The sequence below is a fragment of the Dolichospermum sp. UHCC 0406 genome, from assembly GCF_009712025.1.
GTDB lineage: Bacteria > Cyanobacteriota > Cyanobacteriia > Cyanobacteriales > Nostocaceae > Dolichospermum > Dolichospermum lemmermannii.
Window position 1 is genome coordinate 1 of record NZ_VILA01000025.1, and the last position, 109,469, is coordinate 109,469.

Genomic DNA, 109,469 nt, shown 5'->3' on the forward strand with positions numbered 1-109,469 from the left:
CCGGACAATATAGGTCTTAAACATAATCAGTTATTAGAATATCTGCTGAGGTTTACTGTAAATAGCCTTTCTATTTTCCCTCAAACTCCTCAAACTCACAACTTTTAGCTTGACAGACCACTAGTCTAATTAACTACAAAATTATCTGCGTCCATCTGCGTCCATCTGCGTTTAATTATTTCCGCTTCTAACCCGATAGAATGGGAATTATTATATTGTTAAAAAAATAAGCAATATTTCGGTTTAATAGATAAGTAAGTAAACGGAAAAAAACCATAACAAAAAGTCAAATTGCCCAAAACCTCTTCCCTGTTATCTTGTCATAACGACAATTTTCAACCCCAACCTACTTAGTAATTAAACGACTCCTACGATCATCTCATCAACTCACGGACTCTTGCGCTTCCCGATACAATCTTTTAGCTATCCGAAATAACTCTTGTCCCGTGTGTAAATAGCGATGATCATAACTTAATGGAAAGTATGCTAATTCCTCAATTCCATCTCCCACTTGACTCATACAATAGTAAATATGGGCTGCTGCTGCTGCAAAACTAGCGGGATTTGGCAAAGAACGAAATTTAATTTGTGCGTCCTTCAAATCTTCCCGACAGGATGCTAAATAATCTTGAAATTCGTCTAAAAGATCATCATCAAAAGGATCGGCTGCTAACTCCTCAATTTGTGATTCTAAAGAATTAAGAATTGTACAAAGTATCCGATTTACTGGTTTATAAACTAAACGTATCCATTCCTCAATATTTTCATCAATATCTTTTCTAGTTTTCCTAGTTGCTTTGTAATGTTGTTGAGCAGATTCTGCACGTTTTTGGCGAACATGATGAAATTGTTGCTGACCGTGACGAAGTTTTTCATCATAATCAAGACGACTTTTACTATCACTTAAAACTTCATAGGCGGCATTAACACGAATAATTTGCTCATTATCTGTAATGTCTTGATTACTATCAGGATGAAAAATTTTCACCAAGCGGCGATAAGCTTGTTTGATCTCCGCTTGACTGGCATGATTACTAACTTTGAGGGTATCGTAGTGGTTAAAATCGGACATGAATCCAATAGATTGTTAATTGGTACTAGTTGCGGTTTTCGCTTCTAGGTCTTGGAATAAAGGTGTACTTAAATATCTCTCACCGAAACTAGGCTGAATCATCACAATTAAGCGTCCCTGATTTTCAGGACGTTGGGCGACCCGAACCGCCGCACAAAGGGCTGCACCAGTGGAGATTCCAGACAATAATCCTTCCTCCCTGGCTAATTTGCGACCAAAAGCGATCGCCTCCTCATCAGTAACCGTAATTACCTCATCAATCAATTCTAACTTTAACACTTGGGGAATAAAACCCGCCCCAATGCCCTGAATTTTATGGGGACCCGGTTTACCTCCCGATAATATCGGGCTATTAGCTGGTTCGACAGCGATCGCCTGAAAACTCGGTTTCCGGTCCTTCAAAACTTCCGCCACCCCAGTAATCGTCCCCCCAGTCCCCACACCCGCCACAATCATATCCACCAATCCATCCGTATCCTCCCAAATTTCCTCCGCCGTAGTTTCCCGATGAATTTGGGCATTAGCCGGATTGCGGAACTGTTGCAACATATAAGAGTATGGTGTTCTATCCACAATCTCCTGCGCCCGCCGAATCGCCCCACTCATCCCCGCAATTCCCGGAGTGAGTTCCAATTGGGCCCCATAAGCCCTTAACATCGCCCGCCGTTCCGCACTCATCGTTTCCGGCATTGTTAAAATTAATTGATACCCCTTGGCCGCCGCCGCCATTGCCAAAGCAATGCCCGTATTTCCCGATGTTGGTTCCACCAGAATCGTCTTCCCAGGGGCAATTAATCCTTCCTTCTCAGCCGCAGTAATCATACTTACCCCAATGCGGTCTTTCACCGATGACGAAGGGTTCATACTTTCCAATTTCACGAGAATTGTAGCCACACAACCTAATTCTTGAGGAATCCGGTTTAGCTTAACTAGAGGTGTCCGCCCCACCAACTCCGTAATATTTTCAACAATCCGCATGATAAATTCTTATGCCTTCAAATGTAGTACATGATATCCAACTGCTTCCGGGAATCCCGTTTTTCACAAAGATCCTGAAGCGAATAATTTTGTAATACTGAATTTGCTGCCTGACGTGCTTCTTGCCAAATTTCTGACACCACAGAATTATCTAAACTTGTGAGGTTAGTATTTTGTTCACCAGTCTGCACATCTAAACCTTCCAAACATTCTAAAATCTCAAAGATACTAATTTTCCGAGGTTCTCGCGCCAATAAATAGCCGCCTTTTGAACCCCGTTGACTTTTAACTATACCCCCCCGCCGCAAAGTTGCTAACAGTTGTTCCAAATAGCGATCAGGTATCTTTTGTTGCAGAGCGATTTGCCGAATTTGCATCGGTTCACCGTTTTCGTAATGAGTAGCCATCTCTAATAACGCCAAAATTGCGTATTCAGATTTACATGATAATTCCACAAGCAGTAGTCCAAGATCAAAATTGAAGGATGAAAATGAGCAAAACCTCACAGTTAGAGACTTCCAAGAAATAAATTATCCTAAGAAACGAACCACAGAGGCACAGAGTACACAGAGAGAGAATTTCTGCATCAGTTTTGGGACATTTTTTTATTTGGAAGTCTCTTAAGCTCTTTTCCAGTATACTCCGGTTCTTAACTGGGGTTTTTCTCTCCACAAAAAAACCCCGCCATGAGGCAGGGTCAAATCACGTTGAAACTTATCAACAAACTTTTAACTATTTAGAAGCTAAAAGTTGTTCTGAGTGTACCAACAAAGGCATCATTACTGGTATTATTTTGTCCAGGAGATGTCATCCAAATAACTCCAGGAGTTACGGATACATTTTCAGAAACGCGATACTTATAAAAGCCTTCAACTTGGTATGGAGTCTCTCTACCAGTCGCACCTAGTGAGTAAGGTTGAGCGCCACCGAAGATACCCAAGACGTTACCTTTCTTACCAAAATCAGGTAAAGCTAAACCTGCACCATAGCTCCAAGCTTCCTTATCATCATTAGCTCCAAAGCCTGTAACATCATGGTAGGAAACGAAACCACTCAAAGACAGTTTATCGCTAGGCTTGATAGCTGCGGAAATACCGTAGGAGTTACTGGAAGAGGCATTAGCTAAAGGAGCATTAGCTTGTTCAGTACCTACTAAAGCACCACCACCAAGTCCTGAATCAAACAATGTGCTACCTGCTTTTTGATAACCATGTACATAGGTGGCAGCCAAAGCAACGCGATTACCAACGTTAAAGTTTAACTGACCTAAAGCTGCATAGTTGCCATCAAACAAGCCATTGCTGGGACTAGGATCATTAGCATTTGCAGCTAAGTAACCTAATGTGAGAGAACTTGGTTTCAAGAAACTATCACCGGGTTTCCCAAAGGGTACATTCAAGGCAATACCAGAACCACCACCAATCCGGTAGATGGGGTTTTCAGATGCGAAGGTACTTAAAGCCCCCTTACCACCATCTGTTTTATCAAAGAAGTAAGGATTGTTAACAGCCGCATAATCACTATGTTGCCCACCACTAGCTGAAAGATAAACTCTTGCAGGTCCTAAAGGAGCTTCATAAGTTAATTTGTCAATTTCAACGCTGTTAGCAGGACTAGTGCTACCGACTTCAAAGGTTTGCTTACCAACTCCACCAGCATTAATAGGATTACCAGTTTTATCTCGGAGACTAAAGCCTGTGGCATTACCAGCAGCCAAACGGGTTGTTAATATATCTCTACCCGTAAAGCTGGTTTCCAAGCCTAAACGGACTCTATCTTGGAATACTGCCCGGTTAGCTTTGCCTGTCTCGCTGCCAAAAGCATCAGTGACAGCAAAAATAGCTTCACCTTTTAATTTAGTGGTAGTGGAGAATTGATTGGCTTCTAATTCAGCAGTCCGTCCTTCTAAAGCATCTACCCGGCCACGTAAAGTTGCCAATTCCGCAGAAAACTCTTCTTGCAAACGCTGTAATGTTGCTAGATCCTGTTTTGTCACCATATCAGCCGTTGCTGTGGCAATCAATTCATTCACACGATCTAAACAAGCATTCAAACCAGCCGCAAATTCGTAACGGCTTAAAGCCCGATTACCACGAAATGTGCCATTGGGATAACCCGCAATACAGCCGTAGCGTTCAACCAAGGACTGCAAAGCTTGGAATGCCCAATCTGTAGGTTGCACATCAGAGAACTGGGAAACTGATGTTACCTGATTTATGGAAGTATTGTTCTCGTTGCTGTAGCGGTTGACCTGAGCTAAAACTTGAGCTTCTTTGGTTTCTGTCGCCAATACTGCTGGCTGTTGGGAAACTTCTGCTGTAGAGGAAGTTTCAATTGATGATGCTCCCTTGGTGGTACTTGGTGCGGCTATCGCTGTTGAAGATACTAACAACGCTGCTCCCAAAATTGCTGGGCTAACCACCAGGGATTTCCACAAAATATTAGACATTTTTCTTTTTCTCCTCACACCTTATATGGATAACATGAGTTCGCTATAGCTAACTGTTTACAAACGCGAAGTCTTGTTGAAACCTGTGTAATAGGCATGGCTGACACCAATGCCACAATCATAGCTTTCACAAGGCTAACAATTGATTAATTAATCGTTAAACTTCCATGCAATTAACTTATGCAAAAACTTTCTGACCATATCCTGCCATTATATTATAGTTTTTTCTAATAATCAACATAAGATTTCTTGATTAAGTAGATGTCAATTTTTCTAGTAGTATATTATCAGTTACACCAAGTAGATTTGACTTCTTTAAACTCATATCGAACTTTTCTTACACTGAAGATTAGCGAATAAGCTTCGGCATTGAAGAATTTAGATAGGTTTTGAAATATACTTTCAATCAAAACCTTTCCACATTAATTATCATTTGTTCGCAATGGGTGTTTTGTTTTCACTCCAAAAACCTGACAAATATAAATGATAGGCGATCGCTAACAAATGTTCCACAACAATAATTTACGTTGGTAATTGTTGTCAGCAAGTATCTAAATATTGTCTTATGCTACTGGTTAAAAATTACTACTTAGTACCACAAAACAAAATCAAAAAATTAGATCAAACAAGCTTTTTCGGCTTTTTAAATAGTTAATTCACTGACTCGGTTGTGTACTGGTTTCAACCAAAAACCACCCTTAAAAACTATCCGCCCTGATTTAGATCAGATAATCTAAGTCAGGGCGGTCTAGCGGGTCTTCAAGTTGCAACCAGACTGCCGGAAGGAACTCCGATGTTAAGCCTAGTTAGTTGAGCTAACTTAGTATCTCAAGAGAACTAAAGCTAACTTTTAGAGAACAGCCCCGGCACACAGCCGGCTAACTGCAACTTGACGACCCATGGGTATACTACTTTCTATCATGGGCATCACCTCCTTATTGCCTAAACGGTCTTAATTTCAAAAGGGGCAAAGCAAAATGCTTTGGTCTTGTAACCTGAGACTACTATAGCACAACTACAAAAATTTGCAATACCTGAATTTAAATTTCTCCTTATAAAAAAACCCCTACCAGTAGGTAGGGGCTAATTCAAAGATGATAGGTTTTAGAGAGCGTTACCGCGTGGTAATACTTCTTCTGGGAATACGAACTGTTCGTGGGGTTGATCTTGAGGAGCCATCCAAGCGCGGATACCCTCGTTTAGTAAAATGTTTTTGGTATAGAAAGTTTCAAACTCTGGGTCTTCTGCTGCCCGTAATTCTTGGGAAACGAAGTCATAAGCCCGGAGGTTTAATGCTAAACCAACGATACCAATGGAACTCATCCACAAGCCTGTGACAGGGACAAACAACATGAAGAAGTGTAACCAACGTTTGTTGGAGAAAGCAACTCCGAAAATCTGTGACCAGAAACGGTTTGCTGTCACCATGGAGTAGGTTTCTTCAGCTTGGGTGGGGTTGAAGGCGCGGAAAGTGTTTGAACCTTCACCGTCTTCAAATAGGGTGTTTTCTACTGTGGCACCGTGAATGGCACAAAGTAAAGCTCCACCTAAGATTCCCGCTACACCCATCATGTGGAAGGGGTTAAGTGTCCAGTTGTGGAAACCTTGTAGGAATAGGAGGAAACGGAAAATTGCGGCTACTCCAAAGCTAGGTGCAAAGAACCAGCTAGATTGTCCCAAAGGATACATCAGGAACACGCTGACGAATACGGCGATAGGACCGGAGAAAGCAAGAGCGTTATAAGGACGCAGACCGACGAGACGGGCGACTTCAAATTGGCGTAACATGAAGCCAATCAAACCGAATGCGCCATGTAGGGCTACGAAAGGCCACAAACCACCGAGTTGAATCCAACGGGTGAAGTCACCTTGAGCTTCAGGACCCCACAGGAACAACAGGGAATGCCCCATGCTGTTGGCTGGTGTGGATACTGCTACTGTTAGAAAGTTAGCTCCTTCTAAGTAAGAAGATGCTAGTCCGTGGGTGTACCAGGAAGTGACGAATGTTGTACCGGTCAGCCAACCGCCTAATGCGAGGAAGGCACAGGGGAATAATAATATTCCTGACCAACCTACGAATACGAAGCGATCGCGCTTTAGCCAGTCGTCTAATACGTCAAACCACCCTCTACTGGGGGCGCGTCCAACTGCGATGGTCATGAGAGCAAATCTCCAAAATGTTTTATAATTACGGATTTTATGCGTTTATAGATGGCGAATATGAGCCGCCTACACAAAATTAACCAGATTGTCAATCTAGTTTACAATTTTTTACGCTTTCTATCATAATAGGTGAAAATCTCTAATTTTGCCAGTGGACGAGAAAAAAAATTTTATTTGAGAATTGGAAGGTAGGAAAGTAGGGAAAAATTTCTTAGCAACTGACAACTGACTAATGACGCTAGAATGGGTTTTAAAGTGAAAATTCATTAATTCTAAATGTTTACCATTGACTTAAGCATCAGAAATACTGCTTTCCCTATATCAGTACAACGCAAGTCTACTGAAGATGCCGAAGCTGTTTATCAGCTAATTTTGGCAGCCATGCGCTCTGGTAATCCTGATCTTGTGGAACTCAAGTGCGAAGGCAAAACAGAGAAAAAAATTGCTGTTCGTGCTAGTGAAATTTCGGGAGTCCAGATTATCCAAAAAGATAGTGCAGCTACTAGCAGTGGTAGAGCGCCTGGCTTTGCTGCTTTTAGTGCTGAGTAACCCAAGGTGTAAACATGACAGCAGTGGGCATTGAAGTTAATAATTTAAACTTCTTTTGGCCTAATGGGGAGCAAGTGATCAAATCTTGCTCTCTTCAAGTACCTAAAGGTGAGTTTTGGATGCTTTTGGGGACCAATGGCAGTGGTAAATCTACGCTTCTGAGATTAATAGCGGGTTTACTAGCTCCTCAATCTGGGGAAGTTATGGTTTCACCTCCTGTTGGTTTTGTGTTCCAAAATCCTGATCATCAATTGGTCATGCCAACGGTTGGTGCAGATGTGGCTTTTGGCTTGGTGGCGGAAAAGTTACAACCTGCTATGGTGAAGGCTAGGGTTGAGGAAGCTTTGGGGGCAGTAAATTTATTGTCTCTACAGCGACGACCTATTTACGCCCTTTCTGGGGGACAAAAACAACGGGTGGCTATTGCTGGAGCGATCGCTCGTCACTGTGATGTTTTATTATTAGATGAACCCACTGCTTTACTAGATCCAGATAGTCAACTCGATTTAGTCGCTAGTGTGCGTAATTTAGTTAAAAGTCGCGGGATTACGGCTTTGTGGGTAACTCATCGGTTAGAAGAGTTAAATTACTGTGATGGTGCTTTTTTATTGGAAAAAGGCTGTTTAGTTGATTCTGGTGCAGCAGAACGGCTCAAACAGCGATTAATTCAAGTACATCATTAGGTTGAGTAGGAGTCAGGAGTCAGGAGTCAGGAGTCAGGAGTCAGGAGTCAGGAGTCAGGAGTCAGGAGTCAGAAAAAAGAAGAAGAAAGAAGAAGAAAGAAGAAAGAAGAAAAAAGAAGGAAGAAGAAAAAAGAAGAAGTAAAAGCCCTAATTTTGAGAAATTTTTGACCAGATGCCAGAATACAGGATGCTGTATAGGTATCTGGTTTTTTACTATAGCGAAATATAAAATTTTGCAGATTGGGAAAAAATATTTTTTTAGAGAAAACAACTTCAGGAAGCCTGATTTTTAGGGGTATTTCCGGAATTATGGCTTCTATCTTAGGGTCTATTTTTGATTGAAAGAAGCATTTTTTATTCTTTGTAACATGGGGTTACAAGCAATGCTTCATTTAATATAAGTCTTATGAATGATTTTTGTTAACTCTAGATAATTGTGATTAAAAACCATGTCTCGTTCCATAGTCCCGGCCGTTCTCTTAGTAGACGGTTACAATATTATAGGCGCTTGGCCTTGCTTGATAAAAACCCGTGATTATGCCGGACTTGAGGCTGCACGGGGTGAGTTGGTGGAAGCAATGACTAATTATAGTGCTTTCCAAGGTTATGACACTCAGGTAGTGTTTGATGCTCAATATCAAAACACTCCTAGCAACAGAGAAACTATTACAGATTTTTTAACAGTACATTATACGGATTTTGGCCAGACCGCAGACACATATATCGAAAAAACCTGTGCGTCTCTCCGTCACCAAATAGCCCAATCTTTACTTTCTCGCATGATTGTCGCTACATCAGATCGGGCGCAGCAGTTAACAGTTCAAGGGTATGGTGCGGAATGGTTGTCAGCGCATCAGCTATGCGGTGAAGTGGAAACTACTGTTTGTCGGATGCGCCATAGGTATCAGTCACAGAAACAACCTAAAAGTAGATTTCTGATGAATGGAATTGATGCTAAAGCCAGACAAAGACTAACGGAATTACGCATGGGATTATAGATTTTATAATTGATAAATCTCTGAATGTCGCTGCTGGAAAGGGTTTGGGGTATTAAAAGTGAGAGGTTTCAGCAGCAACCAAAAAAAAGTTAAAAAATTTTGCCAAAACCACTTGCATTAATTTGGATTTCGGTTTATTATAGCTAAAGTTAAGAGCGTTCCTCAGTAGCTCAGTGGTAGAGCGATCGACTGTTAATCGATTGGTCGCTGGTTCGAATCCGGCCTGGGGAGTTTAAATAAATAAAGCATGAGGCAGAAAATAATCAGCTTCATGCTTTGTTTTTTGTCTGCAAACAAATATGACAGCTTGTCTTTTGACATTGTTGCTATTAATACGAGAAAATCATAATCAGTAATTGTTGTTACCGGGTGTGAGTTCAGAAATATGAATAAGAGTTGTTTTTTTCTGCCAGTTTCTTTACTAAGTTTACTGGTAGTTGTTCCTGTCGTGGCTGCTGATAATCAAAATAATAAAAATGCAGTAAGTTCAGATATTCCTAGTTTAAATGAAATCGAATTACCCACCACAAATGCTGAATTATTAACTCAACAACCAGCAGTAAATGAAGTTAAACAAGAACCTACGTCAGAACCAGATTTAAATCCTACAAATGATCCGGATATATCTATAGAAACCATTGGTGAAAAAGACATTCTCCCCGAATCTACTCCTACTTATGTAATTGAAAAAGCGGAAATTCAAAAACAGGGTGCAACTAGCGTTGCTGATGTTTTAAAAAAAATGCCCGGTTTTGCAATTAATAATGTTGGTCATGGTGCAGATATTCACACAGGTACATACTATCGAGGAGCTTCAATTGATCAGTCTGTATTTCTGATTAATGGCAGACCAATTAACACGAATATCAATACATATCATGGGACAACTGATTTAAATAGTATTCCTGTAGAGGCTATTGAAAGAGTTGAATTATATAGCGGTACGGCTTCTTCTTTATATGGTTCTTCAGCCTTTGGCGGAGTTGTCAATATCATTACTAAAGAAGGTTATGGTAAACCTAAATTAACTGGTAGTGCAGAATTTGGCTCATTAAATTTAAATAATCAACAGGTAACTTATGGGGGTTCAACAAATAAAGTTAAATACAACTTTAGCTTTGAAAGATTTTTCATAGATAACCGTTATCTTGTTCCTGTTGGTGCAGCAAATCGTGATACCCAGGGATATTTATTTAATGCTGATACAGCTACAAGCACTTATTTTGGTAGTGTCGGAATAGATTTAGATCCTAAAAACTCTTTGAATTTAGATGTAACTACACTTAGTAGTCGTCGGGGGTTAATTTATTTCGGTTCTCGATATTCTGGCTTACAACTACAAAAAGACCGATTAGATCATGATGGTTTAAATCTTGGCTTATCTTGGAAAACTCGACTTGGTAAGGAAGAAAATTCTAATTTAACAACTACATTGGGTTATAACCGAGACTATTTTAGCACTTATGGACCAACTGGGGCAACATTTTACAGAACCGGAATTTTAGATACTCAACAATTCAAAACTCGGATAGATCATGAATGGAAAATTACTCCAAATAATCAATTACGATGGGGGTTGGATTTAAAAAATACTGATTTAATTGGTGATGTTATTAGTACAAATCCTGACCTAATTTCTAAAAACGAAAAAGAAGATAGAAGTGTTTTAAATACGGCCTTATTTGCTGTGAATACTTGGAAAATTAGCGATGCTTTCCAAACTGATTTAGGAGTAAGACAAAACTTTGATAGCCAATTTGGGAATTATTTTCATCCTAGTTTTGGTTTAAGTTATGCTGTTAATCCAGCTATTGCATTGCGTGGAAGTTGGGCAGGGGCGCAACGCAATCCTGGGTTGGATCAATTATATGTTTTTGATACGGTTCATAATTGGAATCCTAACCCAGATTTAAAACCAGAAATTGGTTCTACTTGGACTGCGGGAGTAGATGTCAAATTCTCGGAAAAACTGTTAGGACAATTTACTTATTTTGGTAGTAGTTTAGATAATCGTTTAGCTGTTGACTCCAAGACCTCAACATGGACAAATATTGGTTTAGTTGATACCAATGGTTTAGAAGCTGCATTGCAATTAAAAATTGCCCGTGAGTGGTCAACTTTTCTCAACTACACTTATACAGATGCTCAAATCAAAACTGGCACTGAAACAGGATTACAGTTAGGGTTAATTCCCTACTCTTTGCTGCAAACTGGAATTGGTTATCAAAACAATGGATGGCAAGGCAATTTATATGCTACTTATAATAGTGGTTCTCGTCGGTCTGTTTTTAGTAGAAATCTACCGGGAGAAAGAAGTACAGATTTTGCACCGTCTTTCTTTAATTTAGATTTTAGTGGCCGGATTCCTGTCAGTAAAAATTTGGGACTAACTTTTTACCTAGAAAATATTCTGGGTGAACAATATGAACGAGTTAATCGGATTTATAGCCCTGGTTTTACTTTCCGTGTGGGTTTAAATTCTAGTTTATAATTAGTATGTTTGGGTTGAAAATTAGCCACTGAGTTTTTCGCTTACCAAGTGTTCCTATAAAAACAAAAACCCCAGAAGTAAAACTTCTGAGGTATAAAGAGTTTTAGGAACGATTGAGAACAATAGCAATCTTGTGATCAGTTGGAGTAGGCAATCTTTAGACTGATCACAAGCTGGCTTTGTCAGCATCTCAAACTAAGAACCTAAAAGCCCACAGGTCAACTACTTAAATACTCTAGCAGGGGTCTTTTTATCACAGTAGCCAAGTTGGCGTTTTTTTAAATAATTTATTTCATGCTTCATGTGGTATTAACGATTACCTAATTTAAATTTCTATTACTAATAATTAAATAACATCTATCAAAAGGTAGATATTACAAAAGGGGTATGACTAACCTGACGTTATCAGAAGAATTCCGCACTTCTGAAAATACTTGTTTAAGGGTTGAAGGAGCGACAATAGACACTACCACATTTATAGAAACTAAAATTTCGGTAGCTATCAAAGTTAGGAAAAAAGAGTGAATCCAGAAATACAGATTTTTTTATTTGAGAGTAATATTGTTAATTGCAATGGGATAAAGGTCATTTTCAATACTGTTCATCTAAGAACATTTTTGCTTTATTAAATCTAAATTAACCATTGTATTAAATGGAAAACCATCATAAATATCGACAAAAAACTGCGCTGATTACAGGATCAGCACATGGAATTGGCTACCAATTAGCTTATGTTTTTGCTAGTCATAGTTACAATCTGGTTTTAGTAGATAAAGATCAAGAAAAACTTGCGGTAATTGCTGAGGTGACAAAATCGCTAGATTTTTTAGAGGCATTAATAGATAATAGGAAAATTACTTTATCCAGTATTGTTAAAAATGTGAATTCTCTGGTGATCGCTTTAATTAGTTCCCATCAAATACGACAAAAAAGTTCAAATAATCCTGATATTTTACAAGGTTCTACAGCCCAAGCTTTTTGGTAAATATTAAGATTATTCTTGGATTAGGTAGGGAGCATCCACTTTTTGTAGATCGCCTTTTTCAACAGTGGATACTCCCAGTAAATAGGGGAATAGAGCTTTTAAAGCTGTAAGCTTTTTGAATTTCTCCTATTTTAGTCAAAGATAGCTTGATAATTTACCCATTTCCTGAAGTTGTCACTCATGATCAGAGGTATTTTGATATCAGTAGCTACTTTGGGAGTTTTTAGAATCTGCTTGACCAATTTACTAATAATTAAATAACATCTCTCTTTTCCCCGATGTTAACTAATTCGTAGAGCTTGTTTTCAAACTTTTGTGTACAAGCTGACCAATCAAATTCAAGAATTGAAGGACGAGCTTGTGCAGTCAATTGATTTTTGAGGTCAGGATTTTCCAAAATTGTGATGACTTTTTGAGCAAAGTCTTGAGGGCTATTAGGTGCAGCTAGAAAACCATTCACTCCAGAAATTACCTGTTCAGCGGTTGAAGGGGCAACAACAGCCACTACGGGAGTTCCAGAAGCTAAGGCTTCGTTGGTTGTGGTACAGAAATTTTCGGTGACAGAAGGGTTGACAAATATATCTGCTTTTGCAAACCAACCTAAAAGTTCTTTACCATGAGATTCACCCCAAATTGTGACACCATTGGGGAATTTTTCAGCCCGACGGCGAATTTCTGCATCTAAAGGACCGCTACCCACAATTACTAAATGGACATCGGGAATTTTGGCAGCAATGAGGGGATAAATGTCTAAAAGTTGATTGACATTTTTTTCTGGGGTAATGCGTCCCACAAATAAAATAGTTGGGCGCTTATCATTAGGAATTGGATCATAACAAATATTGCGAGGATGGAATTTTTCGCAATCAATTCCTTGATAGGATAAATATTCGCTGCGTTGCGCTTTGAGTTTTTGGTATTTAGTTAATTGTTCGCGGGAAGAGAATAAACTTAAATCGTAAGTTTCACTAAATTGTTTAACTAAAAGTGGGAGCAGGGGACGAACTAAGTTAAAGAATGTATTCCCAAAATAATATTGGATATAGGCAATGATATCTGTATGGAAAATTGAAATAATGGGTGTCTTTGTTTTTTTGGCATATTGTACTCCCACAGAACGCCCATAACCTTGCAAGAAGCCAGAATACAAACCTCTCATTTGTGGGGCTTCTTCGACAACAATAATATCGGGTTGAAAGTGATTAAGTAGTTTTGTATCACTCCAATGACGATGGTTTAATGGTTGGGGTAAAGATTTATAAAATATAAGTGGTTCTGTCGGAAATGAATAGGAAGAAAAATTAATAAAAGTTTCTAGTTCTTCTATTCCCGACATGGGACGATTTCCCACTTGTTTAGGATATTTATTATTGATTTCTGGGTGGATTAAAAAAACTTCATGTCCTTGTTTTAATAGCCAGTGAACTCGTTGATGAACAGCGACAGAAACTCCTGTTAAAAATGGAGCATATAATCCTGTAAATAAGGCAATGCGAAGAGGTTTATTTTTCATGATTTTGAGGAATATTTTCTGCAAAAATAGATTACTGATGCGCTGGTTTATAATAATTGTTGAATTGGGGATTTTAGATGTTGAAGTGAAATAGAAAATCTAAAATTCTCCCATTCTCTTAAATAGATATGTTGGGTTTCGTTCCTTAACCCAACCTACATTTGGTTGACTGAGGAATATTACTTAAAGAGATGTTTTGGGATCAATTGGTTGATCTAGCCATTGGTAAGGACGGTATTCAATTAACCGAATATTTTCACGCCCTTTAATGCGATAAGTTAGTCCACGCCAAGTAATTGTTGATACCCACAAAGAAGATAATATTGTTAACCCGTAAACCCATTGTGTTAGGGGAATAACTATCAACATTTTCAGGATGATTAAAGGTGACAATTTTGGTATTTTTTCACCTTGATTGTGCAGCACTTGATGTACGCCAAATTCCATCAATAGCATTAGTAAAACTAAGCCAATGGTGTAGGAGATATAGACGGAAAATAGTAAAGCCGCAGCCTCCCATTGAGCCTCCAGCAATAGCTGGAAAATCACGATGATGACTACATTGGGGACGATGATACTAGAATATGCTTCACTGATTATGGCTAACCACCGGGGATGATAAAGTTTAGAACCAATTATTAACCTTTTTAATGATTCTAGTAAGTTACGTAGACTACTTTCTTCTCGATTTAGCATCAATAAAGAAGGAATAAATTTGATTTGCAACTTTTCTTGCTTGATAAGTTTATGGAGAAGCATATCATCTGTTAATACTTCCCCCCACTTATCCAAAAGTTTGATGCGGTTTAATACTTCTGTTTTGATAGCTAATGTTCCACCCCAGGGAATTTGAAAGAGAAACATTTGCACTACGGTGGAAACGTTACCGGAGTAGCGAACTAATGAACCCCAATAATTACCTGTGGGAACATACCAACGATTTCCAGTTGTGAGTCCAACTTGATCATCAATGAGGGGGGTAACTAATTCTCGTAACCAATTAGGATGAGCTACGGTATCAGCATCTATAAAAGCTATAATTGGATAGGCATTATCCAAATCAGAAACAGCTTGAACTAAGGAACTACATTTAAGACTACAATTATGACGAACTGCTCTTAATGTGCTAATTTCGATGTTAGTTGCACCCAGTTGATTGATGATTTCGGTGGCAATTTTAAAAGCTGGATCTTCTTTACTATCAATGATCAACTTTAAATCATATTCTGGGTAATTTTGTTGTAAGAGCGATCGCAAACAATTAGGTAAAAAAGGATCAGCACCCCGTAAACAGAGAATTACTGCCGTTTTTGGTAACTGTTCATCTGGTAATGACTTGGGTTTGTGTGAACGTAAATACCATAAAAATACTAACGTTAAACAAGTTTGAATTACCAGCCAACCGAACAAAGACTTAGATAGAAATATCATAAAATCTGGCATTATTTCTATAGTCTTAGAAAGGAGTCAGGAATCAAGGAGTCAGGAGTCAGGAGTCAGGAGTCAGGAGAAAGGAGAAAGGAGAAAGGAGAAAGGAGAAAGGAGAAAGAAGTTAGTAGGGGCGGGGTTTCCCCACCCAATATTCAAATTCTCAATTAGGGATCAAGAGAATATTTGAGAAAGATGTTAATGGTAGTATTCTTGTCAACCTTGAAACTGGAATTATTGAACTTTGGTGAGCCAGTGCTGATAGAAACAGTAGGATTTTTAGAAATTCCAAAACCTTCTTTAGGAATGCCAAAAAAGTCTTTATTGAGTTTGCGATCACCATTTTGATCATCAACTACAGCTACAGCATAAGTACCAGGTTTTAATCCAGAAAATACCTGCTTTACGGAATTGCCTGTAATTTGAGTACAACCGCTTTTAACTTCACTTTTAGCATTATCGGGAAATCCTTTTTCAGAGTTATAAACTCTCATACAAATTTCCCCAGTTTTGTTACGAATGCCATTAACAACAACAGTTAAAGATGTTGTTGATTCAGCCTGGGCTGCTTCTGCAAAACTGATAGTTAGTAACGTAGCAATCAACAGATTCACAACTTTTAACATTAGTTAATACTTCCTTTTTGTGAAAATTTACTTGTGGGGAATTTGATCTATTTCATCAGTTTTTGAATGTCAGTTTTTTGCAACCATTCATTGGTGCGGCGCATTCCTTCTGCTAAATCAATTTTTGCTTGATAATTCAAAATATTTTGCGCCTTTGCAATAGAATAGGCATAAGGACGACTCATAAAATCAACTGATTCTGGGAGAATATCAGCTTTTTTACGAAATAGTTTTTGCCCCTGAAGACGCACTTTCAAAAATAATTTCATTTCCTCTTTAGGTAAAGACATTGGTGCTGGTAAATTTTCCAATGAAGCGAGATGAATAAAATACTCTTTCCAGGAAGTTTCTTTACCGTCGGTAATGTTGAAAACCTCTCCATAAGCGGATTTTTCTATGGCTAAAAAGATGGCATCAATTAGGTTATCTACATATAGATGATTCATCACACCCTTGCCTTCATTAGCATAGGCAAATAATTTTTGTCGCATCATCTGAATTGGCCGCACAATCCAAGGAAGACTTCCTGGCCCATAAACATCTCCAGCCCGAATAACAATTACTCCAAATTCTGGAGCATTATTAAGTTTTAAAACTTCGATTTCCGCTTCAATTTTTGTTTGACAATAAGCATTGTTTTCACCAGAAAGCGTACCTGATTCTGTGACTTTCTCAGGGTAGTCAAACCCATATACTAAAGCAGTAGAAAGATGGACAAATGTTTTTACACCAGCTTGTTTAGCAGCCTTAGCGATATTAATAGTACCGCTAACATTTATTTCCCGAAAATGCTTAATGTCCCCGGCTTCTTCAGCAATTTGAGCATTGTGTAAAACTATATCTACTCCCTGACAAGCTTTCGAGCAAATTCCAGGATCAGTGATATTACCAACTAGAATTTCCACACCTAAATTTTGCGCTGTTTGATCCTTGACTTGGGAACTTTGTATACCTCGGACTTTCATCCCTTGAGCGATCGCTAATTCGGCTGCACGTAAACCAATAAATTCGTCAATTCCAGTAATCAGCAGAGTTTTGTTTTGGAAGTTCATGGGGATATAGATAGGTGTTTTGTGATCGTGTGGCGTTAGCCATACAGTTGAGAAAGTTATACAATCTAAGTTTAAGAATTGCGATTAAATGCAACTATGAACTGTTGTACTTGCCAGAGAATTCTACTGTTGTTAATAACATTAAACTTCTATCTTTAGTTGGTTTTAGTCTAGAGAATATTTGGCAGAATTTGATAAATTTTAATGCAACAAATCTCTAGAAACTATCAGCCGGATCAGCAGAACGGAGTTTATTAATAGCTAACGCTCCAGAGGTGATGCAAATTAAGACTGTAGATACCAGAACAAGTAAGGCATTATTACTTGTCATCATGATCGGTAATTTAGTTGCTTTCATCGCAAAATCATACAAACCAATGGAAACAATAAAGCCAGGAATATAACCTAATAATGCTAAGATTAATGCTTGTTGAAAAACCACATTTAATAAATATCCATTAGCATAACCAATAGCTTTTAAAGTTGCGTAGGCAATAAATTGAGTGGCGATATTGCTATACAAAATTTGGTAAACAATTACCACTCCGACCACAGAAGCCATAATTAGCATCAAGTTCAGAATAAAACCAATGGGGGTTCTGACTGACCAATATTGTTTTTCAAAATCAATAAATTCTTGACGAGTGAATATTTTTACATCATTTGGTAGATTGGCTTTTAAATTGGCTAAAACCTGTTTTATATCAGCACCGTCTTTGAGTTTAATTACCCCCATATCTATTTTTTCAACTGGACGGCTATTGGGATTTATTCTTAAAAAAGTCGAATCGCTCACAATTAAATTACCATCTACACCAAAGGAAGGTCCTAAACTAAATAAACCACCAACTCTGACTCGATAACCTTTGACAGCATCAAAGGGAAATATTTCAATTGGCTGTTCAGTATTTCCTTGATTAAATAATTCTGCTATTGGTCCGAATTCTGGACGGGCATCTCTATCAAATAGCATGACATCAGAGATTTTGAGTTTATCCAAATTTTGCTCAACTTCGGCAATATCTAATACAGATTTTCCTGGGTCAAAACCAATGACATAAATTGAATATTTTTCACCACTAACGGGATTTTTTAATTTTGCAAATTGCAAATAAATTGAACTAACTGAATCAACACCATCAAACCCTAAAGTTTGGTATAACCGAGTGCGAGAAAAACTTTGAATTGCTGTCAAAGATTTGTATTGAGAACTAACTAAAAACAAATCACCATGCAATCGTTGATGTAGTGCTGTAGCGCTAGAATATAGTGCATCTTGAAAACCAAGTTGGATAAACATTAACAGCACAATAAAGCCAATTCCGGCTACAGCTATCACAAAACGAAGTTTCTGCTGGACAAGCTGTAGCCACCCCAAAGGAATTTTGAAATTCATATTAATTGTTAATTGTTAATTGTCAGTTGTCAGTTGTTAGTTGTCAGTTTTCAGTTGTCAGTTGTAGAAAATAACCAATAACCAATAACCAATAACTAATCACTAATAACCAATCACTAAATCTGGATTGCAACATCAACTTGCAAGTTAGTTAATCTCGATATCTTTTGACTATCGGTGGGATTATCAATAGATATTTTGACTTCAATTACTCTGCGGTCTGCATCAGAATTGGGATTAATACTAAAGATGCCTTGTTTATCAACTTGCCAACCAACTTCTCGGACAGTTCCTTGTAATTTGCCGGGAAATGTGGTGCTGGTAATGATAGCTTTTTGTCCAATTCGAACATTTTGAATATCAGTTTGATACACTTCTGCTAGAACTTGCATTTTTGATGTATTGCCAATTTCTGCAAGACCGGAAGTACCAATTACTTCGCCATTTCTGGCATGAATTCGCAAAACTGTACCATTTATAGTAGCAGCAATGTAAGTTAAATCATGGTCAGCTTTGGCTTGTTGCACTGCCGTTTCCGCGCTTTTGATTTCACTTTTTGCTAACTCTACATCTACGGTTCTAACTTCTTTAATACTATTAAGTTTGGATTTTCCTTCTTTGATTTGATCTTGGAAAGTATCTTGTGTCCGTTTAAGAGTAGCTTCAGCTTCTTTTAACTGCTGTTGTGTAGTTTTGAGAACTAAATTTTTACTATCAAAAACAGAAGCAGAAACAGCACCGTCTTTTGATAATTGCCGATAGCGATTACTCTCTTTTTGAGCATTTTCAACTTCAGCCCGAATGCGGTTAATTGTTGCTGCTTGAGCCGCAATGTCTCCTTTAAATTGAGAATTTAACCTGGTAATTGTGGCTTTTTGAGCATTGATATCTCCAGTTTTTGCTCCAGCTTGTACCTGTGCAAGTTTAGTTCTGGCAATTAACAATTTATCAAATGCCTGTTGGATAGCTGCTTGAGAACGAGCATAGTTTTCTAGATAAGCTAATACTTGTCCTTTTTTAACATCATCTCCTTCCTTGACCAACAGTTTTTCTACTCGTACACCATTGATAGAATTAGGAGCAGATAAATAAGTAATTTTATCTTGTGGTTGCAATCTTCCTAAGGCAGTTACGGCAACTTTAACGGGAATGGGTTGATATTTAATAATGGGAGCAATAGCAGAAGATTGAGTCTGGGAATTTATCTTTAATTGATGAAAAATGTATAAAGATACTAAACCCGTAGAGAAAGTTAGAGAAGTTGCTAGAATTATTCTCCACTTTAACGCAGTTAGGTTGAATAATTGGCGTTCTTTATTTACTGCCATATTTTTATTCCAATGGTGTTATGTCGGAAAATACTCGTAATGGTTATAGACGGATTCTCTGTTACTTTTATAAAAGAGATATGTCTAATTATTTATGTATGAATTGTTGTCAGCATTTTTAGTTGTTATAAATACCTAAATTAGCGGTGTTTTTACTTCTAATCATCCATGAGGAACGCCACGCTACGCTATCAGTTTTATCTTGAATTGGCATTTAATTAAGTAGCCTAAAATACGATATCTCTAGGGAGAAATAAAAATCTTCAATTCCCAAGTGGTGATGATGCTAATAACTTGGGGAATGAATAAACTTCTCTGCAATTATCCCAAATAACTTTGATATTGTCAACTAAATTTAGTTGCTTTAATTAATAAAATCCTTGACTAGATACTATATTTAATTACTCATAAATTAATCTAAAAATCTGTATTTTTTTTAGCAAATTCTCGTAAATAAATGCAAATTGTCCATATTTCATCACAATTGATATGGTTACAGGTTAGTGTTCAATATCCAACAAATTAATGTTTGGTTTATAAATAACCAATTGTCTAGAAAAGGTGAGTTATCTTATAAATTCATCAAAAACCAAGACTTGATTATGATAGTTTGCTCAAAAAACACCCAATTATGTGCAAATATTTCTATTGTATATTTATTGATTAGTTACTTATGAGACAATTTAGATAAAATCCCTGAATTATCAGGAAAAGATTGATGTTAAATCCGTAATTACCCAAGATATGTTATTCACAAATTCGGTTCTAGATTATACTCAGATAATTATGTTTTATTTAAAAGGAGATCAATTAACAAATATTTTCCTCCAAAAATTAGCAAAAATGAACTATTCCATTTTCATAAGCTGTGCTAGTCTTTTTATTAATTCAACATTTATGAATGAAAAATAAATTGTTGAGTTTATTTCTATAAACAGAAGAAATACTAAAATCCACTCAGCTTTGTACAGCAGAATTGCCTAAAGAAACAAAACCTATTCTTTGATAAACCGGGGTTTTGCATCTCACTAAGTTACAAACTGCTAGACTATTGAAAAGCTGTTTAAGTATTTTTTCACTATTCACAGAATTTGCCACAGAGTGCTGATTATTTTGTAACGATTTTGGCAGCTTTTATCAGTCTAATCATCTAAAATAGGTTATCCTGGACTTTAAAAACTGGCAACTGCTATATCAACATACAGAACATTATTCCTCCATAGGTAAAACATTCAATGATTAAGAGATAAAACCGTTTCTGTATTCATACATATCCTTCAGATTAAGTATGTTCTATTGCCAGTTCGCTTGGTGTTAAGGAAATGTAGCTTAGTAACACCCAAGCAAAATTATGAAATGTTGGGTTGCGTTCCTTAACCCAACCTACCTAAAGCTTCAAAAATGAATTATCAATTATTAATTGGTAAATATGCTGCGGTGCTGATGTAAATTCAAGCATTTAAACTTACCTGCGGTGATTGGGTGAATGTAGATAGTTATTCTATCTGCTAATAGCTTAATTTACTGCACAATTTACGGTACTCAAAATTAGTCTATGTCCTATGTCTTCCCCCCTTCAAAAGATAGACACGATAAATAGTTCTTTGACGGAATTAGAAGCCCAAATTAATAGTTTTGAACAGGCTGTGCTGAAGTTTATAGAGGAAGGAAAAATGAATTCAGGAAACCTAAAAAATTCGATAAATTCCATGTCAACTAAGGAAATTAATAGAAAACTACACACAACTCCCATAGCTATTATTGGTATGGCTTCCTTAATGCCTCAATCGAGAACATTAAGGGATTACTGGCAAAATATTGTTAATAAAATTGACTGTATCACTGATGTTCCTTCTACTCATTGGAGCGTAGAAGATTACTATGATCCTAATCCGAGAACAGCAGAAGATAAAACCTATTGTAAACGTGGTGGTTTTATTCCTGAAGTTGATTTTAACCCTATGGAATTTGGTATTCCTCCCAGCATTTTAGAAGTTACAGATGTTTCTCAACTATTAAGTTTAGTAGTTGCTAAAGAAACAATGGAAGATGCTGGTTATAGCGAATCCCGTGAATTTAGCCGCGAAAATATCGGCGTGATTTTGGGTGTAGCTATGGGCAAACAATTGGGAATGCCATTAACTGCCAGATTGGAATATCCGGTTTGGGAAAAAGTTCTCAAAAGCAGTGGTGTATCTGACGAAGATACTAAAAAGATTGTTGATAAAATCAAATCTGCTTATGTGAAATGGGATGAAAATGCTTTCCCTGGAATGTTAGCAAATGTGGTGGCTGGCAGAATTGCTAACCGTCTCAACTTTGGCGGTACAAACTGTGTAGTTGATGCGGCTTGTGCTAGTTCCTTTGGGGCATTAAAAATGGCCATTAGTGAATTAGTTGAACATCGTAGCAATATGATGTTAACCGGTGGAGTAGACACCGATAACACGATCATGGCTTACATCTCATTTAGCAAAACTCCAGCAGTTACTCCTAGCGAGAATGTGAAACCATTTGATGCTAAATCTGATGGGATGATGTTAGGTGAAGGGATTGGGATGATTCTCCTCAAACGCTTAGAAGATGCCCAAAAAGATGGGGATAAAATCTATGCGGTAATCAAGGGAATTGGTACTTCTAGTGATGGGCGTTATAAGAGTATTTATGCCCCTAGAAAAGAAGGACAAGTTAAAGCCTTAGAACGGGCTTATGATGATGCTGGATTTTCTCCGGCAACTGTGGGTTTAATGGAAGCACACGGTACAGGAACAATGGCAGGAGATCCCATAGAATTCAGTTCTTTAAGAGATTTCTTTGGTAAACATGACACCCAAAAACAACATATTGCTTTGGGAAGTGTAAAATCACAAATTGGACATACAAAAGCCGCCGCAGGTGCAGCCAGCCTTATTAAAACTGCCCTAGCATTGCATCATAAAGTATTGCCAGCAACCATCAATATTACCGAACCAAATCCCAAATTAGATATTGAAAATTCCTCCTTTTATCTCAATACTCAAACTAGACCTTGGATCAAGGCAGAAGGTGAAACTCCCCGACGTGCGGGGGTGAGTGCCTTTGGTTTTGGTGGCACAAATTATCACGTTGTTTTGGAAGAATACGAACCAGAACAACAAAGTTCTTATCGTTTACATGGTGCAGCCGGTGAAGTGCTATTATTTGGTGCTACTCACGCGGAATTAATTAGCAAGTTAGAAGCAACTTTAAATAATTTGCAAGCTAACGACGGCGAAAGATTCTATTCTCAATTATTGTTATATTGTCAATCTTTAGCTATTCCTACAACTGCCCTAAGAATTGGTTTTGTATCTGAGAATTTACAAGAAGCTTGTAAGTTACTGCAAGTTAGTCTTGGTTTACTCAAAAGTAAGCCTGATGCAATTTCTTGGGAACATCCTCAAGGTATTTATTACCGTTCTTCGGGAATGGATTTAGGTGGAAAAGTTGTCGCTTTATTCTCTGGACAAGGTTCTCAATACTTGGAAATGGGCAGAGAAGCGGTGATGAATTTCCCCAGCTTGCGACAGTTATATGGCAAGATGGATCATCTGTTCAAGCAAAGCAATTTACAACCAGTTTCTGAAGTTGTTTTCCCTCATTCTACCTTTGATGAAGTTGAGAAAAAAGCCCAAGTTGCAACTTTGCAAAGAACGGAATATGCACAGCCGGCAATTGGGGTTTTTAGTGCTGGGTTGTATGGAATTTTGCAACAAGCTGGGTTTAAGGCAGATTTCACCGCAGGACATAGTTTTGGTGAATTAACCGCTTTGTGGGCTGCGGGAGTATTGAGTGAGGCTGATTATTTGTTCCTAGTGAAAGCTAGAGGACAGGCAATGGCCGCACCCAAAGACCCAGATCATGACGCTGGTAGTATGTTAGCGGTGAAGGAAGATATCAGCAAAATTGAACCGGTGCTGAAGCAGTTTCCAAAAGTAAGTATTGCTAACTTTAATTCTCCTACCCAAATTGTTTTAGCCGGTCCAAAGTTAGAAATTCAAAAAGTTCAAGATGCTTGCGAAAAGTTAGGATATAGTGCAGTTTTATTGCCTGTGTCTGCGGCTTTCCATACTCCATTAATAGCATTCGCGCAAAAATCCTTTGCCATTGCTACTAAATCGGTAACTTTCCACAATCCCCAAATTCCGGTTTTTAGTAATGTCACTGGTAAACATTATCCCCAAAATGCAGCGGCAATTCAAAAGAACTTAGAAAGCCATTTGGCTAGTTCTGTATTGTTCAAACAAGAGATTGAAAATATCTATGGGGCTGGTGGTTATTGCTTCGTAGAATTTGGACCAAAACGGGTTTTGAGTAACTTGGTAAAAGATACATTAGGCGATCGCCCCCATCTTACCATATCTCTAAATCCCAGCGCCTCCAAAAACAGCGATCGCTCTTTGCGAGAAGCCGCAGTTCAGTTGCGAGTTATCGGCATGAATTTGGGCAATCTTGACCCCTACAAACTCCCTGCCGTATTGCATCCCATTTCCAGCAAAAAGACCCTCAGCGTCAAATTAACCGGGATTAACTACATTTCTGATAAAACCAAAAATGCCTTTACAGAAGCATTAGCGGACGGACATAAAATTTCCGGAATTCAGGAGTTCAGAAGTGCCTCCTCTGGAGGAGCCTCGCTAACAGAAGTTCAGGATTCCAATAGGGGTTTAGCAATGCTAAACCCGTCTATAAATTTAGAAATAGAAACCCCTGTAATTGCCAAAATTCCCCCAACTAATGGACATAACGGCAACGGTAACGGACATAAAAAACAACCCCTCATTGAAACCCAGTTACAGCCACAGATGACTACTACTGCAACCATCATAAAAGAACCTCAAAAAGAACCCAGAGCAGAATTGTTCACGCAGCAACTCGAAGGGAAGATGCAAACACCAGATAAACTGATAAATTGCCAACAAATTCTCACCAGCTTAGGAACACTTTTGAGCCAGTTCCAGCACAACCAAAGCGAGAATTTAGAAGTTCACGGCACATATCTTAATAATCAGATAGAATACGCGAAAACCTTCTTCCAATTAATGCAGCAGCAAAACACCTTATTTGCTAATGCTAAATCTTCCGCTGAAGCTGCTCAAATTAAGCAAGTGATCATGGAAAGCTTAGAGCGGAGTATGATGCAGTTTCATTCCCAACAAGGTGAAACCCTCCGCATTCATGAACAATATCTGCGGGAACAGATAGAATATACCAAACACTTTTTCCAACTCATTCAAGAAGAATATTCTCAACTCATTTCTGATACCCAAGCAGCAGCACCAGCAAATATATATGCTGCTCCAGAAGAAGCACCTGTAGCTCCTACTGTCACCATAATTCCCCCTCAAGCATTACCAGTAATTGAGCCAAAAGTTCAATTAGCAGCACCTATTCCCCCAGTAATTGAAGTTGCAAAACCTGTAATTGCTGCACCAGTAATTGAACCTGAACCAATTATTATTCCCCAGTCCCCAGTTGCATTCATACCAGAACACGCAACTAGCAGCCTAAATCTTGATGATCTAGCTAACAATCTATTAAGTATCACCAGCGAAAAAACTGGTTATCCTATCGAAATGCTAGAACTCGATATGGACATGGAAGCCGACTTAGGTATTGACTCCATTAAACGGGTAGAAATTCTGGGAGGATTGCAAGAATTATACCCCAACTTACCTAAACCAAACCTGGAAGAACTGGCAGAAAAACGCACCATTGGTCAAGTTGTCGAATATCTGCAAGGACAACAACAGGTAACAGCAGAAATCACACCAGAACAAATTATCATTCCTCAAGTGCAAACCCAGGTAATAGAGGAAGTAATACCAGAATCAATTTCCATTCCCCAGTCCCCAGTCCCCAATCCCCAGTACCAAGATTTAGGACAAACCCTGTTAAACATCACCAGTGAAAAAACTGGTTATCCAGTGGAAATGCTGGAACTGGACATGGACATGGAAGCCGATTTAGGCATAGATTCCATCAAACGGGTAGAAATACTGGGAGCAATGCAGGAAGCGTATCCTGACTTACCCAAACCCAATATAGAAGAATTAGGCGACTTACGGACAATCGGGCAAATCGTTAACTACCTCCAATCACTGGTGGGAGGTGAAAAAAAAAAGTCGCAGTTTGATGTTAACTCGATAAACTCCCTTAATCCCCCCTTGTCAAGGGGGGAAACCACAGAGGTGGTTGATTTAACCCCACCTCCTATCGTAGACATCAATCTTCCCCGTCGTCCAGTTAAGCTAAGAACCTTACCCAGACCGGATTTTTTGGAAGCGCAGTTACCCCAAGGACACATTGGTTTAATCACTGATGATGGTTCTTTAACTACCACCAAACTAGCCCACGCACTGATAGAACAAGGTTGGAAAGTTGTAGTTTTGAGTTTCCCCCAATCATTAGTTCCCGAACAATTGCCATTACCCGCAGGTGTTACCCGCGTCACATTGGCAAACATGAGTGAACAACATCTGCAATTATTATTGCAAAGTGTGACTACTAAACATGGAGCGATTGGGGCATTCATTCACTTACATCCTCAATTTACTCCTGAAAAACCTGGACATATTTCCTATCCAGAAGCAGAAAAGGCAATTATTAAACAAGTGTTTTTAATGGCAAAACATCTGAAAACAACTTTGAATAATGCGGCATCTTTAGCAGGAAGAACAAGCTTTTGCACAGTTGCCCATCTGGACGGTGAATTTGGCTTAGGACATCAAGGTAATTTTAGTGCAATTAGTGCTGGTTTGTTTGGTTTAACGAAGAGTTTGCGCTGGGAATGGCCACAGGTATTCTTCCGAGCAATTGACCTGAATCCCACTTTAGATCCTCACGAATCTGCTGAATATATCGTTGCTGAATTGCACGATTCTAATCGCTATATTGGCGAAGTTGGTTATGGTAATCAAGGACGGGTAACGCTGGTGGCAAAAAGTGAGTAATGTCTAAACTGTGATTTGTTTGATTAGTTTGATTTTTTTGATTGAATTATTTGCTGAGTTTACTGGATTCATTTCTTGTTTATTTTCTCATCAATCAATAAATCATCCCCATCAAACAAATCACATAAATCATAGTTTAGACGAATTAATCATCCAAATCAAATAAATCCCATAAATCATAGTTATGACTGCAACTGTTCAAGTTAGCCCATCTTCTGTCTTTGTTGTCAGTGGTGGCGCAAAGGGAATCACTGCTCAATGTACTATTAAATTAGCTCAACATCAACCTTGTAAGTTTATTCTTTTAGGTCGTTCGGAAATTACCACAGAACCAGAATATGCTCATAATTGTTTAGATGATTCGGCTTTGAAAAAGCGCATTATGGAAAATTTGATTTCTCAAGGTGAGAAACCAACACCCATGATGGTACAAAAGATATTTAATCAGATTAATTCTAGTCGGGAAATTAAGAAGACTTTAGCAGCTATTGAAGCTACAGGAGGAAAGGCTGAATATATTAGTGTTGATGTCACTGATACTGTAAAATTGCAAGCCAAACTTCAAGAAATTTCTGATAAAGTTGGGCAAATTACCGGCATTATTCACGGTGCTGGTAACTTAGCAGATAAGTTAATTGAAAAAAAGACAGAAGATGATTTTGAGAAAGTTTACACTGCTAAAGTTCAGGGTTTAGAAAATCTCCTATCTTGTGTTAATCCCCAGCAATTACAACATTTAGTATTGTTTTCTTCCGTGACGGGATTTTATGGTAATATCGGTCAAAGTGATTATGCGATCGCTAATGAAATTCTCAGTAAATCAGCCCATTTGATGAAACAATATAACCCTAATTGTCATGTAGTCGCAATTAACTGGGGTGGTTGGGATAGTGGCATGGTGACACCACAATTAAAAAAAGCATTTGCAGAAAGAGGAATTAGTATTATTCCCGTAGAAGTTGGGACACAAATGTTAGTTAATGAACTACATCCAGCCTATCAAGATCATCCACAAGTTGTGATTGGTAGTCCCATGAAACTACCACCTGCTCCTTTAGGTTTAGAACTTCGCAGCTATCGCATTCGCAGAAGAATGACATTAGCAGAGAATCCATTTTTGCATGATCATACAATTGCAGGTTCACCAGTTTTACCAGCAACCTGTGCTAAATCATGGATGGTAAATGGCTGTGAAGAAATTTATCCAGGTTACACATATTTCAGTTGCCAAGACTTCAAAGTTTTAAAAGGAATCACCTTTAATTCTACCTTGGCTAAAGAACATATTCTAGAAATCCAAGAAGTTGCCAAAGTTGATGGTAATTTTGTCGAATTTCAGACCAAAATATTGAGCAAAACCCCCGAAGGTAGAACTCATTATCACTTTAGTTCTCTGATAAAACTGGTAAAAAATATGCCAGAAGCACCCATTTATGAAGCAATGGATCTCAGAGAAGATAATATCGTCACTGATACAGCCAAAGACTTCTATCAAAATGGTGATTTATCCCTATTTCATGGTCCTGCATTCCAGAAAATTACCAAAGTTTTAAATATCAGTCCAGAAAAACTCACAGCCGAATGTTGTTGGCAAGAAATTACAGCCAAAGAACAAGGACAATTTCCCGTAAAATGGCACAACCCTTATATAATTGACTTGAGTACCCAAACATTATGGCTATGGTTAAATTATATCCATAAAGAAGTTTGTTTACCAGGACAATTAACATACTGTGAACAATATCTAGCAGTACCATTTAACGTCCCCTTTTATGTGTCCTGTGAAATCATAGGCAAAACCGACACAGGTGCAACAGTCAACTTCATTATCCATAATCGTGAAGGAAAAATATACTCGAAAATCTTAGGAGCAAAAGCCGTAATTTGGCCAATGAAAATGTTAAATAAAAAGTAAAATAATATGAAACTCTAATTCTTTGCGCCTTTGCTCCTTTGTGCCTTTGCGCGAAACAAATTCATATTATTAATCCTTGCCGATTGGGGGAATAGCGTAAATCCTTTTCAGTCACGTCTTATGCCCCAACGAGGATTTCAAAAGTGGAAAAAATAGCAATCATCGGGTTATCTTGCCTATTTCCCGATGCTAATAATCCTGAAGAATTTTGGCAGAATCTCACCGCAGAAAAAGATTCCACATCATCTATAACTGTAGCGGATTTGGGAATAGATCCCGCTATATTCTACGATGAAACCAAAGGTAAACCGGAAAAATTCTACTTTCAAAAAGGTGGATTTATCCGCGACTTTAAATTTGATGCCAACGAGTATAACTTACCTGCGGCATTTGTTGAAAGCTTAGATAATACCTTTAAATGGTCATTGTACGCTGCCAAACAAGCCATTATTCAAAGTGGCTATCTGGGAAATCAAACTGCACTTGCAAAATGTGGCGTAGTTTTAGGAACTTTGGGATTACCAACCAAAGCTTCTAATAGTCTATTTGCTCCTATTTATCAGCAAAATATTCAACCTGCAATTAGTGAACTATTACAGGAGAAAGACTTTCGTTTAGGAGGTTCATCAACCTGCACAAAAGTCTCTCCATACAATGCTATGGTTTCCGGTTTACCCGCTGCTATAGTTTCCAAGGCCTTTTCTTTATCTGCAACTCATTTCTGTATAGATGCTGCTTGTTCGTCATCATTTTACGCCATTAAATTAGCATCCCATTATCTACAATCTGGCAAAGCAGATTTGATGTTAGCTGGTGCAATTAGTTGTGCAGATCCATTATTTGTCAGAATGTTATTTTCTGGTATTCAAGGATATCCAGATAATGGCATTAGTCGTCCTCTCGATAAGTCATCACGCGGGTTAATTACCTCCGAAGGAATTGGGATGGTAATGCTCAAAAGACACAGTGATGCTGTGAGAGATGGTGACAAAATCCTGGCAACAATTTGCGGTAATGGACTATCTAATGATGGTAAAGGTAAACACCTTCTTAGTCCTAATCCTCAAGGGCAAACTCTGGCATATCAAAGAGCTTATTCAGAGGCTAAACTTAACCCCCAAACTATTGATTATTTAGAGTGTCATGCTACTGGCACTCTATTGGGAGATCCCACAGAATGTAACTCAATTGAAGGCTTTTTTAGTCCATATCAAGCAGCACCATTAGTAGGTTCAACCAAAACAAATGTTGGTCATTTACTTGTGGCTGCGGGCATGGTAGGCATAACCAAGACAATTTTAAGTATGTCTCATGGGGTTATTCCTCCAACTATTCACGTGACTCAACCCATAGGTTCTGAAAACAATGTTGTCTCTCCAAAAAGCATTGTCAGAACGCCTACAGAATGGCCGAGTCAAGAAACTAAAAGAGTAGCTTTAAGTGCGTTTGGTTTTGGTGGAACAAACTCTCATATCATTCTAGAACAGGGGAAGTAAGCAAATGAATATTCAGCAACATAAGACTGCAAAAATGGCAATTGTGGGCATGGATGCCTTTTTTGGTGAATGTCAAGAATTAGATGCCTTTGAGAGCAGCATTTATGATGGAAAACAGCATTTTATTCCTCTACCAGAATCAAGATGGCATGGTATTAATGAACAAGAAACTTTACTGCGCGAGTATGGTTTAGAAGCAGGAAAAGTCCCCCAAGGAGCATATATTGATAATTTTGAAGTTGATACTTTAGCTTACAAAATTCCTCCTAATGAAGTTGAAAAAATCAACTCTCAACAACTTTTATTATTAAGAGTTGCTGACCGCGCCCTCAAAGATGCCGGACTTTCACCTAATAATAATGTAGCGGTAATTATCGCCGCAGATACAGAATTATCTGTACATCAACTCCAACAAAGATGGAATTCATCTTGGCAAATAAAAGATGGTTTGAATGGGGCAGAAATTGCCTTATCACCAGAAAAAATCAATCAACTAGAAGGCATTGTTCAAGATAGTATTCACAATCAAGTTGAATTGAGTGAATATCTGAGTTACGTTACCAATATTATGGCTAGTCGGATTTCCTCTTTATGGAATTTTTCTGGTCCATCTTTTACCATTAGTGCCGTCGAAACAGCCGCTTTTAAAGCCCTAGAACTAGCGCAAATGCTGCTAGATACTAATGAAGTAGATGCTGTAGTTGTGGGTGCTGTTGACTTAGCAGGAGGGGTAGAAAATGTCTTATTGCGAAGTCAATTTGGCACAATTAATACAGGAGTCAATACTTTAAGTTTTGACGAAAAAGCCAATGGTTGGAATGTGGGAGAAGGTGCAGGTGCAGTTGTTCTTAAACGTCATGATACGGCGTTAGCAAATAACCAACGTATCTATGCAGTAATTGATGGTATTAGCATTGGTCAATCTCCCTCAATGGCTGTAGATAGCCATACCATTAGCCAAGTATGTCAACAAGCTTTTCAACAAGCCGGAATTGAACCCACAAAAGTCAATTATTTGGAAGTCTGCGCTAGTGGTATTCCCGCAGAAGACGAAGCCGAAATTAGCGGTATCCTTCAAGCTTATCCTGCCGTTGGTGATGGTTTACACTGCGCTATAGGTAGCGTTAAAGCAAATATTGGTCATACCTTCGTTGCATCTGGAATTGCCAGTTTAATAAAAACTGCACTGAGTATTTATCACAGATATATTCCCGGAACTCCCAATTGGTCTGGTGTCAAAACACCGCAAGTATGGGAAGGTAGTCCTTTCTATGTTGCAACTGAGTCCAGACCTTGGTTTTTGCAAAAAGAGGTCAAATCTCGAATTTCCGCGATTAATAGTATTGGTTGTGACGGTTCTTTTGCCCATATCATCTTATCAGAAGAAACCGCACAACCAGAACGTACCAGCACATATTTAGAATCAAGACCTTTGCATTTATTACCCATTGCAGCAGATGATCAATCTAGCTTATTAGCAGCGTTGGATCATTTGCAAGCAACAATTGAAAATGCTGATTCTCTCAAAAATATTGCTAGTCAAACCTTTGTTAAATTTCAACAAAACTCTGAAAGCAAATATACACTTTCCCTAACTGGACGCAACCAAAAAGAATTAATTAAAGAAATTAATTCTGCCAAAAAAGGTGTAATTAATGCCTTTGCAAATGGCAAAGATTGGCAGACTCCCATAGGTAGTTATTTCACCCCCAAACCTCTGGGTAAAAATGGAGAAATTGCCTTTGTTTATCCCGCTGCTGTTAATACTTATTTAGGAATTGGTCGGAGTCTTTTCCGTTTATTTCCTAAAGTCTTAGATGATGTCATTATCAAAAGTCTTGACGAACGAGCAGCAGATGTGGAAAAATTGGTATTTCCGAGAAGTTTGAGTAAATTATCAACTCGACAATTAGAAACACTAGAAAAGAAATTGCTGGATGATTCCTTAGCAATGTTTGAAGCAGAAGTGCTTTTTACCAGATTAATCTCCACAATTATCACCGAGGATTTTAACATTAAACCTAAATATGTCTTAGGATATAGTTTAGGTGAAACTAGCATGATGGTTGCTCAAGGAGTATGGAGCAATTTTTATGAAGTTAGTCATACCTTTAATTCATCAGCTTTATTTGGAGATAGATTATCTGGTTCCAAAAACGCTGTCCGTGAGTATTGGGGACTACCAAAAACTGACACAAATCCAGAGAATAAGTTATGGGCTAACTACGTTCTTATGGCTACTCCAGCTCAAGTTAGAGAATGTTTAAAAAATGAAACCCGTGTTTACCTAACACAGATTAATACCCCAGAAGAAGTATTAATTGCTGGAGAACCAGCAGCTTGTGAGCGAGTAATTAAAACCCTGGGTTGTAATTCTTTTCCTGCTCCTTTTGATCATGTGATTCATTGTCAAGCAATGCAATCAGAATCTCAAGAATTAGAAACCTTATACACATTACCAGCACAAAAAATCCCCGGAATCAAGTTTTACTCCGCTGCTGAATATCAATCAATTGAAATTGAAAGCAACCAAATTGCTCACAATATTGCCACAGGATTATGTCAACAACTCGACTTTCCCCGCTTAGTTAATCGCGTCTATGGTGACGGAGCAAAAATCTTTATTGAAGCCGGTGCAGGTGGTATTTGTTCACGCTGGATAGATAAAAATCTGGGTAATCAAGAACATCTTACCGTATCCCTAAACAGACGGGGTACAGATGACCATAGTTCCCTAATTAAAGCATTAGCAAAACTATTGAGTCATCAAGTAAACTTAAATCTCACTCCTTTATATAACTTATCCTCAGAAAACACCCAACAGAAAAAAGCTGCACTGAGGAAAGTTACATTAGGTGGTAATTCCATGACTTCTGCAATTTTGAATGCAGAAAATCGCCAAATATTTGCTAATAACCAAAAGCAAACAATTTCTCCTCATCAAGAGTATAAAATCATCAATTCTCTACAGACATCGGAGAAAATAGCGCCCACAGAAATTTACCCCAAACCACAGAAAAATACCATGAAAACGATCATGGAGAACGGTTTGGAATTGTCAAAGAAACTAAAATTCTTTGAGTCAACAAAAATCATTAAGCAAAACATAAATCAAGAATCTAGTGGAAAAATTAGCATGAATGATTTAAAAATTGCTCAGTATCAAAACCTGAGTAACAACACTGCCAAATTAACTAAAACACACACAAGTTTCTTAGCAGCTAGACAAGATTTTAGTCAACAAATGAGCGAAATCATTCAATTGCAACTAGCTTGCGCTCAAAACCTACTCAACGAAGAAAAATAACCAAAAATCGGCGTTGCTAAATTGACGTGAAAAATATGGCTACACCATGCAAAATCTCAAACTTTGCGCCTTAGCTCCTTTGCGTCTTTGCGCGAAACATATTCATATATTTGATCAGCAACGCCAATTTTTTTACTTCATTTCAAATACCCTGCTTATAAATTGAGGAATAACTACCGTGACAACAATCGAGACGGTACTAAATAAACATGATAATGGACTGGGTTTTTTTACCTGTAATCATCAAAACCAAATTTGGAAGGGTTCATTAGATTGTGTTAGCTTTGAAAAAAGTGCCATTAAAGATAAACTATTAACATCAGATAAACCCTGCTATATTATTAAAATATCCGGGAAAATTGGTGCTACTAATGATGGTTATTTAGCACCTGCTGATCATAGTTCATCTGGACAAGCAGAACTTTTAATCTCACTCCCTACCCTACGATTACAACAACTTGGCGACCCTAGTTTTCTCGCTGCTTATGGTGTAAAATACGCCTATATGACCGGAGCAATGGCTGGGGGTATTGCTTCCGAAGAAATGGTAATTGCTCTGGGAAAAGAGAAGATTTTAAGTTCCTTTGGTGCAGGTGGTTTACTTCCAGAACGGTTAGAAAGTGCGATTAATACTATTCAACAAGCATTACCTCATGGACCCTACGCTTTCAATTTAATTCACAGTCCTAATGAACCAGCTATTGAACGTCGGGCTGTAGATTTATATTTGAAATATGGTGTCAGAATTGTAGAAGCATCAGCATTTTTAGACTTAACTCCTAACATCGTTTATTATCGAGTTGCTGGGTTAAGATTAAATGCAGCTAATCAAATTGATATCAGAAATAAGGTCATTGCTAAAGTTTCCCGTCGGGAAGTTGCGACTAAATTTTTGCAACCAGCACCAGAAAGAATCCTCAAAGAATTACTTGAGCAAGGACTAATTACAGAATTGCAAGCTAATTTGGCAAGACAAGTGCCAATGGCTGATGATATTACCGTTGAGGCTGATTCTGGTGGTCATACAGATAATCGTCCTTTAGTATGTTTATTACCTTCAATTATTGCCCTCAGAGATGAAATTCAAGCCCAATATAATTACTCAGTTCCTATTAGAATTGGCGTGGCTGGAGGCATTGGTACACCAGAAGCAGCTTTAGCTGGTTTTATGATGGGTGCTGCTTATATAATGACGGGTTCAATTAATCAATCTTGTGTGGAATCTGGTGCTTGTGAACATACTAAAAAATTATTAGCACAAGCCGAAATGGCAGATATGATCATGGCTCCCGCAGCCGATATGTTTGAAATGGGAGTCAAATTGCAAGTTCTCAAACGCGGGACAATGTTCCCCATGCGCGCGCAAAAATTGTATGAATTATATCGCACTTACGACTCTATTGAACAGATTCCCGCAGCCGAAAAAGATAAGCTAGAAAAACAAATTTTCCGTAAAAGTCTTGCGGAAGTTTGGGAAGGTGCAGCGGCTTATTTATCCCAAAAGAATCCTGAAAAATTGGGTAAAGCTGTTAATAATCCTAAGTTGAAAATGGCTGTAATCTTTCGCTGGTATTTAGGGTTATCTTCCCGCTGGTCTAGCACTGGTGAAAAAGGTCGGGAAGTTGATTATCAAATATGGTGTGGACCAGCTATGGGTGGCTTTAATGACTGGGTGCGTGGCTCTTATTTGTCAGAACCTAATCAGCGTCATGTTGTTGATGTTGCTGACCAAATTATGAAGGGGACAGCATTTTTATATCGTAGTCACAGTTTAAAAATGCAGGGTTTACAAATGCCTGCTTATTACAGTCAATATCAACCAATTCCTTCTATATTGGAGAAGTAAAAAATGAATTTAAAACAGTCTTATAATGCTGAAAGTATTCAAGCATTTCTAGTTTCTCATCTTGCGGAAGTTGTCGGAGTCGAAACCGCAGAAATTGATGTTGACGAAAACTTAGAAAATTATGGTTTGGATTCTGCTCAAGCCATGATGATCATTAGTAAATTAGAAGAATTACTAGGATTTAAACCTTCTCCTATTTTACTTTGGCATTATCCTAACATTGCTGCCCTTTCTCAGCGATTAGCAGACGAATCAAGTGATGATTCTCAAGTAAAAGATGCAGGGTCTGGGACAAATTCTCCTGTTAGTTTTGCTCCTCCTCTGCTAGATTTGGGTGCGGAAGCTGTTCTAGACCCCACTATTCAACCCGTAGGTACTGCTGTTTCTGTTACTAACCCTAAAAATATCTTTTTAACTGGGGGAACAGGTTATTTAGGCGCTTTCATTATCAAGGAATTACTAGAAGTATCGGACGCAACTCTTTATTGCTTAGTCCGTGCTAGTAATTTGGAAGAAGGTAAAAGCAAATTAGAAAACAATTTGCAACAATATGGCATTTGGCAAGATCATTATAGTGGCAGAATTATTCCTATAATTGGTGATTTAGCACAGCCACATTTGGGGATTAGTGCAGAACAATTTGAAAATCTAGCTGCTAACATTGATACTATTTATCATAGTGCCGCTTTACTGAATTATGTTTATCCTTACTCAGCATTAAAAACAGCGAATGTTTTGGGTACACAGGAAGTTTTGCGGTTAGCTTGTCAAACTAAAGTTAAGCCATTGCATTATGTTTCTAGTGTGGCTGTTTTTGAATCAACGGCTTATGCTGGTAAGTTAGTTAAAGAAGATGATGATTTTCATGACTGGGAAGGTATTTTCCTCGGTTATTCCCAAACTAAATGGGTAGCAGAAAAATTAGTAAAAATTGCTGGTAGTCGAGGATTACCTATTACTATTCATAGACCTCCTTTAATTTCTGGAGATAGTCAAACTGGAATTTGTAATACCCATGATTTCATCAATTTGATGATTAAAGGTTGTCTGCAAATGGGGTCTTTCCCTGATGTAGATTATATGTTGGATATGTCTCCTGTTGATTATGTCAGCAAATCTGTTGTTTATCTTTCTCGACAAGAAACATCTGTAGGTAAGGCTTTCCATTTACAACATCCTCAACCTGCTTCCTTAAAATCTTTAGTTGATTGGGTACGTTCTTTCGGATTCTCACTGAAGATGATTCCCTACGAAGAATGGCAAGCAGAATTAATTAATAATGTCACTTCTCAAGACAATCCTTTATATACTTTGCGGCCATTTTTACTAGAACGTTGGTCAGATGAACAAATCACTATTCCTGATTTGTATTTACAAGCGAGAAGACCAATTATTAGTTGTGAAGAAACTCTAGAAGCACTAAAAGGCAGTTCTATTGTTTGTCCACCTATTGATTCTCAATTGTTGATGACTTACACATCTTATTTAGTACAGACTGGTTTCCTAAGTCTTGCCTAATATCAATTTTCCATGAGGCTGCATATAATTATGAAATCCATTATTTTATCCGTATTTATCCGCGTTAATCTGCGTTTATCTGCGGTCAATTATTCTGGAAATCTTAATTATAAGCAGCTTAATTTTTATTTAGTATAATGGTGTTGGTAAGATTTATCCGTGCCAATTCCAGCTAATTCACTTTTTTGTAAAATGAACATAAAATGCCAGGGAACAGTTTTAATTACGGGTTCAGCTAATGGTATTGGTTATCAGTTAGCCCGGATTTTTGCTCATAATAATTATAATCTTGTATTAGTAGATAGAGTAGGAGAAAAACTCACAAAAATAGCTGTTGATTTTGCAGAAGAATTTGGAATTTCTGTTAAAACTATTATCAAAGATTTATCTATATCTACATCTCCTCAAGAAATTTTCTCGGAATTACAAGAAGCTGGTATTAAAGTTGATATCCTGGTAAATAATGCCGGATTTGGTACTTATGGGTTATTTAATGAAACTAATCTTAATACTGAACTAGAAATGCTGCAAGTAAATCTAGTTTGTCTGACCCATTTAACAAAATTATTTCTCAAAGACATGGTTAAACAAGGTTATGGGAAAATATTAAATGTTTCTTCTGCCGCTGCTTTTCAACCAGGTCCATTAATGGCAGTTTATTTTGCCACTAAAGCCTATATTTTATCATTCTCCGAAGCGATCGCTAATGAATTAGAAGGTACAGGTGTCACCGTCACAGTTCTTTGTCCAGGTTCAACAGCATCTGCTTTTCATGAAAGAACCGGCATGGCAGATTCTAAAATGCTCAAGGGTAAAAATATGATGGATGCGGCAACTGTAGCTCAGATGGGATATGATGCTTTAATGAAGGGGAAAATCATTATTATTCCTGGTTTTATCAACAAACTGATGTCAAAATGTGTGCGGTTTATTCCTAGGAAAATGGTGACGAAAATTGTGAGAAGTATGCAGGAAGACAAGTAATTTAGTTTTCAATGCTAACCTACTTAACTTTGACATTGGGAACAAAAATGACTAGAACGCCCACCTAACTTAATTCGCTGGATCACGTTACCACAAACCTTACAAGGTTCGCCAGTGCGATTATAAACCCACGCTTCACCGCCATAATTACCGTTAACGCCTTTAACACTCAAGAAATTACTAAAAGTTGTCCCACCTACCGCAATACTCGCTGATAAAACTTGAATAATTGCAGTTCGCAAAAGTTCGATTTTTGGAAGTTGCAATTCTGTACAAAGAGTTGTTGGTAAAATCCCACTTTTAAACAAAGCTTCATCTGCATAAATATTACCTAATCCTGCCACCATTGACTGATCTAATAATCCAGTTTTAATGGGACGACGGGATTTTTTTAATTTATCGGCTAAATACTCTACAGTGAACTCTGGGGAAAAGGGGTCAACTGCCAATTTCGCCAAACCTGTCATAATACTTTCTACAGCTACATCATCAGGAACATACCACATTTGCCCGAAGGTGCGCTGGTCAACAAAGCGTAATTCTTGCCTTTCCCCAAAAAATAACCTGACTCTGGTGTGTTTGTGTAAAGGTTGATCTGGGGTTAACCAAAGTAACTGACCGGTCATGCGGAGGTGAACTCCTAAATAACTGGGGGAAGGGGAGGAAAGTTCAGCGAGGAGATATTTACCACGACGATGCCAGGTAGCAATGGTATTGCCTTTAATTTTATTAATAAATTCATCAACAGAAACTGGGTAGGCGATGGTGCGTTGTAGCAACACATCTCCTCCCGTGATTTCTTGACTCAGGGTTAATTGATTTAAACCCCGACGGACTGTTTCAACTTCAGGCAGTTCAGGCATTCAAGCAAATAATATTTTTAGGGGCAGGTATGGTCAACGAGAGGAAATGGGCAAGATTTTCACCTTGACATCTCCTCCTATTATCCCATTAAACAATCCCCTTGATGCTTGGCTGTTTATTTTGCTGCGGCTTTGGGTTTAGGTGCTTCGACCTCAATTAACTCATCTACAGCAAAGTTGTTGGTATTGAGATCAGAATAGTTAACTTTCTCAAAGCGAACAATTACAGGGTATTTGATGGCGGTTTTGTCAACAGAAACCACTGTACCAAGATCCTGAAACCAGTAGGACTCAGGGCGGAGAATACGTACTTTAGAACCACGTTGAACCATGATGGATCTTCCCTTTTGAAGTATGAATGCCGTTAAAGTAGGGCTGATTGTTCTCACTCTACATCCTGAAGGTGTTGGCTTGTGGTTTTGTTAAGTTATTTGTCAAATTGGTGAATTTTCATGGGGAATAAGTTGTTAATCTTCTTAATTTACCCCTTGACAAAGTACCTATAATAGATTAACCTCATTCCCAAGTACCCCTTGCAAAATGTCTTATGTCTTACTTAATACAAAAACACTACCTTCGTTCCCCCTGCCAATCCGGAGATCATCATCTATATAAGTAATATCTAACCAACCTTGTTGTTCACTTTGAATGGGAAAATCAAAAGCTGTAAATTTTTGCCCCGATTCAATTTGTTGGATGAAGTTTCCTGGTGTTGTATAGCCAATTAGGCTTTGTAACCCGATGATAGAACGTTGGAATTTTACTTGTACACGCCGTTCTGAGACTGGTTCAAATTTAGCAACAACGCTAACTAATCCTGCAAATAAAGGAATGCCATAAATCTCAGCTATATTATAAATACTGTTGGTTTCTTTGCGAATACATTGGTAAATTTGACCAAGTTTACATAAGGGTAAACGATCTATGTTTAATAGAGCTTTGCTTGTGGTGTATAGTAGTCGCCAGTTGCCTTCTAGTAAATTACTAGCTGCTAATGGCCGTGGTGTAGGATTAAAATCTTCTAAGTTAGCGATCGCTGCTAGAATAGCTTGTTGTTGTGGCTGACTTGCTAATAAACCGCGATTAGTGCCAACAATTAGATCAATAAGAGTTGATTTGCCTATCATTACCCAATGCCTCAAGAGAGTTTACATGATTAAATAGCATTAATAAAATATTAATGTTCTTTGTCTATAACCAGACAATTCATGAATAATGCCTTTTTGACTACCGTTCGGTAATTAAATGAAAATTTTCTTTGATTCGGATTCAGCAGTTAAAGACCTGTATGAAGGAATAAATTAACTCGTATCAAGTCAGTATGATAGACTCTTAGTGTCTAGTTATATAAACCCTCGTGTGTGATTGTTAATATGTTAGATTCTCCCCTCCGTGAAGCCCCCCGAAACCAGCGAGCATCAGTTATTCCCTTAAAACAAGAGTCCTCTATGTTGGACTGGTTGCGGCTGAGTGGCAGACTGATAGCCCGTGATATCCATGACACCGACTCGCGGGAAGATGTAGAAGTAATATCCGATTTTCTGGGCGTGGACGACGGAATTGGTGATACTGACTATGATGATGACGATGATGTAATTGCTGAGGAGGACTAGTACCGCAGGGCGGAAGTCAAAAGTCAAAAGTCAAAAGTCAAAACTAATATACAGTAGGCTTTTTGGCGATTGAATATGGTTGCTTTATTTACGCCGTGATGTACTAGTACCGCAGGATCTTGTGAACTAGTAACCAAAACCGGGTTGGATTATTTTGTTGAGGTTTTTTAAAGTGTGGAGTGAAGGGACTTTTTTTTGTGGACGCTAAATTATCTCCTAATCAAAGTTTGAATTTTTCGGGAATTGGGTTAGCCTCCTTGCTGGCCTTGCTACTCAGTACGACAGCCTTGATTTCAGATTGGATGGGAAATAGAACCCCATGGGCTACTACTTCCCTCACCCTACCTCTTTTATTATCTGCTGTGGGTGTGGCGATTTTGGGACAGTGGGTAATCCCTCTGCTACAAACGCTCAAAACCGGGCAAATCATCCGGGAGGATGGACCCCAGGCACATCTCAAAAAGGCGGGAACACCAACTATGGGGGGTATATTTTTTATCCCTGTAGCGGTGATAATTGCTTGTATATTATCCGATTTTTCAGAAAATGTGCTGGCAGTTTCGGCTTTAACACTCAGCTACGGCTTAATTGGCTGGATAGACGACTGGCAAATTTTGCGTCGGAAGTCTAACAAAGGAATTTCTCCAAAGATGAAGTTAGCTTTGCAAGTTATCTTTGGGGCGGTATTTTGTGCGTGGTTGGTATTTAAGGGTGATTTTAGTATAACTAATATCCATGTACCTTGGGTGGGTTTATCCTTACCTTTAGGACTGTTGTTTTGGCCTGTAGCCGGATTTGTCCTAGTTGCCCAGAGCAATGCTACTAATTTAACAGATGGGATTGATGGTTTGGCGGCGGGAACAGTAGCGATCGCTATTTTCGCATTAGGTGTGATCATTGCGCCAACTTCCCCTGACTTGATGGTTTTCTGTGCTGCTGTCAGCGGTAGCTGCTTGGGCTTTTTAGCCTACAATCGCAACCCGGCTAGTGTTTTCATGGGTGACACGGGTTCTTTAGCCCTGGGTGGCGCTTTAGCTGCGGTTGCACTGTTAACTAATACTTTAGTAGCACTGTTTATCCTGAGTGGTATCTTCTTTGTCGAAACTCTCTCTGTGATGGCACAAGTTGGTTATTATAAAGCTACAAAAGGACCAGATGGCAAAGGTAAGCGATTATTTAAAATGGCTCCTTTACATCATCATTTAGAATTAACTGGTTGGTCAGAATTGCAAGTAGTGGCTGTGTTTTATATGATCGCCACTTTTCTAGCTTCCGTTTGTATTATGTCCATAAAATAATCAGTTTTGTTTTAATCATCAGATTTTTCACAAATAAAAATTCACAACCTCCAAATTTGGGGGTTGTTTTTGTTTTGAGATTGGGGGTTCTGTCCAGAACGTAAATTACCCCAATTCCCAATACTCAAATTGTCATTTACACCCTTGAATTTGGAGTTTAAGTAAGAGGTTATTTGAAAACTTTTTCCTGTGGGATCTGATCCCCCTAAATCCCCCTTGAAAAGGGGGACTTTGAGGAATTTAGCCCCCCTTTGTAAGGGGGGTTGGGGGGATCTCGATTAATTCTGATACTTTTCAAACATCCTCTTAATTACCAGATTGGATTTGTGGATTTTTCAGATGTGGATTTTTCCAGTCTAAAGGATTTAATTATGGTGTCTTCCACAGTTTTCGCAAACTCTGGATAGGATTTATCTTCAGCGCGATAGGTGAGAATATAGGCTTTTTTACCATTAACAATCCATACTTGCATTTCTTGGAAATTTACCTTGTGGATATTATCTCTGCTCTCATAAACTACTTGATGACCTTGTGTTTCACCAAGTTGTATTCGTCCAGATTTGATAATTTTCGCATTTTGTCCTAATGCTTCAATTTGTCCGATAGAAAACTTAGTATAATCTTCCAAAGACTCCGACTGGAATAACTCATCTATAGTGATAAAAAATTCTGGAGTTAGAGAAGATGAAATCGTATTTTTCGGGATAATTCGCGTTAATTTATCTGTTACTGGTGTTTCTTGCCAATTTTTAGGATATTTAAATTTAACTCCAGCTTTTGCATATTCTACTACTTTAATTGGTGGTTGCAAATAACTATTAATACCCATCACACCAATAGTTATTAAAGTTATTAAAAAAGCCGATTTTATGAGTAAAAATTTTAAATTGTGAGATGGTTTATTGATGGGCTTTGTATTATTATTATTATTGACTGAATGATCTGGTTGTGTGGTTATTTGAGATTCATTTACAGCCGTCATAACTTCTGCTGCTGATTGAAACCGGTGTCTAGGGTTAATCTTGAGCATTTTATCTAAAATATTAGCTAGAGAAGGGCTAATAATTATACTAGCTTGTTGTCGCCAATTTCGGTAATTATTGTCAAGGTAATCAACAGGAGTTGTACCTGTGAGTAACTCCAGACAAGTAACAGCTAAACTATATAAATCACTAGACGGATAAATTTCTCCTATTCTTCCTTCTTCAGGTCTTTGTTCAGGAGAAGCGTACACTTTTGTAAAAATAGGTACAGATTTTTTTATATTTGTTTCACCAGAAACAACTTGTTTAACCGCGCCAAAATCAATTAAAAATAGTTTTTGTGTTGCTGTTTCTCTAACAATATTACTGGGTTTAATATCTCGATGGATAGAATTTTGGTCATGAATAAATTGTAAAATCGGTAAAATTTGCTTTAAAAAATCTAAAATATCTGTTTCGGAAAAACGAACTTTTCTTCTGAGTTCCTGAGACAGATCTTCACCTTGGATATATTGTTGTACTGAATATTTAAACTCAAGTTCTTCTTGTTGACCAAAAGCGGGAGCGGTCAGGGAAAAATAATCATATAATGTGGGAATATTCCCGTTATTGTCACCTAAAAATTCTAAAACCTGAGCTTCTCGATCAAAAGCTGCTTTGATTGCTTCAACAATTTTGTCAGCAATTTCCGGGTTGTCATTAATATTCAATCGTTTGATTACACATTGACGCTGATTCACAGAATCTAAATCAATAGCTTGAAAAGTAGCACCAAATCCTCCTTTTCCCAGAGGTTTGATAGTTTGATAATGTCCTTTTCTCCCCTTTAATATTAGGGGCATTCCACAAGCTTGACAGAATATTTCCGAGGTAGTATTAGAATCTGGAGAGTCGGGAAAACGGTTTTCTGGACTAGGGCAGTGCGGTCTGGTACAATAGTACATGATAGATAAAATAGTACATGATATAGTTACAGTGTTGATCCATTAACCAAAAACAGGTATTTATATAAGTCTGTTCACTTCACCTATTAAACAGGATTGTATCATAAAGTTAACTTCTGGGTAAACGCCTTAATCTTTGATAAGAATTAGTATATAATCAGTTAGGGGCGTGCATATTCTTACGCCAAGTATAAAGTTTAGATAACATAAATCTAGTTAAATACTACCATAATCACCAAAGTTCAGTAATCAAAGGTCAAGCATTATGCAACTACCAGCATTAACTAGTGTCTTAGCATTCACCGCATTGACAGTTACCCTTAGTGTTAACCCTGGTTTGAGTCAAGAGATTCCCAAGCAAGAAGTTAGTTTTGCTTGTCGTTCAATTTCTTACAAAAGTAATACGGAAAGAGTTCCCACTACCATGGCCTTCGTTCCCGACAAAAAACCTGAGCCTTATGTACCCATTATTGCTTGGAAATCTGACTCTTTTCCCCGTAGCGAATGGACTCCTAAAAAACGCTGTGAACAAGTAAGTAAAAAATTCCAGCAATTTCACCAACAAGGCCGATTAGATTATTTAACTACCGGTAAGTTGAATGGTTTGGGAGTTATCTGTGCGGCTAAACCTGGTGAATGCAATAAAAACAATATTTTATTTAGTGTCAGGCCAGGTGTAAATCCCACTACAGTTTTAGCCGAACTTAATGACATCAGAGAAGGTAGAACTTCAGACCTAACTTGGCAAAATTCAGGTGAAAATACTTACTTGAATCTGGGTGAATATCTCAAAAAAATCTCTAAATAACAAAATACCCCACCCTAACCCTCCCCTTATAAAGGCTACGGTGTACACACATCTCTAGACAGGATGCTAAACGTGATCCGATCCCCCTAAATCCCCCTTAAAAAGGGGGACTTTGAAGAATTTAGCCCCCCTTATAACGGTGTACACACATCTCTAGACAGGATGCTAAACGTGATCCGATCCCCCTAAATCCCCCTTAGAAAGGGGGACTTTGAAGAATTTAGCCCCCCTTTTTAAGGGGGGTTGGGGGGATCTAAACGTTTTGGGGCAACCATAGAAGACTTGTGTGTACACCGTAGCTTGTAAAGGGGGGATTAAGGGGGGTAAATTACCACTAATAAAAACACTATTTAACTAATCATGAAACGTCAAATCGCCATTATCTCCTGCTTACTGCTGCTACCTTATCCAGTGTCAGCAATAGAAACCCAAACCAAGACGACAAAACTACTTACACAGTCCTCCCAAAGGTGCAAATTACGACCAGCAAACCCAGAAAACGGTATTTATTCAGAACCACAATTACAAACCATTGCTAAACAAATTACAGTTAGAGTCAGAGACAAAGAAAGAGGCGCTTCCGGGACAATTTTCGCTAGAAAAGATAATTCTTATTTAGTAGTGACTAATTCCCACGTTGTCAGAAGAATTAATAATATCAATATTATCACAGCCGATGGTCAAAAATATGCAGGTAAAATTTTACCTAATACTAATTTTGATAAATTCGATTTAGCTATAGTAGAATTTACATCTAATCAAAAATATTGTTTACCATCAGAAATTGCTGACAGAATCGCCTCTTTTGATATTAACTTAGAAACACCAGTTATGGCCGCAGGCTATGCTGTATCTGAGGATAAATTAGTATTAACAACAGGAAAAATACAACAAATAATTTCTCAACCCAGTTTAAAAGATGGTTATGAAATTGGCTATACTAGCGATATTCAACCGGGAATGAGTGGCGGTGCAATTATTAGTAATACAGGAAATTTAATAGGAATTAATGGGATTAGTTCCTCTCCTTGGTCTAATTCTGGTTATGTTTATACCAACGGAAAACGCCCCACAAATACAGAAATTCAGGAATTTAGAAAACTGAGTTGGGGAATACCTATTAAAACCGTTTTAGCTCAGGTAAGACCAGAAGTTCTCACCGCTTATAATTTACCTATACCAGATATTAAACAGACAATAGCCGAAGTACCATTAACAGGGTGGTTAGGAGAATTAGAAGCAAAAGCTAAACAAATTACCGTCAGAATTGATAGTAGTAGCGGTAGTAATGGTTCAGGAATTATTATCGCTAAAGAAGGAGATATTTACACCGTTTTAACTGCTGCTCATGTAGTTTGTAAACCACCAGATAAAGTAGGACCATGTGAGCCAAATACTTATAAAATCCTCACAGTAGATAATAAACAATATCCCGTAGAACCAAGCACGATTAAATTAGAAGAGGGGGTAGATTTAGCAGTAGTTAAATTCACCAGTCGGGAAAATTATCAAGTTGCGACTTTAGCCAATTATAACCCAAGAGATAATGAATATACGTTCACTGCTGGTTATCCCAGATTAGGAGAAAAATCACCTTGGCGGTTCACATTGGGACAAATTTATAGTAAGGAACAAGGATTATTCCAAACTACCCAATCAGATTTTAAAAACAACAGTTCTGGTACAGCCCAAAGTGCAGCTTCCTTAACAGGAGGATATGAATTAGTTTATAGTAGTATCACCTTTGGGGGCATGAGTGGGGGACCAGTATTAGATTCCCAAGGGCGGGTAATTGGTATTCATGGCAGAACTGAGGGACAAGCTGCTATTGATAATAATAGTAGTAGTGGCGGAAATATCCAATTAGGTAATAGTTTGGGTATCCCGGTGAGTACATTTTTGGCATTAGCTACCCGACTGAATACCCAAGCACAAAAGGTAGAAACCACCCGAACACCAGAACTAAATCAACAAAAAGTTAAGTCTATTCAAACAGCGATTTTATCAGTAGATGTTTCCCAAGGCAATACTACCGCCAGTCAATGGTTAGAAAGGGGAAATCAACTGTGGCGGTTACGTCGTTATCCAGAAGCAATACAGGCTTTTGAAGCAGCAATTAAGCAAAAACCAGAGTTTATTCACCTGGCTTATTATGGTAAGGGTTTGGCGTTAGCTTGGAGTGGAAAATATCCAGAAGCTATAACTGCATTACAGCAAGCGGTGAAGTCTCAACCTAATTTTGTTCCTGCTTGGGATAATTTAAGTTTAGTCTATAGAAGATCAAACCAACTGGATAAAGCCTTAGCAGCCATAAATCAAGCCATTCAACTCCAGCCCAATAATCCCAATTGGTATAATCAGAAGCGGGGAGTTTTAAGTGATTTAAAAAGATATAAAGAAGCAGCAGCAGCGATAAATAAAGCCATTGAACTCAGTCCCCGTGCAGCATTTTACTTCAACCGGGGAATTGGTAAATCTGATTTAGGAGATAAGCAAGGAGCAATAAATGATTTCACCCAAGCCATTAAGATTGACCCTAACTTAGCCCAAGCCTACAACAACCGGGGATTTTTTAAAGGTGAATTAGGAGATAAGCAAGGAGCAATAAATGATTACAACCAAGCCATTAAGATTGACCCTAACTTAGCCCAAGCCTACTACAACCGGGGAATTGTCCGTGCTGAATTAGGAGATAAGCAAGAAGCAATAGATGATTTCAACCAAGCTATCAAAATTAATCCTAACTTAGCCCAAGCCTACGGCAACCGGGGAGTTGTCCGTGCTGAATTAGGAGATAAGCAAGAAGCAATAGATGATTTCAACCAAGCTATCAAAATTAATCCTAACTTAGCCGAAGCCTACTACAACCGGGGAATTGTCCGTAATGAATTAGGAGATAAGCCAGGAGCAATAGATGATTTCAACCAAGCTATCAAGATTAATCCTAACGATGCCCAAGCCTACAACAACCGGGGAATTGTCCGTAATGAATTAGGAGATAAGCCAGGAGCAATAGATGATTACAACCTAGCTATCAAGATTAATCCTAACTATGCCAAAGCCTACAACAACCGGGGACTTGTCCGTAATCAATTAGGAGATAAGCAAGGAGCAATAGATGATTACAACCTAGCTATCAAGATTAATCCTAACCTTGCCGAAGCTTACGGCAACCGGGGACTTGTTTATGATCAACTTGGTGACAAACAAAAAGCCAGAGAAGACCTGCAACGAGCAGCGCAATTGTTCATGGCTCAAGGGAATACTGCTGCTTATGAAAAAGCTATGGCTTTATTAAAAGGGTTGTAGGGAGTTTCTTTGGTGATGTTAATTGTGATTTTGTCAGAATCAGGATGTCCAGGATTTAAGGATTAACAGGATGTTTGATTGTAATTGAATGATAAGATTGTGATTCCTATTATTCTCACAGTTACTTTCTTCTTTGCGTCTTTTACTACAACCGGGCATATGTTTATTATCAACTTGGTGACAAACAAAAAGCCAGAGAAGACCTGCAACGAGCAGCGCAATTGTTCATGGCTCAAGGAAATACTGCTCTTTATGAACAAACAATGGCTTTTTTAAAAGAGTTGTAGGGAGTTTCTTTGGTGATGTCAATCCCTCGTTCCCTGGCTCTGCCGGGGAATGCCCACAGGAGGCTCTGCCTCCATTATATTCACTGTATTTGAGGCAGAGCCTCAAACTCCCATTCCCAGCCGGAGTCTGGGAACGAGTTCAGGATTAACAGGATGTGATTTTTCCCTCGTTCCCTGGCTCTGCTGGGGAATGCCCACAGGAGGCTCTGCATGACAACAATAATATTTTGTCAGAATCAGGATGTCCAGGATTTAAGGATTAACAGGATGTGATTTTTTGATTGTCTATGAACCATTGAGATTTGAGGATGAAAAATCATCTTCACATTATAAAATGAATTAGATCCCCGACTTCTTAAAGAAGTCGGGGATCTGTCACCTCACGACTAAGATCAATTTATCAATTATGTTTAATTCTGCAAATTTAATTGTTTTACCAAATGCACCAATTCCGGTAAAATCAGCTTTTCCATCCCCAGTCGTACAGCATTACTAGAACCAGGAAGAGAAAAAATGATTTTGCTTTGATAAACGCCGGCGACAGCGCGGGAAGCCATAGCGCGAGAACCAATTTCTTGATAACTTAACAACCGAAATAATTCCCCAAATCCTGGTAAAGTCTTTTCTAATAGCTTTTCTAAAGCATCATAAGTAGTATCCCTGGGAGCAATTCCCGTTCCTCCATTAAAAATCACAGCATTGATACGAGTATCTTCGCCCAAGGCTGTCATTTGGGATTGAATTTCTTTAGGCTCATCTTTGATAATCTGATACAATGACACAGTGTGATCATCAGCTAAAAGTAGTTCTTTAATTAATTGACCACTTTTATCTGTATCTGGGGAACGGGTATCACTGACGGTAATCACTGCACAAATTACAGAAACTTGCTGTGTATTTGGGTGTGGTTGAAATTCCATAATAGATGTTATGTATTTTAGCCAATGACCACTGTACGGGCGAAGCATTTGGAGAACTATTTTTGGCAATGACTGATAATTTATCTTCCAAATGCTTCGCCCCTACTGACCACTGTACGGGCGAAGCATTTGGAGAACTATTTTTGGCAACGACCGATAATTTATCTTCCCAATGCTTCGCCCCTACTGACCACTGTACGGGCGAAGCATTTGGAGAACTATTTTTGGCAATGACCGATAATTTATCTTCCCAATGCTTCGCCCCTACTGACCACTGTACGGGCGAAGCATTTGGAGAACTATTTTTGGCAATGACTGATAATTTATCTTCCAAATGCTTCGCCCCTACTGACCACTGATTAATTAAGATTTACTCAATCCTAGTCCATTGTCCTCAGCATAACGATTCATGAAGCGCATAAAACGATCCCACTCATCATTAGAATTCATCACATAAATTGCTTCTAGAGATTCTGGTTTACCGTTGACAAATTTACCCTGAACGTTACGAATAACGATTTCCCCTTCTTCGTCAATCAAATATAAACCAGTAACTTCATCTGTGCCATCTTGCGCCAATATATCAGGATTGGTGAAGATAAATGTTGCCGTACCGCTTTCACCTTGTTTTGCTCTTGTCAACCGAACATCTGGAACTACTGTTTCTTCAATACCTTTAGCAAACTGAATTTTCGCCATGATGAGTCAATTTAAAGTTTTGTGATCATTTTGTAATATTCTCTCATCATAGAGCAATTTCCTAGCAGGCATTTTACCAATGGTAATTAAATCTAGTTCACAATTCCGATTTAAACGCCGTTTATTTACTACAGTGTTGATCATTGTAGTTGGTATATTCATCACTCTGACTAACCATTCTAGCCCCGCTACACCTGTCACTAAAACCAAAAACGTCATTCTGATGATTGGGGATGGTATGGGCTGGGAAATGGCTCGCGCTGGGGCTATGGCTAAAGGATATAATTATACTTCTGGTAAGGGGGAAGGACTGAGTTTTCAAACTCTGGATAATTACGCCCTTGCTACCACCTATGGTACTACCATTGCTCCTGGTAATGGAGTTTTCAGCACGGGTAACTCTGCGTTATCAAACTCTAATCCGATTACAGGCGCTAGTCCGATTCTACCAGGGTTTAAATTCCAACCTCAATTTAATCCTGGCGATAAACCATCTGGAGGGGGGAAAAATCTTAATCCTAATGCGGTAGGTAATTTAGTGGGTTATGATCCTCAACGTGGGGGAATAAATCCTTGGACACCGGGTAATGATCCTGAGTATATTAAGTATAGTTATCCTGATTCTGCCAATACGGCAACTACTTTGTACACAGGAGTCAAAAGCTATAACAATGCTATTTCCGTTGATATATTTGAAAAACCTTTAGAAACTATTCTCAAGACTGCGGCTGATCATGGTAAATCTACTGGGATTGTCACTTCTGTTCCTGTAGATCATGCTACACCTGGTGCAGCAGCAGCAAACGTGAATCGTCGCAATAAATATGATGGTGATTATCCAACTTTAGATAATATTCTCCAGCAGGAACTTCGCATATATCAACCAACTGTAATTTTAGGTGGTGGTCATCCTCTCACGGGTGCGAGTAGTCAACCTCTGCCTACGGGTGTAGAACCGCCAACTAAATTTGAATATATCACTAAAACGACCTATGCAGAATTGAGTAAAAACCCCAATCAAAACCGCTATAACTACACATTTTTAGAACGGGGAAAAGATGCGGCTGATAAGTTAGCGACTACTGCGGCTAAATTAGATCCAAATATGGGCGATCGCTTGTTAGGATTATATGGAGCTAGGGGACAAGAGGGAAATCTCCCTGTAAGTACCGCCAATGGTGATTACAGTAATACAGGTTTGAGTATCTTTTCCCTGTTTGGTTCTCAAGGAAAAAACCCCGATACAGTTCGGCCTCTACTTCCTGGAGAAACCGATAAATCTTTTATTGCGAAAGAAATTAATGAAAATCCCACACTTGATGATTTAACCAAAGCAGCTTTAGCAGTTTTATCTAAAGACAAAGATGGATTTTGGTTAATGGTAGAAGGTGGTGATATTGATTGGGCTGCCCATGATGATAATATAGATAATATGATTGGGACAGTATTGGATTTTGATAAAGCTGTGAAAACGACAATTGACTGGATTAAAAATAATGGTGGTTGGGAAAATAATCTACTGATTGTCACTGCTGATCATGATCATTATCTGACTTTAAATCCCAACTTTTCTGAACTACTCAAAGAAAAAAGTGCAGAAGCTTTAACTGCTGAATCTGATTCCATGAAAGCGGGTCATTTTTGGGGTTCTAATCCTCAGATTAAATATGGTTGGGGAAATCATGGTAATCGTCCAGTTCCTGTTTATTATCAAGGTAAAGGTGCAGAAGTTTTAACTAATTCTGTCGGTAAGGGTTTTCGGCTTTATGGTGATGATATTCCTGGTATTGGGGGTTTAGTAGACCAAATTCACATTTATCAGACTCAACGGAAAGCAATAGGGAATAGGGAATAGAAGAAAGTTATTAACCAATGACAACGGACAACCGACAACTGTACGGGCGAAGCATTTGGAGAACTATTTTTGGCAATGACCGATAATTTATCTTCCAAATGCTTCGCCCCTACTGACAACGGACAACCGACAACTGACAACGGACAACCGACAACTGTACGGGCGAAGCATTTGGAGAACTATTTTTGGCAATGACCGATAATTTATCTTCCAAATGCTTCGCCCCTACTGACAACGGACAACCGACAACTGACAACGGACAACCGACAACTGTACGGGCGAAGCATTTGGAGAACTATTTTTGGCAATGACCGATAATTTATCTTCCAAATGCTTCGCCCCTACTGACAACGGACAACCGACAACTGACAACGGACAACCAACAACTGTACGGGCGAAGCATTTGGAGAACTATTTTTGGCAATGACCGATAATTTATCTTCCAAATGCTTCGCCCCTACTGACAACTGACAACTGACAACTGACAACCAACCATCAGTTATCCTGTTCTAAGTCATTAGTAGATTAAATCAGGGGATCGCTTGCATAATTGTTCACAATTTGTTACAAAAATATAAAGAACTTCTAGAGACTAAAACCTAATGTTCGGCGGACTTACTGGTTTAACAGATACCAAAAGCACCGATTGGGGAGAGCGAATGCTCAACACAGTCGCCAGCCAAACGATTCGCCACCTGTTTACCCAAAGCGAGTCGGTAGAAGTCTTTGTGCGCTGCTATCCCTCCAGCAAACTGTTGCAAGGCAGCATTGATAGCTTTAAAATGAACGGTCGCGGCTTAGTAATTCGCAAAGATTTCGCAGTTGAGGAAATGTCCTTTGAAACCGACGCTGTAGCCATTGACTTCGGCTCGGTTTTAAGTGGCAAACTTACTCTCAAACAACCCACCCAAGCAGTAGCCCAGGTGATTTTATCAGAAGTAGGCATTAATCGAGCTTTTGAGTCGGAATTGGTGAAAAAGCGGCTGCTGAACCTTTCTGAACCCACTTTGATCGAAATATCTGGTGGTGAACCAGTTTCTTTTACCGAAGTTGAAGTCAAGTTATTACCTGAAAATCGCTTGCATTTGGTAGCTAAAGCCGATTTAAACAACGGTGAACTCATACCCCTAAGTATGACCATTGGTGTCGGAATTGAAAGAAGAAGGCGGGTTTCTTTCAAAGAACCTAAGATTGAACTTGAGGGAGTTCCAGAAGCACAAAGAGAAATTTCCCAGACTTTAAGTCTGGCATTGGTAGAAATTTTGGATAATATGGTTGATTTAGATCGCTTTGATTTAGATGGGGTAAAAATGCGACTAAATCGTTTAGAAACAGAAGGTCAAAGATTGATTTTTAGTGGTTATGCGGAAATAGAAAGAATTCCTCACAGTTCTTAAAATTGAGAAAAAATTAACGCCGCCTAGTTGACTCTGGGCGGCATTTTAATTTTTATAGGAGTCAGGAGTCAGGAGTCAGGAGTCAGGAGTCAGGAGTCAGGAGTCAGGAGTCAGGAGTCAGGAGTTCAGGAGTATGGCTAACGCCACGCTTCGCTATCAGGAGTTCAGGATAAGAAAGAAGAAAGAAGAAAGAAGAAAGAAGAAAGAAGAAAATTTCTCCCCAACCTCCCCAACCTCCCCAACCTCCCCAACCTCCCCAACCTCCCCTACCTCCCCACGCCCACGTATTGGAATCCAGCTTTTACCATTGCTTGGGGGTTAAGGAAATTACGACCATCAATCATAACGGCGTGGTTCATTAATTTTGCCATTTTCCCATAGTCCAAAGTGCTGAACTGTTGCCATTCGGTGACAAGTACCAAAGCATCACAGCCATCTGCTAGTCTTTCCGCATCAGTTTCTACTAATACACCGGAAAGACCATGACGCATTCCTGTTTGGGAAATAATGGGGTCATAAGCCTTGACTTTAGCTCCCAGTCGGTTGAGTTGTTCAATCAAGATTAGTGCCGGTGCGTCCCGTAAATCGTCTGTATCTGGTTTGAAGGTTAAACCGAGTAGTCCCACAGTTTTACCTTTGAGGATTTTTAAAGCCTGTTGCAGTTTTTCTAGGGCAATTAAGCGTTGGCGTTCGTTAACACTGACAGCGGCTTTCATGAGTTGGGCTTCATAGCCATAATCATCAGCGGTGTGAATCAGGGCAGAAACATCTTTGGGAAAACATGAACCACCCCAACCAATGCCAGCTTGTAAGAACTTGCTACCAATACGGGAATCTAAACCGATGCCTTTTGCTACTTGGGTAACATCCGCACCCACGCGATCGCATATATTAGCAACTTCATTAATAAAACTAATCTTGGTGGCTAAAAAGGCATTAGCGGCATATTTAATCATTTCTGCCGAACTTAAATCTGTTACCAAAACTGGAACAGGAGGCAAAGATTTATCAGCCGCAAATTTGCGTTCGACAATTGGCGCATATAGTTCTTTCATCATGCCAGTGGCTTGTTGACTATTGCCACCTAAGACAATCCGATCAGGGTTAAATGTATCATGAACTGCTGAACCTTCCCGGAGAAACTCTGGATTACTGACGACATCAAAATCATTAGCAATCTTCGATAATTTATCATCACTAGCTGTATCACCAGATATCAGTAATGTTTTTTGACGTTCAGCAATCCCGTCTAAAACAATCATTCTTACCCAGTCACCAGAACCAATGGGGACAGTAGATTTGTTGACAATTACCTTATAGCCACCTTGAAGATTTTCGCCAATGCCACGAGCCACAGCTTCTACATATCGGGTATCACTTTCACCATTGGGTAAAGGAGGAGTTCCCACGGCAATAAACAGGATTTCTCCATGATTAACACCAGCCGCGAGATCACTAGAAAATTGAATATTGCCACTACTAATGGCAGACTGCATAATTTCCGAGAGTCCTGGCTCGAAAATCGGCGACTGCCCAGACTTCATTAATTTTACTTTTTCTTCGTTATTATCTATGCAAATTACATCATGGCCAATATGAGCCAAACAAGCACCTGTTACTAAACCAACATAACCAGTACCAATTACGCAAACACGCATTTTTAAAACCCCGTTTTTTATAGTTGTCAGTAGGGGCGAAGCATTTGGAAGATAAATTATCGGTCATTGCCAAAAATAGTTCTCCAAATGCTTCGCCCGTACAGTTGTCAGTTGTCAGTAGGGGCGAAGCATTTGGAAGATAAATTATCGGTCATTGCCAAAAATAGTTCTCCAAATGCTTCGCCCGTACAGTTGTCAGTTGTCAGTAGGGGCGAAGCATTAGGAAGATAAATTATCGGTCATTGCCAAAAATAGTTCTCCAAATGCTTCGCCCGTACAGTTGTCAGTTGTTAGTAGGGGCTAAGCATTTGGAAGATAAATTATCGGTCATTGCCAAAAATAGTTCTCCAAATGCTTCGCCCGTACAGTTGTCAGTTGTCAGTAGGGGCGAAGCATTTGGAAGATAAATTATCGGTCATTGCCAAAAATAGTTCTGCAAATGCTTCGCCCGTACAGTTGTCAGTTGTTAGTAGGGGCGAAGCATTTGGAAGATAAATTATCGGTCATTGCCAAAAATAGTTCTGCAAATGCTTCGCCCGTACAGTTGTCAGTTGTTAGTAGAGGCGAAGCATTTGGAAGATAAATTATCGGTCATTGCCAAAAATAGTTCTCCAAATGCTTCGCCCGTACAGTTGTCAGTTGTGAATTACTAAACCACTACTTTTGAAAACGTTGACGGAAATCTTCGATCATTAATTTTAAACCGTCTTGCAGAGGAATAGTAGGTTCCCAATCTAACAAAGTTTGTGCCTTAGTAATATCGGGACGACGACGACGGGGATCATCAGCAGGTAGGGGTTCAAATTTAATTTGTGCATCTGGGTTAATCAAGTTTTGCACAGCCTGCGCCAGTTCTAAGATAGTGTACTCATCAGGATTACCCAAATTTATGGGGCCAGTATGTTCACCATTCATTAATCGCATTAGTCCATTTACCAAGTCGGAAACATAACAAAAACTCCGGGTTTGTTGACCTTCACCATAAACAGTTAAAGGCACACCTCGTAATGCTTGCGCGACAAAATTGCTGACTACGCGACCATCATTTTCCAGCATTCTCGGTCCATAAGTATTGAATATTCTGGCGACGCGAATCTCGACTTTATTTTCTCTGTAATAATCAAATGCTAAGGTTTCCGCCATTCTCTTACCTTCGTCATAACATGAGCGAATGCCAATGGGATTGACGCTGCCTCGATAATCTTCAGTTTGGGGATGAACTTCTGGATCTCCGTAGACTTCACTGGTGGAAGCTAATAAAAATCTAGCTTTAACTCGTTTAGCTAACCCCAACATATTGAGTGTGCCAATAACGTTAGTTTTAACTGTTTTAATTGGGTTATACTGATAATGCACTGGAGAAGCCGGACAAGCCAGATGATAAACTTGATCCACTTCTAACCGAATTGGTTCGGTGATATCGTGACGGATCAGTTCAAAATTATGATGATCTAACCATTTGAGGAGATTGTGTTTCTTTCCTGTATAGAAATTATCCAGGCAGATGACTTCATGACCATCATTCATGAGTCGGTCAATTAGATGAGAACCAATAAAACCAGCACCGCCCGTCACTAAAATTCTCATATTTTCCCTTTTGCTAACATCTACTTTCCGTATCTGTGTCATGCTTTTTTATATTATCCACATTGATAACAAAAAAAACACATCCTTATTCAATAATTTTCTGTATAACTCCTAAGTTTTATAAGCTATTGTCTGCTAGATATTCTCTAATGAATTGGTTAATTGTGGGGATGTTTTATCAAATCTTTAAAAAAAATATCCTGTTTTTTACGTAAAATCCATATTTGTTCAGCTGATCATTACACCCTCTAAGGGAGTGTAAGCAGGAAATTTCTATCGAACGTCTCTACATTATTTTTCAGACTATTATATAGCCAGGAAGCGCAGATAATTAGTTAAGTAATTTTACCAAACGAAAACCAATATGTGTTGTTCCTGTATCTGGTGATTGAGACTCCCTGGCCGCAGGACGATAGCGACTACAATAATTAGGAGCGCATAGATAAGACCCACCTTTAATAACGTGTTTAGCAACTCCTGGCTCTCTTGGGTCAAAGCTTTCTTGTTTAGAAGGACCTTGAGGATTTGAAGTGTGACTCTTATGGTCATGACCAGGACGATACCAATCAGTAGTCCATTCCCAGACATTACCAGTAATATCATATAATCCATAACCATTAGGCTGAAAAGACCCTACAGGTGCGGTGCCAATATAACCATCTGCTTTAGTATTGAAAACTGGAAATAATCCTTGCCAGGTATTAGCTTTCTTTTCCGAGTATTGTTCACCCCAACTATAAATAGCATGATTGAGTCCCCCACGAGCCGCATATTCCCACTGGGTTTCTGTTGGTAGTGACATCTTTGCCCATTCGGTATAAGCTTTAACATCTTCATAGGCAACTTGAACAACTGGATAATTGTCTTTACCATTAATATTACTATCCGGTCCGAAAGGATGTCGCCAATTTGCACCTAAAGTCCATTTCCACCAGCTTAAATAGCGGACTCTTTTCGCTTCTGGGTCTGCCATTTGAAAGACTAAAGAACCCGGTTTTCTACTATCATCTGATAAACCAGGAAATTGATCTTTTGGTAAAGGACGTTCTGCCACTGTAATATAGCCGGTTTCTTTGACAAATTGGGCAAATTTGGCGTTAGTAATTTCATATTTATCCATACAAAAACTATTAACGGTAATATCTTCAGCAGAACGTTCTGAATCGTAGTGAGCATCTGAACCAATATTAAAAGTTCCACCAGGAATAAATACCATTCCCTCTGGACAGCTATGTTCTGGAGAAGATGCCTTGACTTCTGGGGAAAACCCGAAAAACAGGCCTATGATTAACAAGCTAAGAATTAGTGATTTTAACCAAATATTTTTCATAACTATTTTCATTTTTAAACAATACAATCTCTTGATTTAAATCTTTGTCAGGTGGATATTACTCAAGCTACTAATTACTATTAATGGTTAATAGTAATACGTTTTTTAGAGAAAATTAGGAATATCAAAGATTAATATCTGTACAAATATTCCTGATTTCTAATATTATTTACATCGCAGTGTATTCAAAAATTTAACAACCGGGTGAACTCAGTTACAAAGGTCTTTTAATTTGTCTACAATCTTGTCTAGTTGCTGAATCATTGCACTAAGCTCCGATGGTATTGAAGTTTTTGCAACTTTACTTTTTGAAGCTGATAGTCGCGGTGGATTTTTTTCAAAAATCGTCTTAAAGTCATCTTTCATGCTGACAACAAGCCAATTCTCATGATCCTGAGCATGGTCTAGAGATTGATTCAGAGTTTCATTATCATCTCTTGCGTAGGGAACATTATTGTAGCAATATTCACGTTCTTCATCATCGTGATTGATCAATACTATCAAAGATTTATCTTTGTCAGCACTAGTATATTGAAACATTTGGTAATCACCACTAGAATTACCCACTGCAATAATTGGTCTTTTGCCAACATGAAGTTCAATTCCTGATGGTTTACCCATTGCATCATTATACTGACATAGAATCGGTTTACGCACCAACACTCCACCATCTTGCTGATCAAACAATCTGAAGAAGGCTGAACCAATGATATTTTGAGGGGGAATACCGTAGGCTTCTTCGGCAAAAGAGCGAACAAAATGAACCTCACCACCAGAACAAATATAGACTTGAAATTCCTTTGACTGGAGATACTGGACTAACTCAATTACAGGTTTAAAAGTTAGGTCTATATATGGAGCATCAAACCTAACAAAGTCCTGACCGTCATCCTCGAAAGAAATAGAACTGTGATTCTGTTTAACAAATTCTCCAGCTTTTGTGATGTATTCATCTGTTGAGATTTGTTGGAAAGCATCAATAAGAAAACTAACCCCTTCTCGATCAATCTTTCCCTCGGAATCTTTTATTGCCTTGCGGATATTTTCAGGAAATTGACTTAAATCTGGTTTGATTACATTTCTTGCTGCTTCTTCTCCTTCAGTCTGTGACTTTATAAAGTCTGCTTGGAAATAATTAGGTCGTTCAGCCCATAAAGTTCCATCATTATCAAAAACAGCAATACGATCTTCCACTGGCACAAAATCAGGTCCTTCTGTGGTGATTTTTTCCACAAAAGTTATGATTTGTTCCTTATTCTTAGAATTATCGTTCCAAGAATTTAAAACAGTAGACATGATTATATTTCTCCTTGAATGTAGGTAAGATTTTTGTCAAGAAAATCAGGAGGATCAAGGATCAATAGCCTTTCAGAGATCCTCCTAACTTTTAATTTTGCTTACACCGTAGTGTAGTCAAAAAATTAACCACTGAGTAGACTCACTTATTAGAAATGGTTCTCAACTTGTCTACAATTTTACCTAGTTGGTCAACAACTACACCAAACTCTGATGGTAGTTTTGCTTCGCTGGGCATAACTAAAGGCTCAGATTTGGTCCCTGTCGGGTATGTCTTCTGTATGTCTTTGAGGATCTCATCCACCATGTACTTCACACTAAGAGTAGCAGGTCTTTGACGAGGAGGATATTGATCTGCCTTGAATGTATCCAAAAATTGTTTTAGACGTAGCTGCATATCACCAATTAAGAAAATTCGACGGAAACGCCAATCAACGTAATTATCGGACTCTACGTAAGCTTTCTCAAAAGGATCACGGCGTAAGTTAAATAACTTAGGAACTCTCAACTCCACAAAGGGTTCTTCCCAAACATTAAAGCCTTCTGCACGCTGCTCACTAAACAACAGTTTCCAGTCATCATAGCGCATTGCTGCTGGATAGCCGTCATCTGTGAGGTAGACGAACTGATGACGAGGTGAACAAATTGTATCAGTTGTTTCCGTATTTATGTCATGGCAGAATTCATTTGGATATTCTGTTCTTAGAGATGATCTTGTCTCTGTTAAGTACGGTAAGAAGTTGTAACCGTCTAAGTGAACACCCTTGTTTTCGTCAGCAAATTCCTCATATTTATTTGTAGGAATGGGTTCTTTAATGGTTTCTTCTCGGTCTTTGACTTTAAGAAGTTGCTGTTTGATATCTGTCACACCAGCCGCAGCCATCAAAGTTGGCACCCAGTCTAGGTGAGACATAATATCGTTAGAGACAACACCTTCAGGAATATGACCCTTCCAACGGATGATAGCTGGAATACGGAAAGCACCTTCCCAGTTAGTATTCTTTTCGCTACGGAAAGGAGTTGTACCACCATCTGGCCAGCTAAATACTTCCGCGCCATTGTCTGTGGTATAGATGATGATAGTGTTATCGTCTAAGCCTTGATCTTTGATAAATTGAACAAGTTCACCAACCTGACCATCATGTTCTACCATACCGTCTGCTTCAATCCCTTGTCCAGTTACTCCCTTAGAATCATCCTTTAGGTGGGTAAAGACGTGCATACGAGTGGTATTAAACCAGGCAAAAAACGGCTTTTCTTCGTTTTTTGCGTTTGTAATGAACTGTTTTGTGGCCCCTAAAAACTCTTCATCTACAGTTTCCATCCGCTTTTGAGTTAGGGGACCAGTATCGCAGATTCGTTGATCAAGAGTTTTTTCATTAAGCTCAGGTTTACTAGGACTTCTATCCACATACCCACCATCTGTGCATAATGATGTTGGATGAGCATCTTTACCTGCATAACTATGAAGTACACCCCTTGGACGCGCGTCATCTAAGTTTGGATACTTACCCACAGGTGGATAGTCTTCGTTCTCAGGTTCCTCTTCAGCATTCAAGTGATAAAGGTTGCCATAAAATTCGTCAAATCCATGGGCTGTGGGTAGAAACTGATCTAAATCACCAAGATGGTTCTTGCCGAATTGACCGGTTGTGTAGCCCTCAAGTTTCAGTAGGTCTGCCAGGGTTGGATCTTCTGCCTGTAAGCCAATAGTAACACCCGGTATCCCCACTTTAGTCATACCAATTTGAGTTAATATATTCCTGGGCAAAATTTACACAACGATTCACTACTCTGTATTAATAAATGTGAATTTACTTGTGTGGTCAGGGAACAGGGAACAGGAAAGACAGAATTGATACCTACTGAGTCATGGCTACGCCACGCAAGCTATCAAAAATCAGGCGTTGCTGAAACCAGGTATGAATTTAGGTGTAGAGACCTTCCATGGAAGGTCTCTACAAGGGTTTTGAAATCATCAAAAATCATTTTCATACCTCAAATCAGCAACGCCAAAAATCAAATAGAAGTCCTATAGAAGTAAAAACTATAATCGCTTATAAATTGTAGTGAGGATCTATTTAACGTCTCTACATTCTTTTTCGGAGATGTCTATTGTTAATTAACCAGAACTGAATCACAAAGGTTTCTCAAGCCTGTGGCAAAATTTAGTAGAATCCTTATAAACCTAGTATTCCCAGCATGACCGTAACTATTCCTAATCTCCCCAGTCTTTACGAAGCCTTCTCCACAGAAGCCAAATGGCAAAAATTCTGGGAAGACAACCAAGTTTACAAAGCTGACCCCAACCACAAGGGCGAACCTTACTGCGTCGTTATCCCTCCACCTAACGTGACTGGCAGTTTGCACATGGGTCACGCCTTTGAAGGGGCTTTGATTGATACCCTGGTGCGTTACCACCGCATGAAGGGACGTAATACCCTGTGGTTGCCGGGAACTGACCACGCTAGTATAGCAGTGCAAACGATTTTAGAAAAGCAACTTAAAGCCGAGGGCAAAACTCGCCATGATTTAGGGCGCGAAAAGTTCCTAGAACGGGCTTGGCAATGGAAAGCGGAATCCGGCGGCACAATTATTAATCAGTTAAAACGCTTAGGTGTATCCGTAGACTGGACGCGGGAACGCTTTACTTTAGATGAAGGTTTATCAAAATCTGTTTTAGAAGCATTTATTCGCCTCCATGAAGAAGGATTAATTCATCGTAGTAACTATTTAGTCAATTGGTGTCCTGCTTCTGGTTCGGCTGTGTCTGATTTGGAAGTAGAACCCAAAGAGGTCAATGGGAATCTGTGGTATTTCCGTTATCCCCTCAGCGACGGTTCTGGCTTTCTGGAAGTGGCGACAACTCGCCCCGAAACCATGTTAGGTGATACAGGTGTGGCTGTTAACCCCCATGACGACAGATATAAACACCTGATTGGGAAAACCGTAACTTTACCAATTATGAACCGGGAAATCCCCATTATTGGTGATGAATTGGTGGACGCGACTTTTGGCACAGGTTGCGTTAAGGTGACTCCAGCCCATGACCCCAATGATTTTGAAATGGGTAAACGTCATGATTTGCCGTTCATTAATATTATGAATAAGGACGGCACACTCAATGAAAATGCTGGTGATTTTCAGGGACAAGACCGCTTTGTGGCACGGAAAAATTTAGTAGCCCGTTTAGATGCTGAAGGTGTTTTAGTCAAAGTTGAGGAATATAAACATACAGTACCTTATAGCGATCGCGGAAAAGTCCCTGTTGAACCTCTGCTTTCTACCCAATGGTTTGTAAAAATCCGCCCCCTGGCTGATAAAACTTTAGATTTCCTCGATAACCAAGATTCCCCCGAAATTGTCCCCCAACGTTGGCATAAAGTTTATCGTGATTGGTTGGTAAATCTACGTGATTGGTGTATTTCTCGTCAGTTGTGGTGGGGGCATCAAATCCCCGCTTGGTATGCTGTCAGCGAAACTCAAGGAGAAATTACCGATTCCACACCTTATTTTGTCGCCCGCAATGAAGCAGAAGCGCTACAAAAAGCCAAAGTGCAATTTGGGGAAGATGTGAAATTAGTTCAAGACCCCGATGTTTTAGACACTTGGTTTTCTTCAGGACTGTGGCCATTTTCTACTTTAGGTTGGCCGGAAGAAACCGAAGATTTAGCCACATATTATCCTACTGCTACCCTCGTTACTGGTTTTGATATTATCTTTTTCTGGGTCGCCAGAATGACAATGATGGGAACACATTTTACCGGAAAAATGCCGTTTAAAACTGTGTACATTCATGGTTTGGTCAGGGATGAAAATAATAAGAAAATGTCGAAATCGGCAAATAATGGCATTGATCCTTTATTGTTGATTGCCAAATATGGAACTGATGCTTTACGCTATACCTTAATTAAGGAAGTTGCTGGTGCAGGTCAAGATATTCGCTTAGAATATGACCGTAAAAAAGATGAATCTATTTCGGTCGAAGCTTCTCGCAATTTTGCCAATAAGTTGTGGAATGCTGCCCGATTTGTGATGATGAATTTGGATGGACAAACTCCAGCCCAATTAGGTCAACCAGTTCCCACAGAATTGAGTGATAAGTGGATTGTTTCCCGTTTCAACCAAGTTGTTAAACAAACAAATCATGACATTGATAATTATGGTTTAGGGGAAGCAGCAAAAGGACTTTATGAATTTATTTGGGGTGATTTCTGTGACTGGTATATTGAATTAGTCAAATCCAGATTACAAAAAGATGCAGAACCCACATCTCGTAAAATTGCCCAACAAATCATTGCCTACATTTTGGAAGGGATTTTAAAATTACTCCATCCCTTTATGCCCCATATTACAGAGGAAATTTGGCAAACTCTCACGCAACAACCCGCAGAAAATCCTCAACTTTTACCTTTACAAGCATATCCTGAAGCCGATGATAATCTGATTGATTCAGCTTTGGAAACACAGTTTGATTTATTGATTGGCACAATTCGCACAATTCGCAATTTACGGGCAGAAGCAGATATTAAACCAGGGGTAAAAATTACTGCAAATTTGCAAAGTGAAAGCGCAAGTGAAAGATTTATTCTCACTGCGGGACAGACTTATATTCAAGATTTAGCCAAAGTGGAAACTTTAACAATTGTTGATGTTAATCCTGTTGTGATTCCCGAAGAGATTGCAAAAATTGAAGATAATAAATATTGGGGTGGAATCAAGATCATTGCTTTAATAGTTGTTGCCCTTATTAGCTTAAAAGTAGCTATATTTGTGGGAAATACTGCGTTAGATATTCCCGTATTTGGGACTAGCTTTGAAATAATTGGTTTGGGTTATGTAGGTTGGTTTATTATCCGCTATTTACTCAAATATGAAGCAAGAGAAGAGTTATTTGCAAAATACTTTCCACCCAGTGAAACACCAATTGAACCAGAATTACTACCAACCGTACCCCAGGAAAAAGAAAATTCCATTGCTGGTGTTATCGGGACTGTACAGGTAGTAATTCCCTTAAAAGGAGTTGTAGATATTGAAGTCGTTCGTGCGAAACTGGAGAAAAGCTTGCAAAAAGCCGAAGCAGAAGTGGAATCTTTAAGTGCGAGATTAAGCAATTCTAAATTTGTGGATAAAGCCCCCGCAGATGTAGTACAGACTACAAGAGAGACTTTAGCAGAAGCACAAAAACAAGCGGAAATTTTACGCATACGTCTAGAGACGTTATCGTAGATGGTGATTGGTGATTGGTGATTGGTGATTGGTGATTGGTGATTGGGAAGATTACCTATTACCTATTACCTATTACCTAAAAATTATGTTATATCTTGCCCAAGTACATAAAAATGATTTTTTATATCAATATCAATTACGTTTATTAGCACGACAAGAATCACAGAACTTTTGGTTAACAATTTCGGAAGAAAGTTTAATTCTTTGAGGCAAAGGTCATGCTACAAGTAATAACTTATTAGTCTTAGTAAACTATCTCCTACAGGTGAAATTGAAACAATTGAAGATGCTACTGATTGGGTAATTAATCTAGTACAAATCTATATTTCTACGGGAATTACTCCTGAATTTCTCAAACAAGAAGCGGTAAAAATAGAGAATTGGCAGCAAAGTTTAACCTTGCTAAATCTTGATTTAGCCCGTCGTAGTTTAGAATTAGAAGCCCGTCGGGAACAAATCGAGGCTTTAGAAGAAAGTCTCAAACGTGAAAGAAATGGTCGTGAAAAAACTGAAGCATAAATAAGAGATATTGCATTTATACCGGATATTTTAGATTAAAACTCAAGGAAAATATCAAAAACGGTATTTTTTAAAACAGTTTTTTCATCAAAAATCAGCTAATCACGATAGAACAATTCAGAATCTATCACAATAAATCGAAAAACAAAAGAAAAATAAAAATTGTCTAATTCATCTTGAAAAATATTCTTTTCCTCATATACTGAAAATAGAGGAGTGAATAATATCCCCTCAAAATAAAACCTTTGCTTTTTACCTTTATGTCCACTTTGCAAGAACGACTACTATGTGGGGGCTGGTAGTTTTCTATTCTATGACATCAAGGTTGTAAATATTGCGCGTATTTCCTAAACACCAACTTTTAGGAGAAAATCAAATGGCTATCACAGCAGAAAAAGCCCTGTTAAACAACCAAAGTATCTTGCAGAATTTTGGTTTGGTTCAAGAAATTGACGAACAAGCTGCGGAAATAATTTCTGGTGGTTATGAGGTGTTTACCATTAGAAACAAAACAAGATACACCATAACTCATAATTTGGATGGTAATCTATACACAATTCGACCTAATGAAGCATGGATATATACTGCTCCCAAAGGAATAATTAGATTTGATACTGATGGTCGAAATCAGTTTAAGGAGTTTAGAACTATGGATTTGCGTGATGGGCAAATATATGAATTTCAAGACAATAACTACACTCCTGGTAATCCCTATGATCTTGATCTTTATCGAGTATTTAGATAGATTAAACTAATCAGATTTCAAGAAGTCAGGGATCTGAATCAGGGTTTTTTAATAAATTCAAAACCTTCCTATAGTGATCCTAAATTATTCACCTCAATCTCAAGTTAACTAATCTCTCTGTGTAAATTCTCCTTCAATATTCAATACAGTCAATTTATTTGACTATATTTTCTCCTCAAAAATCACGCCAGAAAATGAAATACAAAATAGTCCTTCAACACAGTGAAGAAGATTGTGGTGCAGCCGCTTTAGCCACAATTTCCCAACACTACGGACGCACATTTACCCTCAATCGAGTGCGCGAAGCTGTTGGTACTGGGGCGAGAGGAACTACTTTGTTAGGATTACGACGGGGTGCAGAAGCCCTGGGATTCCATACTAGACAAGTTAAAGCCTCTCCTCAACTCATCAATCAATTAGATCAAACCCCTCTCCCTGCGATTATTCACTGGAAAGGCTACCACTGGGTAGTATTATATGGGCAGAAGGGTAATAAATATGTCATTGGCGATCCCAGCGTTGGTATTCGTTACTTGACTCACCAAGAATTAATTACAGGTTGGAATAATGGGGTGATGTTGCTGCTGCTTCCAGATGAAAGCCGCTTTTATCAACAAGAATCAGATAAAATTGCTGGTTTTGGTCGTTATCTGCAACGGATTTACCCTTATCGCTTTATTATAGCCCAAGCCATTTCCCTAAATATCGCTATTGGACTACTTTCCCTCGCATCTCCCTTCATGATGCAGCTACTTACGGATGATGTTCTAGTGCGTGGAGATACCCAACTATTAACTACCGTCGCTATTGGCGTTATCGCCATGAACTTAATTAAAAGCGCCATTAGTTTCGTCCAATCCCACCTAATTGGTCATTTCGGACAAAGATTACAATTAGGACTAATTCTAGAATACGGGCGCAAACTCTTACATTTACCCCTATCTTATTTTGAAGGACGACGTAGCGGGGAAGTTGTCAGCCGCATTGCAGATGTTCACGCTATCAATAACTTAGTTTCTCAGATTGTTTTGGGATTACCCAGTCAATTTTTTATTGCTGTCGTCTCCTTGGGCTTTATGCTCTTTTATACTTGGGAGTTAACTCTAGCTTCCATAGTTGCATTTATCATAATTACGGGTGTTAACTGGCTTTTTTTACCAGCACTGCGACAGAAAACCCGCAATATGATTGTTTCTGGTACAGAAAACCAAGGCTTTTTGGTGGAAACATTTCGAGGAGTACAAGTCTTAAAAACTACCCAAGCTACACCCCAAGCCTGGGAAGAATATCAAGGAAATTTTGGTCGTTTGGCTAACTTGTCTTGGACTACTATGCAGCTAAGACTTTACAGCAGCACAGTTACAAGTATTCTTTCGACATTTATTAATATTGGTATTCTTTGGATTGGTAGCTACTTAGTAATTAATCGGACTTTAACAATTGGACAATTGATGGCTTATAACGGCATGAGTGGTAATCTTCTCGGCTTTTTAAGTTCTGTTATTGGTTTAGTAGATGAGTTTATCACTTCCCAAATAGTTATTCAACGGCTGACAGAAGTTATTGATGCGACTCCAGAAGATGAAAATGATTTTAAAAAGCCGTGGGTAGAAATTCCTGCTAATGCAGAGATTACTTGCACAGAAATTAATTTTCACCACACAGGTAGAGTTGATTTATTGCAAGATTTTTCTGTAACTATTCCTGGTGGTCAAGTCATTGCTTTAATTGGTAAATCTGGTTGTGGTAAAAGTACCCTATCAAAATTAATGACTGGTTTATATAAATCCCAGTCAGGAAATATTCGTTATGGTCTTTATAATCAACAGGATATATCTTTGGAATGTCTCCGACAACAGGTAATTTTAATTCCTCAAGAACCACATTTTTGGAGTCGTTCTATTATTGATAATTTCCATTTCAGCTATCCTCACATCAGTTTTGAGGAAATTGTCAAGGCTTGTCAAATTACTGGGACAGATGAATTTATTAGTGAATTACCTGATAAATATCAAACTGTTTTAGGAGAATTTGGAGCTAATCTTTCGGGAGGACAAAAACAAAGATTAGCCATAGCTAGAGCCATAGTTACTAACCCACCTCTGTTGATTTTAGATGAGTCTACGGGCGCACTTGACCCAGTGAGTGAAGCGCAAATACTCAAGAGGCTTTTAGAATATCGTCAGGGTAAAACCACTATTTTAATTAGTCACCGTCCCAAGGTAATCCAGTGTGCAGATTGGATTGTATTTTTAGAACAAGGACGGTTAAAAGTCCAAGGCACACCAGCAGATTTATCTAAAATTCCTGGCGAACATTTAGACTTTTTAGATTAAGGATTATATAACTCGTTCCCAGTCTCTGACTGGGAATGCTATCGCAGAGGCTCTGCCTCTAATGTTATTGAAGGAAGGCAGAGCCTTCTAGAATTCATTCCCATACAGAGTATGGGAACGAGAATTTTGCTGCTCTGCATACATTGTAAATTTTGGAGTAACCATGACTAGCAAAAATGACTTTTTACCCCCTATTCAAACAGATGAATTCCTACCTCCAATTGCTCGTTGGACTACCTTTGGCGGTATGTTTATTCTCTGCGTTCTCGGACTAGCTATTCCTGTAGCCGCAGTCGCTAAATATAAGGTGACAATCCAAGGACAGGGGGTTGTGCGTCCATCTGGAGAATTGCGAATTGTCCAGGCTGCAACTGAAGGTAAAGTTATGCAGATTTATGTCAAAGAAAATCAAGTTGTGAAAATAGGAGATGCCATCGCTATTATTGATGACTCTCGTTTGCAAACTAAAAAAAATCAACTGCAAACTAATATTCAGCAAGGTAAATTGCAAATATTACAAATCAATGCTCAAATGCAAATTCTTGACAGTCAAATTAGAGCCGAAACTGATAAAGTTAATCGGATTGTTAATGCTGCCAAAGCTGGATTAAGCGATCATCAACGACAATATCATGATAAACAAATTACCACTATTTCTGAACTTGAAGAAGCTGATGCTAACCTTCATTCCACTGAAGCAGCTTTGAATGTAGCGAAGTTAAAGCAAAAGCGATATGAGAGTCTAGCAGAAGCATTGTCTAAGAATCAATTAGAGGAAGCACAGTTAGCTACAAAACAGCAAGAACAAGCACTATTTGTTGCGATCGCTAAAAAGCAACGTGCTAAAGCTGCCTTAAATCCCAGTGATGCTGAAGTTAAAATTGCTAATGAGCGCATAGCCCAAGAACAAGCTGCTGGTGAAAGTAACAAAGCAGCTTTAGAGAAAGAATATCAAGCCCTGATTAAGCAACGCATGGAAGCTGAAAAACAGCTAGAACGTGATACCAGCGAACTAAAACAAGTGGAAACTGAACTAAATCAAACTACCATTACGGCTACGGCTGATGGTATTATTTCTCAAATCAACTTGCGTAATTCTGGTCAAACGGTGCGTCCTGGGGAGGAGATATTGCAGATTGTCCCCAACAATGTTAATCAGATTATTAAGGCAGCAGTGCCATCGGAAGCGAAAAGTAAGCTCAAAATAGGTCAACCAGTCCAAATGCGAGTTAGTGCTTGTCCTTACCCGGATTATGGTACTCTCAATGGCAAAGTGGAGGCAATTTCTCCAGATGCTATTACTCCCCGACAAAATAGCACAAATGAGGCGAGTTCTCGTCCTAATACTAGTCCAAAAGCAACTTCCCCAAATGCCTTTTATGAGGTGACTATTAAACCAGAAAGTTTGGTTTTAGGTAAAGGGAAAAACCTTTGTCACATTCAATTGGGAATGGAAGGTAGAGTTGATATCATTTCCCGCGAAGAAACTGTACTACAATTTTTCTTGAGAAAGGCTAGGTTAATTGCAGATGTGTAATAGTTTCGAGGGTAAATGAAACTATTACAAAACCCTCTCCCCGCCTCTGCGCCTCTGCGTGAACCTAATCCTTAATCAACCCCTCCAACATCACCTGTAAATCCTGCGTCAACTCACTAACACCCTTTCGCAAAGCTTGTTTATTCCCTTGACAACTTTCCCATATTGTATTCACATTAATCGGTTCACCAACAGAAATCATGGATTGTTTTAAACCTAAACGTGGTCTTCCTGGTAAAGTAGAATCCTGAATGCGAGACAACATATCAAACATTAATAAAAGGGTTTCTGCAAATCTTTCTGGAGTGGGTTTTTCGAGAATATAATTAGCAGTAACAGCCACAAAACTTTCAGCAATTCTCATGTGTTGCATTTTTAAATCGGCTTCTTCAGCTATCCAATCAGCTAGACCACGTTTGAAAGGTGGTAAACTTTGAATATCGGCAATATCATCTCGATAAATATAATTCCAACCAGCATCTTCTAAACGGCGACATCTATCAATAAAATTACCTTGAGACTGAAGATTAAAATACTTTTCTGTGATTTTCAAAGCAGTGTCCATCAAACGGTGTAATCTAGTAATTAACACTTCATTTATAGGAATCTCTGAAGTGATAATTTCTGGAAAATCTTGATGATAGAAACGGTGATAAAATTCCTCCATTTCCGAAATTAGATATTCAGCTAAACGCAAAACCCGCTGATATAAAATTCCTTCCCGTTCCTTTCCATTTGTACTAAGTTCCGTCCTAGGTAAACCGCTATCAGCTTCCAATTTAGATAAAAGCCAATCTATTTTTTGCCAAGGGGGATTAACGTAACTATATTTAATGCCAATAGGAATAATAAAAACCTGTTCTTCGCGGTTAGCTTTTTTTAGATCTTCCACACACCAAAAACCTAACTGTGCCACACCAGGTTCTAAAGGACTAACTATGCTACTATGTCCATTTGTACCACCTTCAGGAGCGATCGCAATCGGCATTTCTGCATTAGCAAATAATTCTCTGGCCATTTGGATAGCATTTCTATCTACGCGTCTTCCCCTACGAATGGGTACACCACCAAGTCGAGAAAATAACCATCCTAACCAATTTCCCGCCCATAACGTCATTCCCCGTTCGTACATAAAATGACTGTGAACAGGGTATTTGAGACTAATTCCTTTTTCTCTTGCCACCTTGGGAACAATCCGTGATAACAGGTATAACATAGATAAAGGATCTTCCACTTCGGGGTGACGAAAAGCAATTAAAAATCTGACCTTACCTGCTTGAAAATCGTGGTATAACTTGGCTAATACTTCCGCATTTTTAGCTTCAATATTGACAATACCCGCAGGTAGCCAAGGTCTAGTTCTCACCCGCAAAATAAAAGGCAAAAACCAAGATACAATTTTCACAATAAAGGGATTATGACGTTGAGGGATAAATTTAAGCGGAGGTTGGGTGGAATGAATAGATTTAGGCAAGTTGTTCTCCTGTGATATGGCGAAAAAAGCTAAAATTGAGCGATAGCGTTCGCGGTAGCGTCTCGAAGAGATAGCGAGACCTAGGAAGCGCTGCTAATTTAATTATCATAGTGAATGCTCGCCAGATATGAACACACCCGCAGACCAGCGAAAATTTGCCCCCGCAACCCAGCGCAACCGCGAACCGATTCTAGAATTGCTTTTACAAATATTGCCTCAACATGGGACTATTTTAGAAATAGCCAGTGGCACAGGTGAACACGCTACATTTTTCTCCTACCACCTCGCACCTCGACAATGGCTACCTTCCGACCCTAACCCAGAACTGCGTGCTAGTATTAGCGCGTGGACTGAATTTTTCCCCTGTGAAGCCATGCAGCCACCCCTAGATTTAGATGCAAGTTCACCAATTTGGCCTGTGGAAAAAGAGATAATACCACAACCACCTATTTCTGCCATTGTCAATATTAACATGATTCATATTTCCCCTTGGTCAGCCTGTTTAGGACTAATGGCAGGGGCTGGACGGATTCTGCCACCTGGTGGTATACTCTACTTGTATGGTCCCTATAAACAAAATGGAGAACATACCGCACCCAGTAACGCTGATTTTGATGAGTCTTTACAAGCACAGAATCCAGATTGGGGAGTGCGTAATTTAGAAGATGTAGTAAAAGCTGCTGAAGCCCAAAATCTGACATTGCATCAAACTCACCCCATGCCAGCAAATAACTTTTCACTAGTATTTAAACATAGATAGATGAATTGTGTTTCGCGCAAAGGGGCAAAGACGCAAGGGAATTTATCTGTTTTCTTTTGTATAATTAATGGAGGTTAGCGGACTCGAACCGCTGACATCCTGCTTGCAAAGCAGGCGCTCTACCAACTGAGCTAAACCCCCAAGTCTGTTTTTTATGTAAAAAGGGTTGATTTTACATAACCACACTATCATAAACTATTATTATTAATTTGACAAGACCATGAACCAAGAAAATCAGACAGTTGTTGCTGCACTATATAAATTCGTGAGTCTACCTGATTGTAGCGAACTGCAAGCAGCTTTATTGTCCTTTTGTCAATCACAAGGAATTAAAGGAACTATCTTACTAGCACAGGAAGGAATTAACGGCACAATTGCTGGTTCTCGTCAGCAAATTGACACAGTTTTAGCCTTTCTTCGCAATGACTCGCGGTTTGCAGATTTAGAACATAAAGAATCTTACACGGAAATTCCCCCGTTTGAACGGTTAAAAATTAGGTTAAAGCCAGAAATTGTGACTTTGGGATTACCAGAAGTGAACCCTGCGGAAAAAGTAGGAACTTATGTCAAACCTGAAGATTGGAATGATTTAATTTCCAACCCAGAAGTCACAGTCATTGATACCCGCAATGATTATGAAGTCACCATTGGGACTTTTAAAGGAGCAGAAAATCCGCAAACTCAAATATTTAGAGACTTTCCCGAATATGTACAACAACATCTTGATCCCAAAAAACATCAAAAAGTAGCCATGTTTTGTACTGGAGGAATTCGTTGTGAAAAAGCCTCATCTTATTTACTTTCTCAAGGTTTTGAAGAAGTTTATCACCTCCAAGGAGGCATTCTCAAATATCTAGAAGAAATTCCCCCAGAAGAAAGTTTATGGGAAGGAGAATGTTTTATTTTTGATCAAAGAGTCGCAGTTAGTCATAACTTAGAAACAGGAAATCAAGAATTATGCTTTTGTTGTGGATATCCCATTTCCGAAACAGATAAAACCTCCCCAGAATATGAAAAAAATATTTCCTGTCCTCACTGTTTCCATACCCTAACACCAGAAAAAAGAAAGCGACTACAGCAAAAATGGAAACATTACCAATCAATAAATTCCACCAATACTTAAACTTCAGATTTCTTTCTTCCTTTGCGTCTTTGCTCCTTTGCCCCTTTGCGCGAAACAAAATTTAGAAAAAACCCTAATATCCAAAAGTGATCATTACAATATATTAATACAGAACTCCTTGGAGAACAATTTGTGGTATATAATCCCCCGCGCACTCAAACCAGCACATTGAGCAACTTTACACAAAGACACATTGGACCAAACCCTGATGATGTCAAGCAAATGCTTGATATATTAGGTCTTTCCAACCTTGATGACCTCATTGATAAAACAGTACCACAGGCAATTCGGTTTCATCAAACCCTCAACCTACCAGCAGCACAAAGCGAATATGCAGCACTGGCAAAATTAAAGCAAATAGCGGATAAAAATCAAGTTTATCGCTCATTTATCGGCATGGGATATTACGACTGTATTACCCCTACCGTCATTCAACGCAATATTTTAGAAAATCCCGGTTGGTACACAGCATACACCCCTTATCAGCCAGAAATTGCCCAAGGACGTTTGGAAGCGTTGTTAAATTTCCAAACCATGATTATTGACTTAACGGGTTTAGAAATTGCTAACGCTTCTTTGCTTGATGAAGGGACAGCAGCCGCAGAAGCAATGAGTATGAGTTATGGTGTGTGCAAAAATAAATCTCATAACTATTTTGTTTCTAGTGAATGTCATCCTCAAACCATTGATGTTTTGCAAACACGCGCAAAACCTTTAGGCATCAATATCATTATCGGTGATCATCAAACCTTTGATTTTTCCGAAACTATCTTTGGTGCGATTCTGCAATATCCCGCAACCGACGGGACAATTTACGATTACTGCGATTTTATCACAAAGTCTCATGCTCAGGGTGCATTGGTGACTGTAGCCGCAGATCCTCTGAGCTTATTATTACTCACACCCCCCGGTGAATTAGGGGCTGATATTGCCGTAGGCAGTACCCAACGCTTCGGAATTCCTTTGGGATTTGGGGGACCACACGCTGCTTATTTTGCCACGAAGGAAGAGTATAAACGACTTGTTCCAGGGCGCATTGTGGGGGTATCAAAAGATGTGAATGGTAAACCTGCCTTACGTTTGGCGTTGCAAACCCGTGAACAGCACATCCGCAGAGATAAAGCCACCAGTAATATCTGCACGGCACAGGTTTTATTGGCAGTGATGGCGAGTATGTATGCAGTTTATCATGGACCGGACGGACTGAGAGCGATCGCTCAAAATATCCATGAACTTACCGCAACTTTAGCCGCAGGTTTGCAAAAGTTAGGTTATAAAATCGGTTCGGAAAACTTCTTTGATACCTTGCGGGTAGAATTAGGAAATACCAAATTAGCAGCAATTCTCGACGCTGCACATGAGAGAAATATCAACTTGAGAATTTTTGATAATTCCACTGTGGGTATTTCCTTAGATGAAACTACCACAGAAACAGATTTAATTGACCTTTGGCAAATTTTCGCATTGAAAGATCAATTACCTTTTACTGTGGAAGAATTAGCAATTTCTCATTCTCAATTATCACGGACAAGTAAATATCTCACTCACCCAGTTTTTAACCGTTACCATTCAGAAACTGAGTTATTACGTTATTTACATCAACTAGAAAGCAAGGATTTATCATTAACAACTTCCATGATTCCCTTGGGTTCTTGTACCATGAAGTTAAACGCAACTTCAGAAATGATTCCCGTAACTTGGGCAGAATTTGGGAAAATCCACCCTTTCGCGCCAATTTCCCAAACTAGAGGTTATCAAATTCTCTTCCAACAACTAGAAGTATGGTTAGGAGAAATTACAGGTTTTGCCGGAATTTCCTTACAACCAAATGCAGGTTCTCAAGGTGAATATGCGGGACTTTTGGTAATTCATGAATATCATCAAAGTCGCGGAGAAGGACACAGAAATATTTGTTTAATTCCCCAATCTGCACACGGTACAAATCCCGCAAGTGCGGTAATGTGTGGAATGAAAGTAGTGGGAGTTGCTTGTGATGATCATGGTAATATTGACGTTGAAGATTTAAAAGCCAAAGCTGAAAAACATAGTCATGAATTATCAGCTTTAATGGTGACATATCCATCAACTCATGGGGTATTTGAAGAAGCAATTCAAGAAATTTGTGCGGTAATTCATAGTCACGGTGGACAAGTTTACATGGACGGGGCTAATATGAATGCCCAAGTGGGTATTTGTCGTCCTGGTGATATTGGTGCAGATGTCTGTCATTTGAACTTACACAAAACCTTCTGTATTCCCCATGGTGGTGGTGGTCCCGGTATGGGTCCCATTGGTGTCGCTTCCCACCTCGTCCCCTTTTTACCAGGACATTCTGTGGTGAGAATGGGTGGTGATTTGGGCGCTGTTTCCGCTGCACCTTGGGGTAGTGCGAGTATCTTAGTGATTTCTTGGATGTATATTATCATGATGGGTGCAGATGGGTTGACGGAAGCAACCAAAATTGCCATTTTGAATGCTAATTACATGGCTAAGAAATTAGAGTCATATTATCCGGTTTTGTATCAGGGAAAAAATGGTTTGGTGGCACATGAATGTATTTTAGATTTGCGAAGTTTGAAGAAATCAGCGCAGATTGAAATTGATGATGTTGCGAAGCGGTTAATGGATTATGGTTTTCATGCACCTACTGTTTCTTGGCCTGTTGCTGGGACAATTATGGTAGAACCAACGGAAAGTGAATCTAAACAGGAATTAGATCGTTTTTGTGATGCTTTGATTGCGATTCGTGAGGAAGTTGCCGCAATTGAATCTGGTAAAATGGATATTCACGATAATCTTTTGAAAAATGCCCCTCACACTGCGGAAAGTTTGATTATTGGTGAGTGGAATCATCCCTATTCCCGTGAACAAGCTGCTTATCCTGCACCTTGGAATAAGGAATATAAGTTCTGGCCAAGTGTGGGGAGAATAGATGCTGCTTTTGGGGATAGGAATTTTGTTTGTTCTTGTTTACCGATGGAGGCTTATAGTTAATTAATTGTAGGGTGCGTTAATGAAATGTAACGCACCATTTTGATTTTTTTATTGAAATGGTGCGTTACGCTGGCGCTAACACACCCTACGGACCAAGAACTAAGAACTTATGAAATCAGGAATTTTATTTCATCAATACTAAGAGGAGGTGACTTTCGATGAATCATTGCATGACAATTTGGACAAACAGGACGTAAATCTTTTACAGGATCAACCTCATATTCTGTGCCTATTTGAGACAGTGGTTTAAGATGATGAACATGAATAAAACCTTCACCTAATTCACCAAAAATTTTACCAAAATTGAATCCACAAACAAAACAACTTGTACCATAGTGTGAAATACACTTTTTGACGTGCTTTCGGATCACGTTCATAGGCATTGACAGAGATTTGACGTATTGCACCTTCACGAAAAATTTCTGATGGGTTAACTTCTTCAGCAAAAAATACTGTATCTTTGCTTATATGTTCAAGGTTAACTTCATAGTTTGCTATGTATTTACACGCAAAAAAATTATAAATTTCTTCTATATAAAAATCATCTAAATGACCTAATTGCGTGCCAAAACGATATCCTAAATTGTTCCATGTCAGACGCTTATTTAATGTTTTATTTGTATAGATTTTTTTCGGTGATTTTGCATTTAACCATCCCATCTTAAATTGTGCAAGTCGCCTATTATCAGGAGGATTACGATCATCTCTTTCATATACTAATTCATTAAAAATTTTATCATATAGTAAATTAGAAGGTTCAGCTTTATCTACAAATTGATCATTTTTATTAACCCAACCTAATAACTCTAAAGCTTCAGCAACTTCAGAGTGCATTTCCCATATAAAATTCTTACGAGTTGCATAACCAATAGACCAAACAGACCACCAAAAATATTTATCATCTATATGTTTATAAGCGTCAAATCCAGTTGCATCGCAAAATAAATGTCCCATTCTTCCATATAGAGAGTTAACAACTGGACGACCACCTTCAATATTAGCTAATTCTGCAAGCTGAGTTGCTGTTACTTTCCTATTGGGGGTATGATACTGCACTTGAAGTAAACGACGTTGTTTTTCACTGATACGAGACTGAATTGCAGTCAACCCAGTTACGTAATCATCAATAGATGGTACTTGAGTTAATTTGTAAATACGAACCATAAAATACTAGATAATAACTATTTAATTTCACTCTCATATAGATTATCATAACTTAGTGTGATCGCTCATCTTTTACCTTTAGCTGAGAAAACCCAACACTTTCACAATAATATAGATAATGATTAATTTGTTGGGTTTCACTGTGTTCTACCCAACCTACAGTTTGTATGGTTCGTTGGTAATTTGTAGGTTGTTGGTGGGATGCTGAAATTGTCATTGTCTGAATCAGGATGTCCAGGATTGTGATTTGTAGCTAGTAGGTTGGGTTGACGCAAGGAAACCCAACATAATCAAAATATCTGATTCATATTTTTTGTCAGAATCAGGATATCCAGGATTTTAGGATTTACAGGATTGTTATTTGTAAGTTATTGGTGGGATGCTGAAATTTTAATTGTCTGAATCAGGATGTCCAGGATTTTAGGATGTACAGGATTGTTATTGATAAGTTGTCTGTGAAGATTTGAAGATTATAAAATACAGTTACAGTAATAGTCAACAAATAACAACAAATAATTTAACGGATAATTTATTATCTAACATCCTAAAATCTGTACTTCTCATAGACAATCAAACAACAACATCCTGAAAATCCTCTAATCCTGGTTATCCTGATTCAGACAAATTCTTATTGATAAATTATCTGTGAATATTGAAAGATGATAAAATACAGTTACACCAACAGTCAACAAATAACAACAAATAATTTAACGGATAATTTATTATCTAACATCCTAAAATCTGTACTTCTCATAGACAATCAAACAACAACATCCTGAAAATCCTCTAATCCTGGTTATCCTGATTCAGACAAAAAAATCCTCAAAATCCCCACGTCAAATCAACAACAACATCCTGCAAATCCTTTAATCCTGGACATCCTGATTCAGACAAAAAAATCCTCAAAATCCCCACGTCAAATAAACAACAACATCCTGAAAATCCTCTAATCCTGGTTATCCTGATTCAGACAAATTAACCCTGAAATCTAGGATTAAAAACCTTCTTATATTCCAACTTCAACCCACCAAAATTAATCAATAATCCCACAGGAAAATTATAAGCAACCAAATAATTTTTCGCTTGCGCTAAATGAACATCTTCTAAAGAAATAACCGCTTTCAACTCCACCACGACCTGATTTTCAACTATAAAATCTGCCCTTCGTGTTCCTACTTCAACTCCCTCATAATAAATTGTTTGTTCTACCTCCCTTCCAAAACCTAAACCTGATTTTTGCAACTCAATTTCCATACATCTTTGATAAATAACCTCCTGAAAACCATTTCCCAAAGTTCGGTGTATTTTCATTGCACATCCATTGATTATATATGTAATTTCGTCTAATTTTAGATTTTGGGTATTAGATGTGTTCATGGATTTACATGATTGTTATTTGTAGGTTATTGGTGGGATGCTGAAATTGTAATTGTCTGAATCAGGATAACCAGGATTTTAGGATGTACAGGATTGTTATTGATGAATTGTCTGTGAATATTGAAAAATGATAATTACAATCACAGTATATTATCTATCATCCAAAAATCGCCATTTTTCCTAAACAATAAAAAAATTACATCCTGAAAATCCTCAAATCCTGGTTATCCTGATTCAGACAGATTATTATTGATGAATTGTCTGTGAATATTGAGATATTATAAAATACAGTTACACCAACAGTCAATAAATGACAACAAATAATTTAACGGATAATTTATTATCTAACATCCTAAAATCTGTACTTCTCATAGACAATCAAACAACAACATCCTGTAAATCCTTTAATCCTGGACATCCTGATTCAGACAAAAAAATCCTCAAAATCCCCACATCAAATAAACAACAACATCCTGAAAATCTTTTAATCCTGGATATCCTGATTCAGACAAAAAAACTCAAATTGATAGTGTATAATAAACATATCCTTTAATTCTAAATTGATTATGACTAATATCACAATCTCTAACCTTGATGATGATCTGCAAAATCAGTTACAAAAACGAGCCGAAAAACATGGACATTCTCTAGAACAAGAAATTACAGAAATTCTCCGTCTTGTTCTCACAGAAAATCCTAAAAATCCTATCAATTTAGCAACTCTAATTGAAAACCGTTTTGCCAATTTTGAAGATTTGGAATTACCAGAAATAGAGAGAGAAGCGATTCGCACAGTGTCAATATTTGCAGATTAGAAAATGATTATTCTTGATACAAACGTCATTTCCGAACTAATGAAAACTCAAAAATCAGCAATAGTTCGTGAATGGGTAGCAGCACAACCTTTAATGAGTTTGTTTACTACAACAATTACTCAAGCAGAAATTCTCTATGGTATTGCTTTACTTCCAGGAGGAAAACGACGAGAAGAACTTAGTCAAACAGCACAACTAATGTTTTCTGAAGACTTTGCTGGACGAGTTCTAGATTTTGATCAAAATGCTGCTGTAGCATTTGCTTATATTGCATCTCAACGACGAAAAAATGGTACTCCAATTTCTCAACCTAATGCTCAAATTCCTGCTATTTGTTACACTCATAAAGCAACTATAGCAACGCGCAATGTTACTGATTTTGAAGGATGTGGTATTTCTATTATTAATCCTTGGAAACCTGAATCAATATATTAGTAAGTCGTAGCTGTTTATGAAATTTCGATTTTGAAATTTTACAACTCTATAATATTCTGTTTCTCGATTTATATATATGAGCGCACACTTTTCCACTCATATCATAAGCATACCTAAAACTCGAAACTCTGTCAAGCCCCCTAGCTGAAATCACCAAAACTCGTTAAAATATTGATAAAATTCTCAATAATAATGAGAATAGACTCCCATTAGTTGAGAAAGTCCTTTTTTCAAAAATCCCATACAAATAACTTATAGTTTAATCACAAGACTCCCAACTTCTTTGATTAATCTGGTGATTTATCAATAGTATTGCAAAAGTCAGATCCCCGACTTCTCTAAGAAGTCGGGGATCTTGTTGTTATTTATGTATAATCAAGATGCCCCTAGGGGGGATTTTCAGTTATGATACTCTAGATAAGTAAAGTTTAGTAACAAATATTAAAAACTTTGATTAATCATACATTTCCTTCCTATCCAGCTACTAACCCGACGTTAGATATTGATGACAGCCTTAAAAATCCTTCCTTACCAAACTTTATCTCTTCCCGACAAAGTTGGTTAATATTTTTAGCATCAGTATTTTTAGTATCAGTACCAGTGTTCATGGAAGCACCACTAGTGCGCTCATTTCCCACTCTTAGCGTATTAATGACAGGCTTTTGGGTGTGGATCAGTATTAGATTAATGTCACGTCCCCAAACCTATCTGTGGGGAGATTTACTTTTTGGATTTAGCTGGACTTGGTTAACAGGCGCAATTTATTGGGGTTGGTTAAGATATGAACCAATCTGGCATATACCTATAGAAGCACTAGGATTACCCTTTGCTGTGTGGTGTTTAGCGAAAAATTGGGGTAAAGTCGGCAATTGGTTTTACCTCGGTTCTTTACTAGGAACGGTTTTAACCGATATTTATTTTTATTTAGTGGATTTGATGCCTTATTGGCGACAAATTATGAGAACAGATCCCTCTGGTGCTTCACAAATCTTACAGAATGCCCTAACACAAGTCCAAACACCCTGGGGACAAGCCTGGGCAATCATTCTTGCTCTCATTCTGATGACTGTAGGAACAGCTTCTTTACTCAATAAACAATGTCATTGGTATGCCTTTGGCGGCGCAGTTTTGAGTACAATCTTAGTAGACAGTCTCTTCTTATTAGCAGCAGTTCTGGCGTGAAATTCCCATGAATTTAGGTAAACACCGAAAAATGGGCGCAAAGGTGCTATCAGGTCAGATTTTTGGCAAAAGTCAAATCAAACCAAATAGTCGTAAATATTATGGATATTGATCCGCTGTATATTAGTTTTTGATGACTGTTGTGCAAACTCTCAAGCTGAAACCATGAAGCTAAACCATGAAGAAACCAGGATCAAGTTAGAAAATAAACTACTCTAACACCCTTAAACTTCCGGCTTATGCCCTAAAGTTCATAGCTTTTGGCTGCAAAATTTTATTATTCCTTGAAAAAAAGAGGTAAAAATCGTGAAAGCATTGGTGCGTTTATTCAGTGTATTTACATTGTTGCTAGGTTGTTGGGGAATGTTGGGAACTACCCAAACAGCCCAAGCTACTGGCTTCAATAGCTTTGTGGGAAATCAAGTCCCCGTTTTAGCAATTGCCCGCCAAAACAAAGCAGATCAGAAGTTGGCAACAGAGTTTGGCAAGAAAATTGATTTGAACAATACCAATATGCGGGCTTTCCAAGATTTTCCTGGACTGTATCCCACCCTGGCTAAGAAGATTGTCGCTAATGCTCCCTACGAAAAAGTAGAAGATGTATTAAATCTGCCAGGATTGACCGATAGACAAAAAGAACGTTTGCAAGCTAACTTAGCCAATTTTACAGTTACAGAATTAGAGCCTAACTTCAATGAAGGGGACGACCGTATTAATAACGGTATCTACAGATAACTAAGGACTGGGAATTGGGAATTGAAAACATATTCCCAATTACCCATACCCTAAGTTGAGATCTTAAATTTTGGGCTGTAAATCCCAAAAATCATCCAAATCACAAAAATCATAGTTATCCCTTGCCTGATATAAATATTCCTAACCAATTTGATGTTTTAGTAGTCGGTGCCGGTGCAGCAGGACTATATACAGCCCTATGTCTACCCGCATCTTTACGAGTCGGCTTAATTACTAAAGAAACAGTTTCCCTATCCGCCAGTGATTGGGCGCAAGGTGGCATAGCCGCAGCCGTAGCCCCAGAAGATTCGCCACAACTGCATATTGAAGACACATTAAAAGCAGGTGCTGGTTTATGCGACATCGCCGCTGTCAAATTCCTCGCCGAACAAGCCCCCAGTTGTATTCAATCCCTGGTTAACTTAGGCGTAGCGTTTGATCGTCATGACAGTAACTTAGCTTTAACCCTCGAAGCAGCCCATTCTCGTCCTCGCGTGCTTCATGCCGCCGATACCACAGGCAGGGAAGTTACCACCACCCTCACAGATCAAGTCCTGCGTCGTCAGAATATTCAAGTCATTCAGCAAGCTTTGGCTCTGAGTTTATGGATAGAACCCCAAACCGGTCAATGTTTGGGAACTAGCCTATTTTATCAAGGTAAAATTACCTGGATTAGAGCCAGGGCTGTCATTTTAGCTACAGGTGGCGGTGGTCAAGTATTTGCCCAAACTACTAACCCAGCAGTGAGTACAGGTGATGGTGTAGCGATCGCTTGGCGGGCAGGGGCAATTCTGCGGGATTTAGAATTTGTCCAGTTTCACCCCACAGCCCTAAGTAAACCAGGACGTTTCCTGATTAGTGAAGCTGTGCGTGGAGAAGGGGCGCATTTGGTGGATGACACCGGGCGACGTTTTGCCTTTGATTACCACCCAGCAGGGGAACTAGCACCCCGTGATGTGGTCAGTCGAGCTATTTTCAGTCATTTACAAAAAACGGCTGCTGATATGGCTACAGCGAATGTCTGGTTAGATATGCGCCCCATTCCCGCTGACAAAATTCGCCATCGTTTCCCGAATATCATCAATGTTTGTCAACATTGGGGCATTGATGTTTTTACTCAACCCATTCCTGTGTCACCTGCTGCCCATTATTGGATGGGTGGTATCCTTGCAGATGTGATGAATGCCACGAATATTCCCGGTTTATACGCCATTGGAGAAACTGCCAGTACGGGAGTACATGGTGCTAATCGTTTAGCCAGTAATTCGTTGTTGGAATGTATTGTCTTTGGGGCGCAAATGGCTAATGTTGACTATGAAAAATTGCAACTGGGAAAACAGGAATCTGCTAATATTATTGAAACTGAAAGTTTGGCAGTTAACCCATCTCTAATTGAGTGGGAAAATCAACAAAGACAATTAGCAGAAATTCGCCAAAATTTACCCCGTGTAGTTTGGCAAAGTGCAGGTATTTGTCGAGAACAATCAAGTTTAGAAAATGCCATTTCTCAAGTTGCATCTTGGCAAGAAGACTTTGCGGCTTTACCTTTAAGTCAATTATTATTGAGTTTAAAACCAACACAATCAGTTAATTTTCAACAGCCACAAATTGAAAAGGAATTACGGCTTTGGGCAGAAACTCGTAATTTATTAGATATTGCCGAATTAATTCTGAAAAGTGCTGTTTTTAGAACCGAAAGTCGGGGTGGACATTACCGTTTAGATTATCCTCAAACTGATCCTAATTGGCAATTTCATACTCTTGTGCAAAAGCAGGAATGGTGGATAGGTAATAGGTGATATTATCTCCGGTTAAACACCTTTTACCCTGATAATTGCCAAGTTTTACTGGCGACAGCACAACCCGACGCTCATGTTGGGTTTCATGCTTCAACCCAACCTACAGAAAATGGACAAGGTATTGTTAAGTAGCAAAGATTTTTTATCCTTTATAAACCAAAATTCCGCACCTCATTTTGATGTTATGGCTGTAAATTTAATTCCAAGAAAGTCTTAGAATTTGTATTAATTTCTAAAGTATTTGGTTGGGCTAGTTTACCATCAATAAGTACATTATACGTGCTTACATTTAAATCTTCTAAATAGTAAATTCCAGCACTGTTAGTTACTGAAGTAACTCGGTTTTCTGGATGACTACGAGAAACAAATTCTACACTAACTCCTGTTATTGCTTTCCCTTCTTTATCTATCACTCTTCCCGTCACAACATAAGCTGGAATCAGAGGTATTAAAACAGTCGTATAACTTCCAGGAGAAACTTTAACTGCATAGGCTGGTTGGATAGCTTTCCAACCAAGGGGAAAACCCGCTGGATCTATATCCAAACGATAATTACCTGGTGGAAGCTCAAATAATGCCCCTTTGCTGACATTTTTTGGCCGAGAGACACCTAGTTTATTCAAAGGTTGATTATTAATTAAGAATAGTGATTCTATATCTTCAGTATAAAAATCTTCTCCATGATCATGACGACCATTATTATTTTTATCCAGAAATGGTTGAAGTAAGATTCCCCCTTGAGTGCGTAACTTTTCTAATTTTGTCTCGTCACCGCTGAAATTCATACTAGGTTGTAATAACAAACTGGTAAATAAATTGAGACTTAAAGAAGAACTATTATTACTGACTGCACTATAAGTTAATCTTAATCCTAAACCAGGAACTAGAGTTGTAGAAGCAGATGTGATGATACCATGACCTTGAGAACCATTACCATAGCCAAATTCTAAGTCTAATAAACTCCTACCATCTTTACTTTTCCAAGGAGTTCGATAAATCAAATTCAGGCTGCCTAAATAGTTTTTATCATCGGTATCATATTTTAGGCTAATTGCATTGCCTGTAGAGCCAAAAAGCCGACTGCCAGAAAGATTATAGATTAATTCAGAAGAAATATTTTGGTTATATTTACGAATGCCAATCAAAAAAGGATCTAAACGAGCATTCAAAGCACCATTAATACTATTTTTATAATCATAACTCAAACTCAAAAAAACTGGTTGTAAGTTGAAGTTAAACCCGGTTTCTAAGCGATTATTTGTTCCACTAGAATACAAATTAGAAAATAAACTAACTTTTCGGTTTAAAGCCCAAAATAAATTGGTATTATAAGATTTTTCATCACCGCCAAAACCTAAGCTAAAATTATTAGTTCTGTAGCTAATATCTGCGTTAAAACTAATTTGATTACCAGTTAATGCCCCAAGTTTAAAGGTTAGAGGAGAATTTACTGGTTGATACAATATTTCGCTGTATGGTTGAGTAGAACCATCATAAACTACCCCAGTACCTAAAGTAATTTCATTAGAAAGTCCAAAATAATAAGTAGCTCCACCTTGAAAATCACCAAGATTCCCGAAAAAGCTTTGATTTGTGCGATTTCTTTCTGTACCTGCGCTGATAACAAAAGCTGATTTTCCTTTATTGATTTGACCTTGTAAATTGCGATAATTTAGAGGAATTTCTTCTGGTTTACCACTCAAATTTCCTCCTGGATAAAGCAGAAGTTTATAATTCTGACTTTCTGCATTCCCTGTCAAAGAATTACTAGCTGTCACCACATTTTCAAAGCGGTATTTTGCTGAATTATCTACAAGTTGCTCCCCAACTATCAAATTACTATTTTGGGTAACTAATTGTACTAAAGTTCCAGGAGCAGCTTTTCCCGTTATGGTTCGTAAAACTTCATTAGTATTAAGTTTGTCTAGAGGATTAACACCTCCATAGGAAAAACTAGAATTATTTGCTGGCGTGTAGCCTAAACGTTGAATTATTGTAGTGCCAAAATACTCACCTTGATTGCGATCAAATCGTCCCCAAAAAGGTGCTTGAGTGCCGATAAGATAGTCTGTATAAGGACTAGGATGAAAATATTGCAGTTCGTTTATTTGCCAGTTGCTACCTACATTACTATTAATTTGTTGAATTCTTGAAAATAAGCTTCCCCCAACAACACTTCCTAATGTTTTAAATTCTGAGTTGTAATTTAAATTATTATTACTAAAATTTGTTCCCTGAGTTTGACTCAAATTTGTTCGTTGAGAAATACCAGTCAAGCTCAAAAAAGGAGGATTGATTTGAGGTAAGCCTGCTAAGATGACTGGTTGTTCTTTTTCTTGGTATTGTTTATCATTAACATTTTTTGTTAACCATGATGGATTGAAAACAAGAGCATATTCTGCTATACTAAATTCAGCAGGAATATTTAAAATATTTTTAATCTGTTCTACAGAAATAGCTTGACCGATATCAGGGTCATTAACTAATAGACTTGGATCAAACTTGATGATTAAACCAACAGAACGTAATTCTAATTGACCATCATCTTTTTTGGTGACGTTGAATTTTAAGGCTTTAATGACATCAGCAAAAGGAACTAGCCAGTTGTTAAAATCAATGGCTTCTTTGCCATTCTCTAAACCCTTGACTGTGGTGGAAGGAATTACATTATTCCCACCGACATTAATTCCCAGCGGGAGAATCGTAAATTTTCCTGATAATGGTATTTTACTAGCAGCAGGAGCTTGATTAGGTTCTAAAACAGTAGAATTGTCAGTTAAATATAGATTGTTAAAGTCCTGAGCATTCACTGGTGGATACCTGATGAAAATTGTTATCACCCCACCGATCATACTAGAGTTTGCTACAATTAAGCTTACCAATTTAAGCCCTGCACAGTTGATAGGTAGAAATTTCATCTTGATGGAATAGTCACTGGTAAACTAAAAGGTACTTTTGTAGGATTTCGAGGATCTCCCCAAAACAATTCTCCTGTAAGCTGATAATTTCCTGCTGGAATTAACGTTTTTGTTTGGTCTTTTTCAATAGTGATGGGAACATTTCTTGTTCCTTCTGCAATAATAGTAATCTTAGAAATTTCCCCTTGAAATCCTAGTTGTCCGGCTTGTTTTAATTCCCATCTACCTTCAGAACAAATAGTCACGTTTCCTTCATTTTTAACTAACAAATAGAGTTCTTTATTTTTGTAGGGTGATAAATCATTGGGACTATAGGAATCCTGTTTGATTCCTGAATGTTCAAGAATCAAATAGGAGTGCTATAGATTCTAAAAGTAACAGCTCAATAATCCGGGGTAAATCCTTCCATTTATTAGGGTAATAAAACCTGTAGCTGTTCCTTGTTTTGTTTGTGTGGAGATAACTAGGGAAGATACATTTACTTGAGCATTTGCCGGTTTATGAAGGTGCCAAGGTAATAACAACAACAGCAGTATAATTCCCATCTAACAATTCTTCTCCAGTAGTGGTTGGCTCCCAAGTAGACTTAACTGTAATGGTAATGTCACCTGCGGTACTTGGATTCCAATCAGTGGCACTGAAAGTTAAACTGTTCGATGATGCTGGCAATACTGCAAATATAGCAGTATTTGCAGTATTACTGGAAAGTGTAGTAGTATGCACCCCTTGAAGAAGAGTTGCTTGGGTTGGCGCAGTAGGTCGGGTTACGGTGACCTCTGCTGTTATATCAAGTTGATCTAGGTTGCAGTTAAATGAGGCTTGGTCACTTTTCTCCAGCTTTGAAACACCACCAGAGCCTGTATAGAGAGTTTTAGTGTAGGCGTTTGTAGTGCTAGGGAAATTTGTAGTAACGGCACAGGATGGATCTACATTCCCACCAAAACCGACAGGGTTAGCATTAGCTTTACCGGCAAAGATAGAACTAGTGGACGCAATTACACCACCTGTTAATAAAGAAGCAATAGCAGCGGCTTTTAACACTTTCTTAAATGTTTCTTTCATTTCCTTTCCTGTTTTGTTTCATAGAACTTACAAAAAGTCTTGATTTGTTCGGATTACTATTGATATGCAATTGTACATTCACTGAATATACTTATGATAATACCCCAAAAGTTACCCGATCCCTCAAAATCAAAAAGTTTTCTTTTAAAAAACCTATTTAGAAACTTAAATCAATAACTTTAAACGATGAATCAGCCCAGATTAACACCTCCATAGGAAAAATTAGAATTATTTGTTGGCGTGTAGCCTAAACGTTGAATTGTAGAAGTTTCATCTTGATGGAATAGTCACTGGTAAACTAAAAGGTACTTTTGTAGGATTTCGAGGATCTCCCCAAAACAATTCTCCTGTAAGCTGATAATTTCCTGCTGGAATTAACGTTTTTGTTTGGTCTTTTTCAATAGTGATGGGAACATTTCTTGTTCCTTCTGCAATAATAGTAATCTTAGAAATTTCCCCTTGAAATCCTAGTTGTCCGGCTTGTTTTAATTCCCATCTACCTTGAGAACGAATAGTCACGTTTCCTTCATTTTTAACTAACAAATAGAGTTCTTCCTTTTTGATATCATAGTTAGTTTCCTTGGGAATTAAACTTTCTCGAATCTCACCATGACTAACATAAACCACTGTTCCCAGTCTATTATTTACAGTCAAACCACTGGTATTTTTTGGCTTAAAAGGTTGAGAAAAAATGACGGCTCGATATTCCCCTGATTTCATACTGGGTAAGAGACGAGCTAATAATCTAACTCTACGGGTTTGTTTTGGCTCTAAAACTATTTCTGAAGGAGAAAAAATGAGATAGGGTGATAAATCATTGGGACTAGATTCTAAAACTTGGAAACCATTGGAATTATACGTAAACGGTAAAGCATATAAATTCATTTTTACTGCTTCATCTCCTTCATTTATTAGGGTAATAAAGCCTGTAGCTGTTCCTTGTTTTGTTTGTGTGAACATAACTAGGGGAGATACATTTACTTGAGCATTTGCCGGTTTATGGAATAGTAATGATCCACAAAACCCCATACTTGTTATTGCAACAATACTTTTTTTAATAAATCTTGATTTCAGCATTATTTACTCCTTCGTAAAAATTCAAGGTGAAGTGATATTGATCATGAGTTCATAAGTATAAAAGCCAGCAAAAAATTTCTGTGGTCTTTGGATTTGAATACTTACTGCCATAGGAGTGGTACTTGAACCGGAAAAGGTATCAGTTGTACTAGAATTTTGATGAATGGTCTTACTACTACTGTTATTTGTATAGGTTAATTGTGCGGTTCTACTTGTACCAGCAGGATCTATTTTCTCAGTAGTTGCCTGTTGATTTAAAGTTGGTTCAGATAGGGTGATAGTAACATCAATATTAGAAACAGTATTATCAACTACAAAACTACACTGGGCAGGTTGTGTAGTAGCAAGATTATATTGATTGGTTAATGTTAAGCTACCTTGAGTAGGGCAGGTTAGACTTAATTGTGCTAATACTTGAGTAGGATTGAGAATAGTTATAATCGTTAAAGCTACTAAAATTAGTTTTTTCATGGATCTTTTTTCTAGTCATTTACGACAGCAAGCAGCACGATTATAGGACTTAAGCAATAAAGTGATTAAATTTAAGCCAAGAATAATCACCTACCCGATAGGGTAAGTGATGAGGTGAATACTATTTATACTCAACAGGGCTTAATTATTTGACTCTGCGGGCAGGAGTTTAGCATTGCTAAACTCCTACAAATCTAGGTTTTTCGTGATTTTACAAAAGTCTATGTCCCAACCGTTTTGAGTATAAGCTAAAAAATCAAAGAGCGGTAAAATTAGGGAGTTTTTGCCTGTACTAGTTAGGTGTGACGGTAACAATAGCAACAGCAGTATAAGTCCCATCTAACAATTCTTGTCCATCAACGGTTGGGTTCCAAGTAGACCTAACTGTAATCCCAATGTTACCTTGGAGGTTTGTTTTCCAATTTGTGGGAGCTACAGTAGTAGAACCAGTTCCAGTTGCATTAGCATTTGCAATATCACTGGAAAGTGTAGTAGTATGCACCCCTGCAAGAGAAGTTGCGTTGACTGGCGCAGTAGGTGGGGTTGCGGTTACAGCTGCTGATACGTTAACTGTATCACTGTTGCAGTTAAATTGGGCCGTGTCACTTGTCTCCAGCCTTAAAACACCACCAGCGCCAGAGGATGAATATGTAGTTTTCGCGTAGGCGTTGGATGTACTGCTAGCGAAACCAGTAGCAACGGCACAGGATGGATCTATAGTCCCAGTAAAACCAGTAGTAGAACTAGCTGTTGTGATAGGAGTAACAGCATTAGCTTTATCAGCAAAGATAGAACCGGTGGAAGCAATTACACTACCCGTTAATAAAGAAGCAATAGCAGCGGCTTTTAACACTTTCTTGGATGTTTCTTTCATTTTCTTTCCTACTTTGTTTAATAGACAATACCTTAGCCAAAATAAGAGTCTTGATTTGTTCGCGTTAGCGTTGCGGAGCAATGGTACGCTTACATATTATTCTGACGGGAGGCGTTAGCCATCGTGTGGCGTTTGCGGTATTGTGCCGGAGGCATTACCCGTAACCTCACGTAACCTCAATATATAATTTTTTCTGCATGGTATGTGTATATTTAAGCAAGTTAAGTAAAGTTCATTAATAATAATTCTGGAAATCGCTTTATAATTTGGTTGTAGCTATTTATAAAGAAAAAATAAACTTAGTATAATAGTCTTTTACTTCCTTAAATTCCTTAAATTCATGATTTTTTTCAGTTGAATTACCGATTTAGTTTAAACTCCAGGAATGATGAAAATCCCCAGAAATCGCCAGACATACTTATTAACCGAGTTGGGTGAGGAAAAAATAATTAATACTCTTAGTGAAAACCACGTGAACCCACGTAATAGAATTACGTGGATACAGAAACAGATGGAAAACATTGGTGAAAGTATAAGTAGTAATACGGTTCGTAGAATTTTAACAAAGCAGAATGTTGAAGAGTATGCAATTAAATTACTATTTAAGACATTAAACATCCCATACAAGCACAACATAGATGTTATTCTAGCTTTAAAAGATATAAGTAGTGCGAAGAGTTGCTATCAAAACTTCTTGTCTTTTGAAAACAAAAGTCCTAATTTTTTCGGTAGAGACAATGACTTAGCAAGACTTAATACTCTAATCAATCAACATCAAAAAATGATTGTTATTCAGGCACCAGGAGGACTAGGTAAAACAACTTTAGCTAGGCAATACTTAGATAATCAAGGGTTTGATTTAGTTTTATCCCTAGAAATAGCTAAAGAACCAGATAATATCACTAGCGTTGAAAGCGTAGTTGAAGAATGGCTGAAACAATACTTTGAAGAAGAACCAGGCAGGGAATTTGGTATTACACTCGCAAGATTAAAAAAACACTTGCAAAATCGCCAAGTCGGGATATTAATTGATAGCTTAGAACCTGCACTAGATAAACATGGTAGGTTCATTCAAAATCATAGTCGTTATCTAGAATTATTCAGGGTTTTAGCTGATGCAACTGTGCAGTCATTTACGATAATTACCAGTAGAGAATGTTTATTTGATGACCGTATTGATATAATTTATCATTATTATTTAAGTGAATTAGGTGTATCAGCGTGGCAAGAATTTTTGGCATTTCACGAAGTTAAGATTGATATTTCTTTACTAGAAGAAATGTACATAAAATATGGGGGTAATGCCAAAGCTATGCATATCTTGCTTGGGTCAATAAAAACAGATTATCAAGGAGATGCAACTGCTTATTGGCAAGAAAATTGTACTTTGGTGGAAAGAGGATTAAAAAATTTAGTTATCAATCAATTTGAGAGATTGCAAAGTTTAAATCCAAATGCTTATAAGTTACTGTGTCGGTTAGGATGTTATCGCTATCAGGATATACCACAAGTGACTGAAGATGCCTTACTAGCTTTGCTGTGGGATATTCCTGACCAGCAACAGTGTATCTATATAATTAGATCTTTAAAAAATTTGCGTTTGTTTGAATTTGCCAAGGGCAAGTATTGGCTGCATACAGTGATTAAAGAAGAGAGCATAAAAAGGTTAAAATCAAGTCAAGAATGGGAGGAAGTTAACCGAAAAGCAGCCGAATTTTGGAGAGGTAGTGTGAAAAGTATTCGCACCATGGAGGATGCTAAAAAAGCTTTTGAAGCTTATTATCATTATGAATGTATTCATGACTTTGAACAAGCTGGATATATAATTATTCAACGAAGAAATGGTTGCTGGTCATTTGATGAAATGCTGGCTTTTTCTTACTATCGAATGGGAGCATTAACACAAGTAATATCTATACTGAATTTCCTGAAAGAAAAGATAAAATCTGAATATCTACTAGCAAGTATTTATAGTATTGAAGGCATAATAAATTTAGTGTCAGGAAATATGAATATAGCGATTAATTATTTGCATCAATCACTAGCAATGGCAAATTGTATTTTAAATGATTTTGAAAATAATCAAATAGACATAAGTTATGACGAGATTGTATTATTGATAGTCAAAAATCAAATCCATTTATCCTTTTACTATATAGACATCTGGGAACTGGAAGCAGCCATAAATATTTTAGAACCGACCAAATCATGGATAGAAAATATAATCCAAAAAGGAGATAAAAATTTAAAGTTAAAAATAGAAAAATATCAAGTAACCGTGTGGCTACATTTAGCTTTGTTATACTCGTACTTTAATACAGCAGAAAAATACATTCTTCCTCAATCTTTGGCTAAAAAAGTATATTATTCGCTTTTCACGGGAATTTTTGCGGAAATAGTATATTATATGATACTTAATTTAGAAACTTTACTAATTAATGCAGGCTTGGAAACTGAAGTGAATTTTTGCAGATGGCGTAAAATATATGCTTTATTAAAGTTAGGTCTAATTTACAAAAATTTAGGAAACATTAAAAAATCTTTGAAAATATATAATGCAGCGATAAAATTTTCTCAAGCAGAAAGTTCCTATGGATGGATAGAATCTGCTCAAGAACTTAACTATAATTCTCACTATAATCCGCTTGTAGCTAAAGCTTTAACTGGTTTAGCAGAACTTGATCGAATCCAAGATAATTTTGAAGAAGCACTTTTCAAACATTCACAATCAATAGAAATATTCCATAAAATCAGTGGTAACAGATGTGATTTAGCAGAAGCTTACTTTCAACTAGGTTTAACATATCAGAAAATGGGTGACTTTAAAAATAGTCAGATCAATTTTGATGAAGCCATAATATTATTTACAGCAGTGGCAGCTCCCCGGCAAGTTGAGAAAGTTCATAGAGAGAAAGTCAGTAACCCAGCCCTAAAGGGACTGGGCTTGTAAGAGAAATCAAGCCGTACTGACCAGACCACCCTGAGCCTGAGAAAAACCAAAATTTGTAAGAGACTTCCAAGAAATAAAATCCCCAAAAATTTCTTGTAGTGCGGGCATCTTGCCCGCTGGATATGTACCTCATAACACTGGAAAGTTCTGTATACAGCGGTTTCCGCTCTTATGAGGTACAAAATTGAATTATAAAACTCTTGTGGTGCGGGCATCTTGCCCGCTGGATATGTACCTCATAACACTAGAAAGTGCTGTATATCGCTATCAGGAATACAAAAGAATCCTGATTTTGTCATGAAATCATATTTTTACTGGTTATGTCATCAAATATTAATTTATTTTTGTTGTTAGCATCATTCATTAAATATTAATTTATTAGTAATTAAAATATCTTTTTGCATTACCAACTCATAGTAATAATTAATAAAGCAGAATAACTGATAATTTCAAATTATTGAATTTGCAAATATTGACAAAATTACTTTGTCAGAGAAAATATAACTATTTTTGGGGCTTAAATACTTATGTCACTTGATGTTTCTGCGGACTTTTCATCTCAAAAGAAAATCAATTATACTGCCATTTCCCAAACCAATGCCTTTCAAAATCCCACTGATAATAGGATAATTTGGGGTAGTCATAGTTCTTCTTCCCAAGATAATTTAGCAGCAACCGCATCTGTTGCTACTAATAGTAGTTATAACTCAACAAATGGCTATGGCTTGGTGAATGCTGGATTAGCAGTGAGTAAAGCCGCAGGTGTTAGTCCCTATGCAGACGTTCCTAATGTGGGTGGGAATAATTGGGGAGCGGATCTGATCAAAGCTCCCACAGTCTGGAATAATGGATATACAGGACAAGGAACTATTGTTGCCGTACTAGATACTGGCGTAGACTATAACCATCAAGACTTAAAAAATAATATTTGGAGTAATAACAAAGAAATAGCTGGTAATGGGATAGATGATGATAGTAACGGCTATATTGACGATGCTCAAGGCTGGAATTTTGATAGTAGCAATAACAACGTCCTAGACAACAATGGTCATGGGACTCATGTTTCTGGAACCATAGCCGGAGAAAATAACGACATTGGAGTCACCGGCATTGCCTATAACTCCAAAATTATGCCAGTCAAAGTCCTAGATGCCAACGGCTCAGGTTCTTACTCAAATATCGCCAAAGGCATTTATTACGCAGTTGATAATGGTGCAAATGTCATTAATCTCAGTCTAGGAGGTAATTCCTCTAACGATACTCTCAAGTCAGCCATTGAATATGCCAGCAGCAAAAACGTCATCGTTGTTATGGCAGCCGGTAATAATGGTGACTCAATGCCATCCTATCCCGCCCGCTACGCCTATAATTCAGGAATTGCTGTAGGTGCAGTGGATCAAAATAATAACCTTGCGGACTTTTCCAACCGTTCTGGTTCTCAAGAAATCACCTATGTCACTGCCCCAGGAGTTAATATTTACTCCACAATACCCAATAATCAATATGCCAACTACAATGGCACTTCTATGGCAGCCCCCCACATTGCTGGTGTTGTCGCTCTCATGCTCAGTGCTAACCCTAAGCTAACTGAAAGCCAAGTCCGCCAAATTATTACCAGCACATCTGCAAATAGCACTAATCCTTCAGAGCCAACGAAACCTTCAGAACCGGGGTTGAAAATGCCGTCTTTATTCCCCCCTCTAGACTCTTTTTTCCCGCTGGATTTGATTAATATGATCAATATAGGCTCAAAATTACCTTTCAACCTACAATCTCAATCATCAAACTCTATTCCCCTTCCTCCCGTTGTCGTCTCTATGAACGAAAATCAGTTAACGTTGCGTTTCGGTAATCTGGAATCATCACCCGCACAGCAGTCTAGCTACTATAGTCAGAATTTATCATTTACCTTTACTGAATCTGGCATACACTACTATGCGGACGAAACCCCAGGTGAGAATCCTGACATAAAAGTCAGCATAACTGCAACACCTCTGGGAATGGCGGTTGTTTTGGGTGTTAAAAGGGATATTTTACTATCAGATCCAAAAAAGCTAACTAATGCTAACAAGAGCCAGCTTTTTCTTCCTGCTTCACCCTAGAAGTGTCGGCAAGTCCTAGAGAATCTATGGGTTGAAGTGTTAATTTACCTTTGGGGGTTAAAGTCCCCTGCTTCTACAAGCAGCGGGTTTTGCGTCGGGGTAAAATCCCCGTTGCAAAACGTAATTCTAAATTCTAAATTCTAAATTCTGCATTCTTTTAATCAAATCCCATTGCTTTCGCAACGGCCTTAATGTCCGCCGGAATACCCTGTTTAAATTGGGCGTGACTGTGTTTAATGGCTGTATCTGGGTCTTTTAAACCATTACCAGTGAGGACACAGACTACCGTTGCCCCGGTGGGAACTTCGTCTTTTACCTGTAACAAACCGGCGACAGAAGCCGCGCTGGCAGGTTCACAGAAAATCCCTTCCGATGATGCTAATAGTCGGTAAGCGTCGAGAATTTCCTCGTCAGTGACAGAACGGAAACTGCCTTGGCTGGCTGTTTGAGCGGCTATGGCTTTATCCCAACTGGCTGGATTACCAATTCTAATGGCTGTGGCTATGGTTTCCGGATGTGCCACTGGTTGACCATTTACTAAGGGTGCAGCCCCAGCGGCTTGGAAACCCATCATTTTCGGCAAGCGATCGCATTTACCATCTTGATGGTATTGACAAAAACCCATCCAATATGCTGTGATATTGCCCGCATTCCCCACGGGAATACATAACCAATCGGGGGCATCACCCAAGGCATCAACAACTTCAAAAGCTCCTGTTTTTTGCCCTTCTAGCCGGTAGGGGTTGACAGAATTTACCAAAGTGATGGGATATTGATCTGCCATTTCCCGGACAATTTCCAGGGCGCGGTCAAAATTTCCTTGAATAGCCAGGACTTCAGCCCCATAAAGTAACGCTTGGGCTAATTTACCTAAAGCCACATAGCCATCAGGAATCAACACAAAGGGTTTCATCCCCCCCCGTCTAGCATAGGCAGCGGCAGCGGCGGAGGTATTACCAGTGCTGGCACAAATCACAGCCTTAGCACCTGCTTCTGCTGCTTTAGAAATTGCCATAGTCATCCCCCGGTCTTTGAAGCTACCAGTGGGGTTAAGTCCATCATATTTGACATACACCTTCACCTGTCTGCCAATACGTTCAGCGATCGCTGGCACGGGAATCAAAGGTGTGTTACCCTCCAACAAAGTCACCACCGGGGTTTTTTCGCTGACAGGCAAGTATTGACGATAGGCTTCTATCAGCCCTGGCCAGGGTTGGCAATGAGATTTAGCAGCAGACAGGCTCAAAGTCACAGGATTCAAAACTTCTTAATTAAGGATTTAGGATTGGGAATGCTCTTGGTATAAGTATCCCACTTTTCAAGTCTATATGTTAGTTGCGGAACACAGTCACAATGATCGGAGTCTTTTATCACCACATTTGTAACCGATTAGAGTATATAATGAAAACTATATAATATCTTAACAAAGATTAAGATAAGTATATTATACTATTTCTAAATGGTGTGAGTTAAGTTTCTAATGCCAACAACTATGTCTACTATGTCATCCAGTGTTTCCGAATGCGAATCCCACGCTAACTTAGTCAAGAAGTTAACGAAGGCTTACTATCGAGACGATCAGCAAGTGAAGTTCATGGACTTACAAGCAGAGGTAGATTCCCTTTTAGCGCAATTGCAAAGTCTCAAAAGCGAACAAGTGGAAGCTCCCAGCGACGAAGAATAAATTACCTGTAATGGTGACTATTCAAATTGCTGATTAGTTTGTGACCAACGTTGCAGACTATAGCCCTGTTTATTTTCTACCAGTAACGCTAGAGATTGGTCATCAGTAAGTTGAGCGATCGCTATTAGCGTTTGCTGGCTTGCATGGGCAAAATCACTATAAATTACTCTACTATCCGCCGACAAAATCAGAGTCCGGGGACGTTTTTGATCTTCCACTGGTTTTGAGTTATTACCATCGGACTGATTTAAAGATGCTATAGCGGGATCAGAAATAGTTATGACAATTTCCTGCTGTGCATCATTAGTTAAATCAGCCAATTGAACTGGCCAATCACCCATTTTTTCCCGCATTTCCTGAAAATCAGGAATATTACCAGGATTTATATCACCCGACTGTTGTAGTTTTCTCCAGATAGTCGGCAAGATTAATTCTACTAATTGGGGTTTTTGTTGATATAATTCCTTTACAGATACCGGAGACGGTTCTACCCATTTCAACGCATCCACAGTCATGGCTAAAGGTTGAGGTTGAAGAGATGTGACCTTATTTTCAAAAAGCGCGGAACCCGAAATTAACAACCGTAAACCCTGATCTTGCACTTGTACAGCTTTAATCGTAGTCGTAGTAACTTCTTGTTCTCCATTGGGTTTCCAGACAATAATTTGCATACTAGGGTCATAACTAATACCCAGAATTTTTCGCCAAAATTTTCGAGGTTGATGTTTCAGTTGGTCAAAATTAGCAAATGGATAACTTAACCAGCTTGTACCATCATGAAATGCACTAACTTCCACCTGATACCAAACTTGATTATTAGTAATTTTCAAATCAGTTTGCAGAGATATTGGCAACCAATCCTGCTCATTAATACGACTAATTTGGTTGACAGTGCCAATAATTCGACTTTTATGGGCATTGATCTTATCATCATCAAGTTTAGTTAAAATATCTTGAATATAATTGAGTGTTTCCTGGTTAATATTCGGTTGTGCTTGCAACCAAGCATTAGCTCTTTCTTCCCCCCGTTGGACTTTAAAAATTAGTGCGACCCAAGCTAAAACTGCGCGACGATTAGGATTGAGTCGTAACGCTACAGCAGACCGATTCCAGATTCTCCCTTTATCTGTTTGTAGTAAATTAGCAATTTCTTGACCATAATCAGCTGAAGTTTCAAATACCTGTAAAGCCTTTTCCCAACGACCATCAATAATATCCGCTGTAACTTGTTGCTGAGGACTTGCCCAATTTTTATCAGCCTGCATTTTCGTAAATTCCGAATGTAAGCGAATTACATCTATTTGCGCCCGTGCTGCCGCTGAAAAAGGCTGTTTACGCTGTTTTTCTAAAGATATCAACCATGTAGAAGCAGGAGTCCAAAGTCCATTTCTGGCTAATAACAGAGATTGTTGAAAAGCAAATTCATCAATTGCGGGTTTTTGGAAATTAATTGCTTCTAAATAAATAGAATTAGCCACTAACTTACTAGGTTTAACTTGATAAACTTGTAAATTTGGTTCTACATTTATCGTTTGATCAATAATTAACTCCTTTGAATCATTACCCGTTATCTGTTGCCATTTAGGTAATTGACCATTGTGGGTCTTCCAAGATAACATTTGTTGTAAGCTTTTCAGAGTAGGATTGTAATAGACAACTTGACCATAGGTAATATTATCATCGTTATTTTTGTGTTCACCCTGCAAATAAAACCAAAATCCTGGAAATAGATTAGTATCTGCAAAAGCTTTCACCTGATTTAAAGGTAAATTTGTCTTGGTTTCTTGATTGTCTGATTCAGAAATAGCCGCAAATGAAGAGGACTCTACAAAATTTCTCGATAATCCAGTAACAGGTAATTTAGTAATTAAATAGTAGGATTTTTCTGACTGAAATTTAGATTCCAAATCCTGGGAAAGTTTATAGATCCTCAATTCTACCAATTCTTGACAATGAGATTGACAATTCTTGCGTTTTTGGAAAATTGGTAATAAAAAAGATTCCTCTGATTTACCATCTAAAGGCAGGATTTCGCCAGATAGACGTTGTTTTTGAGTTAAACCGAGTTCAATGGCTGTAAGTGTTTCCGGTAGTTCTCGTTTACCTGTAGATATTTTTGCCCATTTTGGTAAAAAATCATTCACCCAGCTAATCTGGGCAGGATTTAAAATAAATAGCACACTAATCCAACTAACACCAATAATTACACTAGCACTGCCTAACAACAGACCCATAGCCAACGTAGACCATAGCCAACTACGCCGTTGAGAACGTTTGGGTAATTTTTTAACATTCTTCTTGATTGCAGCTTGAGAAGGCTGATTCAGCTTAGTAGCTTTTGGTCTGCGTTTGCGGGGTTTATTGATCATCTGACTATTACTAGCACTAGTAATTTGATGTTGTTCAAAATCATCCATGATAGATTTTGACAAACTTGGTGCAATTTTGCCAGTGTACTGGGGTAAAACTTAAAACTTCGCCCAGATCCCCGACTTCTTGAAGAAGTCGGAGATCTTGTTTGTTGTTTATAATTGGGAATGGGTATATTTTTGCTGAAATCACGAACAGGGAGAAAATGAGCAATAAAAAAGGTTTGGTTGACAACCAAACCTTGACTTAAATCCAGTGCATAACAACATCCCGAATCAATTTAACCTATATGATCTATTTTCAACATCTTCCCATAGTATGTATGCAAATTTCATAAAACCTGATAAGAAATCAGTGGTCAGTAGGGGCGAAGCATTTGGAAAATAAATTATCGGTCATTGCCAAAAATAGTTCTCGAAATGCTTCGCCCGTACAGTGGTCAGTGGTTAGTAGGGGCGAAGCATTTGGAAGATAAATTATCGGTCATTGCCAAAAATAGTTCTCCAAATGCTTCGCCCGTACAGTTGTCAGTGGTCAGTAGGGGCGAAGCATTTGGAAGATAAATTATCGGTCATTGCCAAAAATAGTTCTCGAAATGCTTCGCCCGTACAGTGGTCAGTTGTCAGTAGGGGCGAAGCATTTGGAAGATAAATTATCGGTCATTGCCAAAAATAGTTCTCGAAATGCTTCGCCCGTACAGTTGTCAGTTGGAACAGGAAAGTTATTATTACTCCTATTACCTATTACCTGTTCCCTCTTTCTGAGATAAATCTAATAAATTTGCTAACTTGTAAACTATTCGCGCACCAACATTACCATCCCATTCAGCATCACCAACTTCGCAGACATCAAAACCAATAATTTCTCTACCACTATTTACCAGTTCGCGGAACAAACAATAAACTTGTTCTAATTCCAGTCCTCCAGGAACAGGAGTACCTGTATTGGGGCAAAGTTTAGGATCTAAACCATCAATGTCGAAGCTAATATAAACTTTTTCTGGTAAATGGTTGATAATTTCTCGACATAAATCCAACCAATTTTTACCAGCATATAGTTGTTGTTTAATTGCTGAATCATAATAACCAATAATGCGATCATTTGATTGATTAATGATTTGCACTTCATCGTGACAAATATCCCGTACACCTACTTGGACTAATTTAGAAATTTGCGGTATTTTTATGGCATTAAACATAATAGACGCATGAGAAAATTCAAATTCCTCATAGGCATTACGTAAGTCTGCATGGGCATCAATATGTAAAATTCCCCAGTCATCATATTGATTAGCTAAGGCTTGGAAGTAGCCTAATGGTGAACTGTGATCACCACCAATGACAGCAACTCGTTTACCTTGATTCATTGCTGCTTGTGATTGGGTCAATAACCAATGATTTACCTGTTCCCCAGCTTGGTTAATTGCTTCTAGAACAGAGGTTAAATCTGGTGAATCTGTTAGGGATTTACCTTGGGCTTGACGTTCAATAATTCTGGCTGCTTGTTGACGATAATAGTTATTTTTTTCGATCATTTCCTGGGGAATTTCTACCATAAATATTCCCTGTTTCCAACCGTCGGGATGATCAAAATCAAATAAATCTATTTGCAGTGAGGCATCTAAAATTCGCTGTGGTCCGTTCGCAGTTCCCGCACGATATGAAACGGTGACTTCCCAAGGTATGGGGAAGATAATTAAATTGGCTGAATCGTAATCATCAGGTAATCCGAGGAAGTTACCATTCTTTTCGGCTACACTGTTGGGATTGTATTCTTGTAGTGGTTTATTCATTGATGAGATAATTTGATAAATTGAAGTTCCAAATTTATGAGTATAGATTTTTTTTGGTGATAATTCTGTTCTCTATTCTCTGCTATATAAACTTTTTTGTGAATATGATTAAGAACGACGGGCATTTAAACAACACCATTCTTTTTTTTTCCAGAGAGTAGCAACAACCCAACCATTTTGTTTTAAAGCATCAGCAACACCCTGGGATTGTTCTAGGAGAATTCCACTAAATATACCCCAAGTGCTGGGTTTGGTAATTGTGGTCATTTCTGGGAGTAATTCAATAATTACATCAGCTAAAATATTACAGACAATACCATCTACTGGCTGATCAATTATTTTCCGTACCATGTCTACACTCCCCTCAATGGGGATTAAATAGTCTGGACGGATATCATTAAGAGCGCGATTACTAAAAGTGGATCTCACCGCTACGGGATCATTATCAACAGCATAGACTTTACCAGCACCTAGTAAGATTGCCCCAACGCCTAGAATACCCGAACCACAGCCAATATCGGCAATGATTAACGGTTCTTTTTTTTCTTCCGTATCCACAAAGGATTGAGGAACTTCGCTAAAGCGCATTTCTAGAGATTCTAAGCATAATTGGGTCGTGGCATGATTACCTGTACCAAAGGCTACACCAGGATCTAAGCGAATTACCAACCTGTCCAAGGATTCGGGTAAAGGTAGCCAAGCGGGGTTAATCAGAAAGCGATCGCCTATTTCTTCGGGTTGCCAGTGTTGTTTCCAGCTACTAGACCAGTCCTCTTCGTCAATTAAGCCCCAATGCACCATGGGTGAAGGGAGTCCTACACATAGTGCATCTTGGCGCAGCCATAGTGATAAGGCAGCCAAATCTAGTAATTGGGTTTTAAAGCTGGGCAAATAAGCCTTAATGATGGCGATATTACCCTTAATTTCTACTGATGTACCACGACAGCCAAATTTTTCTAACCGCCAAAATATAGTATCTTCTAAATCTGGTTCAGATAAAATATTCAATTCCCACCAAGTGTTTACCATAGAATTTTAGATTTTAGATTCGTAAAAACAAACTTTGATTGCTATGATTATCAAATTACTGAATCAATACTGTTCGGTTAAGGATTTTCGTAGGTTGGGTTGTAGCTTGCTTGCCCGTTGCGGTACAAAGACCAAACCCAACAAACCGTTGTAAATGTTGGGTTTCGTTCCATTGCTCCGCAACGCTTACGCGAACAACCCAACCTACATAATTTCATTGTTTTGAGCTTAACCGACAAGTATTGATTACTGAATCATCTGCAGCAAATAAATCCCAAAAATCACAGTTAAAGTGCGACTGTATATGCGTCCCGAATACCATCTACTTTTTTAATTTCCTCTAAAATGCCATCGGGTAAAGGATCATCAATACTGAGAGCCATAACAGCATCACCACGCACAATTTTCCGACCTACCTGCATACTAGCAATATTGACATTAAAGCTGCCGAGGAGAGAACCGAGTTTACCAATAATACCTGGCATATCCCGGTGGCGGGTAAACACCATGTATTTACTAGGGGGAACGTTAATGGGGAAACCGTCAACGTCTGTTAAGTGAATTTCCTTATCACCTAATAAAGCACCTGTGACAGAATGTGTACCTAAAGTCCCTGTAGCTTGGAGATGCAATGAACCTGCATAATCCCTTGCGGAAGCATCCCTGGTTTCAATGACTCGAATCCCCCGTTCCTTGGCTTCTATGGTAGCGTTGACATAATTGACCCGTTCCCGTAGGGCTTGGTAAAGTAGTCCTTTCAGGGCAGCGATAACTAAAGGTTGACTTTTATTAGTTGCCAGTTCCCCTTGCAGTGTAACATTAAGTGTCTCAACTCTGCCGCCGACGAGTTGACCAACTAAATTCCCCAGGGTTTCCGCTAATTCCATGTAAGGCTTGAGTTCTTCGAGAATATCGGGTCCTAGTCCAGGAATATTCACAGCGGAACGGGCAGGTAGTCCTAATAACACATCCCGAATTTGTTCAGCCACGTCTATGGCGACGTTGACTTGAGCTTCAGCAGTGGAAGCACCGAGGTGAGGGGTAAGAATAACTTCTTTACCCAAGCGTAGCAATTCAGAATCTCCTAATGGTTCAGAATCGAACACATCCAAAGCCGCCCCAGCAATTACACCATCTCTGATTGCTACTGCTAAAGCCGCTTCATCAATAATGCCACCACGAGCGCAGTTAATAATTCTGGTGGTGGGTTTCATTAACGCCAAGGTTTTAGCGTTGATGATGTTGGCAGTTTCCTTAGTTTTGGGAATGTGCAAGGTGATATAGTCGGCTTGCTGGAATAACACATTTAATTCCACCAATTGACAACCCAATTGTTCCGCTCTTTCGCTGGAGATAAATGGATCATAAGCTAGGAGTTTCATGCCCATTGCTTTAGCTACACTGGCAACATGAGAACCAATTTTTCCTAACCCGACAACGCCGAGGGTTTTTTTGTATACTTCCGAACCAACATAACTTTTCCGATCCCACTCACCACGTTTTACTGAAGCATTAGCATCAGGAATGTGACGAGACAAGGATAACATCATAGCTAAAGCGTGTTCTGCGGCGGCAATGGTATTACCTTCTGGGGAATTGACGACGACAATCCCTTTGCGAGTCGCTGCGGGAACATCAACGTTATCCACACCTACACCGGCACGGCCAATAATTTTTAATTTGGTGCCAGCTTCTATAATTTCTTGAGTAGCGCGAGTTCCAGAACGGATCATCAGCGCGTCATACTCACCAATAATGGCTTTGAGTTCATCTGGCTTGAGGCTGGTTTTGACATCAACGGTGGCAACTTGGGAAAGAATATCAATACCAACTTGATCAATTGGATCTGAGACAAGAACCTTAGACATAATAACTTGATTTTGGTTAACAGGTTTTGCTGTACAAGATTTTTTAGTTTAATCTTTATCTGTGGCACTTGGGCAAAAATTATGGAAATCTGTTTTAAAAATAGATCCCCGACTTCTCCAAGAAGTCGGGGATCTGAATATTCTAAATATTTGAACTATTTACCAATTACTAAATTTTACTAAATTTTCTTTTCTCCACATCACATCTCTTTTCCTATTTGTTTTGACTTCTAAAACCCTAATTCCTATTTTTGGTACTTGCTTTAAGCTATCTTTTAGTTCTTCCCAAGAATTAATTAACTGATATTGCACATTATAAGTAGCACATAATCGAGCAAAATCAATATTTTGAGGAGTGGCAAAAAATTCTTCAAAAGGTGGATTAAATTTGGCAATGGGTAACATTTCAAAAATTCCCCCACCATTGTTATTAATCAAGATAATCGTTAGATGTCCAATAAATTTATTTCTAATTAAAAAACCATTGGTATCATGCAATAAAGATAAATCTCCTGTTAGCATTACACTACTTTGCTGATGATGTGCTATTCCTAAAGCAGTGGATAAAGTACCATCAATACCATTTGCACCCCGATTAAAATAAGGTTTAATTCTTAAATTATTGGGTTTCCAGAAAAATTCTACATCTCGCACTGGCATACTATTTGCAATGAATAGGGGTGTTTCTGGTGGTAGGTTTTGGGAAATTAACCAAGCGGTTTTACTTTCGATTAATTCATCTATATTTTCAAAATAATCATCAATATTTTTTCTAACTTGCTTTTCTGTTATACACCATTTTTGTAAATACTCACTTTTTGCTAATTCCTCAATTTCCAATTTACCAATTTCTGTTACTGATATTCTTAAATGTGTAGTTTTTCCATGTAAAGGATCTAAATTTTGATCACAATTATCAATTATCAAACGTTGAGGATTAGTAGTAATTAACCAATTGCGTAATTCTTTACTTGTGGGCATTTCTCCAATTTGAATTACGATTTCTGGGGATAATTCTTTGGCAAGTTGTTGATTTCTAAGAATGATGTCATAGGTAGAAATTAAATAGGGATTTAAGTCTGTGTAATTTCTGACAGGGGAAAGTCCTTCAGCTAAAACAGGCCATTGGAGAGATTGACTTAGGTTAGCGATCGCTCTACAATACTCTTCCGGGGCTTGTGGTTGGGCTACACCAGCAATAATGATCCCTTTTTGGTAATTGGTAATTGGTAATTGGTAATTGGTAATTGGTAATGGGGTGGAAATCAAACTAGAAAAGAAATCTTCTGTATCTAAGGTAAAATCTGTACCATCGGGAATGGGCGCGAGGGGATCACGAAAAGGTATATTTAAATGTACTGCGCCAGAATTGGGAAATTGACAACGTTCCCAAGCGTGAATAACCGTTTGTCTGAGATAACCTAACATTCCCATATCCACCGAAGGTGTAGCTAATTCCGTTTGCCAATTGGGATAATTACCGTATAATTTTACTTGGTCAATAGTTTGTCCTGAATGACAATCTCGTAATTCTGCTGGTCTGTCAGTGGTTAATATTAACAAAGGGACGCGACTTTCTCTAGCTTCAATTACTGCTGGATAAAAATTTGCCCCCGCAGTTCCCGAAGTGCAAACTAATACTACAGGTTTCCCCGTTGCTTTTGCTTGTCCCAACGCAAAAAAAGCCGCCGAACGTTCATCTAAAATCGGAATTGCTTCAATATGCGGTATTTGTTGGACAAAAGCCACAGTTAATGCTGTAGAACGAGAACCAGGACAGATAACAGCGCAATTTAAACCCAAACGTTTGAGGGTTTCTGTTAATACATAAGACCAAAGAAGATTAAGATTATTAAAAGTAAGTTGCATTGATTAGAGATTATGGACTGTATTCATTTAACAGGAATTCGTGGCTATGGTTATACCGGATTTTTACCAGAAGAACAGGCATTAGGACAATGGTTTGAGGTAGATGTTAAATTATGGTTGGATCTTTCTAAACCCGCCAAAACAGATAATATTGAAGATACTATAGATTATCGGCAGATAATTAGCTTAGTGCAAAAATTGCTGAAAACCTCAAAGTTTGCATTGGTGGAAAGACTAGCTGGGGCTATAGCTGATGGTATTCTAGAGGATAGCGACGGTATTAGTCAAGTACAAGTTATTCTCAGTAAAACCGCTGCACCTATTCCTGATTTTAGCGGCAAAATCAGTATTGAATTGACTAGAAGTAAACTCCAGTAGCAGGAATCACGCAGAAAGATTTGGTTTATTAAAACTGTATCAATTATGGAGTGTTTGACATTAATGCAGGATGAGTTGAAGTGTCGGTATAATTGGTTAATGGGTGGCGCGATTTTGACGTAAAATAACTGAGTAAAATCTTAGTTAACGGGAATGAAGAAGAAGATAACTTTTACAGACAGGGAAATGCAAAGAGCATGGCGTGAAAATTCTTCTGCCTCTCATAATCATAATGGAGTCCGAACTAATGCCCACCGCTTATTATTATTTTATGCTGTTGAATGTGGTTTAAAAGCAGTGTTGATGAAGAAAAAGGAAGTAAATCGTACTGATTTATGTCCAGAAATATTAGAAGAGGGGCATGATATAAATGGGTTGTTAGAATGTTTATACCCTGGTAATAATTCATTGCAAATGTGGAAACTACCAGAACAGTTATTTATTCAAGATATTCAGGATAATTCTCATGTTAAGATAAAACAAGAACGACAATTAACGCCTGGTAAAATTAACCAGATTTGGCGCTATGGAGGAAAGTTTATCTTAAAAAAAGATGAGGATGAGAATAAACGGGAAAAAATAACAGACGAAGACATAGAAAAAAAATTGTTAAACATTGTTGAATTGATTAAAAAAGAACTTCAAGGACTATGAAAGATTTTAAATTACTGACTTGGCTTGATATTAGAAGAATTTTTCGCCGCAAAACTAACTATGGGACTAATTTACCAGAGAACATAGTAAGTATTAGGTGTTTTTCTGATGCTGTAGAAATAAATATTTCCGATGAAAATTTTATAAATAAAGTCAAGGACGTATTAAAAGAAAAAGAATGGTTTGGAGATTGGTACGATGAAGAGGAATCTGTTATTCGATTTGATATTGGTGATGCTACATTACCCGTGGAATTTATCTCAGAAGAAGAACCTTATATAACAGATATTGAGATACGTCCTTTTTGGGAAGAAATTGCTTATTTAGAAAGTAATTCAGAAAATGATTCAGAAACAGAACCTGCTGTCAAAAAAATAGTTAAGCTTCCAGAAGCATATACGGAAAAACCTAGTTTAATAGCGTTTTATTCTTTTAAAGGTGGTGTAGGAAGAACATTAAATTTAACAGCCCATCTTTTTGCTTTGTTAGATAGAGCTAAAGAGTTAAATGAGTCTATAAATGTGTTAGTTATTGATGCTGATTTGGAAGCACCAGGTCTTACCTATTGGAATGCGTTAGCAAAACAACAACCATCCGTTTCTTTTATTAATTTTTTAGAAGTTTACCATTATTCACCAATTGATAGAGAAGAAGCACTTGCTTTATTTGCTAACGAAGTAAAAAAATCAGTGAAACATGAAGGAAATTCACAAGTTTATTTTTTACCTGCATTTCTAAAAGATAATGAATTATTAGATATACCCATTTTACCTGAACATTTAGTCAGAGGTATAGATGGAACATGGGAATATGGTAATGCTATTCATCATTTAGGTGAAATTTTAGGTGTAGATTATGTTTTTATTGATTTGAGAGCAGGTTTAAGTGAAATATCTAGTCCTATAATTTTTGATCCCAGAATCCAGCGTTTTCTTGTCACAACAATCAATGATCAATCTATTCAGGGTACAAGTTTAGTTTTAAAACAAATTGGCAAAGTTGCACCATTAGAAGCAGAAGTTAAAGATAAAGAATACTATGATCCATCAATAGTAATTAGTATGTTAAAAGAAGAATTTAAAAAATTACCAGCATTTAATAATGCCTTGTTTGAATTAATATCTGCTTATGTACAATCAGAAGAAGATAAGTTAGATGAGCCAAGATTGGAAATAAAAGAAGCTTATTTTGTAGAGGAATTACTTTATGTAAATGACTGGGAAGATGCACGCTCTAAATTAAATAGAACTTCAATTTCAGTCATGGGAATTGCTATAGACTGGGCAAAACAACAGTTACCAAATCCAAAAAATCAGGAATCAATCTCAGATGATACACCGGAAAACAATTTACAGCAATCCGTCCAAAGACTTAGAGATTTGTGCCGGAGATATGAGTACGCTGAACAAGGACAAGGAGAAGATTTACTAATAACAGAACCTTTGCGGAACTTAGCTACTAACTTTAGAGATAAATTACCTCATATAGTATCAATTGGAGCTAAAGGGGCTGGAAAAACTTTTAATTATATACAGTTATCACGTTTTAAATATTGGGAGAATTTCCTGAATTATATTGATCATAGAAATAATGAAACTGAGTCAAAAACCCATATATTTCCTGTACTTGAGTCCATTAATGTTCAGGATAATGCAAAAATTGTTATCAACCAAGCTAGAAATGAGGTTAGAGAAGCTTTAGGTAATAATATTCCTGAATTTGTGCATTCAGAGTATACAACTAGGGTTAAAAATGCAGTTAAATACCAAGATTGGAATGAACCTAAATGGACAGACTTCTGGGTTGGTGAAATTGCCAGATCTATAGGTATTAATCCAAATATAGATACTCCTAATACACTTGGTACAATAAATCAATATTTAAAAAATAAGGGATTAAAGATTATCTTTTTGTTTGATGGATTAGAAGATATATTTCAGGAAATCGGTTCTAGTAATCAAGAGAAGATTGCTTTAAGAGCTTTAATTGATGATTTACCAAAGAAATTATCAGAAATTAGGCAATCTCATCTTGGTGTAATAATTTTCTTACGTCGTGATTTTATCAGATATACAATTACTCAAAATTCAAGTCAGTTTGAAAGCCTTTACCGTGCTTATGATTTATATTGGAATCCAGATTCTTTCTTGAGATTAGTTTATTGGATTTGTAGTGAATCTAATGTGATAGGTGCAGAAAAAGATAGTATTTACAGTCTAACTCAAGAGAATATCATAGATGAATTAGAGCAACTATGGGGCAAAAGACTAGGGACAAGAGAAGCCTACACAGCTTCTTGGGTATTTGCAGCTTTAACAGATTTTAAGGGCAGGCTTCAAGCCAGAGATATTGTCCGTTTTTTGTATAATGCAGCTGATATTACAGTAAATAGTAAAGAATTACAATTTGCAAAATGGTCTACAAGCCGACTTTTACCTCCTCCAGCAATTCGTCGCGCTCTGAAACCATGTAGTGAAGAAAAAGTGACAGAAGCTAAAGAAGAATATCCAGCTTTCAAAACATGGGTAGAAGATACACTTCCTAAATATCCTGCGACTCAACGGATCATCCCTTTTGCTGTAGAAGAGTTTGACATGGATCAAAAAACAGTAACATTATTAGAAGAAATGGGAGTGATTTATGAAGATAAAGAAAAAGATGAAATAAAGCGATTTTATATGCCTGAGATTTTCCGAGAAGGTTTAGGTTTTTCAGGTAAAGGTGCGCGACCTAAAATAGTAGCTTTGAAGCGTCGGGTGCTAGGAAAAGGGATTTTGTAATTATCTTTTTTTGAATTTCGCCAATCTTCAGTGAATAGTCGAATAAATAACAACGGACAACTGACTAATGACTAATTTGCATTTTGCTTAAAATTCGTCGTGAGACATTAAAAAATATCAAACCTAAAATTATATCATGGTCAGCGTTACATCGCCGCCACCATGAATTGAGCGATAAACATGGTGATCCTCACTCACCAAATCTTCACGGTGGTAATTGGCGTGATCGGATTCGAGGCTTAATTCATTCCCATCTAACTTGGATGTATAAGCACGAATATCCCAGTGTTGTCCACTATGTACCCGATTTAATCAAAAACAAAAACATCGTTAGAGTAGATCGCTACTACTACCTGTGGGCTTCCCTGGGGTTCGTGTTGCCCACCCTCTTAGGCGGATTGTACCACTGGAGTCTAGCGGGAGCGTTAGCAGGATTTATTTGGGGAGGTGTGTTCAGAATTATTTGGGGAGGACATACCATTTGGTCAATTAACTCCTTCTTGCACTGCTTCGGGATGAGCCGCTTTGAGACCGAAGAACACAGTCATAATTTTGGGCCGATTGCCTTACTGACCTTCGGTGAATCATGGCACAACAATCACCATGCGTTTCCCGGCTCTGCTTCCTTTGGCTTGGAGTGGTATCGCCTAGCCCGGATTTCTCACAAAGAAAAGAAAAAAAGGGGTCAAAAACTGCGAAAATGTATATCTAAAAAGCATTTCAGCAATTATAAAATATGACCCCAATAAGAACAGATAGTACACCAAAACAG

General features: G+C 38.2%; 90 protein-coding genes, 2 tRNA genes and 2 pseudogenes. 50 read left to right on the plus strand and 44 right to left on the minus strand.

Going from position 1 to position 109,469, the window contains the following annotated elements; all coding sequences use genetic code 11:
• Positions 1-382: 382 nt before the first annotated feature.
• The 5 genes from FJR09_RS19760 to psbD all read right to left on the minus strand — a co-directional run bounded on the left by FJR09_RS19760 (position 383) and on the right by psbD (position 6,659).
• Positions 383-1,072 carry a J domain-containing protein gene (locus FJR09_RS19760; RefSeq protein ID WP_168651953.1) on the minus strand — a complete coding sequence of 230 codons (690 nt, stop codon included), beginning with the start codon at positions 1,070-1,072 and terminating at the stop codon, positions 383-385.
• 15 nt (positions 1,073-1,087) lie between these two features.
• The gene (gene cysK, locus FJR09_RS19765) at positions 1,088-2,050 is read right to left on the minus strand and encodes a cysteine synthase A (protein WP_015081081.1); all 963 of its coding nucleotides are present in this window, start codon (positions 2,048-2,050) and stop codon (positions 1,088-1,090) included.
• 17 nt (positions 2,051-2,067) lie between these two features.
• On the minus strand, positions 2,068-2,505 hold the full coding sequence (locus tag FJR09_RS19770) for an Rrf2 family transcriptional regulator (protein ID WP_015081082.1): 438 nt from the start codon (positions 2,503-2,505) through the stop codon (positions 2,068-2,070).
• 281 nt (positions 2,506-2,786) lie between these two features.
• Positions 2,787-4,499: an iron uptake porin gene (locus FJR09_RS19775; RefSeq protein WP_168653547.1), complete on the minus strand. Its 1,713-nt coding sequence runs from the start codon at positions 4,497-4,499 to the stop codon at positions 2,787-2,789.
• A gap of 1,104 nt (positions 4,500-5,603) precedes the next feature.
• Positions 5,604-6,659: a photosystem II D2 protein (photosystem q(a) protein) gene (gene psbD / locus FJR09_RS19780; protein WP_015080309.1), complete on the minus strand. Its 1,056-nt coding sequence runs from the start codon at positions 6,657-6,659 to the stop codon at positions 5,604-5,606.
• A gap of 279 nt (positions 6,660-6,938) precedes the next feature.
• Here psbD and FJR09_RS19785 point away from each other — a divergent pair, with 279 nt between their 5' ends.
• The 7 genes from FJR09_RS19785 to FJR09_RS19815 all read left to right on the plus strand — a co-directional run bounded on the left by FJR09_RS19785 (position 6,939) and on the right by FJR09_RS19815 (position 12,368).
• Positions 6,939-7,211, plus strand: coding sequence for a hypothetical protein (locus FJR09_RS19785; RefSeq protein WP_015081084.1), 273 nt, complete (start codon positions 6,939-6,941; stop codon positions 7,209-7,211).
• A gap of 14 nt (positions 7,212-7,225) precedes the next feature.
• The gene (locus FJR09_RS19790; RefSeq protein WP_015081085.1) at positions 7,226-7,894 is read left to right on the plus strand and encodes an ABC transporter ATP-binding protein; all 669 of its coding nucleotides are present in this window, start codon (positions 7,226-7,228) and stop codon (positions 7,892-7,894) included.
• 1 nt (position 7,895) lies between these two features.
• Complete coding sequence (locus tag FJR09_RS19795; protein ID WP_168654168.1) at positions 7,896-8,036, plus strand: hypothetical protein; 141 nt, start codon at positions 7,896-7,898, stop codon at positions 8,034-8,036.
• 307 nt (positions 8,037-8,343) lie between these two features.
• Positions 8,344-8,892, plus strand: a complete 549-nt coding sequence (locus tag FJR09_RS19800) for an NYN domain-containing protein (RefSeq protein WP_015081086.1) — start codon at positions 8,344-8,346, stop codon at positions 8,890-8,892.
• Between the two features lie 159 nt (positions 8,893-9,051).
• Positions 9,052-9,123 (plus strand) — tRNA-Asn (locus FJR09_RS19805).
• Between the two features lie 154 nt (positions 9,124-9,277).
• Positions 9,278-11,383 (plus strand): TonB-dependent siderophore receptor, encoded by a 2,106-nt coding sequence (locus tag FJR09_RS19810; protein WP_168653790.1) that lies wholly within the window; start codon positions 9,278-9,280, stop codon positions 11,381-11,383.
• A 652-nt stretch (positions 11,384-12,035) separates the two neighbouring features.
• Positions 12,036-12,368, plus strand: coding sequence for an SDR family NAD(P)-dependent oxidoreductase (locus tag FJR09_RS19815; RefSeq protein WP_015081088.1), 333 nt, complete (start codon positions 12,036-12,038; stop codon positions 12,366-12,368).
• 253 nt (positions 12,369-12,621) lie between these two features.
• Here FJR09_RS19815 and FJR09_RS19820 read toward each other — a convergent pair whose 3' ends face one another.
• The 6 genes from FJR09_RS19820 to FJR09_RS19845 form a co-directional block, all read right to left on the minus strand.
• Positions 12,622-13,881: a glycosyltransferase gene (locus tag FJR09_RS19820; RefSeq protein ID WP_168653789.1), complete on the minus strand. Its 1,260-nt coding sequence runs from the start codon at positions 13,879-13,881 to the stop codon at positions 12,622-12,624.
• Between the two features lie 183 nt (positions 13,882-14,064).
• Positions 14,065-15,324 carry a glycosyltransferase family 2 protein gene (locus FJR09_RS19825; RefSeq protein WP_168650693.1) on the minus strand — a complete coding sequence of 420 codons (1,260 nt, stop codon included), beginning with the start codon at positions 15,322-15,324 and terminating at the stop codon, positions 14,065-14,067.
• A 152-nt stretch (positions 15,325-15,476) separates the two neighbouring features.
• Positions 15,477-15,935: a DUF2141 domain-containing protein gene (locus FJR09_RS19830; RefSeq protein WP_168650691.1), complete on the minus strand. Its 459-nt coding sequence runs from the start codon at positions 15,933-15,935 to the stop codon at positions 15,477-15,479.
• Between the two features lie 47 nt (positions 15,936-15,982).
• Positions 15,983-16,987, minus strand: a complete 1,005-nt coding sequence (locus FJR09_RS19835) for an NAD(P)-dependent oxidoreductase (RefSeq protein ID WP_168634086.1) — start codon at positions 16,985-16,987, stop codon at positions 15,983-15,985.
• 217 nt (positions 16,988-17,204) lie between these two features.
• Positions 17,205-18,383, minus strand: a complete 1,179-nt coding sequence (gene devC, locus FJR09_RS19840; RefSeq protein ID WP_168653788.1) for an ABC transporter permease DevC — start codon at positions 18,381-18,383, stop codon at positions 17,205-17,207.
• A gap of 116 nt (positions 18,384-18,499) precedes the next feature.
• Positions 18,500-19,711, minus strand: coding sequence for an ABC exporter membrane fusion protein (locus FJR09_RS19845; RefSeq protein ID WP_015081095.1), 1,212 nt, complete (start codon positions 19,709-19,711; stop codon positions 18,500-18,502).
• Positions 19,712-21,273: 1,562 nt separating this feature from the next.
• Here FJR09_RS19845 and FJR09_RS19850 point away from each other — a divergent pair.
• From FJR09_RS19850 to FJR09_RS19880, 7 genes are all read left to right on the plus strand, one after another.
• On the plus strand, positions 21,274-26,682 hold the full coding sequence (locus tag FJR09_RS19850) for a type I polyketide synthase (protein ID WP_168653787.1): 5,409 nt from the start codon (positions 21,274-21,276) through the stop codon (positions 26,680-26,682).
• A 184-nt stretch (positions 26,683-26,866) separates the two neighbouring features.
• Positions 26,867-28,597 carry an SDR family NAD(P)-dependent oxidoreductase gene (locus tag FJR09_RS19855; protein WP_015081098.1) on the plus strand — a complete coding sequence of 577 codons (1,731 nt, stop codon included), beginning with the start codon at positions 26,867-26,869 and terminating at the stop codon, positions 28,595-28,597.
• A 143-nt stretch (positions 28,598-28,740) separates the two neighbouring features.
• Positions 28,741-30,093 carry a polyketide synthase gene (locus tag FJR09_RS19860; RefSeq protein WP_015081099.1) on the plus strand — a complete coding sequence of 451 codons (1,353 nt, stop codon included), beginning with the start codon at positions 28,741-28,743 and terminating at the stop codon, positions 30,091-30,093.
• Between the two features lie 4 nt (positions 30,094-30,097).
• Positions 30,098-33,400, plus strand: coding sequence for a type I polyketide synthase (locus FJR09_RS19865; RefSeq protein WP_168653786.1), 3,303 nt, complete (start codon positions 30,098-30,100; stop codon positions 33,398-33,400).
• A 178-nt stretch (positions 33,401-33,578) separates the two neighbouring features.
• Positions 33,579-35,246, plus strand: a complete 1,668-nt coding sequence (locus tag FJR09_RS19870) for a PfaD family polyunsaturated fatty acid/polyketide biosynthesis protein (protein ID WP_168653785.1) — start codon at positions 33,579-33,581, stop codon at positions 35,244-35,246.
• Between the two features lie 3 nt (positions 35,247-35,249).
• On the plus strand, positions 35,250-36,764 hold the full coding sequence (locus FJR09_RS19875) for a thioester reductase domain-containing protein (protein ID WP_168653784.1): 1,515 nt from the start codon (positions 35,250-35,252) through the stop codon (positions 36,762-36,764).
• Positions 36,765-36,956: 192 nt separating this feature from the next.
• On the plus strand, positions 36,957-37,748 hold the full coding sequence (locus FJR09_RS19880; protein WP_015081103.1) for an SDR family oxidoreductase: 792 nt from the start codon (positions 36,957-36,959) through the stop codon (positions 37,746-37,748).
• A 23-nt stretch (positions 37,749-37,771) separates the two neighbouring features.
• Here the strand turns inward: FJR09_RS19880 and FJR09_RS19885 are convergent, their stop codons facing one another.
• The 3 genes from FJR09_RS19885 to FJR09_RS19895 all read right to left on the minus strand — a co-directional run bounded on the left by FJR09_RS19885 (position 37,772) and on the right by FJR09_RS19895 (position 39,738).
• The gene (locus tag FJR09_RS19885) at positions 37,772-38,611 is read right to left on the minus strand and encodes a DNA-formamidopyrimidine glycosylase (RefSeq protein ID WP_015081104.1); all 840 of its coding nucleotides are present in this window, start codon (positions 38,609-38,611) and stop codon (positions 37,772-37,774) included.
• A gap of 116 nt (positions 38,612-38,727) precedes the next feature.
• Positions 38,728-38,943, minus strand: a complete 216-nt coding sequence (locus FJR09_RS19890; RefSeq protein ID WP_015081105.1) for a photosystem I reaction center subunit IV — start codon at positions 38,941-38,943, stop codon at positions 38,728-38,730.
• A 213-nt stretch (positions 38,944-39,156) separates the two neighbouring features.
• The gene (locus tag FJR09_RS19895) at positions 39,157-39,738 is read right to left on the minus strand and encodes a PAP/fibrillin family protein (RefSeq protein WP_015081106.1); all 582 of its coding nucleotides are present in this window, start codon (positions 39,736-39,738) and stop codon (positions 39,157-39,159) included.
• Between the two features lie 246 nt (positions 39,739-39,984).
• On the opposite strand from FJR09_RS19895, the gene FJR09_RS19900 reads away from it, so the two are divergent.
• Both FJR09_RS19900 and mraY read left to right on the plus strand, forming a co-directional pair.
• Complete coding sequence (locus tag FJR09_RS19900) at positions 39,985-40,224, plus strand: DUF3134 domain-containing protein (protein ID WP_015081107.1); 240 nt, start codon at positions 39,985-39,987, stop codon at positions 40,222-40,224.
• Positions 40,225-40,421: 197 nt separating this feature from the next.
• The gene (gene mraY, locus FJR09_RS19905; RefSeq protein ID WP_015081108.1) at positions 40,422-41,522 is read left to right on the plus strand and encodes a phospho-N-acetylmuramoyl-pentapeptide-transferase; all 1,101 of its coding nucleotides are present in this window, start codon (positions 40,422-40,424) and stop codon (positions 41,520-41,522) included.
• A 310-nt stretch (positions 41,523-41,832) separates the two neighbouring features.
• Here the strand turns inward: mraY and FJR09_RS19910 are convergent, their stop codons facing one another.
• Complete coding sequence (locus tag FJR09_RS19910; RefSeq protein ID WP_254433164.1) at positions 41,833-43,449, minus strand: serine/threonine-protein kinase; 1,617 nt, start codon at positions 43,447-43,449, stop codon at positions 41,833-41,835.
• 265 nt (positions 43,450-43,714) lie between these two features.
• On the opposite strand from FJR09_RS19910, the gene FJR09_RS19915 reads away from it, so the two are divergent.
• From FJR09_RS19915 to FJR09_RS26255, 3 genes and pseudogenes are all read left to right on the plus strand, one after another.
• Positions 43,715-44,257: a COP23 domain-containing protein gene (locus FJR09_RS19915; protein ID WP_015081110.1), complete on the plus strand. Its 543-nt coding sequence runs from the start codon at positions 43,715-43,717 to the stop codon at positions 44,255-44,257.
• A gap of 360 nt (positions 44,258-44,617) precedes the next feature.
• Entirely contained in the window at positions 44,618-47,566 is a 2,949-nt protein-coding gene (locus tag FJR09_RS19920; protein WP_168654169.1) for a serine protease, read from the plus strand.
• 152 nt (positions 47,567-47,718) lie between these two features.
• Positions 47,719-47,853, plus strand: a pseudogene (locus FJR09_RS26255) (hypothetical protein); the annotation flags it as partial.
• Positions 47,854-48,263: 410 nt separating this feature from the next.
• Here the strand turns inward: FJR09_RS26255 and FJR09_RS19930 are convergent.
• Genes FJR09_RS19930 through psb28 form a run of 3 tightly spaced genes read right to left on the minus strand, consistent with a single transcriptional unit; the run spans position 48,264 to position 49,472 of the window.
• Positions 48,264-48,773, minus strand: coding sequence for a molybdenum cofactor biosynthesis protein B (locus FJR09_RS19930; protein WP_168653791.1), 510 nt, complete (start codon positions 48,771-48,773; stop codon positions 48,264-48,266).
• A complete protein-coding gene (locus tag FJR09_RS19935; protein WP_254433165.1) occupies positions 48,706-49,107 on the minus strand; it encodes a hypothetical protein in 402 nt (133 codons plus the stop codon). Before FJR09_RS19935 ends, FJR09_RS19930 begins: the two co-directional genes overlap by 68 nt.
• A 29-nt stretch (positions 49,108-49,136) precedes the next feature.
• The gene (gene psb28, locus FJR09_RS19940; protein WP_015081114.1) at positions 49,137-49,472 is read right to left on the minus strand and encodes a photosystem II reaction center protein Psb28; all 336 of its coding nucleotides are present in this window, start codon (positions 49,470-49,472) and stop codon (positions 49,137-49,139) included.
• A 79-nt stretch (positions 49,473-49,551) separates the two neighbouring features.
• Between psb28 and FJR09_RS19945 the strand changes: the two genes are divergently transcribed.
• A complete protein-coding gene (locus tag FJR09_RS19945) occupies positions 49,552-51,327 on the plus strand; it encodes an alkaline phosphatase (protein ID WP_168653554.1) in 1,776 nt (591 codons plus the stop codon).
• Here FJR09_RS19945 and FJR09_RS25500 read toward each other — a convergent pair.
• From FJR09_RS25500 to FJR09_RS25990, 4 genes are read right to left on the minus strand one after another with little or no spacing between them, the layout of a single operon-like run.
• Positions 51,297-51,467, minus strand: a complete 171-nt coding sequence (locus FJR09_RS25500; RefSeq protein WP_235081870.1) for a hypothetical protein — start codon at positions 51,465-51,467, stop codon at positions 51,297-51,299. The two genes, FJR09_RS19945 and FJR09_RS25500, sit on opposite strands and share 31 nt — an antisense overlap.
• On the minus strand, positions 51,437-51,562 hold the full coding sequence (locus tag FJR09_RS25980; protein ID WP_256370274.1) for a hypothetical protein: 126 nt from the start codon (positions 51,560-51,562) through the stop codon (positions 51,437-51,439). The genes FJR09_RS25500 and FJR09_RS25980 overlap by 31 nt, the downstream gene beginning before the upstream one ends.
• Positions 51,553-51,678, minus strand: coding sequence for a hypothetical protein (locus FJR09_RS25985; RefSeq protein ID WP_256370274.1), 126 nt, complete (start codon positions 51,676-51,678; stop codon positions 51,553-51,555). Before FJR09_RS25985 ends, FJR09_RS25980 begins: the two co-directional genes overlap by 10 nt.
• Positions 51,669-51,794: a hypothetical protein gene (locus FJR09_RS25990; RefSeq protein WP_256370275.1), complete on the minus strand. Its 126-nt coding sequence runs from the start codon at positions 51,792-51,794 to the stop codon at positions 51,669-51,671. Before FJR09_RS25990 ends, FJR09_RS25985 begins: the two co-directional genes overlap by 10 nt.
• Positions 51,795-51,929: 135 nt before the next feature.
• Here FJR09_RS25990 and FJR09_RS19960 point away from each other — a divergent pair, with 135 nt between their 5' ends.
• Positions 51,930-52,724, plus strand: coding sequence for a DUF2993 domain-containing protein (locus tag FJR09_RS19960; RefSeq protein WP_015081116.1), 795 nt, complete (start codon positions 51,930-51,932; stop codon positions 52,722-52,724).
• A gap of 266 nt (positions 52,725-52,990) precedes the next feature.
• Here the strand turns inward: FJR09_RS19960 and FJR09_RS19965 are convergent, their stop codons facing one another.
• The gene (locus FJR09_RS19965; protein ID WP_015081117.1) at positions 52,991-54,382 is read right to left on the minus strand and encodes a UDP-glucose/GDP-mannose dehydrogenase family protein; all 1,392 of its coding nucleotides are present in this window, start codon (positions 54,380-54,382) and stop codon (positions 52,991-52,993) included.
• An 87-nt stretch (positions 54,383-54,469) separates the two neighbouring features.
• Between FJR09_RS19965 and FJR09_RS19970 the strand changes: the two genes are divergently transcribed.
• The 5 genes from FJR09_RS19970 to FJR09_RS25995 are packed head-to-tail and all read left to right on the plus strand — an operon-like array spanning position 54,470 to position 55,035.
• Positions 54,470-54,613, plus strand: coding sequence for a hypothetical protein (locus tag FJR09_RS19970; RefSeq protein ID WP_254433166.1), 144 nt, complete (start codon positions 54,470-54,472; stop codon positions 54,611-54,613).
• A 32-nt stretch (positions 54,614-54,645) separates the two neighbouring features.
• On the plus strand, positions 54,646-54,789 hold the full coding sequence (locus FJR09_RS19975) for a hypothetical protein (protein ID WP_158310545.1): 144 nt from the start codon (positions 54,646-54,648) through the stop codon (positions 54,787-54,789).
• Positions 54,734-54,877 (plus strand): hypothetical protein, encoded by a 144-nt coding sequence (locus FJR09_RS25505; RefSeq protein WP_158310546.1) that lies wholly within the window; start codon positions 54,734-54,736, stop codon positions 54,875-54,877. The genes FJR09_RS19975 and FJR09_RS25505 overlap by 56 nt, the downstream gene beginning before the upstream one ends.
• Positions 54,822-54,965, plus strand: a complete 144-nt coding sequence (locus FJR09_RS25510) for a hypothetical protein (protein WP_168204385.1) — start codon at positions 54,822-54,824, stop codon at positions 54,963-54,965. The genes FJR09_RS25505 and FJR09_RS25510 overlap by 56 nt, the downstream gene beginning before the upstream one ends.
• Positions 54,910-55,035, plus strand: a complete 126-nt coding sequence (locus tag FJR09_RS25995; RefSeq protein WP_256370276.1) for a hypothetical protein — start codon at positions 54,910-54,912, stop codon at positions 55,033-55,035. Before FJR09_RS25510 ends, FJR09_RS25995 begins: the two co-directional genes overlap by 56 nt.
• Positions 55,036-55,039: 4 nt before the next feature.
• Here the strand turns inward: FJR09_RS25995 and FJR09_RS19985 are convergent, their stop codons facing one another.
• From FJR09_RS19985 to FJR09_RS20000, 4 genes are all read right to left on the minus strand, one after another.
• The gene (locus FJR09_RS19985) at positions 55,040-55,969 is read right to left on the minus strand and encodes a UDP-glucuronic acid decarboxylase family protein (protein ID WP_015081118.1); all 930 of its coding nucleotides are present in this window, start codon (positions 55,967-55,969) and stop codon (positions 55,040-55,042) included.
• Positions 55,970-56,300: 331 nt separating this feature from the next.
• Complete coding sequence (locus FJR09_RS19990) at positions 56,301-57,299, minus strand: formylglycine-generating enzyme family protein (RefSeq protein ID WP_254433167.1); 999 nt, start codon at positions 57,297-57,299, stop codon at positions 56,301-56,303.
• Between the two features lie 210 nt (positions 57,300-57,509).
• Positions 57,510-58,595, minus strand: coding sequence for an HAD family phosphatase (locus FJR09_RS19995; RefSeq protein WP_168651251.1), 1,086 nt, complete (start codon positions 58,593-58,595; stop codon positions 57,510-57,512).
• Positions 58,596-58,737: 142 nt separating this feature from the next.
• Positions 58,738-60,366 (minus strand): sulfatase-like hydrolase/transferase, encoded by a 1,629-nt coding sequence (locus FJR09_RS20000; RefSeq protein WP_217357029.1) that lies wholly within the window; start codon positions 60,364-60,366, stop codon positions 58,738-58,740.
• 431 nt (positions 60,367-60,797) lie between these two features.
• On the opposite strand from FJR09_RS20000, the gene FJR09_RS20005 reads away from it, so the two are divergent.
• The 5 genes and pseudogenes from FJR09_RS20005 (at position 60,798) to FJR09_RS20025 (ending at position 68,961) form a co-directional block, all read left to right on the plus strand.
• Positions 60,798-63,824 carry a valine--tRNA ligase gene (locus FJR09_RS20005; protein WP_168653272.1) on the plus strand — a complete coding sequence of 1,009 codons (3,027 nt, stop codon included), beginning with the start codon at positions 60,798-60,800 and terminating at the stop codon, positions 63,822-63,824.
• Positions 63,825-63,909: 85 nt separating this feature from the next.
• Positions 63,910-64,343, plus strand: a pseudogene (locus tag FJR09_RS20010) (hypothetical protein).
• Positions 64,344-64,719: 376 nt separating this feature from the next.
• Positions 64,720-65,088 (plus strand): hypothetical protein, encoded by a 369-nt coding sequence (locus FJR09_RS20015; protein ID WP_148761035.1) that lies wholly within the window; start codon positions 64,720-64,722, stop codon positions 65,086-65,088.
• A gap of 194 nt (positions 65,089-65,282) precedes the next feature.
• The gene (locus tag FJR09_RS20020; RefSeq protein WP_168653273.1) at positions 65,283-67,424 is read left to right on the plus strand and encodes a peptidase domain-containing ABC transporter; all 2,142 of its coding nucleotides are present in this window, start codon (positions 65,283-65,285) and stop codon (positions 67,422-67,424) included.
• 163 nt (positions 67,425-67,587) lie between these two features.
• Positions 67,588-68,961, plus strand: a complete 1,374-nt coding sequence (locus tag FJR09_RS20025; RefSeq protein ID WP_168653274.1) for an HlyD family secretion protein — start codon at positions 67,588-67,590, stop codon at positions 68,959-68,961.
• Between the two features lie 64 nt (positions 68,962-69,025).
• On the opposite strand, the gene FJR09_RS20030 is transcribed toward FJR09_RS20025, so the two are convergent.
• A complete protein-coding gene (locus FJR09_RS20030) occupies positions 69,026-70,435 on the minus strand; it encodes a 1-acyl-sn-glycerol-3-phosphate acyltransferase (RefSeq protein ID WP_015081129.1) in 1,410 nt (469 codons plus the stop codon).
• Positions 70,436-70,562: 127 nt separating this feature from the next.
• Here FJR09_RS20030 and FJR09_RS20035 point away from each other — a divergent pair, with 127 nt between their 5' ends.
• Positions 70,563-71,195, plus strand: a complete 633-nt coding sequence (locus tag FJR09_RS20035; protein ID WP_015081130.1) for a DUF938 domain-containing protein — start codon at positions 70,563-70,565, stop codon at positions 71,193-71,195.
• A gap of 68 nt (positions 71,196-71,263) precedes the next feature.
• Here the strand turns inward: FJR09_RS20035 and FJR09_RS20040 are convergent.
• Positions 71,264-71,336: transfer RNA gene (locus FJR09_RS20040), tRNA-Ala, on the minus strand.
• Between the two features lie 79 nt (positions 71,337-71,415).
• On the opposite strand from FJR09_RS20040, the gene FJR09_RS20045 reads away from it, so the two are divergent.
• Complete coding sequence (locus FJR09_RS20045) at positions 71,416-72,318, plus strand: rhodanese-related sulfurtransferase (protein ID WP_168653275.1); 903 nt, start codon at positions 71,416-71,418, stop codon at positions 72,316-72,318.
• 132 nt (positions 72,319-72,450) lie between these two features.
• Complete coding sequence (gene gcvP / locus FJR09_RS20050; protein ID WP_168653276.1) at positions 72,451-75,312, plus strand: aminomethyl-transferring glycine dehydrogenase; 2,862 nt, start codon at positions 72,451-72,453, stop codon at positions 75,310-75,312.
• A gap of 107 nt (positions 75,313-75,419) precedes the next feature.
• Here gcvP and FJR09_RS26260 read toward each other — a convergent pair whose 3' ends face one another.
• The 3 genes from FJR09_RS26260 to FJR09_RS20060 all read right to left on the minus strand — a co-directional run bounded on the left by FJR09_RS26260 (position 75,420) and on the right by FJR09_RS20060 (position 77,853).
• On the minus strand, positions 75,420-75,695 hold the full coding sequence (locus tag FJR09_RS26260; protein WP_371416419.1) for an HNH endonuclease: 276 nt from the start codon (positions 75,693-75,695) through the stop codon (positions 75,420-75,422).
• On the minus strand, positions 75,607-76,476 hold the full coding sequence (locus tag FJR09_RS24815) for a hypothetical protein (RefSeq protein ID WP_217357031.1): 870 nt from the start codon (positions 76,474-76,476) through the stop codon (positions 75,607-75,609). The genes FJR09_RS26260 and FJR09_RS24815 overlap by 89 nt, the downstream gene beginning before the upstream one ends.
• 975 nt (positions 76,477-77,451) lie before the next feature.
• The gene (locus FJR09_RS20060) at positions 77,452-77,853 is read right to left on the minus strand and encodes a GxxExxY protein (protein ID WP_168651175.1); all 402 of its coding nucleotides are present in this window, start codon (positions 77,851-77,853) and stop codon (positions 77,452-77,454) included.
• Positions 77,854-78,163: 310 nt separating this feature from the next.
• On the opposite strand from FJR09_RS20060, the gene FJR09_RS24820 reads away from it, so the two are divergent.
• The 6 genes from FJR09_RS24820 to nadB all read left to right on the plus strand — a co-directional run bounded on the left by FJR09_RS24820 (position 78,164) and on the right by nadB (position 82,819).
• Positions 78,164-78,406, plus strand: coding sequence for a hypothetical protein (locus FJR09_RS24820; protein WP_015081135.1), 243 nt, complete (start codon positions 78,164-78,166; stop codon positions 78,404-78,406).
• Positions 78,407-78,419: 13 nt separating this feature from the next.
• Complete coding sequence (locus FJR09_RS20065; RefSeq protein ID WP_015081136.1) at positions 78,420-78,668, plus strand: plasmid stability protein; 249 nt, start codon at positions 78,420-78,422, stop codon at positions 78,666-78,668.
• Positions 78,669-78,671: 3 nt separating this feature from the next.
• The gene (locus FJR09_RS20070; RefSeq protein ID WP_168651173.1) at positions 78,672-79,103 is read left to right on the plus strand and encodes a type II toxin-antitoxin system VapC family toxin; all 432 of its coding nucleotides are present in this window, start codon (positions 78,672-78,674) and stop codon (positions 79,101-79,103) included.
• Positions 79,104-79,604: 501 nt separating this feature from the next.
• Positions 79,605-80,285, plus strand: coding sequence for a DUF3120 domain-containing protein (locus FJR09_RS20075; RefSeq protein WP_371415563.1), 681 nt, complete (start codon positions 79,605-79,607; stop codon positions 80,283-80,285).
• Positions 80,286-80,591: 306 nt separating this feature from the next.
• A complete protein-coding gene (gene psbU, locus FJR09_RS20080) occupies positions 80,592-81,020 on the plus strand; it encodes a photosystem II complex extrinsic protein PsbU (RefSeq protein WP_015081139.1) in 429 nt (142 codons plus the stop codon).
• Positions 81,021-81,142: 122 nt separating this feature from the next.
• Positions 81,143-82,819, plus strand: a complete 1,677-nt coding sequence (nadB, locus tag FJR09_RS20085; RefSeq protein ID WP_168654171.1) for an L-aspartate oxidase — start codon at positions 81,143-81,145, stop codon at positions 82,817-82,819.
• A gap of 182 nt (positions 82,820-83,001) precedes the next feature.
• Here the strand turns inward: nadB and FJR09_RS20090 are convergent, their stop codons facing one another.
• The 6 genes from FJR09_RS20090 to FJR09_RS20115 form a co-directional block, all read right to left on the minus strand.
• Positions 83,002-85,629 carry a carboxypeptidase-like regulatory domain-containing protein gene (locus FJR09_RS20090; RefSeq protein WP_371725663.1) on the minus strand — a complete coding sequence of 876 codons (2,628 nt, stop codon included), beginning with the start codon at positions 85,627-85,629 and terminating at the stop codon, positions 83,002-83,004.
• Between the two features lie 104 nt (positions 85,630-85,733).
• Positions 85,734-86,087, minus strand: coding sequence for a hypothetical protein (locus FJR09_RS20095; RefSeq protein ID WP_051155206.1), 354 nt, complete (start codon positions 86,085-86,087; stop codon positions 85,734-85,736).
• 148 nt (positions 86,088-86,235) lie between these two features.
• A complete protein-coding gene (locus FJR09_RS20100) occupies positions 86,236-86,799 on the minus strand; it encodes a hypothetical protein (RefSeq protein WP_015081142.1) in 564 nt (187 codons plus the stop codon).
• Positions 86,800-87,069: 270 nt separating this feature from the next.
• On the minus strand, positions 87,070-87,876 hold the full coding sequence (locus FJR09_RS20105) for a hypothetical protein (protein WP_168652754.1): 807 nt from the start codon (positions 87,874-87,876) through the stop codon (positions 87,070-87,072).
• Between the two features lie 21 nt (positions 87,877-87,897).
• Entirely contained in the window at positions 87,898-88,347 is a 450-nt protein-coding gene (locus FJR09_RS20110) for a hypothetical protein (protein ID WP_053540449.1), read from the minus strand.
• 292 nt (positions 88,348-88,639) lie between these two features.
• Complete coding sequence (locus FJR09_RS20115) at positions 88,640-89,221, minus strand: hypothetical protein (RefSeq protein ID WP_168652755.1); 582 nt, start codon at positions 89,219-89,221, stop codon at positions 88,640-88,642.
• 511 nt (positions 89,222-89,732) lie between these two features.
• On the opposite strand from FJR09_RS20115, the gene FJR09_RS20120 reads away from it, so the two are divergent.
• Together FJR09_RS20120 and FJR09_RS20125 are read left to right on the plus strand one after the other, a co-directional pair.
• On the plus strand, positions 89,733-92,171 hold the full coding sequence (locus tag FJR09_RS20120; protein ID WP_168652756.1) for a tetratricopeptide repeat protein: 2,439 nt from the start codon (positions 89,733-89,735) through the stop codon (positions 92,169-92,171).
• A 527-nt stretch (positions 92,172-92,698) separates the two neighbouring features.
• Entirely contained in the window at positions 92,699-94,273 is a 1,575-nt protein-coding gene (locus tag FJR09_RS20125) for a S8 family serine peptidase (protein ID WP_254433168.1), read from the plus strand.
• Between the two features lie 157 nt (positions 94,274-94,430).
• Here the strand turns inward: FJR09_RS20125 and thrC are convergent, their stop codons facing one another.
• On the minus strand, positions 94,431-95,525 hold the full coding sequence (gene thrC / locus FJR09_RS20130; protein WP_015081148.1) for a threonine synthase: 1,095 nt from the start codon (positions 95,523-95,525) through the stop codon (positions 94,431-94,433).
• 240 nt (positions 95,526-95,765) lie between these two features.
• Between thrC and FJR09_RS20135 the strand changes: the two genes are divergently transcribed.
• Positions 95,766-95,957: a hypothetical protein gene (locus FJR09_RS20135; protein ID WP_148279126.1), complete on the plus strand. Its 192-nt coding sequence runs from the start codon at positions 95,766-95,768 to the stop codon at positions 95,955-95,957.
• A gap of 17 nt (positions 95,958-95,974) precedes the next feature.
• Here FJR09_RS20135 and FJR09_RS20140 read toward each other — a convergent pair whose 3' ends face one another.
• Positions 95,975-98,374, minus strand: coding sequence for a hypothetical protein (locus tag FJR09_RS20140; protein ID WP_371416375.1), 2,400 nt, complete (start codon positions 98,372-98,374; stop codon positions 95,975-95,977).
• A 372-nt stretch (positions 98,375-98,746) separates the two neighbouring features.
• Between FJR09_RS20140 and FJR09_RS25515 the strand changes: the two genes are divergently transcribed.
• The 3 genes from FJR09_RS25515 to FJR09_RS25525 are packed head-to-tail and all read left to right on the plus strand — an operon-like array spanning position 98,747 to position 99,096.
• Positions 98,747-98,890 carry a hypothetical protein gene (locus FJR09_RS25515; protein ID WP_213710907.1) on the plus strand — a complete coding sequence of 48 codons (144 nt, stop codon included), beginning with the start codon at positions 98,747-98,749 and terminating at the stop codon, positions 98,888-98,890.
• Complete coding sequence (locus tag FJR09_RS25520) at positions 98,835-98,978, plus strand: hypothetical protein (RefSeq protein WP_235081876.1); 144 nt, start codon at positions 98,835-98,837, stop codon at positions 98,976-98,978. The genes FJR09_RS25515 and FJR09_RS25520 overlap by 56 nt, the downstream gene beginning before the upstream one ends.
• Positions 98,923-99,096 (plus strand): hypothetical protein, encoded by a 174-nt coding sequence (locus tag FJR09_RS25525; RefSeq protein WP_235081878.1) that lies wholly within the window; start codon positions 98,923-98,925, stop codon positions 99,094-99,096. Before FJR09_RS25520 ends, FJR09_RS25525 begins: the two co-directional genes overlap by 56 nt.
• Here FJR09_RS25525 and FJR09_RS20150 read toward each other — a convergent pair.
• The 4 genes from FJR09_RS20150 to menD all read right to left on the minus strand — a co-directional run bounded on the left by FJR09_RS20150 (position 99,064) and on the right by menD (position 104,885).
• Positions 99,064-100,119: an agmatinase family protein gene (locus FJR09_RS20150; RefSeq protein ID WP_015081151.1), complete on the minus strand. Its 1,056-nt coding sequence runs from the start codon at positions 100,117-100,119 to the stop codon at positions 99,064-99,066. The genes FJR09_RS25525 and FJR09_RS20150 overlap by 33 nt on opposite strands.
• 108 nt (positions 100,120-100,227) lie before the next feature.
• Entirely contained in the window at positions 100,228-101,148 is a 921-nt protein-coding gene (prmA, locus tag FJR09_RS20155; RefSeq protein ID WP_015081152.1) for a 50S ribosomal protein L11 methyltransferase, read from the minus strand.
• 287 nt (positions 101,149-101,435) lie between these two features.
• A complete protein-coding gene (gene serA, locus FJR09_RS20160; RefSeq protein ID WP_168653617.1) occupies positions 101,436-103,016 on the minus strand; it encodes a phosphoglycerate dehydrogenase in 1,581 nt (526 codons plus the stop codon).
• 159 nt (positions 103,017-103,175) lie between these two features.
• Positions 103,176-104,885, minus strand: a complete 1,710-nt coding sequence (gene menD, locus FJR09_RS20165) for a 2-succinyl-5-enolpyruvyl-6-hydroxy-3-cyclohexene-1-carboxylic-acid synthase (RefSeq protein ID WP_015081154.1) — start codon at positions 104,883-104,885, stop codon at positions 103,176-103,178.
• 12 nt (positions 104,886-104,897) lie between these two features.
• Between menD and folB the strand changes: the two genes are divergently transcribed.
• The 4 genes from folB (at position 104,898) to FJR09_RS20185 (ending at position 109,437) form a co-directional block, all read left to right on the plus strand.
• Positions 104,898-105,263, plus strand: a complete 366-nt coding sequence (gene folB, locus FJR09_RS20170; protein WP_015081155.1) for a dihydroneopterin aldolase — start codon at positions 104,898-104,900, stop codon at positions 105,261-105,263.
• A 153-nt stretch (positions 105,264-105,416) separates the two neighbouring features.
• On the plus strand, positions 105,417-105,917 hold the full coding sequence (locus tag FJR09_RS20175) for a hypothetical protein (RefSeq protein ID WP_015081156.1): 501 nt from the start codon (positions 105,417-105,419) through the stop codon (positions 105,915-105,917).
• Positions 105,914-108,697 carry a ParA family protein gene (locus tag FJR09_RS20180; protein WP_015081157.1) on the plus strand — a complete coding sequence of 928 codons (2,784 nt, stop codon included), beginning with the start codon at positions 105,914-105,916 and terminating at the stop codon, positions 108,695-108,697. The genes FJR09_RS20175 and FJR09_RS20180 overlap by 4 nt, the downstream gene beginning before the upstream one ends.
• 83 nt (positions 108,698-108,780) lie before the next feature.
• On the plus strand, positions 108,781-109,437 hold the full coding sequence (locus FJR09_RS20185) for a fatty acid desaturase (protein ID WP_174783353.1): 657 nt from the start codon (positions 108,781-108,783) through the stop codon (positions 109,435-109,437).
• The last annotated feature ends 32 nt before the right edge of the window (positions 109,438-109,469 follow it).

What these genes read in the sequence shown, in the direction of transcription:
- FJR09_RS20070 (WP_168651173.1), top strand. Translation starts at nt 78,672, where the DNA reads ATGATTATTCTTGATACAAACGTCATTTCCGAACTAATGAAAACTCAA.
- FJR09_RS19965 (WP_015081117.1), bottom strand. Translation starts at nt 54,382, where the DNA reads ATGCGTGTTTGCGTAATTGGTACTGGTTATGTTGGTTTAGTAACAGGT.
- FJR09_RS19885 (WP_015081104.1), bottom strand. Translation starts at nt 38,611, where the DNA reads ATGCCTGAACTGCCTGAAGTTGAAACAGTCCGTCGGGGTTTAAATCAA.
- FJR09_RS19775 (WP_168653547.1), bottom strand. Translation starts at nt 4,499, where the DNA reads ATGTCTAATATTTTGTGGAAATCCCTGGTGGTTAGCCCAGCAATTTTG.
- FJR09_RS20100 (WP_015081142.1), bottom strand. Translation starts at nt 86,799, where the DNA reads ATGAAAGAAACATTTAAGAAAGTGTTAAAAGCCGCTGCTATTGCTTCT.
- FJR09_RS19760 (WP_168651953.1), bottom strand. Translation starts at nt 1,072, where the DNA reads ATGTCCGATTTTAACCACTACGATACCCTCAAAGTTAGTAATCATGCC.
- FJR09_RS19985 (WP_015081118.1), bottom strand. Translation starts at nt 55,969, where the DNA reads ATGAGAATTTTAGTGACGGGCGGTGCTGGTTTTATTGGTTCTCATCTA.
- FJR09_RS20125 (WP_254433168.1), top strand. Translation starts at nt 92,699, where the DNA reads ATGTCACTTGATGTTTCTGCGGACTTTTCATCTCAAAAGAAAATCAAT.
- FJR09_RS20060 (WP_168651175.1), bottom strand. Translation starts at nt 77,853, where the DNA reads ATGAACACATCTAATACCCAAAATCTAAAATTAGACGAAATTACATAT.
- folB (WP_015081155.1), top strand. Translation starts at nt 104,898, where the DNA reads ATGGACTGTATTCATTTAACAGGAATTCGTGGCTATGGTTATACCGGA.
- FJR09_RS19785 (WP_015081084.1), top strand. Translation starts at nt 6,939, where the DNA reads ATGTTTACCATTGACTTAAGCATCAGAAATACTGCTTTCCCTATATCA.
- FJR09_RS20180 (WP_015081157.1), top strand. Translation starts at nt 105,914, where the DNA reads ATGAAAGATTTTAAATTACTGACTTGGCTTGATATTAGAAGAATTTTT.
- FJR09_RS19975 (WP_158310545.1), top strand. Translation starts at nt 54,646, where the DNA reads ATGCTTCGCCCGTACAGTTGTCAGTTGTTAGTAGGGGCTAAGCATTTG.
- FJR09_RS19875 (WP_168653784.1), top strand. Translation starts at nt 35,250, where the DNA reads ATGAATTTAAAACAGTCTTATAATGCTGAAAGTATTCAAGCATTTCTA.
- FJR09_RS19845 (WP_015081095.1), bottom strand. Translation starts at nt 19,711, where the DNA reads ATGGCAGTAAATAAAGAACGCCAATTATTCAACCTAACTGCGTTAAAG.
- FJR09_RS19800 (WP_015081086.1), top strand. Translation starts at nt 8,344, where the DNA reads ATGTCTCGTTCCATAGTCCCGGCCGTTCTCTTAGTAGACGGTTACAAT.
- FJR09_RS20020 (WP_168653273.1), top strand. Translation starts at nt 65,283, where the DNA reads ATGAAATACAAAATAGTCCTTCAACACAGTGAAGAAGATTGTGGTGCA.
- FJR09_RS19815 (WP_015081088.1), top strand. Translation starts at nt 12,036, where the DNA reads ATGGAAAACCATCATAAATATCGACAAAAAACTGCGCTGATTACAGGA.
- FJR09_RS19915 (WP_015081110.1), top strand. Translation starts at nt 43,715, where the DNA reads ATGCAACTACCAGCATTAACTAGTGTCTTAGCATTCACCGCATTGACA.
- FJR09_RS20015 (WP_148761035.1), top strand. Translation starts at nt 64,720, where the DNA reads ATGGCTATCACAGCAGAAAAAGCCCTGTTAAACAACCAAAGTATCTTG.
- FJR09_RS19855 (WP_015081098.1), top strand. Translation starts at nt 26,867, where the DNA reads ATGACTGCAACTGTTCAAGTTAGCCCATCTTCTGTCTTTGTTGTCAGT.
- FJR09_RS20110 (WP_053540449.1), bottom strand. Translation starts at nt 88,347, where the DNA reads ATGAAAAAACTAATTTTAGTAGCTTTAACGATTATAACTATTCTCAAT.
- FJR09_RS24820 (WP_015081135.1), top strand. Translation starts at nt 78,164, where the DNA reads ATGACAACAAATAATTTAACGGATAATTTATTATCTAACATCCTAAAA.
- FJR09_RS19835 (WP_168634086.1), bottom strand. Translation starts at nt 16,987, where the DNA reads ATGAACTTCCAAAACAAAACTCTGCTGATTACTGGAATTGACGAATTT.
- FJR09_RS19850 (WP_168653787.1), top strand. Translation starts at nt 21,274, where the DNA reads ATGTCTTCCCCCCTTCAAAAGATAGACACGATAAATAGTTCTTTGACG.
- FJR09_RS19880 (WP_015081103.1), top strand. Translation starts at nt 36,957, where the DNA reads ATGAACATAAAATGCCAGGGAACAGTTTTAATTACGGGTTCAGCTAAT.
- FJR09_RS19820 (WP_168653789.1), bottom strand. Translation starts at nt 13,881, where the DNA reads ATGAAAAATAAACCTCTTCGCATTGCCTTATTTACAGGATTATATGCT.
- prmA (WP_015081152.1), bottom strand. Translation starts at nt 101,148, where the DNA reads ATGGTAAACACTTGGTGGGAATTGAATATTTTATCTGAACCAGATTTA.
- FJR09_RS25510 (WP_168204385.1), top strand. Translation starts at nt 54,822, where the DNA reads ATGCTTCGCCCGTACAGTTGTCAGTTGTTAGTAGGGGCGAAGCATTTG.
- FJR09_RS20140 (WP_371416375.1), bottom strand. Translation starts at nt 98,374, where the DNA reads ATGGATGATTTTGAACAACATCAAATTACTAGTGCTAGTAATAGTCAG.
- FJR09_RS25520 (WP_235081876.1), top strand. Translation starts at nt 98,835, where the DNA reads ATGCTTCGCCCGTACAGTTGTCAGTGGTCAGTAGGGGCGAAGCATTTG.
- FJR09_RS25505 (WP_158310546.1), top strand. Translation starts at nt 54,734, where the DNA reads ATGCTTCGCCCGTACAGTTGTCAGTTGTCAGTAGGGGCGAAGCATTTG.
- FJR09_RS20175 (WP_015081156.1), top strand. Translation starts at nt 105,417, where the DNA reads ATGAAGAAGAAGATAACTTTTACAGACAGGGAAATGCAAAGAGCATGG.
- FJR09_RS19930 (WP_168653791.1), bottom strand. Translation starts at nt 48,773, where the DNA reads ATGGAATTTCAACCACACCCAAATACACAGCAAGTTTCTGTAATTTGT.
- FJR09_RS20005 (WP_168653272.1), top strand. Translation starts at nt 60,798, where the DNA reads ATGACCGTAACTATTCCTAATCTCCCCAGTCTTTACGAAGCCTTCTCC.
- FJR09_RS19895 (WP_015081106.1), bottom strand. Translation starts at nt 39,738, where the DNA reads ATGATAGGCAAATCAACTCTTATTGATCTAATTGTTGGCACTAATCGC.
- FJR09_RS19960 (WP_015081116.1), top strand. Translation starts at nt 51,930, where the DNA reads ATGTTCGGCGGACTTACTGGTTTAACAGATACCAAAAGCACCGATTGG.
- FJR09_RS19830 (WP_168650691.1), bottom strand. Translation starts at nt 15,935, where the DNA reads ATGTTAAAAGTTGTGAATCTGTTGATTGCTACGTTACTAACTATCAGT.
- FJR09_RS19900 (WP_015081107.1), top strand. Translation starts at nt 39,985, where the DNA reads ATGTTAGATTCTCCCCTCCGTGAAGCCCCCCGAAACCAGCGAGCATCA.
- FJR09_RS19995 (WP_168651251.1), bottom strand. Translation starts at nt 58,595, where the DNA reads ATGTCTACTGTTTTAAATTCTTGGAACGATAATTCTAAGAATAAGGAA.
- devC (WP_168653788.1), bottom strand. Translation starts at nt 18,383, where the DNA reads ATGAATTTCAAAATTCCTTTGGGGTGGCTACAGCTTGTCCAGCAGAAA.
- FJR09_RS19920 (WP_168654169.1), top strand. Translation starts at nt 44,618, where the DNA reads ATGAAACGTCAAATCGCCATTATCTCCTGCTTACTGCTGCTACCTTAT.
- FJR09_RS24815 (WP_217357031.1), bottom strand. Translation starts at nt 76,476, where the DNA reads ATGGTTCGTATTTACAAATTAACTCAAGTACCATCTATTGATGATTAC.
- psb28 (WP_015081114.1), bottom strand. Translation starts at nt 49,472, where the DNA reads ATGGCGAAAATTCAGTTTGCTAAAGGTATTGAAGAAACAGTAGTTCCA.
- FJR09_RS19990 (WP_254433167.1), bottom strand. Translation starts at nt 57,299, where the DNA reads ATGAAAAATATTTGGTTAAAATCACTAATTCTTAGCTTGTTAATCATA.
- FJR09_RS19945 (WP_168653554.1), top strand. Translation starts at nt 49,552, where the DNA reads ATGGTAATTAAATCTAGTTCACAATTCCGATTTAAACGCCGTTTATTT.
- FJR09_RS20150 (WP_015081151.1), bottom strand. Translation starts at nt 100,119, where the DNA reads ATGAATAAACCACTACAAGAATACAATCCCAACAGTGTAGCCGAAAAG.
- FJR09_RS20120 (WP_168652756.1), top strand. Translation starts at nt 89,733, where the DNA reads ATGGAAAACATTGGTGAAAGTATAAGTAGTAATACGGTTCGTAGAATT.
- FJR09_RS25525 (WP_235081878.1), top strand. Translation starts at nt 98,923, where the DNA reads ATGCTTCGCCCGTACAGTGGTCAGTTGTCAGTAGGGGCGAAGCATTTG.
- FJR09_RS20065 (WP_015081136.1), top strand. Translation starts at nt 78,420, where the DNA reads ATGACTAATATCACAATCTCTAACCTTGATGATGATCTGCAAAATCAG.
- FJR09_RS19970 (WP_254433166.1), top strand. Translation starts at nt 54,470, where the DNA reads ATGCTTCGCCCGTACAGTTGTCAGTTGTCAGTAGGGGCGAAGCATTTG.
- FJR09_RS19910 (WP_254433164.1), bottom strand. Translation starts at nt 43,449, where the DNA reads ATGTACTATTGTACCAGACCGCACTGCCCTAGTCCAGAAAACCGTTTT.
- FJR09_RS25515 (WP_213710907.1), top strand. Translation starts at nt 98,747, where the DNA reads ATGCTTCGCCCGTACAGTGGTCAGTGGTTAGTAGGGGCGAAGCATTTG.
- FJR09_RS20135 (WP_148279126.1), top strand. Translation starts at nt 95,766, where the DNA reads ATGTCTACTATGTCATCCAGTGTTTCCGAATGCGAATCCCACGCTAAC.
- psbD (WP_015080309.1), bottom strand. Translation starts at nt 6,659, where the DNA reads ATGACCATCGCAGTTGGACGCGCCCCCAGTAGAGGGTGGTTTGACGTA.
- FJR09_RS20105 (WP_168652754.1), bottom strand. Translation starts at nt 87,876, where the DNA reads ATGCTGAAATCAAGATTTATTAAAAAAAGTATTGTTGCAATAACAAGT.
- cysK (WP_015081081.1), bottom strand. Translation starts at nt 2,050, where the DNA reads ATGCGGATTGTTGAAAATATTACGGAGTTGGTGGGGCGGACACCTCTA.
- serA (WP_168653617.1), bottom strand. Translation starts at nt 103,016, where the DNA reads ATGTCTAAGGTTCTTGTCTCAGATCCAATTGATCAAGTTGGTATTGAT.
- FJR09_RS20045 (WP_168653275.1), top strand. Translation starts at nt 71,416, where the DNA reads ATGAACCAAGAAAATCAGACAGTTGTTGCTGCACTATATAAATTCGTG.
- FJR09_RS19810 (WP_168653790.1), top strand. Translation starts at nt 9,278, where the DNA reads ATGAATAAGAGTTGTTTTTTTCTGCCAGTTTCTTTACTAAGTTTACTG.
- FJR09_RS25995 (WP_256370276.1), top strand. Translation starts at nt 54,910, where the DNA reads ATGCTTCGCCCGTACAGTTGTCAGTTGTTAGTAGAGGCGAAGCATTTG.
- FJR09_RS19790 (WP_015081085.1), top strand. Translation starts at nt 7,226, where the DNA reads ATGACAGCAGTGGGCATTGAAGTTAATAATTTAAACTTCTTTTGGCCT.
- FJR09_RS19825 (WP_168650693.1), bottom strand. Translation starts at nt 15,324, where the DNA reads ATGCCAGATTTTATGATATTTCTATCTAAGTCTTTGTTCGGTTGGCTG.
- FJR09_RS20025 (WP_168653274.1), top strand. Translation starts at nt 67,588, where the DNA reads ATGACTAGCAAAAATGACTTTTTACCCCCTATTCAAACAGATGAATTC.
- FJR09_RS20115 (WP_168652755.1), bottom strand. Translation starts at nt 89,221, where the DNA reads ATGAAAGAAACATCCAAGAAAGTGTTAAAAGCCGCTGCTATTGCTTCT.
- FJR09_RS19890 (WP_015081105.1), bottom strand. Translation starts at nt 38,943, where the DNA reads ATGGTTCAACGTGGTTCTAAAGTACGTATTCTCCGCCCTGAGTCCTAC.
- FJR09_RS20035 (WP_015081130.1), top strand. Translation starts at nt 70,563, where the DNA reads ATGAACACACCCGCAGACCAGCGAAAATTTGCCCCCGCAACCCAGCGC.
- FJR09_RS26260 (WP_371416419.1), bottom strand. Translation starts at nt 75,695, where the DNA reads ATGCCTATGAACGTGATCCGAAAGCACGTCAAAAAGTGTATTTCACAC.
- menD (WP_015081154.1), bottom strand. Translation starts at nt 104,885, where the DNA reads ATGCAACTTACTTTTAATAATCTTAATCTTCTTTGGTCTTATGTATTA.
- FJR09_RS19865 (WP_168653786.1), top strand. Translation starts at nt 30,098, where the DNA reads ATGAATATTCAGCAACATAAGACTGCAAAAATGGCAATTGTGGGCATG.